Annotated in this window: 109 protein-coding genes, 4 tRNA genes and 2 pseudogenes (2 of these 115 running past the window's edge); 83 read left to right on the top strand and 32 right to left on the bottom strand. The window is 59.9% G+C overall.

Features of this window, described 5'->3' with window-relative positions:
* On the bottom strand, positions 1–449 hold the 5' portion of the coding sequence (locus FFS64_RS05865) for a response regulator (RefSeq protein ID WP_137804577.1). 310 nt of this gene lie to the left of the window's left edge; the window shows 449 of its 759 coding nt (coding positions 1–449); the start codon lies at positions 447–449; the stop codon falls past the left edge of the window.
* Between the two features lie 293 nt (positions 450–742).
* Here FFS64_RS05865 and pyrF point away from each other — a divergent pair, with 293 nt between their 5' ends.
* A complete protein-coding gene (gene pyrF, locus FFS64_RS05860; protein ID WP_170948692.1) occupies positions 743–1,441 on the top strand; it encodes an orotidine-5'-phosphate decarboxylase in 699 nt (232 codons plus the stop codon).
* A gap of 39 nt (positions 1,442–1,480) precedes the next feature.
* Here the strand turns inward: pyrF and FFS64_RS05855 are convergent, their stop codons facing one another.
* Complete coding sequence (locus tag FFS64_RS05855) at positions 1,481–2,485, bottom strand: NADP-dependent oxidoreductase (RefSeq protein ID WP_137804576.1); 1,005 nt, start codon at positions 2,483–2,485, stop codon at positions 1,481–1,483.
* Positions 2,486–2,719: 234 nt separating this feature from the next.
* On the opposite strand from FFS64_RS05855, the gene FFS64_RS05850 reads away from it, so the two are divergent.
* The 4 genes and pseudogenes from FFS64_RS05850 (at position 2,720) to FFS64_RS32160 (ending at position 7,203) form a co-directional block, all read left to right on the top strand.
* Positions 2,720–3,481 (top strand): SDR family oxidoreductase, encoded by a 762-nt coding sequence (locus tag FFS64_RS05850; protein WP_137804575.1) that lies wholly within the window; start codon positions 2,720–2,722, stop codon positions 3,479–3,481.
* Positions 3,482–3,780: 299 nt separating this feature from the next.
* On the top strand, positions 3,781–5,130 hold the full coding sequence (locus tag FFS64_RS05845) for a PLP-dependent aminotransferase family protein (RefSeq protein WP_137804574.1): 1,350 nt from the start codon (positions 3,781–3,783) through the stop codon (positions 5,128–5,130).
* A 108-nt stretch (positions 5,131–5,238) separates the two neighbouring features.
* A pseudogene (locus tag FFS64_RS32165) lies at positions 5,239–6,342 on the top strand (HAMP domain-containing protein); the annotation flags it as partial.
* The gene (locus FFS64_RS32160; RefSeq protein ID WP_372242167.1) at positions 6,322–7,203 is read left to right on the top strand and encodes a methyl-accepting chemotaxis protein; all 882 of its coding nucleotides are present in this window, start codon (positions 6,322–6,324) and stop codon (positions 7,201–7,203) included. The pseudogene FFS64_RS32165 and the gene FFS64_RS32160, both read left to right, overlap by 21 nt.
* Positions 7,204–7,428: 225 nt before the next feature.
* Here the strand turns inward: FFS64_RS32160 and FFS64_RS05835 are convergent, their stop codons facing one another.
* Complete coding sequence (locus tag FFS64_RS05835) at positions 7,429–8,187, bottom strand: hypothetical protein (RefSeq protein ID WP_171017063.1); 759 nt, start codon at positions 8,185–8,187, stop codon at positions 7,429–7,431.
* 392 nt (positions 8,188–8,579) lie between these two features.
* On the opposite strand from FFS64_RS05835, the gene FFS64_RS05830 reads away from it, so the two are divergent.
* The 4 genes from FFS64_RS05830 to FFS64_RS05815 all read left to right on the top strand — a co-directional run bounded on the left by FFS64_RS05830 (position 8,580) and on the right by FFS64_RS05815 (position 8,992).
* Positions 8,580–8,655: transfer RNA gene (locus FFS64_RS05830), tRNA-Glu, on the top strand.
* A 2-nt stretch (positions 8,656–8,657) separates the two neighbouring features.
* Positions 8,658–8,733, top strand: a tRNA-Gly gene (locus tag FFS64_RS05825).
* A gap of 104 nt (positions 8,734–8,837) precedes the next feature.
* Positions 8,838–8,913: transfer RNA gene (locus FFS64_RS05820), tRNA-Glu, on the top strand.
* A gap of 3 nt (positions 8,914–8,916) precedes the next feature.
* A tRNA-Gly gene (locus tag FFS64_RS05815) sits at positions 8,917–8,992 on the top strand.
* Between the two features lie 58 nt (positions 8,993–9,050).
* Here the strand turns inward: FFS64_RS05815 and FFS64_RS05810 are convergent.
* Positions 9,051–9,920 (bottom strand): response regulator transcription factor, encoded by an 870-nt coding sequence (locus tag FFS64_RS05810; RefSeq protein ID WP_137804571.1) that lies wholly within the window; start codon positions 9,918–9,920, stop codon positions 9,051–9,053.
* Between the two features lie 419 nt (positions 9,921–10,339).
* Between FFS64_RS05810 and FFS64_RS05805 the strand changes: the two genes are divergently transcribed.
* The 13 genes from FFS64_RS05805 (at position 10,340) to FFS64_RS05745 (ending at position 20,785) form a co-directional block, all read left to right on the top strand.
* Positions 10,340–10,537 (top strand): Flp family type IVb pilin, encoded by a 198-nt coding sequence (locus FFS64_RS05805; protein WP_137804570.1) that lies wholly within the window; start codon positions 10,340–10,342, stop codon positions 10,535–10,537.
* Positions 10,538–10,596: 59 nt separating this feature from the next.
* On the top strand, positions 10,597–10,794 hold the full coding sequence (locus FFS64_RS05800) for a Flp family type IVb pilin (RefSeq protein ID WP_137804675.1): 198 nt from the start codon (positions 10,597–10,599) through the stop codon (positions 10,792–10,794).
* A gap of 57 nt (positions 10,795–10,851) precedes the next feature.
* Positions 10,852–11,046, top strand: a complete 195-nt coding sequence (locus FFS64_RS31610) for a Flp family type IVb pilin (protein WP_137804569.1) — start codon at positions 10,852–10,854, stop codon at positions 11,044–11,046.
* A gap of 31 nt (positions 11,047–11,077) precedes the next feature.
* Positions 11,078–11,596: a prepilin peptidase gene (locus tag FFS64_RS05790; protein ID WP_137804568.1), complete on the top strand. Its 519-nt coding sequence runs from the start codon at positions 11,078–11,080 to the stop codon at positions 11,594–11,596.
* A gap of 15 nt (positions 11,597–11,611) precedes the next feature.
* Complete coding sequence (locus FFS64_RS05785) at positions 11,612–12,940, top strand: AAA family ATPase (protein ID WP_137804567.1); 1,329 nt, start codon at positions 11,612–11,614, stop codon at positions 12,938–12,940.
* Between the two features lie 15 nt (positions 12,941–12,955).
* On the top strand, positions 12,956–13,771 hold the full coding sequence (gene cpaB, locus FFS64_RS05780; RefSeq protein WP_137804566.1) for a Flp pilus assembly protein CpaB: 816 nt from the start codon (positions 12,956–12,958) through the stop codon (positions 13,769–13,771).
* A 67-nt stretch (positions 13,772–13,838) separates the two neighbouring features.
* The gene (locus tag FFS64_RS05775; RefSeq protein WP_137804565.1) at positions 13,839–15,164 is read left to right on the top strand and encodes a TadE/TadG family type IV pilus assembly protein; all 1,326 of its coding nucleotides are present in this window, start codon (positions 13,839–13,841) and stop codon (positions 15,162–15,164) included.
* A gap of 9 nt (positions 15,165–15,173) precedes the next feature.
* Entirely contained in the window at positions 15,174–15,653 is a 480-nt protein-coding gene (locus FFS64_RS05770; RefSeq protein ID WP_137804564.1) for a TadE/TadG family type IV pilus assembly protein, read from the top strand.
* Positions 15,653–16,147 (top strand): TadE/TadG family type IV pilus assembly protein, encoded by a 495-nt coding sequence (locus FFS64_RS05765; protein ID WP_137804563.1) that lies wholly within the window; start codon positions 15,653–15,655, stop codon positions 16,145–16,147. Before FFS64_RS05770 ends, FFS64_RS05765 begins: the two co-directional genes overlap by 1 nt.
* Positions 16,141–17,361 (top strand): AAA family ATPase, encoded by a 1,221-nt coding sequence (locus FFS64_RS05760; protein WP_137804562.1) that lies wholly within the window; start codon positions 16,141–16,143, stop codon positions 17,359–17,361. The genes FFS64_RS05765 and FFS64_RS05760 overlap by 7 nt, the downstream gene beginning before the upstream one ends.
* 3 nt (positions 17,362–17,364) lie before the next feature.
* Positions 17,365–18,807, top strand: a complete 1,443-nt coding sequence (locus tag FFS64_RS05755) for a CpaF family protein (protein ID WP_137804561.1) — start codon at positions 17,365–17,367, stop codon at positions 18,805–18,807.
* The gene (locus FFS64_RS05750; protein WP_137804560.1) at positions 18,804–19,790 is read left to right on the top strand and encodes a type II secretion system F family protein; all 987 of its coding nucleotides are present in this window, start codon (positions 18,804–18,806) and stop codon (positions 19,788–19,790) included. The genes FFS64_RS05755 and FFS64_RS05750 overlap by 4 nt, the downstream gene beginning before the upstream one ends.
* Before the next feature lie 29 nt (positions 19,791–19,819).
* Positions 19,820–20,785, top strand: a complete 966-nt coding sequence (locus FFS64_RS05745; RefSeq protein WP_137804559.1) for a type II secretion system F family protein — start codon at positions 19,820–19,822, stop codon at positions 20,783–20,785.
* Positions 20,786–20,988: 203 nt separating this feature from the next.
* On the opposite strand, the gene FFS64_RS05740 is transcribed toward FFS64_RS05745, so the two are convergent.
* From FFS64_RS05740 to FFS64_RS05720, 5 genes are all read right to left on the bottom strand, one after another.
* The gene (locus FFS64_RS05740) at positions 20,989–21,258 is read right to left on the bottom strand and encodes a DUF3613 domain-containing protein (protein WP_137804558.1); all 270 of its coding nucleotides are present in this window, start codon (positions 21,256–21,258) and stop codon (positions 20,989–20,991) included.
* 19 nt (positions 21,259–21,277) lie between these two features.
* Positions 21,278–21,991 (bottom strand): M48 family metallopeptidase, encoded by a 714-nt coding sequence (locus tag FFS64_RS05735; RefSeq protein WP_137804557.1) that lies wholly within the window; start codon positions 21,989–21,991, stop codon positions 21,278–21,280.
* Positions 21,992–22,110: 119 nt separating this feature from the next.
* Positions 22,111–23,334 carry a type II and III secretion system protein family protein gene (locus FFS64_RS05730; RefSeq protein ID WP_137804556.1) on the bottom strand — a complete coding sequence of 408 codons (1,224 nt, stop codon included), beginning with the start codon at positions 23,332–23,334 and terminating at the stop codon, positions 22,111–22,113.
* A 616-nt stretch (positions 23,335–23,950) separates the two neighbouring features.
* On the bottom strand, positions 23,951–24,358 hold the full coding sequence (locus FFS64_RS05725; RefSeq protein WP_137804555.1) for a PA2817 family protein: 408 nt from the start codon (positions 24,356–24,358) through the stop codon (positions 23,951–23,953).
* Between the two features lie 83 nt (positions 24,359–24,441).
* Complete coding sequence (locus FFS64_RS05720; RefSeq protein ID WP_137804554.1) at positions 24,442–26,889, bottom strand: acyl-CoA dehydrogenase; 2,448 nt, start codon at positions 26,887–26,889, stop codon at positions 24,442–24,444.
* 248 nt (positions 26,890–27,137) lie between these two features.
* Here FFS64_RS05720 and FFS64_RS05715 point away from each other — a divergent pair, with 248 nt between their 5' ends.
* From FFS64_RS05715 to FFS64_RS05700, 4 genes are all read left to right on the top strand, one after another.
* On the top strand, positions 27,138–27,797 hold the full coding sequence (locus FFS64_RS05715; RefSeq protein WP_137804553.1) for a transglutaminase family protein: 660 nt from the start codon (positions 27,138–27,140) through the stop codon (positions 27,795–27,797).
* 43 nt (positions 27,798–27,840) lie between these two features.
* The gene (locus tag FFS64_RS05710) at positions 27,841–28,464 is read left to right on the top strand and encodes a glutathione S-transferase family protein (protein ID WP_137804552.1); all 624 of its coding nucleotides are present in this window, start codon (positions 27,841–27,843) and stop codon (positions 28,462–28,464) included.
* Between the two features lie 133 nt (positions 28,465–28,597).
* Positions 28,598–29,530, top strand: coding sequence for an ABC transporter ATP-binding protein (locus tag FFS64_RS05705; protein ID WP_137804551.1), 933 nt, complete (start codon positions 28,598–28,600; stop codon positions 29,528–29,530).
* Positions 29,527–30,306 (top strand): ABC transporter permease, encoded by a 780-nt coding sequence (locus FFS64_RS05700; protein WP_137804550.1) that lies wholly within the window; start codon positions 29,527–29,529, stop codon positions 30,304–30,306. The genes FFS64_RS05705 and FFS64_RS05700 overlap by 4 nt, the downstream gene beginning before the upstream one ends.
* A gap of 142 nt (positions 30,307–30,448) precedes the next feature.
* Here FFS64_RS05700 and FFS64_RS05695 read toward each other — a convergent pair whose 3' ends face one another.
* Positions 30,449–30,964 (bottom strand): DUF2062 domain-containing protein, encoded by a 516-nt coding sequence (locus FFS64_RS05695; RefSeq protein ID WP_137804549.1) that lies wholly within the window; start codon positions 30,962–30,964, stop codon positions 30,449–30,451.
* A 136-nt stretch (positions 30,965–31,100) separates the two neighbouring features.
* On the opposite strand from FFS64_RS05695, the gene FFS64_RS05690 reads away from it, so the two are divergent.
* From FFS64_RS05690 to FFS64_RS05635, 12 genes are all read left to right on the top strand, one after another.
* Positions 31,101–33,323 (top strand): DNA internalization-related competence protein ComEC/Rec2, encoded by a 2,223-nt coding sequence (locus FFS64_RS05690; protein ID WP_137804548.1) that lies wholly within the window; start codon positions 31,101–31,103, stop codon positions 33,321–33,323.
* 98 nt (positions 33,324–33,421) lie between these two features.
* The gene (locus tag FFS64_RS05685; RefSeq protein ID WP_170948694.1) at positions 33,422–34,057 is read left to right on the top strand and encodes a MotA/TolQ/ExbB proton channel family protein; all 636 of its coding nucleotides are present in this window, start codon (positions 33,422–33,424) and stop codon (positions 34,055–34,057) included.
* Positions 34,054–34,482, top strand: a complete 429-nt coding sequence (locus FFS64_RS05680; protein ID WP_137804547.1) for a biopolymer transporter ExbD — start codon at positions 34,054–34,056, stop codon at positions 34,480–34,482. Before FFS64_RS05685 ends, FFS64_RS05680 begins: the two co-directional genes overlap by 4 nt.
* Positions 34,482–35,492, top strand: a complete 1,011-nt coding sequence (gene lpxK, locus FFS64_RS05675) for a tetraacyldisaccharide 4'-kinase (protein ID WP_137804546.1) — start codon at positions 34,482–34,484, stop codon at positions 35,490–35,492. The genes FFS64_RS05680 and lpxK overlap by 1 nt, the downstream gene beginning before the upstream one ends.
* Before the next feature lie 25 nt (positions 35,493–35,517).
* Positions 35,518–35,703, top strand: a complete 186-nt coding sequence (locus FFS64_RS05670; protein ID WP_003179363.1) for a Trm112 family protein — start codon at positions 35,518–35,520, stop codon at positions 35,701–35,703.
* On the top strand, positions 35,700–36,464 hold the full coding sequence (gene kdsB / locus FFS64_RS05665) for a 3-deoxy-manno-octulosonate cytidylyltransferase (protein WP_137804545.1): 765 nt from the start codon (positions 35,700–35,702) through the stop codon (positions 36,462–36,464). The genes FFS64_RS05670 and kdsB overlap by 4 nt, the downstream gene beginning before the upstream one ends.
* Positions 36,464–36,928 carry a low molecular weight protein-tyrosine-phosphatase gene (locus tag FFS64_RS05660; RefSeq protein WP_137804544.1) on the top strand — a complete coding sequence of 155 codons (465 nt, stop codon included), beginning with the start codon at positions 36,464–36,466 and terminating at the stop codon, positions 36,926–36,928. Before kdsB ends, FFS64_RS05660 begins: the two co-directional genes overlap by 1 nt.
* Positions 36,925–37,944, top strand: a complete 1,020-nt coding sequence (murB, locus tag FFS64_RS05655; protein ID WP_137804543.1) for a UDP-N-acetylmuramate dehydrogenase — start codon at positions 36,925–36,927, stop codon at positions 37,942–37,944. The genes FFS64_RS05660 and murB overlap by 4 nt, the downstream gene beginning before the upstream one ends.
* Before the next feature lie 319 nt (positions 37,945–38,263).
* Positions 38,264–38,734 carry a (2Fe-2S)-binding protein gene (locus FFS64_RS05650; RefSeq protein ID WP_137804542.1) on the top strand — a complete coding sequence of 157 codons (471 nt, stop codon included), beginning with the start codon at positions 38,264–38,266 and terminating at the stop codon, positions 38,732–38,734.
* Complete coding sequence (locus FFS64_RS05645) at positions 38,731–41,052, top strand: xanthine dehydrogenase family protein molybdopterin-binding subunit (protein ID WP_137804541.1); 2,322 nt, start codon at positions 38,731–38,733, stop codon at positions 41,050–41,052. The genes FFS64_RS05650 and FFS64_RS05645 overlap by 4 nt, the downstream gene beginning before the upstream one ends.
* Positions 41,052–42,035, top strand: coding sequence for an XdhC family protein (locus FFS64_RS05640; RefSeq protein WP_137804540.1), 984 nt, complete (start codon positions 41,052–41,054; stop codon positions 42,033–42,035). Before FFS64_RS05645 ends, FFS64_RS05640 begins: the two co-directional genes overlap by 1 nt.
* Complete coding sequence (locus FFS64_RS05635; RefSeq protein WP_137804539.1) at positions 42,032–42,622, top strand: NTP transferase domain-containing protein; 591 nt, start codon at positions 42,032–42,034, stop codon at positions 42,620–42,622. The genes FFS64_RS05640 and FFS64_RS05635 overlap by 4 nt, the downstream gene beginning before the upstream one ends.
* Before the next feature lie 189 nt (positions 42,623–42,811).
* Here FFS64_RS05635 and rne read toward each other — a convergent pair whose 3' ends face one another.
* Complete coding sequence (gene rne / locus FFS64_RS05630) at positions 42,812–46,018, bottom strand: ribonuclease E (protein WP_137804538.1); 3,207 nt, start codon at positions 46,016–46,018, stop codon at positions 42,812–42,814.
* A gap of 702 nt (positions 46,019–46,720) precedes the next feature.
* Between rne and rluC the strand changes: the two genes are divergently transcribed.
* From rluC to FFS64_RS05615, 3 genes are read left to right on the top strand one after another with little or no spacing between them, the layout of a single operon-like run.
* Entirely contained in the window at positions 46,721–47,683 is a 963-nt protein-coding gene (gene rluC, locus FFS64_RS05625) for a 23S rRNA pseudouridine(955/2504/2580) synthase RluC (RefSeq protein ID WP_095195564.1), read from the top strand.
* Positions 47,670–48,332 (top strand): HAD-IA family hydrolase, encoded by a 663-nt coding sequence (locus tag FFS64_RS05620; protein ID WP_137804537.1) that lies wholly within the window; start codon positions 47,670–47,672, stop codon positions 48,330–48,332. The genes rluC and FFS64_RS05620 overlap by 14 nt, the downstream gene beginning before the upstream one ends.
* A gap of 25 nt (positions 48,333–48,357) precedes the next feature.
* Positions 48,358–49,347, top strand: coding sequence for a S49 family peptidase (locus FFS64_RS05615; protein WP_137804536.1), 990 nt, complete (start codon positions 48,358–48,360; stop codon positions 49,345–49,347).
* A gap of 92 nt (positions 49,348–49,439) precedes the next feature.
* On the opposite strand, the gene FFS64_RS05610 is transcribed toward FFS64_RS05615, so the two are convergent.
* On the bottom strand, positions 49,440–50,018 hold the full coding sequence (locus FFS64_RS05610) for a nucleoside triphosphate pyrophosphatase (RefSeq protein WP_137804535.1): 579 nt from the start codon (positions 50,016–50,018) through the stop codon (positions 49,440–49,442).
* A 106-nt stretch (positions 50,019–50,124) separates the two neighbouring features.
* Between FFS64_RS05610 and FFS64_RS05605 the strand changes: the two genes are divergently transcribed.
* The 19 genes and pseudogenes from FFS64_RS05605 to FFS64_RS05510 all read left to right on the top strand — a co-directional run bounded on the left by FFS64_RS05605 (position 50,125) and on the right by FFS64_RS05510 (position 65,494).
* Positions 50,125–50,652, top strand: coding sequence for a YceD family protein (locus FFS64_RS05605; RefSeq protein ID WP_007942001.1), 528 nt, complete (start codon positions 50,125–50,127; stop codon positions 50,650–50,652).
* A 13-nt stretch (positions 50,653–50,665) separates the two neighbouring features.
* Entirely contained in the window at positions 50,666–50,848 is a 183-nt protein-coding gene (gene rpmF, locus FFS64_RS05600) for a 50S ribosomal protein L32 (RefSeq protein ID WP_003179396.1), read from the top strand.
* A 4-nt stretch (positions 50,849–50,852) separates the two neighbouring features.
* Complete coding sequence (gene plsX, locus FFS64_RS05595) at positions 50,853–51,863, top strand: phosphate acyltransferase PlsX (RefSeq protein ID WP_137804534.1); 1,011 nt, start codon at positions 50,853–50,855, stop codon at positions 51,861–51,863.
* A gap of 126 nt (positions 51,864–51,989) precedes the next feature.
* Positions 51,990–52,928 carry an ACP S-malonyltransferase gene (gene fabD, locus FFS64_RS05590; RefSeq protein WP_137804533.1) on the top strand — a complete coding sequence of 313 codons (939 nt, stop codon included), beginning with the start codon at positions 51,990–51,992 and terminating at the stop codon, positions 52,926–52,928.
* A gap of 16 nt (positions 52,929–52,944) precedes the next feature.
* Positions 52,945–53,685 carry a 3-oxoacyl-ACP reductase FabG gene (gene fabG, locus FFS64_RS05585; RefSeq protein ID WP_096512916.1) on the top strand — a complete coding sequence of 247 codons (741 nt, stop codon included), beginning with the start codon at positions 52,945–52,947 and terminating at the stop codon, positions 53,683–53,685.
* Between the two features lie 197 nt (positions 53,686–53,882).
* A complete protein-coding gene (acpP, locus tag FFS64_RS05580) occupies positions 53,883–54,119 on the top strand; it encodes an acyl carrier protein (RefSeq protein WP_007987170.1) in 237 nt (78 codons plus the stop codon).
* 109 nt (positions 54,120–54,228) lie between these two features.
* Entirely contained in the window at positions 54,229–55,473 is a 1,245-nt protein-coding gene (gene fabF, locus FFS64_RS05575; protein ID WP_137804532.1) for a beta-ketoacyl-ACP synthase II, read from the top strand.
* A complete protein-coding gene (pabC, locus tag FFS64_RS05570) occupies positions 55,473–56,288 on the top strand; it encodes an aminodeoxychorismate lyase (protein WP_137804531.1) in 816 nt (271 codons plus the stop codon). The genes fabF and pabC overlap by 1 nt, the downstream gene beginning before the upstream one ends.
* A 3-nt stretch (positions 56,289–56,291) precedes the next feature.
* Entirely contained in the window at positions 56,292–57,572 is a 1,281-nt protein-coding gene (gene mltG, locus FFS64_RS05565; RefSeq protein ID WP_137804530.1) for an endolytic transglycosylase MltG, read from the top strand.
* Positions 57,573–57,591: 19 nt separating this feature from the next.
* Complete coding sequence (gene tmk, locus FFS64_RS05560) at positions 57,592–58,224, top strand: dTMP kinase (RefSeq protein WP_137804529.1); 633 nt, start codon at positions 57,592–57,594, stop codon at positions 58,222–58,224.
* A complete protein-coding gene (locus FFS64_RS05555; RefSeq protein ID WP_137804528.1) occupies positions 58,217–59,203 on the top strand; it encodes a DNA polymerase III subunit delta' in 987 nt (328 codons plus the stop codon). Before tmk ends, FFS64_RS05555 begins: the two co-directional genes overlap by 8 nt.
* An 89-nt stretch (positions 59,204–59,292) precedes the next feature.
* Positions 59,293–59,361: pseudogene (locus FFS64_RS05550) on the top strand (pilus assembly protein PilZ); the annotation flags it as partial.
* Positions 59,362–59,374: 13 nt separating this feature from the next.
* Complete coding sequence (locus FFS64_RS05545; protein WP_137804527.1) at positions 59,375–60,160, top strand: TatD family hydrolase; 786 nt, start codon at positions 59,375–59,377, stop codon at positions 60,158–60,160.
* A gap of 342 nt (positions 60,161–60,502) precedes the next feature.
* On the top strand, positions 60,503–61,141 hold the full coding sequence (locus FFS64_RS05540; RefSeq protein WP_034149949.1) for a TetR/AcrR family transcriptional regulator: 639 nt from the start codon (positions 60,503–60,505) through the stop codon (positions 61,139–61,141).
* Between the two features lie 138 nt (positions 61,142–61,279).
* A complete protein-coding gene (locus FFS64_RS05535) occupies positions 61,280–62,248 on the top strand; it encodes a GTP 3',8-cyclase MoaA (RefSeq protein ID WP_137804526.1) in 969 nt (322 codons plus the stop codon).
* A 168-nt stretch (positions 62,249–62,416) separates the two neighbouring features.
* On the top strand, positions 62,417–63,025 hold the full coding sequence (locus tag FFS64_RS05530; protein ID WP_137804525.1) for a DUF4823 domain-containing protein: 609 nt from the start codon (positions 62,417–62,419) through the stop codon (positions 63,023–63,025).
* 15 nt (positions 63,026–63,040) lie between these two features.
* Complete coding sequence (locus FFS64_RS05525) at positions 63,041–63,601, top strand: DUF1285 domain-containing protein (protein WP_137804524.1); 561 nt, start codon at positions 63,041–63,043, stop codon at positions 63,599–63,601.
* A 170-nt stretch (positions 63,602–63,771) separates the two neighbouring features.
* On the top strand, positions 63,772–64,488 hold the full coding sequence (locus FFS64_RS05520) for a FadR/GntR family transcriptional regulator (protein WP_137804523.1): 717 nt from the start codon (positions 63,772–63,774) through the stop codon (positions 64,486–64,488).
* 130 nt (positions 64,489–64,618) lie between these two features.
* A complete protein-coding gene (locus FFS64_RS05510) occupies positions 64,619–65,494 on the top strand; it encodes an SMP-30/gluconolactonase/LRE family protein (RefSeq protein ID WP_137804521.1) in 876 nt (291 codons plus the stop codon).
* Between the two features lie 99 nt (positions 65,495–65,593).
* Here the strand turns inward: FFS64_RS05510 and FFS64_RS05505 are convergent, their stop codons facing one another.
* The gene (locus tag FFS64_RS05505) at positions 65,594–65,779 is read right to left on the bottom strand and encodes a hypothetical protein (protein WP_137804520.1); all 186 of its coding nucleotides are present in this window, start codon (positions 65,777–65,779) and stop codon (positions 65,594–65,596) included.
* Here FFS64_RS05505 and FFS64_RS05500 point away from each other — a divergent pair.
* The 8 genes from FFS64_RS05500 to FFS64_RS05465 all read left to right on the top strand — a co-directional run bounded on the left by FFS64_RS05500 (position 65,778) and on the right by FFS64_RS05465 (position 74,821).
* Complete coding sequence (locus FFS64_RS05500; protein WP_137804519.1) at positions 65,778–66,596, top strand: SDR family oxidoreductase; 819 nt, start codon at positions 65,778–65,780, stop codon at positions 66,594–66,596. The genes FFS64_RS05505 and FFS64_RS05500 overlap by 2 nt on opposite strands.
* A 132-nt stretch (positions 66,597–66,728) precedes the next feature.
* Positions 66,729–67,733: a substrate-binding domain-containing protein gene (locus tag FFS64_RS05495; protein WP_095195583.1), complete on the top strand. Its 1,005-nt coding sequence runs from the start codon at positions 66,729–66,731 to the stop codon at positions 67,731–67,733.
* A gap of 64 nt (positions 67,734–67,797) precedes the next feature.
* The gene (gene araG / locus FFS64_RS05490; protein WP_137804518.1) at positions 67,798–69,342 is read left to right on the top strand and encodes an L-arabinose ABC transporter ATP-binding protein AraG; all 1,545 of its coding nucleotides are present in this window, start codon (positions 67,798–67,800) and stop codon (positions 69,340–69,342) included.
* A 12-nt stretch (positions 69,343–69,354) separates the two neighbouring features.
* On the top strand, positions 69,355–70,323 hold the full coding sequence (gene araH, locus FFS64_RS05485) for an L-arabinose ABC transporter permease AraH (protein WP_095195599.1): 969 nt from the start codon (positions 69,355–69,357) through the stop codon (positions 70,321–70,323).
* Between the two features lie 187 nt (positions 70,324–70,510).
* Positions 70,511–71,224, top strand: coding sequence for a GntR family transcriptional regulator (locus FFS64_RS05480; protein WP_095195586.1), 714 nt, complete (start codon positions 70,511–70,513; stop codon positions 71,222–71,224).
* Positions 71,221–72,219 (top strand): ADP-ribosylglycohydrolase family protein, encoded by a 999-nt coding sequence (locus tag FFS64_RS05475; protein WP_137804517.1) that lies wholly within the window; start codon positions 71,221–71,223, stop codon positions 72,217–72,219. Before FFS64_RS05480 ends, FFS64_RS05475 begins: the two co-directional genes overlap by 4 nt.
* A gap of 213 nt (positions 72,220–72,432) precedes the next feature.
* Positions 72,433–73,899 carry a cytosine permease gene (locus tag FFS64_RS05470; RefSeq protein ID WP_137804516.1) on the top strand — a complete coding sequence of 489 codons (1,467 nt, stop codon included), beginning with the start codon at positions 72,433–72,435 and terminating at the stop codon, positions 73,897–73,899.
* Positions 73,892–74,821 (top strand): PfkB family carbohydrate kinase, encoded by a 930-nt coding sequence (locus FFS64_RS05465; protein WP_137804515.1) that lies wholly within the window; start codon positions 73,892–73,894, stop codon positions 74,819–74,821. Before FFS64_RS05470 ends, FFS64_RS05465 begins: the two co-directional genes overlap by 8 nt.
* 109 nt (positions 74,822–74,930) lie before the next feature.
* Here the strand turns inward: FFS64_RS05465 and FFS64_RS05460 are convergent, their stop codons facing one another.
* The 3 genes from FFS64_RS05460 to FFS64_RS05450 form a co-directional block, all read right to left on the bottom strand.
* Positions 74,931–75,185 carry a hypothetical protein gene (locus FFS64_RS05460; RefSeq protein WP_137804514.1) on the bottom strand — a complete coding sequence of 85 codons (255 nt, stop codon included), beginning with the start codon at positions 75,183–75,185 and terminating at the stop codon, positions 74,931–74,933.
* Between the two features lie 39 nt (positions 75,186–75,224).
* Positions 75,225–75,563, bottom strand: a complete 339-nt coding sequence (locus FFS64_RS05455) for a hypothetical protein (protein WP_137804513.1) — start codon at positions 75,561–75,563, stop codon at positions 75,225–75,227.
* An 84-nt stretch (positions 75,564–75,647) separates the two neighbouring features.
* Positions 75,648–76,853 (bottom strand): MFS transporter, encoded by a 1,206-nt coding sequence (locus tag FFS64_RS05450; RefSeq protein WP_137804512.1) that lies wholly within the window; start codon positions 76,851–76,853, stop codon positions 75,648–75,650.
* A 196-nt stretch (positions 76,854–77,049) separates the two neighbouring features.
* Here FFS64_RS05450 and FFS64_RS05445 point away from each other — a divergent pair, with 196 nt between their 5' ends.
* The 6 genes from FFS64_RS05445 to FFS64_RS05420 all read left to right on the top strand — a co-directional run bounded on the left by FFS64_RS05445 (position 77,050) and on the right by FFS64_RS05420 (position 82,916).
* Positions 77,050–77,532: a GNAT family N-acetyltransferase gene (locus FFS64_RS05445; protein ID WP_137804511.1), complete on the top strand. Its 483-nt coding sequence runs from the start codon at positions 77,050–77,052 to the stop codon at positions 77,530–77,532.
* 189 nt (positions 77,533–77,721) lie between these two features.
* On the top strand, positions 77,722–78,714 hold the full coding sequence (locus FFS64_RS05440) for a 2-dehydro-3-deoxygalactonokinase (protein WP_137804510.1): 993 nt from the start codon (positions 77,722–77,724) through the stop codon (positions 78,712–78,714).
* A gap of 19 nt (positions 78,715–78,733) precedes the next feature.
* A complete protein-coding gene (locus tag FFS64_RS05435) occupies positions 78,734–79,354 on the top strand; it encodes a 2-dehydro-3-deoxy-6-phosphogalactonate aldolase (protein WP_137804509.1) in 621 nt (206 codons plus the stop codon).
* Between the two features lie 48 nt (positions 79,355–79,402).
* On the top strand, positions 79,403–80,551 hold the full coding sequence (dgoD, locus tag FFS64_RS05430; RefSeq protein WP_137804508.1) for a galactonate dehydratase: 1,149 nt from the start codon (positions 79,403–79,405) through the stop codon (positions 80,549–80,551).
* Between the two features lie 190 nt (positions 80,552–80,741).
* Entirely contained in the window at positions 80,742–82,052 is a 1,311-nt protein-coding gene (locus FFS64_RS05425; RefSeq protein WP_095196398.1) for an MFS transporter, read from the top strand.
* A gap of 60 nt (positions 82,053–82,112) precedes the next feature.
* Positions 82,113–82,916, top strand: a complete 804-nt coding sequence (locus tag FFS64_RS05420; protein WP_137804507.1) for an IclR family transcriptional regulator — start codon at positions 82,113–82,115, stop codon at positions 82,914–82,916.
* 281 nt (positions 82,917–83,197) lie between these two features.
* On the opposite strand, the gene FFS64_RS05410 is transcribed toward FFS64_RS05420, so the two are convergent.
* Positions 83,198–83,932 carry a thioredoxin family protein gene (locus FFS64_RS05410; RefSeq protein WP_137804506.1) on the bottom strand — a complete coding sequence of 245 codons (735 nt, stop codon included), beginning with the start codon at positions 83,930–83,932 and terminating at the stop codon, positions 83,198–83,200.
* Positions 83,933–84,110: 178 nt separating this feature from the next.
* On the opposite strand from FFS64_RS05410, the gene FFS64_RS05405 reads away from it, so the two are divergent.
* Positions 84,111–84,500, top strand: coding sequence for a transcriptional regulator (locus FFS64_RS05405; RefSeq protein WP_137804505.1), 390 nt, complete (start codon positions 84,111–84,113; stop codon positions 84,498–84,500).
* A 69-nt stretch (positions 84,501–84,569) separates the two neighbouring features.
* On the opposite strand, the gene FFS64_RS05400 is transcribed toward FFS64_RS05405, so the two are convergent.
* Positions 84,570–85,439, bottom strand: a complete 870-nt coding sequence (locus tag FFS64_RS05400; protein ID WP_137804504.1) for a DUF6279 family lipoprotein — start codon at positions 85,437–85,439, stop codon at positions 84,570–84,572.
* A 214-nt stretch (positions 85,440–85,653) separates the two neighbouring features.
* The gene (locus tag FFS64_RS05395; protein ID WP_028621608.1) at positions 85,654–85,842 is read right to left on the bottom strand and encodes a hypothetical protein; all 189 of its coding nucleotides are present in this window, start codon (positions 85,840–85,842) and stop codon (positions 85,654–85,656) included.
* 350 nt (positions 85,843–86,192) lie between these two features.
* On the opposite strand from FFS64_RS05395, the gene FFS64_RS05390 reads away from it, so the two are divergent.
* The 4 genes from FFS64_RS05390 (at position 86,193) to FFS64_RS31600 (ending at position 89,351) form a co-directional block, all read left to right on the top strand.
* Complete coding sequence (locus FFS64_RS05390) at positions 86,193–87,029, top strand: S1 RNA-binding domain-containing protein (protein ID WP_095196404.1); 837 nt, start codon at positions 86,193–86,195, stop codon at positions 87,027–87,029.
* Between the two features lie 150 nt (positions 87,030–87,179).
* The gene (locus tag FFS64_RS05385) at positions 87,180–88,112 is read left to right on the top strand and encodes a DMT family transporter (protein WP_137804503.1); all 933 of its coding nucleotides are present in this window, start codon (positions 87,180–87,182) and stop codon (positions 88,110–88,112) included.
* A 77-nt stretch (positions 88,113–88,189) separates the two neighbouring features.
* Positions 88,190–89,083, top strand: a complete 894-nt coding sequence (locus FFS64_RS05380) for a LysR family transcriptional regulator (protein WP_137804502.1) — start codon at positions 88,190–88,192, stop codon at positions 89,081–89,083.
* Between the two features lie 139 nt (positions 89,084–89,222).
* Positions 89,223–89,351 carry a PA1414 family protein gene (locus FFS64_RS31600; protein ID WP_007914492.1) on the top strand — a complete coding sequence of 43 codons (129 nt, stop codon included), beginning with the start codon at positions 89,223–89,225 and terminating at the stop codon, positions 89,349–89,351.
* Between the two features lie 186 nt (positions 89,352–89,537).
* Here the strand turns inward: FFS64_RS31600 and FFS64_RS05375 are convergent, their stop codons facing one another.
* From FFS64_RS05375 to speB, 6 genes are all read right to left on the bottom strand, one after another.
* Positions 89,538–89,789 carry a phosphopantetheine-containing protein gene (locus FFS64_RS05375; RefSeq protein WP_095196407.1) on the bottom strand — a complete coding sequence of 84 codons (252 nt, stop codon included), beginning with the start codon at positions 89,787–89,789 and terminating at the stop codon, positions 89,538–89,540.
* Between the two features lie 57 nt (positions 89,790–89,846).
* Entirely contained in the window at positions 89,847–90,572 is a 726-nt protein-coding gene (locus FFS64_RS05370) for an MBL fold metallo-hydrolase (RefSeq protein WP_137804501.1), read from the bottom strand.
* 85 nt (positions 90,573–90,657) lie between these two features.
* A complete protein-coding gene (locus FFS64_RS05365) occupies positions 90,658–92,037 on the bottom strand; it encodes a sodium:solute symporter (protein ID WP_137804500.1) in 1,380 nt (459 codons plus the stop codon).
* Positions 92,038–92,195: 158 nt separating this feature from the next.
* Positions 92,196–93,707 carry a cytosine permease gene (locus FFS64_RS05360; RefSeq protein ID WP_137804499.1) on the bottom strand — a complete coding sequence of 504 codons (1,512 nt, stop codon included), beginning with the start codon at positions 93,705–93,707 and terminating at the stop codon, positions 92,196–92,198.
* 54 nt (positions 93,708–93,761) lie between these two features.
* Positions 93,762–94,184, bottom strand: a complete 423-nt coding sequence (locus FFS64_RS05355) for a nuclear transport factor 2 family protein (protein ID WP_077047813.1) — start codon at positions 94,182–94,184, stop codon at positions 93,762–93,764.
* 9 nt (positions 94,185–94,193) lie between these two features.
* The gene (gene speB, locus FFS64_RS05350; protein WP_056853080.1) at positions 94,194–95,144 is read right to left on the bottom strand and encodes an agmatinase; all 951 of its coding nucleotides are present in this window, start codon (positions 95,142–95,144) and stop codon (positions 94,194–94,196) included.
* A 346-nt stretch (positions 95,145–95,490) separates the two neighbouring features.
* Here speB and FFS64_RS05345 point away from each other — a divergent pair, with 346 nt between their 5' ends.
* Positions 95,491–96,384, top strand: a complete 894-nt coding sequence (locus tag FFS64_RS05345) for a LysR family transcriptional regulator (RefSeq protein ID WP_137804498.1) — start codon at positions 95,491–95,493, stop codon at positions 96,382–96,384.
* A 4-nt stretch (positions 96,385–96,388) separates the two neighbouring features.
* Positions 96,389–96,985, top strand: coding sequence for a tRNA-uridine aminocarboxypropyltransferase (locus tag FFS64_RS05340; RefSeq protein WP_137804497.1), 597 nt, complete (start codon positions 96,389–96,391; stop codon positions 96,983–96,985).
* A 119-nt stretch (positions 96,986–97,104) separates the two neighbouring features.
* Here the strand turns inward: FFS64_RS05340 and FFS64_RS05335 are convergent, their stop codons facing one another.
* Genes FFS64_RS05335 through FFS64_RS05325 form a run of 3 tightly spaced genes read right to left on the bottom strand, consistent with a single transcriptional unit; the run spans position 97,105 to position 102,006 of the window.
* Positions 97,105–98,460, bottom strand: coding sequence for an HlyD family type I secretion periplasmic adaptor subunit (locus FFS64_RS05335; RefSeq protein WP_137804496.1), 1,356 nt, complete (start codon positions 98,458–98,460; stop codon positions 97,105–97,107).
* A 9-nt stretch (positions 98,461–98,469) separates the two neighbouring features.
* On the bottom strand, positions 98,470–100,629 hold the full coding sequence (locus tag FFS64_RS05330) for a type I secretion system permease/ATPase (RefSeq protein ID WP_137804495.1): 2,160 nt from the start codon (positions 100,627–100,629) through the stop codon (positions 98,470–98,472).
* A gap of 18 nt (positions 100,630–100,647) precedes the next feature.
* Positions 100,648–102,006 carry a TolC family outer membrane protein gene (locus tag FFS64_RS05325; protein ID WP_137804494.1) on the bottom strand — a complete coding sequence of 453 codons (1,359 nt, stop codon included), beginning with the start codon at positions 102,004–102,006 and terminating at the stop codon, positions 100,648–100,650.
* A 597-nt stretch (positions 102,007–102,603) separates the two neighbouring features.
* On the opposite strand from FFS64_RS05325, the gene FFS64_RS05320 reads away from it, so the two are divergent.
* Positions 102,604–108,993 carry a retention module-containing protein gene (locus FFS64_RS05320; protein WP_137804493.1) on the top strand — a complete coding sequence of 2,130 codons (6,390 nt, stop codon included), beginning with the start codon at positions 102,604–102,606 and terminating at the stop codon, positions 108,991–108,993.
* Between the two features lie 134 nt (positions 108,994–109,127).
* Here the strand turns inward: FFS64_RS05320 and lapD are convergent, their stop codons facing one another.
* The 4 genes from lapD to FFS64_RS05300 form a co-directional block, all read right to left on the bottom strand.
* Entirely contained in the window at positions 109,128–111,068 is a 1,941-nt protein-coding gene (gene lapD, locus FFS64_RS05315; protein WP_137804492.1) for a cyclic di-GMP receptor LapD, read from the bottom strand.
* A gap of 22 nt (positions 111,069–111,090) precedes the next feature.
* Positions 111,091–111,798: a cysteine protease LapG gene (gene lapG / locus FFS64_RS05310; protein ID WP_137804491.1), complete on the bottom strand. Its 708-nt coding sequence runs from the start codon at positions 111,796–111,798 to the stop codon at positions 111,091–111,093.
* A gap of 188 nt (positions 111,799–111,986) precedes the next feature.
* The gene (locus FFS64_RS05305) at positions 111,987–112,382 is read right to left on the bottom strand and encodes a YbaN family protein (protein ID WP_137804490.1); all 396 of its coding nucleotides are present in this window, start codon (positions 112,380–112,382) and stop codon (positions 111,987–111,989) included.
* Positions 112,383–112,392: 10 nt separating this feature from the next.
* Positions 112,393–112,980 (bottom strand): YecA family protein, encoded by a 588-nt coding sequence (locus FFS64_RS05300; protein ID WP_007984167.1) that lies wholly within the window; start codon positions 112,978–112,980, stop codon positions 112,393–112,395.
* A gap of 393 nt (positions 112,981–113,373) precedes the next feature.
* On the opposite strand from FFS64_RS05300, the gene recQ reads away from it, so the two are divergent.
* On the top strand, positions 113,374–113,970 hold the beginning of the coding sequence (gene recQ / locus FFS64_RS05295) for a DNA helicase RecQ (RefSeq protein ID WP_137804489.1). It continues 1,530 nt past the right edge of the window; the window shows 597 of its 2,127 coding nt (coding positions 1–597); the start codon lies at positions 113,374–113,376; the stop codon falls past the right edge of the window.

Genomic DNA, 113,970 nt, shown 5'->3' with positions numbered 1-113,970 from the left:
TTCGCCCGTTGTTCGGTGCGGTCGTCGCGCACCCGGCGCAGGATGGTCTGGATGCGCGCCACCAATTCCCGGGGTTCGAACGGCTTGGCCATGTAATCGTCGGCACCCAGTTCCAGGCCGATGATCCGGTCGGTGGGTTCGCAGCGGGCGGTGAGCATCAGGATCGGGATGTCCGACTCGGCACGTAGCCAGCGGCACAGCGACAGGCCGTCTTCACCGGGCAGCATCAGGTCCAGCACCACCACGTCGAAATGCTCCGCCTGCATGGCCAGGCGCATGGCCGCGCCATCGGTGACGCCACTGGCGTGGATGCTGAAGCGGGCCAGGTAGTCGATCATCAACTCGCGGATCGGGATGTCATCGTCGACGATCAGGGCGCGAATGCTCCAGCGTTTGTCGTCGCCGGACGCTTTTTGATCGTCGTTCACAGGTGTGCGGGTGTTGTGCATGCGTGTGTTCATCTGCCGGATAGGCTGCCAACCACAAAGATAGGCGGCGAGGTTGTGGCTTCAGCATAGGCGTCTGGCCCGCAGGCGCAAAGTGCTGTAAGGACGTGTTGCGGCTGGCGAGGGTAGCGGGCAAGGGTGTTGTGGGCGTGTCAGCTATGTACCGAACTCGACACAATTGCCGCAAAGGCTAGTCTTGCCTGAGCGTTCTCGACGATTTACCGATCATCGGGTCCCGCAGTGGCGCTGGTTCCGCTACAATGCGCGCCGATTTCGACTTGCCTGAGAGCCCGCTCATGTCCGCCTGCCAGACTCCTATCATCGTCGCCCTGGATTTCCCCACCCGTGACGCCGCACTGAAGCTGGCCGATCAGTTGGACCCGAAACTGTGCCGAGTCAAAGTCGGCAAGGAATTGTTCACCAGCTGCGCGTCGGAAATCGTCGGCACCCTGCGTGACAAGGGTTTCGAAGTGTTCCTGGACCTCAAGTTCCACGACATCCCCAACACCACCGCCATGGCCGTCAAGGCTGCCGCGGAAATGGGTGTGTGGATGGTCAACGTGCACTGCTCCGGTGGGCTGCGCATGATGGCTGCGTGCCGTGAAGTACTGGACAAGCGCAGTGGTCCGCAGCCGCTGTTGATCGGCGTGACCGTGCTGACCAGCATGGAGCGTGAGGATTTGGCGGGTATCGGTCTGGATATCGAGCCGCAGGAACAGGTACTGCGCCTGGCTGCCCTGGCGGAAAAAGCCGGGATGGACGGCCTGGTATGCTCGGCACTGGAAGCCCAGGCCTTGAAAGCGGCGCATCCGTCGCTGCAACTGGTAACCCCGGGGATTCGCCCGGCGGGCAGCGCCCAGGACGACCAGCGTCGCATCCTGACTCCACGTCAGGCGCTGGAAGCCGGTTCCGACTACCTGGTGATCGGCCGTCCGATCAGCCAGGCGGCGGATCCTGCAAAAGCTCTGGCAAACGTTGTGGCTGAGCTGGCCTAAACTCCGCGAAACCTGTGGGAGCGGGCTTCGAATGTTGGGTTAAACCTTCAGTACCAACTTCCCGAAATTCTCCCCGCTGAACAACTTCATCAGCGTCTCCGGGAACGTCTGCAGCCCTTCAACAATGTCTTCCTTGCTCTTGAGCTGCCCCTTGGCCATCCAGCCGGCCATTTCCTGTCCGGCAGCGGCGAACTGCGAGGCATAGTCCATCACGACAAAGCCTTCCATGCGCGCACGGTTGACCAGCAGTGACAGGTAGTTGGCCGGGCCTTTGACCGCTTCCTTGTTGTTGTACTGGCTGATGGCGCCACAGATCACCACACGCGCCTTCATGTTGAGCCGGCTCAGCACCGCGTCGAGAATGTCGCCGCCGACGTTATCGAAATACACGTCGACACCTTTCGGGCATTCACGCTTGAGGCCGGCGATGACGTCTTCGTTTTTGTAATCGATGACGCCGTCAAAACCCAATTCATCGATCAGGAACTTGCATTTGTCCGCGCCGCCAGCGATGCCGACCACCCGGCATCCCTTGATCTTGGCGATTTGCCCGGCAATGCTGCCCACCGCACCGGCTGCACCGGACAACACCACAGTCTCACCCGCCTTGGGGGCGCCGACGTCGAGCAGGGCGAAGTAAGCCGTCATGCCGGTCATGCCCAGCGCGGACAAATAACGGGGCAGCGGTGCCAGTTTCGGATCGACCTTGTAGAAGCCTCGCGGTTCGCCAAGGAAATAATCCTGCACACCCAAAGCGCCGTTGACGTAGTCGCCGACCGCGAAACCGGGGTTGTTCGAAGCCACGACCTGGCCGACACCGAGGGCTCGCATCACTTCACCGAGGCCGACCGGCGGGATGTAGGACTTGCCCTCATTCATCCAGCCACGCATGGCCGGGTCCAGCGAGAGGTATTCGTTCTTGACCAGGATCTGACCCGCCGCCGGCTCGCCGACCGGTACTTCTTGATAGGTAAAGGTCTCGCGGGTTGCCGCGCCGACAGGACGTTTGGCGAGCAGGAACTGGCGATTGGTCTGGGTAGTCATGACAGGCACTCAAGATGAATGAAGCCTTGTTGATAGTCCTTCATGGGCGATGTCGCAAGTTTGGCTTATGCGGCGAATGCAGGTTGATCCAGTGCAGTGATAGTTGGTACGGCAGTTCCATCACTGCAACTCATGGGTGCCCAACCGGCCTTCTGATAGTGCTGCCGCGTCAGGGGCCGCGTGGATAGACTGAAAAAATCGATCCCCCGCAAACTTCTCTTTGAGGACATAACAATGAGCATGACGTTTTCCGGTCAGGTCGCCTTAGTGACGGGCGCAGCCAATGGCATTGGTCGCGCGACTGCCCAGGCGTTTGCCGCCGAAGGATTGAAAGTGGTGGTGGCCGACATGGACACAGCGGGCGGCGAGGGGACCGTAGCGCTGATTCGTACGGCGGGCGGCGAAGCGACCTTCGTGCGCTGTAACGTCACTGTGGAAAGCGAAGTAAAAAATCTGATGGAAGAGGTCGTCAATACCTACGGCCGTCTCGACTACGCCTTCAACAATGCCGGTATCGAGATCGAGAAGGGCAAACTCGCCGAAGGCACCGTCGACGAATTCGACGCGATCATGGGCGTCAACGTCAAAGGCGTCTGGTTGTGCATGAAGTACCAGTTGCCATTGCTGTTGGCCCAGGGTGGTGGCGCCATCGTCAATACAGCTTCGGTGGCCGGTCTCGGTGCCGCGCCGAAAATGAGCATCTACGCCGCTTCCAAGCACGCGGTGATCGGCCTGACCAAATCGGCGGCCATCGAATACGCCAAGAAAAAGATCCGGGTCAACGCGGTATGCCCGGCAGTGATCGACACCGATATGTTCCGTCGCGCCTATGAAGCCGACCCGAAGAAGGGCGAGTTCGCCAACGCCATGCACCCGGTGGGCCGCATCGGCAAGGTCGAGGAAATCGCCAGCGCGGTGCTTTACCTGTGCAGTGACGGCGCAGCGTTTACCACTGGGCATTCGTTGGCGGTGGATGGTGGTGTCACCGCGTTCTGAAACCCAGCGCTGCTACTGAGTAAACACCGAACCTGTGGGAGCGGGCTTGCTCGCGAAGTGGGGGTGTCAGGCGACATTGATGTTGTCTGACACACTGCTTTCGTCGGAACGCCGCCCGGAGCCGGCTCGCTCCCACAGGTTTTTTGTTGCCTTGAGATTTCTTACTGCGGCTCCGTGAAGGCACCCGGCAGTGTGTTTCAAATGATTGAAACCGGCGATTCTGGCGGCGTTGTCGCACATCCCGGCGAACACTCCTGTGATTAACTGGTTTACGCAAACCAAACAGGAGTTGCTCGCTCATGGAATTGAGTATCGATCGACAGGCCTTGGTGCCGGTCGTACAGCAAATCGTCGATGGACTGGCCTGCTGGCTCCATCGCAACGAGGTTGTGCCAGGTGCGCGTTTGCCTTCGGTGCGGCAAATCGCGCGAATCAATTCGCTCAGTCAGTCCTGTGTCGTCGAAGCCTGTGATCGGCTGGTCGCACAAGGGGTGCTGGAGCCGCGTCATGCAGCCGGTTATGTCGTGGCTACCCCGGCTTCGATCTCTGTTCAGCAACAGGGCGTTTCCTTGTGCCAATTGCCATTGGGCAGTGGTGGCTTGCCCGAAAGTTGGCGCGAAACGGACGATCTGGTTTACGCGATTCGGGAAGTCAGTCGCACCGACATGGCCGGCTTGTTCAACTACAACTCCCCCTTGGGTTTGCCTGCCTTGCGCCAGCAGATTCAAAAGTGCCTGAAGCAGCGGGATATCAACGTCGGGGACAATCGAATCCTGACTACCGCGGGGGCCAGCCAGGGTCTGGACCTGATCGTACGGACGTTGCTTAAACCGGGAGACTGCGTGGTGGTGGAAAACCCTGGTAATCCCGTGTTGTTCGATTTGCTCAGGCTGCACGGTGTAAGCCTGCTTGAGGTTCCGCGAGCGCCGCACGGGCCGGACATCGTGGCGTTGGAAGCGTTGCTGCTGAAATATCGGCCTCGTGGATTGTTCATCAATAGTTTTCATCACAATCCTACCGGTTGCAGCCTGGCGCCGGGGGGCGCGCAGCGAGTGCTGCAACTGGCGAAAGAGCATGGTGTGCGGGTGATCGAAGACGACGTTTACGCAGACCTGTACGACGGTTCCGGCAAGCGCCTTGCCGCACTGGATGACAGCGTGATCTACGTCGGTAGTTATTCCAAGACGCTCAGTAGCTCGTTGCGGGTCGGTTTTGTAGTGGCCGGCACCGAGGTAATTGCACGATTGGCCGAGGTCAAGATGATCAGCAGCATGGGTACTTCACGATTCTGCGAGTCGGTACTGGCCTGTCTGTTGGCCAATGGTACCTACCGCCAATTGGTGCAGCGCCAGCGCCAGCGCCTTGGCAGCGATCGACGGGCAGCATTGCAGTTGCTCGAAGACGCGGAGTGGGAGGTGTTCGGCAAGCCTGCGGGAGGTCTGTTTATCTGGGCGCGATCGCGGATGGCAGACCACGCACAGCTGCGGGCACAGGCCCGGCGCTTCGGTGTCTTGCTGTCATCGCCGACGGCCTTCAGTCCCGCCGGCGCGGCCACTGACTGGCAGCGTATCAATGTGACCTGTGCTTGTGATCCGCGAGCCCGGGCATTTTTTCAGGCTACCGCTGCGAATCGACCTCAAGTGTTCTGAAAACGACGCGAACGTAGCTTTTTGCCATTATTCCGACGCCAAAGACTTGTGTTGCCACAGGCCCGTTGCGAATCTCCATCTACAGATAATGGCAGGGGACTAAGTGCAATGATTTCGGCCGTGCAAGGACGTTTTGCCAACCTCGGTATGGCAAAAAAACTGGGTATCGGGTTTGTGCTGGTGCTGTTGTTGACCGCCCTGGTGGCGGCCATCGGCGTCTGGTCCCTGCAAACCATCAGTCAGCGCTTCGATGGGCTCAAGCAAATGTCGTCGCTCAACAGTGGATTGCTGAAGGTACGCTTGCTGGAGCAAGAATATGCCTTGCACGGCAACCCGAAAACGGCCGATGCCCTGCGCGAAGGCGTTGATGGCTTGATTGCCCTGGCGAATCAGCTCAAGGCTGCGTCTGCCGCCAATGCGCCGGTAATGAACGATGTCGAGCAATCCCTCGGCGCCTACCGCAAGGCGTTCGACGAGTTTGTCTCGCTCAGTCAGGCCAAGGACCTGGCGCTGGAAATGGCCAGCTGGTCGGTCTCCAGCGTGGCCAATAACCTCGACGTGTTGCAGTCCGGGCTTGCCGATGACGGTACCTACACCCTGAAGGAATCCGAGGGCAAGGACGGTGCGCAATTCGTCGAGCAGGCCAATCAGGTCAGCCAGGTATCACGGCTGATGTTGCAAGCCATGAACGAAGCGCGTGTGCGTCTGGATCAGAGCCGCAAGGGTGATGACAGCGCGGGGCAAGGCAAGATCGAACAGGCCAGCCAGGCGTTGACCCAGGCCGAACAGCTGAAAACTTCAGTCAAGGATGAGGGGTATCAGACCGTTCTCAATGAAGTGATCGGTCACATCGCCAGTTTCAGCGACAAGCTCGCCGAGTACACCGGCCTGCTGGAACAGGAAAAGACCGTCTATCAGCAATTGCATCAACGCGCAGCCCAAGTGATGGAGCGGGTGGATCAGGCCTATATCGCCGAAGACCAGTCGATGCAGACAGAGCTGAACAAGAACTCGTTGCTGATCATCGGCTCCTCCGCGTTGGCGTTGCTGGTCGGACTGATTGCAGCCTGGGTCATTACCCGACTGATCGTCGGGCCACTGCGCAGTGTGATTCGTGTGGCGCAGCAGATTGCTTCCGGGGATTTGAGCGGAACGGTCGAAGTGACCCGTCGTGATGAGATCGGTCAGTTGATGCAGGCCATGCAGCAGATGGGGGCGGGACTGAGCCACATCGTCAGCGGTTTGCAGGCGGGTATCGAACAACTGGCCACTTCAGCGCAATCGCTGTCGGCGGTCACTGAACAGACCAACCTCGAAGTCAGCAGCCAGAAGGAAGAAACCGAACAAGTCGCCACTGCAATGAACCAGATGACCGCCACCGTGCATGACGTGGCGCGTAATGCCGAAGAAGCCGCCGTGGCGGCGCAAACGGCCGACGGCAAGGTTGAAAGCGGTCAGCTCGTGGTGCGTCAGAGCATGGCGCGCATTGAGCAACTGGCGGATTCGGCCACCTCGGCCAGTTCGAGCATCGAGAGCTTGAGCGCGGAAATCCAGAACATCGGTACCGTACTCAGTGTCATCAAAAGCGTGGCTGAACAAACAAACCTGCTGGCGCTCAACGCGGCCATCGAGGCCGCAAGGGCCGGCGAGCAGGGCAGGGGCTTCGCGGTGGTGGCCGATGAAGTGCGTGCATTGGCCAAGCGGACCCAGCAATCGACCGAGGAAATCGAGCGGTTGGTCAGCGCCTTGCGCTCGGCGGCGCAGACGTCGGTTCAGCAGATTCAAAGCAGTGGCGAACTGGTGAAACTGGCGGTCAGCGATGCGCTGCAGACTGAAAGTGCGTTGGGAAGTATTGCGGCGGCGGTATCGTTGATCCAGCAGATGAACCAGCAGATCGCAGCTGCTGCCGAGGAGCAGAGTTCGGTGGCCGAGGAGATCAATCGCAGTGTCACGAGCATTCGTGCCAGTGCGGATCAGTCTTCGCTGGCGATGCAGGGGAATGCGGCGTCGAGTATCGAATTGGCGCAGCTGGGGGTTGAGCTGAAGGGGATGGTGGGGCATTTCAGGCTTTGAACCTGCATTGCGTATCCAGTGGGAGCGAGCCTGCTCGCGAAGGCGGCCTGACAGCCGCCCAGGGTTTTGCGGTTGTAGCCGATCCCTGTAGCAAAGCTTGCTCGCGATGACTGAGTGTCAGTCAACATCGATACAGCTGAGCAACCGTTATCGCGAGCAAGCTTTGCTCCTGCAGGGCAAAAAAAAGCCACCTGATCCGGTGGCTTTTCTACTTTGCTCGAATGATCAGTCGTAGATCACTTTCTTCTTCCAGTCCGCATCGGCCTCGACGTCTTTGAGGCCTTCGGTCAATTGGTTCACTTCGCCTTCTACCGGGGCGATGCGGTCCATGACTTGTGCGTTGGCGCGGGCCAGGAGTTTTTCCAGGTATTCCAGCTGTTCCGCATAGATCTGTGGTTCCTGTTGCTTGCGCAGGTATTGCACACCGCGTTCGAACGCCAGGCGCGCTTGGCCGGGCTGGTTCTGTTGCAGGGAGTGCTGGCCAAGGTTGTTGAAGAATTCGATGTGCAACAGCACCAGAATATGGCGGACCTCGCGGATCCAGCGTTTGGCTTCGTTGGGCGGCAGGAAACCGTCCTGGGCGGCACGGGTGATCTGGCCATGCAGGGCTTCAAGCAGGAAGCGCACGTCCTTGGCCTTGGCTTCTGTCTGGATAGGTGCCGGTGGATTGTTGACCGATATCGACTCGCCCTGTGCGACCAGCGCCGTCAGTTCGGTAATCCGCGCCTTGAGGTTGGCGCTGGTTTTTTCCAGGTTCAGCAGGCGTTGGCAGACATTCAGTTCCAGGCGGGTCAGCAGCAGCTTGAGCGCCGGTGTCATCAACTGGCCTGGGAAGGTCTCGGTGATCTCTCCGCAACGCCGCAGGCGATCATTGAGTTCAACCTTGGTACGGGCCCTTTCCAGCTTATTGTTTTCCACCACATGGTTGATGTAGCCAATGGCGATCAATAATGCGATCCCGGCTACGACGAGCAGGGTGATCATGAGTGGTGTCACCGGTAAGACCTCTTTTATAGGGTTCGCGTGCGAGTCGAGTGTAGTGGCTTGGCATTTAAGCGCCCAGGGCCGCTCGACGAGTTGGTTCGAGAAGGCTCAACCTGTATCGGCCGCAGTCCTGCTTTATAAATGCTGGCAACAGTGAAGCAGATCGCCATCATTGATGGCGTCGACTATAACGCCTTGGCGAGTGTCAGAATATAGGCGCCAAACACCGGGTGGCGGAAAATCCGGTTAGGGGCGTTAAAGCAGGGCGAAGTCATTGATTTAAATAAATTTAATACAGGGGGTTGACGACCTCTCAATCCATCCATAGAATGCGCGCCACTTGCAGCGTAAAGCACACAGCGAAACGAAGCAGGGAGTGAATGTTGTAGTGTGTCCCCTTCGTCTAGTGGCCTAGGACACCGCCCTTTCACGGCGGTAACAGGGGTTCGAGTCCCCTAGGGGACGCCAATGCGGGAATAGCTCAGTTGGTAGAGCACGACCTTGCCAAGGTCGGGGTCGCGAGTTCGAGTCTCGTTTCCCGCTCCAATTTTAAACAGCATTGCTTTCGGGCAGGGCTGAGTGAAACCAGAACCAAGTCTTCGGATGCGGATCTGGACACCGAAACACACACCATGTGTTCCGGGTAGCGTGTCCCCTTCGTCTAGTGGCCTAGGACACCGCCCTTTCACGGCGGTAACAGGGGTTCGAGTCCCCTAGGGGACGCCATTTGCGGGAATAGCTCAGTTGGTAGAGCACGACCTTGCCAAGGTCGGGGTCGCGAGTTCGAGTCTCGTTTCCCGCTCCATATTTAACAAAAACGCCGCTCATTGAGCGGCGTTTTTGTTTGTGCGTAAAAAACAGCCTCAACCGCTGAGGCTTTGCACCAGGCTTTCGAGCGCTTCATTGGTTTTTTCATCCAGCACCAGTTGCGCAGCTGCAGCCGCTCTGAGTTGGCGTGCCAAACGGTATTCACTGGGCGTGCAATTTGCGAATTGCTTGAAGGCTCGAGCGAAGTAGGAAGGATCCTTGAAGCCGGCCTCATAGCCAATACTGGTAATAGGCATCTGACTGTTGTCGAGCAGTTCTTTGGCGAAGTTCATGCGCTTATCCAAGATGTAATCCGTGAGGCCAAGTCCATTGGCTTCCTTGAACAGGCGGCTGAAGCGAAATGTTGTCATGCCGCAGCGCTGCGCCAAAACCCTCTGATCGATGCTGTCTCGAAAGTGCTGTTCGATGTACAGCATGATGCTGCTCAGCGCTTGGTGTTTTTGGTGTCCTGAGGTCAGCCGGATGCTTTCCGGCAGGGTTGGGGAGTGGTCGATCTGCGATGATTTGCCCTGGCCGTTGGCATTTCGGCGCAGTTCGCAGAGCTGCATCACCGCGGTCAGGTAACGCTTCTTCTCGGTGGCCGAGAACGGAAGCACCATGTATTCCCAGACGCTGGAGCGCATCGCCCAGACAGCCAGTTCCTCTGAATGCTGCACAGTGAACATGGTGATCGGAATGGTGGGGGTGGTGCGTTTGATCTCCAGCAATAGCCTCAACCCCGAAGTGTCGGGGCGATCAAAATGGATGCAGATCATGTCTGCCTGTTCCCTGATGGGCAGCACGGAGTTTTTCGCCATTTTGCAGTTGCAGGTACCCTCAAACTGCTCGATGAGTTCTTTGGTGGACCGATCGTGTGTCAGATCGAACCATAGTAGGGATGGCCTTCCGTTGAAATGGGACGTCATGTCTCTATTTTTACTCCAGAGTTCTTAATGCCTCTCTTTGATCAGCAGTATGGCCAATGTGCTATTACGCTGTAGAACTAATCCTGATAAAAAATACGGTATTCAGTTCTATTCGCTCTATGCGTTTTCTGAGGGGCAGCTCCGGTCGCGTGTTTGTTGGTGCGCATTCGACAAACCTGGCTTTTACCGCTTGTCGCTTGCGAATCAATGGCAATTGCCGTTGCGTTTCAATGCCTTGTCTGCCCCTCCCGTTACCTCTGTAAAGGCCAATGCCCCGTCTTTTGCCACCCAGCAAAAAAATCCTAGCGATTTGCAAAATCCTCCTAACGCTCATGCCTGCACCCTGACTAGGGTTTGCATCAGGCAGCGCAGAAAGTACTGCCTCAGACAAAACAACATTTTCGAGTGAGGTGGGCAAAATGATCATGCAAACAATCAAGGCTTCGGTAGTGAAGTTCGTCAAAGACGAAGATGGCCTGACCATTGTGGAATACGCGGTGGCTGGCGGCCTAATAACCCTGGCGGTTGCCGCTGGCTTTACCTCCTTGGGCACGGCCATTACCGGCCAGCTCACTAGGCTAGCTACTTGTGTGGGCTCTACTAGGGTGTGCTCGTAAGTCTATTTCCAGTGAGAGAGATGCAGCAGAAAAAACAACATTCGAGTGAGGTGGGCAAAATGATTATGCAAACAATCAAGGCTTCGGTAGTGAAGTTCGTCAAAGACGAAGATGGCCTGACCATTGTGGAATATGCAGTGGCCGGCGGGCTAATAACCCTGGCGGTTGCCGCTGGTTTTACCTCCTTGGGCACGGCCATTACCGGCCAGCTCGGTAGGCTAGCTACTTGTGTGGGCTCTACTAGGGTGTGCTCGTAAGTCTATTTTCAGTGAGAGATGCCTCAGAAAAAACAACATTCGCGTGAGGTGGGCAAAATGATCTTGCAAACAATCAAGGCTTCGGTAGTGAAGTTCGTCAGAGACGAAGATGGCCTGACCATTGTGGAGTATGCGGTGGCCGGCGGGCTAATAACCCTGGCGGTTGCCGCTGGTTTTACCTCCTTGGGCACCGCCATTACCGGCCAGCTCGGTAGGCTAGCTACTTGTGTGGGTGGTGCTGGGGCGTGCTAGTAAGTCTATTTCCAGTGAGAGAGATGCAGCGATGCCTATTGAGCAGATGTTTACATCAATTGTTCTGTTAGGGCTGCTAGGTATTGCGGTGGTGAGCGACCTTCGTCGCCACCGCATCCCCAACCTGCTGGTTCTTTTAGGACTTGTTTTGGGGTTGACCAGTCAGGCTTACGCAAGTGGAGTTGAGGGGCTTGGTAATGCTGCGCTGGCCATGCTGATCGGCTTTACAGTGTTTCTACCCATGTACGCCCTAGGCGGTATGGCCGCTGGGGACGTCAAGTTGATGGCCATGGTCGGAAGTTTTTTTACACCGTATGACGCGTTATGGACGGCGTTTTTCAGTCTGATTGCCGGTGGTTTGTGCGGTTTTTTGATCATTCTTTTTCGTGGTCAGCTGCTGCAAACCTTAGCGCGCTACGGGTTGATGCTAAGGGCGCGAACCTACCTGGTTCCGGCGGTAGATGAAGTGGCCGGAAAGCCTTTCCCATACTCCGTTGCAATTTTGCTCGGAACCCTGGCCAGTGGTTATTGGCTGCAAATCGGCCTGTAGCCCAGGAGGCTAGTCATGCACGTCATCGTCGAAAGTGATGCCTACCCCAGCGATCGGGGAGCAGTGCAACGCCTGGCTCCGCAGCCCTGCACTATTCGCGAAACCGGCCTGACGGACAGTTTTCTCGCAGAGTTGGTGTGCAAGCATTTGTTTGATGCTGGCGTGCTGGACATGTCGCGGCTGGTGGAGCGCCTGGCGCTGACTGGCGCGGTACTTGAAGAAGTCCTGGCGTTTCTGCGCAAGGATGGCCGTGTCGAAGTGCTGGGCCAGGTGAGTCAATCCGGTGGGCAGTCGCTGCGTTATGGCCTGACCGAACGCGGACGCAGTGCCGCCCGCGATGCCATGTCGCGCAGTGGCTATATCGGTGCAGCACCCTTCCCGGTGAGTACCTACCGTTCCCTGATCAAACTGCAGACAATTCACCATGGTCGCATCAATGCCAATGATATGCGCAATGCCCTTGCTGGCGTAGTGCTCACGGAGGCGATGCTCGATCAGCTGGGTGTGGCGATGAACTCCGGGCGCGCAATCATGATTTATGGTCCCGCGGGTACCGGCAAGACTTATGTCAGCAGTCGGTTAATACGTCTGTTCGCGGAGGCCATCTGGGTCCCCCATGCCATCGTCATCAACGAGGCGGTGATCGAGATCTATGACCCGCAAGTGCATCAGCGGCTCGATGACAACGCTCAGCAGAACACTCTGATGCTCAACGAAGGGATCGACCGTCGACTATTGTGCTGCAAACGCCCGATCGTCATCACGGGGGGTGAGTTGAGCATGGAACAGCTGGACGTTCGTTATGACCCTTTCACCCGTCAATACCAGGCCGCTTTGCAGCTCAAGGCCAGCAATGGCCTGTTCATCATCGACGACATGGGGCGCCAGCGCATGGCACCTGCCGAGTTGCTGAATCGCTGGATCGTACCGATGGAAGAGAAACGCGATTTCCTCAACCTGGGCGGCGGTCGGCATTGCGAGCTGCCATTTGATCTGATTCTGGTGTTTTCCACCAACCTCAATCCCCTGGAGCTGGCCGATGAGGCCTTCCTTCGCCGGATTGGCTACAAGCTGCAATTCGGTTACCTGAAGCCCGAGGAGTACGAAAAGATCTGGCGTCAGGAAAGCGAGCGCCTGGGTATTTCCTATGACCCGTTGCTGGTGCGTTATGTATTGCAAAGGCTTTATGCAAGTGAAGGCATGCCCCTGGTGCCTTGCCATCCCCGCGATCTCCTGAACATGGCACTCGATCGCCAGCGTTATATGGGCGGTTCCGGACCACTGTCACCGAAAGAGTTGGAATGGGCCTGGCACAACTACTTCGTCCAGCTCGACTTTCTTTGATACGGAGATACTGACATGAGCTCTCGTACGCTTACCCTGATAGGCGTTTCCCTGGCCATGGGCCTTGGGGCTGCATGGATGGCCGACTCCTGGCTGAGCGCGCGGCTCAATGCCAGCCCGGATGACCACCTTCGAAACGTGGTGGTCGCCACGGTAGAGATTCCATTCGGGCAGATGGTCGAGGCCCAGCAGGTCACGACCGTACGCATGCCGATCGATACGATCCCGGACGATGCCTTCGATGCCAGCGAAAAAGCCGTGGGCAAGATCGCAACCTTCGACATTCTGCGGGGCGACATCATGCGTGGTGCGCGTCTGAGCGAGCACCTGGGAGGCAGCACCCTGGCTTCTTTGATTGCGCCTGACAAACGCGCCATATCGGTACGTGTGGACGATGTGGTCGGCGTCGGCGGATTCCTGTTACCGGGTAACCGGGTCGATGTACTGGCGACCAAAACCACTAATTCCGGCAATAACAGCGCCACGTCCAGGACCATCCTCGAGAACTTGCGGGTGTTGGCGGTGGATCAGACTGCGGGTACCGACAAGACTCAACCGGTAGTGGTGCGCGCGGTGACCCTGGAGATGTCGGCCGTTGAAGCGGAAGCCCTGGTCACGGCGCAGACGGAAGGCAAGTTGCAACTGGCGCTGCGTAACCCGCTGAACCTCGAGAAGAAAAGCCCGGCCGTTGCACCTGTTGCTCCTGTTGCCCCGGCCATGGTTGTGGCCTCCGCCGAGGCACCAAAACGCGTGGTACAGCGCAGCAGTGGCGAGGGCGGGGGTATCACCGTGATCCGCGGGATCGAAGCCAAAGTAGTCAACATTCGCTGACAGTGTGCAACAGGTGCCAGGGTAATGGCGGAGCCGATCCGGATCAGTATCGGCAATCGAGGGCTTGATGATGAATCTTCGTATTCAGCGGCCGTTCACTTCGACGCCAAGGCGCCAGGAAGGATCGGTGAGTGTATTGATGGTGATCGCGTTGGCGGCGATGGCCATGATGGCGGCATTGGCTCTGGACGGCGGGCATATGCTGCTGAACAAAACACGCCTGCAAAATGCGGTGGACGCCGCCGCCCTGAGTGGCGCCAAAACCCTGAGCCAGGTGGAGGGTGGTACCAACAGTGCCAGCGCGACGCGCACCGCCGCGCTCAATACGCTGGTGCAGAATGCCAATGCCACTGGCAACAACGAGTTGGCCACGGCTGTGGGCGACAACGCAGGAGCATTTGCGGTGGTGGAACTGGCAAGCAGTGTTTATGGCCCGTTCTCTTATCCCGGGCCGACGGATGCCAAATACGTCCGGGTATCGGTAGCGAGCTATGGCCTGACGGGATTTTTCTGGAACTTCGCCCAGGCATTTGGCGCCGTGGGGAACAAGGCGGTGGCGGCGATTGCTACCGCGGGACCCAGCCCTACCAGCCCCTGCGATCTCGCGCCATTGATGGTCTGTGGCGATCCGGCTCAATACAACCCGGGCGCCGGTATGTTCTGGGGCTTCCAGTTTGGTGATTTGAAGGTATTGAAGACGGCTTCCGGCAATCAGTCGCCCATTGGTCCAGGCAACTTTCAGTTGCTCGATTTTGGCTCGGGCGGCAATGCAGTCAGGGAGGAGATGGCTGGAGGCGGCAAGGTCTGCCGCAATGTGGGAGACAACGTCACGACCGAGCCTGGCAACAAGGTTGGCCCTGCGTCTCAAGGCCTGAATACGCGCTTTGGCATCTATCAGGGGCCGGTCAGTGCCTCGGACTATCCGCCGGACCTGGTGACCACGTCCACTAACCCCGCTATCACAGACGACGGCACAGGCCCGAAGTACCTGGGGCAAGCCGTCACCTCGAACAATGGCACGCTCACGGCGGGCGGCAACCCGATACTGGACTACAACGACTGGCGTGCGAGCGTTGCCGCGTGTGTGGCAGGGGGCAGTGGCTGTCAGGGCAACGGGGTGTTCGAGCGCCGGATGCTGAAAATCGTGGTGGGCAACTGCGCCGGGAAAAATAGTGGTTCAACCTCGATCCCGGTCCTCGGTTTTGGCTGCTATTTCGTGGTGCAGCCCATGGATGGCGGTGGCGGGGAAGCGGAGATTTTTGGCCAGTTCGTGATGGAGTGCGAAGGCGACAACGTGGCCGGCCCCTCGCCGTCAACCGATTCCGGACCGCAGATCATTCAGCTCTACAAAACCTATCTCAACGGCAGCGGTACTCCGAGCACTGACTCGTAGGGAGGCGTGATGAGACTTTATGGATTTAAGAGCCGGCAGCGCCAGCAAGGCCTGGCCACGGTGGAATTCACCCTGGTCCTGCCGGTGTTGCTCCTGATGTTACTGGCCTTCGGTGAGTTCGGCCGCATGCTCTATCAGTACAATCTGCTGCTGCAGGCCAGCCGCGATGCCGACCGTTTTGTCGCCAGCCAGGCCTGGGACTCAACGCTTGGCAAGGTCGCTCTGAGCGATACGCTGCAGACCCAGACAAAAAATGTAGCGGTGTATGGCGTACCCAGCCAGACAGGCACGCCAGTGGTGTCTGGGTTGACGGCCGCAAACGTAGTGGTCGCAGCAGTGGGCACTGACCATGTACGGGTGACCATCACTTATACGTTCTGCCCGGTGATTGGCTCTGGCAATTGCGCCGGATCGCTTCCCGGCTTTTTTGGTAATCCGATTGCACTGGGCATTCCGCTGGTTGCCACTACCGTGATGAGGGCCCTGTGATGAATAGAAAACACATGCGCGGCACCTATACGGTGGAGTTCGCCATCGTTGGTCTGCTGGTGTTCACGCTGTTGTTCGGCGTAGTGGAAATGGGCCGCCTGTACTTCACGGTCAATGCGCTGGATGAAGCCGTGCGCCGTGGTACGCGCCTGGCGGCGGTGTGCAATATCAGCGATCCGGTGGTATTGCAGCGGGCGATCTTCAATGCCGCGGGCGATGCAGGTAATAGCCGGCTGATTGGCGATCTGACCACCACCCATTTGACGTTGACCTATCTGGACGCAAACGGTGCTCTGGTGGCCAACCCCGCGGACACTGCCAGCGCCAACGGCTTTCGTGCCATCCGCTATGTCCGGTTGAGTCTGCAAAATTTCGTTTTCAATCTGTTTGTTCCCGGGTTCGGTGTGCCCATTACGCTGTCTACATTCAGCGCAACGTTGCCACGCGAAAGCCTCGGGCGTCATTCCGATTCTGGGGAGATCACGCCATGCTGAATACCAAGGAAACTCCAGTCTCCACCTCGACCAGCAAAGCCGGGCTACGGTTGCTGATCAGCAGCCGTGATGCCGCGTCGTTGCGCGACCTGCAGGGGGTCTGCCAACGCATGCCCAGCCTGGAGGTGAGCACCCGGCTGGTGAGCAACGGGCATGTCGACCCGCTCTACGGTCTGGACCGGATGCCCGATCTGTTGCTGTTACGCGTCAGCCACCTGTGGCGCGAGGAATTGGCGGCACTGTTGCAGCGCCCGGCCCACGAGCGTCCGCCGATGTTGGTGTGCGGTCTGCTGAGCGAACAGGAAGGCATGCGCCTGGCGATGCAGGCCGGCGCCCGTGACGTGCTGCCAGAGCCCGTCGCCGAAACAGAACTGGTCGCCGCCCTGAATCGGCTGGTCATGGAGGTTCGGACCGGCAGCGGGACAGAAGGGAAATTGATCGCCGTGATCAGCTCCAAGGGCGGATCCGGCGGCACCATGCTGGCCTGCAACCTGGCTCAGCAGCTCAGCCTGAAGGGTGGCAGTACCCTGTTGCTGGACATGGACCTGCAATTTGGCAGCGTGACGCATTATCTGGATGTGGCGCAGGCGCACAGCCATCTGGAGGTGTTGCATCAGATCGATGGCATGGACAGCATCGCGCTACGGGGTTTTTGCAGCCACTTCAGCCCGACCTTGCATGTGTTGGGTGGCCGGGCCGGTGAGCTGTGTCTGCCGCAGGACGCCCAACCCGAGCAACTGGACACCCTGTTGCAGTTGGCTCGCGCCAGCTATGGCTGGGTAGTGATCGATCTGCCGCGGCAAATCGACCACCTCACCGGCTCCGTGCTGGAACAGGTGGATCGGGTGTATGTGGTCGTGCAGCAGAGCGTCAGCCATCTGCGCGATGCCAGTTCCCTGGTGCGGATTCTTCGCGAAGACCTGGGCGTGCGTGGGGATCAATTGCAGATAGTGGTCAACCGCTATGACAAGGCGGCAGCGATCAGCCTCAAAGATATCGGCGAGGCGCTGCGTTGCACGAATCTGTCGAAATTACCCAACGACTTCAACCTGGTCAGCCAGAGTCAGAACACTGGCGTGCCGTTGGGTCTGCATGCGCCGAGGGCGGCGATCACCGCTGCCCTGCGCGACATGGCCGAGGACCTTGTCGGCAACCAGTTGGCCGGAAACAAAGGCTTGCTTAAACGTGCCTTCAACCGTTTTTTCGGGGGATGACCCATGATCAGTGACTTTCGTAACCGCTTGCGCAAACAATCCGGAAAACCCGCCCCTTCGTCGGCTGGCCAGCCGGGTGACGACCTGCTGGATCCGGTAGAGGAAATAATGGCGTGGGAGCGTTCAACGCCGGACATTCTTTACGAAACCAGAAGTCAGGTCACTCCGGTGGAGGCCGAGTGGCGAGAAAAAATCTACCAGCAGTTGCTCAAGGTCATGGACCTGTCCTTGCTGGACGCTCTTGAACAGGCTGAGGCCGCGCGGCAGATTCGCGATATTTGCCAGCGCCTGCTCGATGAGCATTCGGCACCGGTGAGTTCTTCCAGCCGCCAGTTGATCATCAAGCAGATTACCGACGAGGTGCTCGGTCTGGGGCCTCTGGAACCGCTGCTGGCCGATCACAGTGTGTCCGACATTTTGGTCAACCGACATGACTCAGTGTATGTCGAGCGCTTCGGCAAGCTGCAACGCACCGATGTGCGTTTCCGCGATGATCGGCATTTGCTGAACATCATTGACCGCATCGTTTCCAGCCTGGGTCGGCGTATCGACGAGTCTTCGCCGTTGGTGGATGCGCGGCTCAAGGACGGTTCGCGGGTCAACGCGATTATCCCGCCGCTGGCCATCGACGGCCCGAGCATGTCGATCCGGCGCTTTGCCGTGGACCTGCTCAATACCGACAGCCTGATCCAGGTGGGGGCATTGACCCCGGCCATTGCCCTGCTGCTCAAGGCGATTGTCCGTGGACGCTTGAACGTGCTGATTTCCGGCGGTACCGGCAGCGGCAAGACCACCATGCTCAATGTGCTGTCGAGTTTCATTCCGCACAACGAGCGGATCGTCACCATCGAAGACTCGGCCGAACTGCAACTGCAGCAACCCCATGTGGTGCGCCTGGAAACCCGGCCTTCGAATATCGAGGGACGTGGCGAGGTGAACCAGCGGGAGTTGGTGCGCAACAGCCTGCGGATGCGGCCGGACCGGATTGTGATCGGCGAAGTGCGCGGCGCCGAGGCGCTGGACATGCTGACAGCGATGAACACCGGTCACGACGGTTCGCTGACCACGATCCACGCCAACACCGCGCGCGATGCATTGGGGCGTATCGAGAACATGGTGTCGATGACCGGGGCGACCTTCCCGATCAAGGCCATGCGCCAACAGATCGCTTCGGCCATAGGAGTGGTCATCCAGCTGGAACGCCAGGAGGACGGCAAGCGCCGCCTGGTCAGCGTACAGGAAATCAACGGCATGGAGGGCGAGATCATCACCATGACCGAAATCTTCTCCTTCGTGCGCCAAGGCGTGGGCGAAAACGGCGAAGTACTCGGTGAGTTTCGGCCCAGCGGCATGATCCCCGCCTTCCGCGACGTGCTGGCCAAGCGCGGTATCGAGTTGCCGCTTGCGATGTTCAGGCCTGAGTGGATGGAGGCACGGCAATCATGAACCAGGTTCCTGGTGAATTCATTCTGATGTTCCTCGGCATGGTGTTTATTGCCGTCTTCCTATTGTCCCAGGGCGTGGCGGTACCGGTATTCGGCGAGGCCGGCAAGATGCGCAAGCGCATTCGTGGCCGCTTGCATGTACTGGAGAAAGCCAACAATCAGTCCAGCATGCAGACCGTGTTGCGACAGAAATACCTGACGCGTTTATCGCCATTGGAGGCCAGGCTTGAGCAGCTGCCTTTTATGGAGGCATTGACGCAAATGATCGAGCAGTCCGGGCACGAATACCGGGCTTATCGGGTTTTGCTGCTCGGGCTGGTGCTGGGTGGCTGGGCGGGTATCTTGATCTGGATGGTTTGGTCCGTCTGGTGGATGGCGCTGGTGGCGGGTTTCGCGCTCTTCTGGTTACCCATACTGAAAATTTCTCGCGACCGTGGCAAGCGTTTCGCTGCGTTCGAGGAAGGCCTGCCGGATGCACTGGACGCGATGTGTCGCGCTTTGCGCGCCGGACACCCCTTCAACGAAACCCTGCGCCTGGTGGCCGAGGAGCATAGGGGGCCGGTGGCTCAGGAGTTTGGCCTGACCTTCTCGGATATCAACTATGGCAATGATGTACGCCGGGCCATGCTCGGTCTGCTGGAGAGGATGCCGAGCATGACGGTGATGATGCTGGTGACCTCGATCCTCATCCATCGCGAGACCGGCGGCAATCTGACCGAGGTGCTGGAGCGTCTGAGTCGGTTGATTCGCGGGCGCTTCCGCTTCCAGCGCAAGGTCAAAACCCTGTCGGCGGAAGGGCGCATGTCGGCCTGGGTGCTGGTGGCGATTCCCTTCGTGCTGGCGATCGCGATCATAGTCACCAGCCCCCGTTACCTGCCTGTGCTGATCAATGATCCACTGGGCCACAAGCTGATCATTGGGGCGTTTTGCGCCATGTTGATCGGGATTTTCTGGATACGAAAAATCATCCGGATTCAGGTTTAAGCGGTATTCGCTACCGGGAGGTACAGGTCATGGATTTTTTGCTCGGGTTGTTCAGTCGGGTCACGGGGAGCGAGGAGATGGCGCGCCTGATGTTCCTCGGCGCGATCGGTTTGAGTACGGTGCTTGCGGTTGGTGCCGTGATCCTGCTGATGATGGGGCTTCAGGATCCGGTGCAGCGTCGTCTGGCGCTGATCAAGCGTGGTCATTTGGGCAGCACGACCGGGCAGGAAGCTCCGGGTAACCTGCAACTGTTGCTGGAGCGGGTCGGCCAGCGCTTTGCCTCGACCGATTCGGCTCAAACGTCAGCCACCCAGACCCTGTTGATGCATGCAGGCTACCGTTCCTCGTCGGCTGTGCAGATGTACTGGGCAGTGCGCTTGATATTGCCGCTGTTATTGGTTGGTATTGCGTTGCTGCTGTTGCCGATGATTCCCAAGGTTACCCTGGTCATGGGGCTGCTGTTGGTGGTCTTGGTGGCCGGTATCGGATGGTTGGTGCCAGCGCTGTATGTCGGCAAGCGCAAGCAGTTGCGACAAGGCCGGCTGCGTGCTGCGTTTCCGGATGCGCTGGATCTGATGGTGGTGTGCGTGGAGTCGGGCCTGGCCTTGCCCACGACCATCGAACGGGTGGCTGAGGAGATGTCGGTCAGTCAGGTCGAACTGGCTGAAGAGCTGGCCCTGGTCAATGCGCAAATCCGCGCGGGCATCTCCAGTACCGAGGCGCTCAAGCAGCTGGCCGTACGCACTGGTCTGGATGATGTACAAGGTCTGGTCAGCCTGTTGGCGCAGAGTATCCGCTTTGGTACCAGCGTGGCCGACACCCTGCGCATCTATGCTGATGAGTTCCGTGACCGGCGTACGCAGGCCGCTGAAGAGCTGGGGGCGAAAGTCGGTACCAAACTGATATTCCCGCTGATTTTCTGTCTATGGCCGAGCTTCTTTCTGGTCGCTATCGGCCCCGCTCTGATCGGGGTATTCAGAGTATTCGGTAAGTGAACAGGAGTGGCTTACTATCTGACGGTGTGGCTGGCTGTACTGCATAAGAACGGGGTGGAGCAGGTGAACGGAGTGTATTCACTCCCATCGCTTGCTCCACCTTTTAATACCTGGACTGTATTTTTCTGCACACATGATTAAGCCCGGCTTTGCAGCCAGGCTACTCTGGACGACACCAGAGGCTGATCACCCATCAACAAGCCTCAGTTGCCAATGGTCATTTCTCCCGCTGCATCCTGGTCATAAAATTCCGGGATCGGGTAGTTGAAGCTATTGAGCCAGCGCTGCATGGCCAGGTCACGTTCGGTGGCCGAGGCGGTTTGCAGTTTAGGGGAGGCAACCACACCGCGAATCTGCAACTGCAACCACTGCTCGGTGCCTTGTTGATACGGCGAGGAGGGCCCCGGCTCAATAGCCCAGGCAGTGGTGGACAGACAAACCATACACACGATCAACAGCCTTTTGGTTTTCATCTCGATTCCCTCGTACGTTCTACTTGATCGCACTGGAAGAGGCATCGGCTACCTCAGTCGTGCGAGCTCCTTCGGAAGTCACCACTTTTTTGGCGGTGGCTTTGAGTTTTTCCGCGCGGGTTTGAGCTTCTGCAACTTGCTTGGGGTTCAAGTCGGCGCGGGTCACGAGTTCGGCAGCCGCCTTCCAGTTATCCTGGTAGATCAGCAGTGTCACCATATTGAGTGCCGCCAGTGAGTTTGACTGCTTGAGCTCCATGGCGGTCATGAACTCAAAGCGTGCTTCAGGGATCCGTCGCTGATTGAGGTAGACGACCCCCAGGTCATTGCGCATCCTGTCATCGGTGGGGGCCATCTTCACCGCACGCCCAAGGTGAGTGGCAGCGCTGGCGTTATCATTTTTGGCAGCGGCCAACTGGCCCAGGCCATGTTCCCCTTCAGCCGCCAGGCAGGTGCCGAGCAAGCTTTCGTACAACGGCTGCGCGTCGCCACTACGGCCCATCAAGCGCAGCACCCGAGCCTTGCGCAGGCGAACCTGCACCAGGCTATCGGGCAATCCTTCCAGATTCGCCAGGCTGGCATACAAACGGCCTTCGTCGGCCATGTTGTCGGCCAGGTTCAGGGCCAGCTCTTGCTCCGAACCGGGCTTGGCACAGCTGACCGGTCGCGAAGACAGGCCATTGCTGGCACAACCTGCGAGCATTAATGTCGCCGCAATTGCAATGACTGCTTTCATCGAGGGGCCTCTGGCTACACCACGTTGAACGCCTGGCCAATGGCAATACAGCAGGCCCGGCAAGCGCTCAAAGTCACCGTTACGAGTGAGGGCTAGGTCAGTGTGGTTAAGGCTTCGGTTCATTGCGAGAGCCCGCTGAGATTGTCGAAGTCGCCATTTTCCAGGAAGAACATGCGGTAGAAGTTCGGGTCGTAATTGCGCAGCTGCTCGCCAGGCAATGACGGTAGTTGTGCATTGGCAGCCAGTGGCTGGACCAGATGCGGGGTAACGATCATCAGCAGTTCGCGCTCTTCACGGTTGATGGTGTTGTCGCGGAAAAACGCGCCCAGAACCGGGATATCGCCCAGCCCCGGAAACTTGTTCACCTGGGAATTGTTGCGGGAGCTGATCAGGCCGCTGATGACGAAGCTTTCGCCGTCGGCCAGGGAGATGCTGGTATCGGTTCGGCGCACGGTCAAGGCCGGGACGACCGTGCCGGCGATGCTCACGGCGTTGGTGAAGTCCAGTTCACTGACTTCCGGTGCCACCTTCAGCGCGATACGGTTTTTCCCGACGATGGTCGGCGTCAGGGTCAGGCGGATACCGAATTCCTTGTACTCGATGAATATGTTATCGCTGCCTGAACTGGGCACCGGAATCGGTATTTCACCGCCGGCCAGGAAGCTCGCACTCTGCCCGCTGAGCGCTACCAGGCTTGGCCGCGCCAGGGTATAGGCGAAGCCGCTGCCCTCCAGAGCGTTGAGCGCCACCAGGGTACTGCCGGTCGCAAACGTGAGGTTGAAGTTGTCGTTGTTCACCGGTATCGACGGCGTGACAATGCCGCCGACGGTGGGCAAGGTTCTTGGCGAGCCGAACAGCCAGTTGCCCCGGACTCCGAAAATCGAGGCGGAGGCTTCCTTGAGCTTGGTCCGGCTGACTTCAACGAAGCGGATATCGGTCTGCACCTGACTCGGCAACAGCGGGTCGTCGGAAGGCACCGACGGCACGCTGGTCAGCGCCGACGTGGCTTTACCCCTGACAAACACCATGCTTTGGCGCGGCGTTTTCGAACAGGCGGTCCAGACCATCAGGCTAGTGGTCCCCGGCGCAATACCCGTGAGTATGAAAGCGTTGTTGCCGCTGGGTTGCACGTCGGCAATTTTCGGGTCACCCACCGCCAGTTGTGTTACCGGAACGGGGCTGCGCAGTTCATTCTGCAGCCCCTGGCCGACCTCAAACGTCGTCGGCCAACTGTCCAGTTGCGGGCAGTTGGCCGTCGCGGCCTGAGCCGCATCCACGCTGATGCCCATCCAAAACAGGCCATGGATAATTCGCTTCAAAGCGGGCTCGGTACGAAAGCTCATAAAGTACATCCTCGCTGGATAGGCCATCTTTAGGCAGACTCAGTTGTCTGATCACTTCACGGGGATCGGACTATCCCCCCCCAATGCGCCAGACTCACGTATCCATGGCCCTGGCTTTACTCTTTGCGTGACACACACATATACGGGCACAACTCGCTGATCTAGGTAGATAGCGAACGACCTTTGCTATAACGGTATTTAGTGATCCGGTAACCTGGACTGCCCGCCAGAGCGATGCTAGCGACCATGGACGGCGCTGTCCGCCGACGTGGCTCCCCTGGAAAGTTACCGGCAACGAAAGTACATAGCCGGAAAGTGCCTGTCAGGATCATAGTGAGGTAACTCCTTTTGCCAATCCGCTATCTGATCACTGAAGCTAACGTTGAAACTCGAGCCGTTATGACTTCTTATTGTTTGAAGGTAGTTCAATCAAACCAAAGTGCCATGAGTAAAAAAGAAAACTGTCGGTTTAATGGCTGGAAACAGGTGGGCGAGCGGTGCAGGAAAGCTCGCTGTGCACTGCGGTTGCCTGAAATTGAGGGGTTGCGCACAAGGCAATAAAAAAAAGGCCCGCATGCTTGAACATGCGGGCCTTTTTGGCGTGACTGAGTGAGGATCAGTGTTTGCTGTCCTGGTTCGACAACGCCAGCAGCTGTTTTTCCTGGTTCCAGTCGAAGGGTTCGTCGTTCTGTTCAGCTTCGAAGCGACGTTCTTCCAGCGCCTGGTACAGGACGATTTCATCATCGGGCATGTAATGCAGGCAGTCGCCGGCGAAGTACCACAGCAGGTCGCGGGGGACCAGGTGGGCGATTTGCGGGTAGCGGGTGATGACCTGGCACAGGATGTCCTGGCCCAGGTATTGGCTTTCGATCGGGTCGACCGGCAGCAGGGCAAGCAGTTCGTCAAAACGCTCCAGGAACAAGGCATGGCTTTCGTCGGGAACCTGCTCGGCCTCACCCACGGCGACCAGGATGCTGCGCAGGTGGTCGAGCAAAACGAGATGATCGGCAACGATGTTGGACACGAGATAAGTCCTCAAGAGCAAAACGGGCGCGGGAGTATAAAGCTCCCGCGCCCTTTTTTACATGCTGTACGGCGTTCGCTGGATCAGCGGACCTTATCGTCGGTCAGCGCTATTTCCTCTTTACTGAAATCATCGACATCGATCACCTTGCGCCGCGCCGATTCGGCCTCACGCAGGGTGTGCGCTTCCACCGGTTGCAGTACGCCGGCTTCCAGTGCGGCATCGATGACGTGCTCGCCGGCAACCGGTTTGACCTGACCGCTCTTGAGCGCCACATGCAGTTTCTTTTGCAAGGGCTGCGCAGCGTTCAACAGGTTGCAGGCGTGTTGCAGGGCGCCGACCGGGTCTTCGTTCGATTGTGGACGGTAGCAACCCAGAAGCACTTCTTCGAGGGCTGGATCGCCCTTGGTGCGGCCGATCACCGCTGCGACCGTGGCACCGAGCTTGTCCGATGGCCCTTTGTGGCGGCGACCGAACGGGAACACGATCACCCGCAACAGGCACGCCAGCACCTTGTTCGGGAAATTGTTCAGCAGTTCATCCATGGCCCGTTCGGCTTGTCCGAGGCTTTCCTCCATGGCCCAGGTAAACAGCGGCTCCATGTACGCTGGCGCGTCGAGGTCGTTGTAACGTTTGAGTGCGGCGCTGGCCAGGTACAGGTTGCTCAGTACATCGCCGAGTCGTGCCGATAGCCGTTCGCGACGTTTCAGTTCGCCACCCAGCAACATCATGCTGAGGTCGGCGAGCAATGCGAACGCCGCTGCCTGGCGGTTGAGGGCGCGGAAATAACCCTGGCTGAGCTTGTCGCCCGGCACCTGTTCCAGATGACCGAAACCGAGGTTCAGCACCAGGGTGCTGGCCGCGTTGCCCACGGCAAAACCGATGTGCTTGAGCAACAGGCCGTCGAATTCGATCAGTGCCTGATCCTTGTCCTCGCGGGTGGCCAGCGCCATTTCCTTGAGTACGAAGGGATGGCAGCGAATCGCGCCCTGACCGAAGATCATCAGGTTGCGCGAGAGAATGTTCGCACCTTCCACGGTGATGAAGATCGGCGCGCCGTTCCATTTGCGAGCGAGGTAATTGTTCGGTCCCTCGATGATCGCCTTGCCGCCGTGCACATCCATCGCCTGACTGATGCACTCGCGGCCGCGTTCTGTGAGGTGATACTTGAGGATCGCCGACAGCACCGACGGTTTCTCGCCGAGATCTACCGCGTTGGCCGTCAGCATGCGCGCGGCGTCCATCATCCATGCGTTGCCGCCGATGCGGGCCATGGCTTCCTGAATGCCTTCGAACGCCGCAATCGGCACATTGAACTGCTCGCGAATCTGCGCGTACTGGCCGGTCACCAGGCTGGTGAACTTGGCCATGCCGGTGCCCACCGCCGGCAGCGAGATCGACCGTCCCACCGAGAGGCAATTCATCAGCATCATCCAGCCTTTGCCAAGCATTTCCTGTCCGCCGATCAGAAACTCAAGCGGTACGAACACGTCCTTGCCGGCGTTCGGGCCGTTCATGAATGCCGCCCCCAGAGGCAAGTGACGGCGTCCGATTTCCACACCGGCGATATCGGTTGGAACCAGTGCCAGGCTGATGCCCAGGTCCTCTTTCTCGCCCAGCAGGTGGTCCGGGTCGTAGGCCTTGAACGCCAGGCCGAGGAGGGTGGCTACCGGGCCGAGAGTGATGTAGCGCTTTTCCCAGTTCAGGCGCAGTCCGAGGGTTTCCTTGCCTTCCCACTCACCTTTGCAGATCACCCCGGTGTCGGGCATGCCGCCGGCGTCGGATCCGGCCAGCGGACCGGTCAGTGCGAAACATGGAATATCGTCGCCGCGCGCCAGGCGTGGCAGGTAGTGATTGCGTTGTTCATCGGTGCCGTAATGCAGTAACAGTTCGGCTGGACCGAGGGAGTTGGGGACCATCACGGTGGAGGCGAGATCGCCGCTGTGACTCGCCAGTTTCATGGCCACTTGCGAGTGGGCATAGGCCGAGAAACCCTTGCCGCCAAACTCCTTGGGAATGATCAAGGCGAAGAAGCCGTTGTCCTTGATGAAGGTCCAGGCATCGGCCGGCAGGTCCATGGTTTGACCGAGCTGCCAGTCGCTGACCATGGCGCAGAGTTCTTCGGTCGGGCCATCAATGAAGGCCTGTTCCTCTTCGTTCAATTGCGCTTTCGGGTAGGACAGCAGTTTGTTCCAGTCCGGACGCCCGCTGAACAGTTCGCCGTCCCACCACACAGTGCCGGCTTCAATGGCGTCGCGTTCGGTTTGTGACATGGGCGGCAGGGTTTTCTGGAACCAGTTGAACATCGGCGCGCTGAAGAATTTGCGGCGCAGATCAGGCAGTAGCAGCGGTGCGGCCACGGCGGCGATCAATACCCAGAAAATCAGCAGCAGCCAACCCGGTGCGTGGCTGAAGGCCCCCATTGCCAGCAGGTAAACAGCCACGATACCCAGGGCAGGCAGTGGCGCGATACGACGGTGGGCTAAATAAGCTATCCCGACAACCAGAACCAGTATCCACAACAGCAGCATATTTAATCCTCCGTGAAACCAGGGCGAACCAACCCACAGAGCTTAGACGGCATCCGCGAAACAGGGTGGTCAGAGCAAGGTGATTGAAAACGTGGGAAACCATGGATGATTTTGTAGGCCTGACGCGCGGCAGACCGTGAAAAATCGTTCATCGAGCGGGCGACAAAGCGTCCATATTTGGCCGAAACGTCGTTATCTCTGTGCTGAACCTCTCGCTAGACTCGGGGCTTCTCCAGGAGATTGCCCGCATGCACGAGTATCTAAGCCCCGGCCGCTTCATCGATAGTGACCACCCCTCGGTGGTGGAGTTCGCCGAAAAACATCGTGGCCCCCGTCGCGACCCGATCGAGCAGGCGATACATCTCTACGACGCAGTGCGTGAGGCGGTGCGCTATAACCCGTACACCTTCAGCCTCGATCCGCAGACCCTGCGAGGCAGTTACGCGCTGGCGACCGGGGAGAGTTATTGCGTGCCCAAAGCCACACTGCTGGCGGGCTGTGCGCGACATTGCGGGATACCTGCGCGGATCGGCCTGGCGGACGTGCGCAATCATCTGTCGACGCCGCGTCTTCTCGAATTACTCAAGAGTGACGTGTTCGCCATGCACGGCTACACCGAGTTGTTTCTGAACGGTCGCTGGGTCAAGGCCACGCCAGCCTTCAATCAAGGCTTGTGCGATTTATTCAATGTGGCGCCGCTGGAGTTCGACGGGATCAACGATAGCGTTTTCCATCCTTTCAATCGCGATGGCGAGAAACTGATGGAGTACCTGATCGATCACGGCCAGTTCACGGACGTGCCCGAAGCGTTCTTCTTCGAGCATCTGCGCAAGTGCTATCCACACTTGTTCGGCGAGCAACTGCAACCTCTACTCGGGGACATGCACAGCGATTTGAGTCGCGCCTGATCCGGCGTATGCTGCCTGCGCATTCATCAATCGAGAGGCGGTCATGCTGAAGATCTGGGGTCGGAAAAATTCATCGAATGTCAGAAAGCCTTTGTGGACCGCCGAGGAACTTGGCCTGGCCTATGAAGCCATCGATGCGGGCGGCGCCTTTGGTGTCGTTGATACGCCTGAGTACCGTGCCATGAACCCCAATGGCCGCGTTCCGGTGATCGAAGACGACGGTTTCGTGTTGTGGGAGTCCAACGCCATCGTTCGATACCTGTTGGCCAGGCATGCCGCGAATACCCCGTGGTACCCGTCGGATCTGCAAGCACGAGCCACCGCTGACAAGTGGATGGACTGGACCACCTCCAGTTTTGCAGGTCCCTTCCGTACCGTATTCTGGGGTGTCCTGCGCACCCCGGCAGATCAACAGGACTGGACCGCCATCAAGGCTGCGATCAAGGAATGCGACGCGCTGCTGACAATGGCCGATCAGGCACTGGCGGCCAGTCCCTACCTGTCCGGTGAACAGATCGGCATGGGCGACATTCCCCTGGGCAGTTTTATTTATGCCTGGTTCGAGATGCCGATCGAGCGCGCGCCGCAGCCCCATCTGGAGGCCTGGTACGCTCGGTTGAAACAGCGTCCGGCGTATCGCAAGGCGGTCATGACCGCGTTGACTTAATACTCACTATCGACACACTTGACTGTACTTGTGTGGCGGCGACAAGCACCATTGTGCCAATGCGCTGTGGTTGTGTTGATCGCCGCTCGCCCCTATTTATTCCTTTCTTTCCTTCTTGGTGCGTAAATCCGATATGAGTTCCGCTCTGTCCATCCGGCAGCTAACCAAAACCTACGGCAACGGTTTCCAGGCCTTGAGTGGTATCGATCTGGATGTCGCCGAAGGTGACTTCTTCGCCTTGCTCGGCCCGAACGGCGCCGGCAAATCCACGACCATCGGTATTCTCTCGACCCTGGTGAACAAGACCAGCGGCACAGTGAATATCTTCGGTCACGACCTGGACAAGAACCCGGCGGCGCTCAAGCGATCCATCGGTGTAGTGCCCCAGGAATTCAACTTCAATCAGTTCGAAAAAACCTTCGACATCGTCGTGACCCAAGCCGGTTACTACGGCATTCCATCGAAAGTCGCCAAGGAACGCGCCGAGCAATACCTGACGCAACTCGGCCTTTGGGACAAGCGCGATGTTCCGTCGCGTTCGCTGTCCGGCGGCATGAAGCGTCGATTGATGATCGCCCGCGCGCTGGTTCACGAACCGCGCCTGCTGATCCTCGACGAACCGACCGCCGGGGTGGACATCGAACTGCGTCGCTCGATGTGGACCTTCCTCACCGAGCTGAACAAAAAAGGCATCACCATCATCCTCACCACGCACTACCTGGAAGAGGCTGAGCAACTGTGCCGCAACATCGGCATCATCGACCACGGCACCATCGTCGAAAACACCAGCATGAAGCAGTTGCTCGGCCAGTTGCATGTCGAAACCTTCCTGCTGGATTTGAAGAGCAGTCTGAGCGCGCCGCCGCAACTGATCGGCTATCCATCACGGTTGCTCGATGGTCACACCCTGGAAGTGCAGGTCGACAAAAGCATGGGCATCACCGCGCTGTTCACCCAGCTTGCCCAGCAGAACATCGAGGTGCTGAGCCTGCGTAACAAAACCAATCGCCTTGAGGAGTTGTTCGTGTCCCTGGTGGAGAAAAATCTGTCGAAGGTGGCGGTATGAGTTCCGAGCTGCGCCCCAACCTCGTTGCCCTCAACACCATCGTTTACCGTGAAGTCCGGCGCTTTACCCGGATCTGGCCGCAGACTCTGCTGCCGCCGGCCATCACCATGGTTCTGTACTTCGTGATCTTCGGTAACCTGATCGGTCGGCAGATCGGCGACATGGGTGGCTTCACCTACATGGAGTACATCGTGCCGGGGCTGATCATGATGTCGGTGATCACCAACTCCTACGGCAACGTGGTGTCGAGTTTCTTCGGCAGCAAGTTCCAGCGATCCATTGAAGAATTGATGGTGTCGCCGGTTTCTCCGCACACCATTCTGGTCGGCTACACCCTCGGTGGCGTGCTGCGTGGATTGATGGTCGGGCTCATCGTGACGTTGCTGTCGCTGTTCTTCACCGACTTGCAGGTTCATCACCTGGGCGTGACCGTTCTGGTGGTGGTGCTGACGGCGACGATTTTCTCGCTGCTGGGTTTCATCAACGCGGTGTTTGCGCGCAACTTCGATGACATCTCGATCATTCCGACATTCGTGCTCACGCCTTTGACGTATTTGGGCGGGGTGTTTTATTCGATCTCGCTGCTGCCGCCGTTCTGGCAGACCGTGTCCCTGGCCAACCCTGTGTTGCACATGGTCAATGCGTTTCGTTACGGGATCCTCGGTGTTTCCGATATCCGGATCAGCGTGGCGATTGCGTTCATGTTGGTGGCGACGGTGATTCTGTACATCGGATGTGCGCGGTTGTTGGTGAGTGGGCGGGGGATGCGTACCTAAGCAGTACCGCGTTGCCTTCTTCGCGGGCAAGTCGCGCTCCTGCAGGTATCCATGTGCTCTTGTGGGAGCGAGCCTGCTCGCGAAGGCGTCATTCCAGGCACCATAAAAAAACGGCCTCCCAATCGGAGGCCGTTTTGCATTCTCACATCCGACTCTGCCGGCGCCGTCTCCACTGCCGCGCAACCCACCAGCGCCAATACATCATCACCAGACAATAGGCCAACGCACCGAGCACCAGTCCTGTCACCACCGAGCCCAGCAAGAACGGTTGCCACAAGGTCGAGAGTTCGCCGCTGATCCATTCCCAGGTCAATTCGTCCGGCAGACGGCGGGCGGGAACGTCCATCAGCCAGGCGCCGGTCTGATAGGTGCAAAAGAAAACGGCGGGCATGGTGATCGGATTGGTCAGCCAGACCAGGCTGACGGCAATCGGCATATTGCCGCGCACGACGATGGCGAGGATAGCGGCGAGCAGCATCTGCAGCGGAATCGGCAGGAACGCCGCGAACAGACCGACGGCCATCGCCCGGGCGACGGAATGGCGGTTGAGGTGCCAGAGGTTCGGGTCATGCAGCAGCGTGCCGAGAAAGCGTAAGGATTTGTGTTCCCTGATGCTGGTCGGATCTGGCATGTAACGTTTGAATAAGCGCCGGGGCATAGGGCTTCTCGGTCGATTAAGGCGGCAAGTATGTCTGGATTCTATGAACCGCCCATTCAGACTTTGTGACAATTGATAACGACGGCCGTGCGGTCGAACCGCTATGACTAGAGACGGAACTCTCTAGGACGGGCGTATGCGCACAGGGATGGTGGCGTTGGCGCTGGGTTTACTGGCCCTGCGTTTTTTACCGGCGTTGCCGCCGGTCGGGTTGTGGTTGTTGATGCCGGTGGTGGGTTTGATGTTGTTGCCGTTCAGGACGTACCCCGTGGCGTTTTTCCTGTTCGGTTTGAGTTGGGCCTGTGCACAGGCGCAATGGGCGCTGGATGATCGGTTGGCACCGAAGCTTGATGGCGAAACACGTTGGATCGAAGGTCGGGTAGCGGGACTGCCCCAGCACGGCGAGGGCGTCGTGCGTTTCGAACTGGCCGACGCCCGGTCACGGCGCGCAAAAGTGCCGCAGCTCATGCGCCTGGCCTGGTATGACGGACCGCCTGTCAACAGCGGCGAGCGCTGGCGGTTGGCGGTCAAGTTGAAGCGTCCCGCCGGGCTGCTCAATCCCCATGCCTTCGATTACGAGGCCTGGTTGCTGGCGCGTGGTATCGGCGCGACCGGGACGGTCAAGGACGGTGAGCGACTCGCCGAGGCGCGAGGGGCCTGGCGTGATGGCATTCGTCAGAAATTACAGGCAGTAGATGCTCAAGGGCGAACGGGCGCACTGGCGGCGCTGGTACTGGGGGATGGTAGCGGGCTCAGTCGCGAAGACTGGCAGGTGTTGCAGGACACCGGCACCGTGCATCTGTTGGTGATTTCCGGGCAACACATCGGGTTGCTGGCGGGCCTGGTCTATATGCTGATCGCCGGGCTTGCCCGCTATGGGCTGTGGCCAAACCGTCTGCCGTGGCTGCCCTGGGCTTGCGGCCTGGCATTCGCGGCGGCCCTCGGTTACGGGTTGTTGGCCGGTTTTGAGGTGCCGGTACGCCGTGCCTGTCTGATGGTCGGTCTGGTGCTGTTGTGGCGCCTGCGATTTCGCCACCTCGGCGCCTGGTGGCCGCTGTTGCTGGCGCTCAATGGCGTTCTACTACTGGACCCGCTGGCCAGTCTGCAACCGGGGTTTTGGTTGTCGTTCGGGGCGGTGGCGGTACTGATTTTCACCTTCGGCGGTCGCCTGGGTCCCTGGCGATGGTGGCAAACCTGGACCCGCGCCCAATGGCTGATCGCCATTGGCCTGGGGCCGTTATTGCTGGTGTTGGGGTTGCCGATCAGCCTCAGTGGGCCGCTCGTCAATCTGCTGGCAGTGCCCTGGATCAGCGTGCTGGTGCTACCGCCTGCCTTGCTCGGAACCCTGCTGCTACCCGTGCCTTATGTGGGGGAGGGCTTGCTGTGGCTGGCTGGAGGACTGATCGACTGGTTATTCAAGGGCCTGGCGTTGATGGCCGGGCAGGTTCCCGCGTGGATACCCGTGGCGGTTCCTTGGTGGGTATGGAGCATGGGGGCACTCGGTGCGTTCCTGCTCTTGTTGCCGCGAGGCGTTCCGCTGCGGCCGTTGGGCTGGCCTTTGCTGCTATTGCTGGTTTTTCCGCCCCGATCCAATCTGCCTGAAGGCATGGCCGAAATCTGGCAGCTGGATGTGGGGCAGGGGTTGTCCATCCTGGTGCGCACCCGCCATCACGCGCTGCTCTATGACACGGGGCCGCGTTTGGGTGATAACGACCTGGGCGAGCGCGTAGTTCTGCCGACGCTGCGCAAATTGGGCGTGGACGGTCTCGACCTGATGCTGATCAGCCACGCCCACGCCGACCATGCCGGTGGCGCGCGTGCGGTCGCCAAGGGACTGCCGGTGAAGCAGGTGATCAGTGGCGAACCTGAGGAGTTGCCGGCGGAACTGCAAGCCGGGGAATGCGAGAGCGGTCGGCAATGGACCTGGGACGGTGTGAATTTTGAACTCTGGCGATGGGCGGATGCCCGGGAAAGCAATCCAAAATCCTGCGTGCTGCAGATCGAAGCCAATGGCGAGCGATTGCTGCTGACCGGTGATATCGACGCTGCGGCCGAACGAGTCCTGCTCGACAGTCCGCTGGCCGTGACCACCGATTGGTTGCAGTCACCGCACCACGGCAGTCGCAGTTCGTCATCGATGGCCCTGCTCGCCGCGTTGCAACCCAAGGCGGCACTGATCTCCCGCGGCCAGGGAAATACCTTCGGCCATCCCCATCCCACCGTCATTGCGCGTTATCGAGCTCGCGACATGACGATCCATGACAGCGCCGAGCAGGGTGCCATCCGTCTGGCACTGGGGCACTTCAAACCGCCGTGGTCGATGCGCCAGGAACCGCGTTTCTGGCGCTCTGTGCAGTGACCGCGGATCATGAAAGCCCGACCGGATGCGACATCACGGTCTTCGGTGCGTCCAGCCCCTATGTTAGAGTGGCGCACTTTTTCGAGGGGACTGACACTGTGTGGGAATTGGTCAAATCCGGCGGCTGGATGATGCTGCCGATCATCCTGAGTTCCATCGCGGCCATGGCGATCGTTGCCGAGCGTCTCTGGACCCTGCGTGCCAGCCGCGTGACCCCCGAGCACTTGCTTGGGCAGGTCTGGGTCTGGATCAAGGACAAGCAACTCAATAAAGAGAAGCTCAAGGAATTGCGCGCCAACTCACCGTTGGGCGAGATCCTGGCGGCGGGCCTGGCCAACTCCAGGCATGGTCGCGAGATCATGAAGGAGTGCATCGAAGAGGCTGCCGCACGGGTCATCCACGAACTGGAACGCTACATCAATGCCCTGGGCACCATTGCCGCCATGGCGCCGCTGCTGGGCTTGCTGGGTACGGTGCTGGGCATGATCGACATTTTCAGCGCGTTCATGGGCACGGGCATGACCACCAATGCCTCCGTACTGGCCGGGGGTATCTCCAAGGCGCTGATCACCACGGCCGCGGGCCTGATGGTCGGTATCCCTTCGGTGTTCTTCCACCGTTTCCTGCAACGCCGGATCGATGAACTGGTCGTGGGCATGGAGCAGGAAGCGATCAAGTTGGTCGAAGTCGTTCAGGGCGACCGAGATGTGGATCTCGCTGGGGGCAAAGCGTGAAATTCCGCCGCAAGCAACGGGAGAACGTGGACATCAACCTCGCGTCGCTGATCGACGTGGTGTTTATCCTGCTGCTGTTTTTCGTGGTGACCACGACATTTACCCGTGAAACCCAGTTGCGCGTTGATTTGCCGGAAGCGGTCAGCGGATCGCCGGCTGAGGATCAGACCAAACAACTGGACATCGCCATCAGTGCCGAGGGTGTGTTCTCGGTGAACAATCAGATCTTGCCGAAAAGCGACCTGGCCAGCTTGATGGAAGCCCTGCAGAAAGAATCCAACGGCGATACCAATCGGCCGCTGTCCATCAGCGCCGATGGCAAATCCCAGCATCAGTCTGTGATCATCGCCATGGATGCCGCCGGCAAGCTTGGCTTCAACCACTTGCGCATGACCACAGTCGAGGCGGCGCCGTCCGCGCCCTGATGGCCATGTCCGATCGTCTGCTCACCGCCTGGTATCGAGGTCATCCGGCCTTGACGTTGTTACAGCCACTGGAGTGGCTCTACCGGCGCGTGGTCAACAACAAGCGCAAGCGTTTCCTGGCGGGCGAAGGCGAAATCTATCAGCCGCCTGTGCCGTTGATCGTTGTCGGCAACATCACTGTCGGCGGCACCGGCAAGACGCCGCTGATTTTGTGGATGATCCAGCATTGCCAGCGCAGCGGCTTGCGGGTCGGCGTGGTCAGTCGCGGTTACGGCGCCAAACCCCCGCACTTGCCGTGGCGGGTCGAGGCAGATCAAAGCGCAGGAATGTCCGGCGACGAACCGCTGTTGATCGTTCAGCGCACGGGCGTGCCCTTGATGATCGACCCGGACCGCAGCCGCGCCGTCAAAGCCTTGCTGGCCAGCGAGCCACTGGACCTCATCCTCTCTGATGACGGCATGCAGCATTACCGCCTGGCTCGCGATCTGGAACTGGTGTTGATCGACGCCGCCCGTGGTCTGGGCAACCAGCGTTGCTTGCCGGCCGGGCCATTGCGCGAACCGGCCGAACGTCTGCAAAGCGTCGACGCGGTGCTCTACAACGGTGCTGCAGATGACCGCGAGGGTGGCTATGCCTTCCAGTTGCAGCCGACTGCATTGATCAATCTGCGCAGCGGCGAACGGCGTCCTCTCGACCACTTTGCCCCAGGCCAGGCGCTGCACGCCGTGGCCGGGATCGGCAACCCGCAGCGTTTCTTCAAGACCCTCGAAACGCTACACTGGCAGCCAGTCCCGCATGCATTCGCCGACCACGCCGAATACAGCGTGCAGGCCTTGAATTTCACCCCGTCATTGCCGTTGGTGATGACCGAAAAGGACGCGGTGAAGTGCCGTGCCTTCGCCGCCGCCGACTGGTGGTACCTGGCGGTCGATGCTGTGCCGTCGCCGGCCTTCGTGGCCTGGTTCGATACACAGTTGATGCGCCTGTTGCCGGCTCGTCTGTTGCCTTAAAACCGTATTTATCCAGGGAATGTTCATGGACACCAAATTGCTCGACATCCTCGCTTGCCCGGTCTGCAAAGGCCCGCTCAAGCTCAGCGCCGACAAGACCGAATTGATCAGCAAGGGCGCAGGCCTCGCGTACCCGATTCGCGACGGTATCCCGGTGATGCTCGAATCCGAAGCCCGCACCTTGACCACCGACGAGCGTCTGGATAAATGACCACAGCCTTTACCGTTGTCATTCCGTCGCGCTACGCCTCCACCCGCTTGCCGGGCAAGCCGCTGCTGTTGATCGCCGGCAAGCCGATGATCCAGCACGTCTGGGAACAGGCGAGCAAAAGCAGCGCCCAGCGTGTGGTGGTTGCGACTGACGATGCACGCATCGTCGAGGCCTGCATGGGCTTTGGCGCCGAAGTGGTGCTGACCCGCGAGGATCACAATTCCGGCACCGATCGCCTGGCGGAAGTCGCGACGAATCTGGGCCTGGCGCCAGACGCCATCGTGGTTAATGTCCAGGGTGACGAACCGCTGATCCCGCCGAGCGTGATCGATCAGGTCGCCGCCAACCTGGCGGCCCACACTGAAGCGCGCATGGCCACCCTGGGCGAGCCGATCGAAGACGTTGAAACCCTGTTCAATCCCAATGTGGTCAAGGTCGTCAGCGACATCAATGGCCTGGCACTGACCTTCAGCCGCGCCACATTGCCATGGGCGCGGGATGCCTTTGCCCAGAGCCGTGAACAGTTGCCGCAGGGCGTGCCTTACCGTCGCCACATCGGCATCTATGCCTATCGCGCCGGTTTCCTGCATGACTTCGTCAGCTGGGGACCGTGCTGGCTGGAAAACACCGAATGCCTGGAACAGCTGCGGGCACTCTGGCATGGCGTACGGATTCACGTCGCCGACGCGCTCATCGCGCCGCCGGCCGGTGTCGACACCGTTGAAGACCTTGAGCGCGTTCGTCGCCTGCTGGAGGCCTGATGCGGGTTCTGTTTGTCTGCCTGGGCAACATCTGCCGCTCACCCACCGCCGAAGGTGTGTTGCGACACAAACTGCGTGAGGCGGGGCTGGCCGATCAAGTCGAAGTCGCCTCCGCCGGCACCGGTGACTGGCACGTCGGCAAGGCGCCGGACAGGCGCAGCCAGGCCGCGGCCAAGCTGCGTGGCTATGACTTGTCGGCCCAGCGCGCCCAGCAAGTCACCCGCGCCGATTTCGCCGCGTACGACCTGATCCTGGCGATGGACAACAGCAACCTGCGCAACCTGAAGGCCTTGCAGCCGGCCAAGGGCAAGGCTGAGCTGGATCTGTTCCTGCGCCGCTATGAATCTGAAGTCGATGAAGTCCCTGACCCGTATTACGACGGCGACCAGGGTTTCGAGCAGGTGCTGGACTTGATCGAGCGTGCCAGTGATCGGCTGGTGATCGAACTGAAGGGACGGTTATGAGTTTGCAGGTGCGATCGCAGGTTTCGCTCAAACCGTACAACAGTTTTGGCGTGGACGTTCAGGCCCGCCTGTTTGCCGAGGCCCATAGTGACGCCGACGTGCGGGAAGCCCTGGCCTACGCACAGGCGCATGAGGTGCCGCTGCTGGTGATTGGCGGTGGCAGCAACTTGCTGCTGACGGCCGATATCCCATCGCTGGTGCTGCGCATGGCCACACGCGGTATTCGCGTACTGAGCGACGACGGCAGCAAAGTGGTGATTGAAGCCGAGGCGGGCGAACCCTGGCACCCGTTTGTGCAACACACGCTGGTGCATGGACTGTCGGGATTGGAAAATCTCAGCCTGATTCCCGGCACCGTGGGTGCAGCCCCGATGCAGAACATTGGCGCCTATGGGGTAGAGATCAAGGACGTTTTCGCCGGCCTGACTGCCCTCGATCGCCAGAGCGGTGAGTTGCGTGACTTCACCCTGGAAGAATGCAACTTCGCCTACCGTGACAGCCTGTTCAAACAGGAGCCGGGGCGCTGGTTGATCTTGCGCGTGCGTTTCACCCTTGATCGCACCGCACACCTGCATCTGGAATACGGCCCGGTGCGTCAACGCCTGACCGACCAAGGTATCGAACATCCGACCCCCACCGATGTCAGCCAGGCCATTTGCAGCATTCGCAACGAAAAGCTCCCGGACCCTGCGGTGCTCGGCAACGCCGGCAGTTTCTTCAAGAACCCCTTGGTGTCGGCGGCGCTGGTAGCCCGGCTCAAAGGCGAATACCCGGATCTGGTGGCCTACGCGCAACCCGACGGGCAGATGAAACTGGCCGCCGGCTGGTTGATCGAGCGGGCAGGCTGGAAAGGTTTCCGCGAAGCCGATGCGGGTGTGCACAAATTGCAGGCGCTGGTGCTGGTCAATTACGGCAGCGCGACGGGGTTGCAATTACTCGACCTGGCGCAGCGTATCCAGAAAGACATTTCTGAACGTTTCCATGTCGAGCTGGAAATGGAGCCGAACCGGTATTAGTGGAGCAGCGGCAAGCTTCAAGCTTAAAGCGGCAAGCTACAATCTCTAGATATCGAGCTTTGCTGCATTGCTTCTACTTGAAGCTTGCAGCTTAAAGCTTGCAGCTAAAAAGCCCTGTCTCAGCAGGGCTTTTTTGTTAATGCTGCGTTAACTTAGCGAGCTAACGATGCAATGCATTTGTTACACCAAAGGCCCGGTGCAGACGTCCCCGTCGGCATAAGAGAGCCCCTTTAGCCTGAGTCGATCTGCGTGATGCCAACCGCCGATTTCCGGCGGCAGATTGCTCGACCCCATAACCCAATACTATGCGGGCGTGCCCATGATTACCCTGAAGCTCAATGGTCAAGACCATCAACTCGACGTCACCGAGGACATGCCGCTGCTCTGGGCAATCCGTGACGTGGCCGGTTACAACGGCACCAAGTTCGGCTGCGGCATGGGCCTGTGCGGTGCCTGTACCATTCATATCGAAGGCGCTCCGGCGCGTAGCTGCATCACGCCGATCGGTTCGGTCGTCGGGCAGAACATCACCACCATCGATAATCTGCACGCCGACCCGGTGGGCAAAGTCGTGCAGCAAGCCTGGCTTGATACCGCCGTGGCCCAGTGCGGTTACTGCCAGGGTGGGCAAATCATGTCCGCCACTGCGTTGCTCAAGACCCATCCGAACCCGAGTGACGAACAGATCGAAGAGGCGATGGTCGGCAACATCTGCCGGTGCGGCACTTACAACCGTATCAAGACTGCCATCCGCCAGGCATCCACTCACCTGAAGGAGGCCAAGGCATGAGCCGGTTACCGAATGATTTTGCCCTGAGCAACTTCAGCCGCCGTGGTTTCCTCAAGGGGGTGGGTGCCACTGGTGCCCTGGTGGTCGCTGCGAGCTGGGGCTGGCAAGACGTTTTTGCCGAAGAAAAAGAGAAGAAGTTCGGTGCCGACGGCATGCCCAATGGCTGGATCGATGACCCAAAGGTTTACGTCAGCATCGCCACTGATGGCACGGTGACTGTGGTTTGCAACCGCTCGGAAATGGGTCAGGGCGTTCGTACCAGTCTGACCATGGTCGTGGCCGATGAACTGGAAGCAGACTGGGCGCGGGTCAAAGTGAAGCAGGCGCCGGGCGACGAGATACGCTTCGGCAACCAGGACACCGACGGTTCGCGTAGCATGCGCCACTGGTTCGAACCGATGCGCCGTTGTGGTGCCGCCGCGCGGACCATGCTGGAACAGGCCGCTGCCGACCAGTGGAAAGTGCCGGTGGGCGAATGCCATGCGCAACTGCATAAAGTCATCCACAAACCTTCCGGTCGCGAGCTGGAGTATGGCGCCCTGGCCGCTGCTGCCAGTGCCTTGGCCGTACCGGCGCGTGACAGCCTGAGGCTCAAGCAGCCATCGGAATTCCGCTACATCGGCAAGGAAGGTACCAAGGCCATCGACGGTGACGACATCGTCAACGGTCGCGCCGTGTATGGCGCCGACGTGCATTTCGACGGCATGCTGTTCGCCACGATTGCCCGGCCGGCGGTGTATGGCGGCAAGGTCAAGAGTTTCGATGCCGCGGCGGCAATGAAGGTCCCGGGCGTGGTCAAGGTCGTGCAGATCGAGAGCCGTCCCCTGCCATTGGAGTTTCAACCGCTGGGCGGCGTCGCTGTGGTGGCGAACAATACCTGGGCGGCGATTAAGGGCCGCGAGGCATTGAAAATCGAATGGGATGACGGTCCCAACGCCAGCTACGACTCGATTGCTTACCGCAAGACGCTGGAAGCCGCGTCCCTGAAACCTGGCAAAGTGGTGCGCAACACCGGCAACATCGACGAAGCCATGAAAAGCGCCGACAGTACGCTGGAAGCGTCCTACTACCTGCCGCATTTGTCACAGTCGCCGATGGAGCCAATGGTCGCCATCGCCCGTTACAAGGATGGCGTGTGCGAAGCCTGGGGGCCGAGCCAGGCGCCGCAAGTCACCCGCGAACGGATTGGCGAACGCCTGGGCGTGCCATTCGACAAGGTCACCTTCAATGTCACCTTGCTTGGCGGCGGTTTTGGTCGCAAGTCCAAGCCTGACTTCATCATCGAAGCGGCCATCCTGGCCAAGGAATTCCCTGGCAAGGCGGTGCGGGTGCAATGGACCCGTGAAGACGACATCCATTGCTCCTACTTCCACACGGTGTCGGTCGAACACCTCAAAGCCAGCCTGAACAAGGATGGCCTGCCGTCCGGCTGGTTGCACCGTACGGTGGCACCGAGCATCACTGCGTTGTTCGCACCGGGCATGAATCACGAGGCGGCTTTCGAGTTGGGCATGGGTTTCACCAACATGGCTTATGCGATTCCCAACATCCGCCTGGAAAACCCCGAGGCGACCGTCCACACCCGTGTGGGTTGGTACCGCTCGGTGTCGAACATTCCTCATGGCTTTGCAATTCAGAGCTTCATCGACGAATTGGCGCACAAGGCCAAGGAAGACCCGCTCAAGTACCAGATCAAGCTGCTCGGCCCTGACCGGCAAATCGATCCGCGTACCTTGAGTGAAGAGTGGAACTACGGCGAATCGCCCGAGCGTTATCCGATCGACACAGCACGGTTGCGCACGGTGCTGGAAACCGCCGCCAATGCCGCCGGTTGGGGGCGCGAGTTGCCGAAGGGCCGGGGCCTGGGTCTGGCGGTGCATTACAGTTTCGTGACCTACGTGGCGGCGGTAATCGAGGTCGAAGTCAAAGACGATGGCACGTTGATCGTGCACAAGGCTGATATCGCCGTGGACTGCGGGCCGCAGATCAACCCCGAGCGGATTCGCGCGCAGTTCGAGGGCGCTTGCGTCATGGGCTTGGGCAATGCGGTGCTGGGCGAGATCAGTTTCAAGGACGGCAAGGTCCAGCAGGACAACTTCCACATGTACGAAGTGGCGCGCATGTCGCTGGCGCCGAAGGAAGTCGCCGTGCATCTGGTCACGCCGCCAGGTACCGTGCCGTTGGGAGGTGTCGGCGAGCCGGGTGTGCCGCCGATTGCCCCGGCGCTGTGCAACGCGATCTTCGCCGCCACGGGTAAACGTATCCGCGACCTGCCGGTTCGTTACCAGCTGCAGGGCTGGAATAAGGCAGGAGCCTGATGGACAGTGTCGATCTGAACGTCTTGCGCAGCGTGCTGGAGTGGCGCCGCGCCGGTCAGCGGGTGGTGTTGTACAGCGTGGTCCAGACCTGGGGTACTGCACCCCGGGCGCCTGGCGCCATGCTGGCGTTGCGTGAAGATGGCGTGGTGATTGGTTCGGTGTCCGGTGGCTGCGTAGAGGATGACCTGATTGCGCGGTTGCACGACGGCCGAATCCCGGCCGATGGGCCACCGGTGCAACTGATCACCTACGGCGTGACCCGCGAGGAGGCAGCGCGTTTTGGTTTGCCATGCGGTGGCACATTGCGTCTGACCGAAGAGCGCGTAGGCGACCCGGCATGGGTCGCCGAGTTGCTGATGCGCTGCGAGGCCCATGAAATCGTGGCGCGTTCGCTTGATATCGCAAGCGGGGAAGTTGTTCTGCAGCCAGCCAGCAAAACGGATGCGTTGGTGTTTGACGGGCAGACCCTGCGTGCGATCTATGGCCCGCGCTGGCGCTTGTTGCTGATCGGTGCGGGGCAGCTGTCCCGTTATGTCGCCGAGATGGCGCGGCTTCTGGATTTCGAAGTGCTGATCTGCGATCCGCGCAGCGAATTTGTCTACGGCTGGGAAGAACAGCACGGCCGGTTTGTCTCGGGCATGCCCGACGAGGCTGTACTGAATATTCAGACCGACGAACGCACGGCCATCGTCGCTTTGACCCACGACCCGCGTCTGGATGACATGGCGCTGCTCACGGCCCTCGACTCCAGGGCTTTTTATGTCGGCGCACTGGGCTCGCGGGTCAACAGCCAGAAACGTCGGGACAATCTGGCTCAACTAGGCTTGTCGCAGCAGTCCATCGAACGGCTGCACGGTCCGATTGGCCTGCACATTGGCAGCCATAGCCCGGCGGAAATCGCTTTGTCGCTGATAGCCGAGATTGTGGCGATCAAGAATGGCGTGGAGCTGAAACAGAAAAAGCCGTTGCGGGAGGGCGCATGAGCGAACCTATCGGCGTCATCGTTCTGGCAGCGGGTCAGGGCAGCCGGTTTCGACAGGTTGCAGGCGATGAAAAGGACAAGTTACTGGCGGACTGTACGGGGCTTGATGGCGCTGTCCGTTCGGTGATCGAGCAGGTGCTGGTGAATTTGCCGGCCGAACTGGACAAGCGTGTATTGGTGACCACCGCGGATCGCCCGCAAGTCATCCGTATGGCCAAGGCCTATGGCTGCGAGATCGTGCTGGTCGAGTCGACCGGAATGGGTGACAGCATTGCGGCCGGGGTCGCGGCGTGTGCGCAGCTCAATGGCTGGTTGATGGTGCTGGGGGATATGCCGTTTATCCTACCGTTCAGCATTGGGCAGGTCGTGGCGCGAGTTGCCGATGATTGCATCAGTGTGCCGGTGCAGGAGGGCGAATTCGGACATCCCGTGGGGTTTGGTCGCAACTTTGGTCCGGGATTGATGGCGTTATCCGGTGACCGCGGGGCCAAGGCATTGTTTACGCAGGGGCGGGTGGTTGAAGTAACGGTGGATGATCCCGGTGTGTTGTGGGATGTGGATGTGCCTGAAAAGCTGGTCTTTGTCTGATAGATCGCTTCGCGGGCAAGCCACGCTCCCACAGGTCTTGTGTCGCTTACATAATCATTGAACGACGCAAGACCTGTGGGAGCGTGGCTTGCCCGCGATGAACGATAACGCGGTTTACCTGTTTTACAGCAGACATGAAAAAAGCCCCGCCTGGGTTCACCAGGCGGGGCTTTTTAGTGGCCGACGGAATCAGACGAGAGGTTTAGGCTCGTGTTCTTTTTCCTGGGCCTGTTCGTGTTGCTCTACCGCTTCCTGAACGGAGCGCGGGGCTTCGTTGATCACGGATTCAGCTGGCTCGGCGGCGACCTCGGCAACCGGGGCAGGTGCTGCCTCGACGACTTCAGCAGCTACTGGCGCCGTTTCTTCAGCGACAACCGCTTCAACCGAAGCAGCAGCGGCAGCCAGTTCGGCTTCCTTCTGCAGGCGCTCGGCTTCACGCTTGCGACGACGCACTTCACGCGGGTCGTTCGGCGCACGGCCGCTTGGCGTCAGGGCGCTGACAGGCGCGGCTTCGACCACTGGCGCAGGCACTTCGGCAACAACCGGTGCTTCAACTGCAGGAGCAGGTTCGGCAGCGGCAACCACTGGCTCGGAGATCATGGCCTCAGCCACTTCGGCTTCAGCGGCTGGTGCCGGTGCTGGTGCCTCGGCTACAGCTGGCTCGGCAACCCAGTTGAACGCGGTTTGCTCTTCGCGAACTTCACGAACGGTTTCGGTTACAGCTTCGACCACAGGTTCCGCAATTACGGCAGGCGCTTCGGCGACGATGGCAGGCTCGGCGGCAGCTTCAACTACTGGCTGTGCCTCAGGCGCGGGTGCCAATTCGATTTCCGGCGATGCGGTGGTTTCGACCGGCGTTGTCGCTTCAACGACTGGCGCTTCGACCGGAGCTGTCTCCAGGGTGGCGGCAGTGGCGCGTTCGGCTTGCTCGTTGGCCTGTGCTTCGGCCGGAGCGCTGATCACGGTGCTGGCAACGGCTGCGGTAACAGCCAGGCCGGCGGCCAGATCGGCAGTGCTTGGCGCTTCGCTGCTTTCGCCGGACTCGGAGTCATCCGAACCTTCGATCACATTGCCGTTGGCATCACGCTGACGCTCGCGACGGTTGCTGCGACGACGCTGGCCACGGGAGCGGCGGCGTGGGCGATCGCCTTCGGCGCCGTCCTGACCTTCTTCCTGCAGTTGCTCTTCGTTGGTTGGCAGCTCTTCTTCGGCAACGGCAGCAGCGGCTTGCTCGGCGCGCGGTTGACGTTCTTCACGCGGTGGGCGTGGAGCGCGTTCTTCCCGTGGCTGACGGGCCGGACGTTCTTCAGCGGTGGCAGCGGCGGCCGGGGCGGCATCCAGAGGCTCGCGCAGTTCACGTACACGCTCTTCACGCTCGCCACGTGGCTTGCGGTCTTCACGCGGAGCACGCGGTGCACGTTCTTCACGGGGCGCGCGAGGTGCGCGTTCTTCGCGAGCTACCGTCGGGGTTTCTTCGCGGGCTTCGCGTGGCTGACGCTCTTCGCGTGGTTCACGTGGTGCGCGTTCTTCACGCGGTGCACGTTCCTCGCGAGGCTTGCGTTCTTCATCGCGGCGACCGTTACGGTTGCGGCTCTGCTGGCGACCGGTGCGACGCTCTTCGTTGCGGGCAGGGCGCTCGGCAGCCGGTTTTTCAACCACGACCGGAGCGGCAGGCTCTTCCTTGGTGGCGAACAGGCTGACCAGCGACTTCACCAGGCCTTTGAACAGGCTTGGCTCTGGCGCGGCGACCGGTGCGGCAACCGGAGCGACGACTTCGGTTGGAACCGGAGCGTTGGCGCGGGCCGGAGCCGTCTTGACCGCGGCTTCCTGGCGAACCAGGGTGCGGGTCGCAGCGGCTGGCTGGACTTCTTCCACTTCGGCAGCGGCAGCGGCGATTTCGTAGCTGGACTGGTTGGTGGCGGCTTCTGGGCTGTCATCGCGCAGACGCTGAACTTCGAAGTGCGGCGTTTCGAGGTGATCGTTCGGCAGAATGACGATGCGGGCACGGGTACGCAGTTCGATCTTGGTGATCGAGTTGCGTTTTTCGTTGAGCAGGAATGCTGCGACCGGGATCGGCACCTGGGCGCGCACTTCGGCAGTGCGGTCTTTCAGGGCTTCTTCTTCGATCAGGCGCAGGATCGCCAGCGACAGCGATTCAACGTCACGGATGATGCCGGTGCCGCTGCAGCGAGGGCAAACGATGCCACTGCTTTCACCCAGGGATGGGCGCAGGCGCTGACGGGACATTTCCAGCAGGCCGAAGCGCGAGATGCGGCCGACTTGCACGCGAGCGCGGTCGGCTTCCAGGCATTCGCGGACTTTCTCTTCCACGGCGCGCTGGTTCTTGGCAGGGGTCATGTCGATGAAGTCGATGACGATCAGGCCGCCGATGTCGCGCAGGCGCAACTGACGGGCGATTTCTTCGGCGGCTTCAAGGTTGGTCTGCAGGGCGGTTTCTTCGATGTCGCTGCCTTTGGTGGCGCGCGCCGAGTTGATGTCGATGGACACCAGGGCTTCGGTCGGATCGATCACGATGGAGCCGCCGGAAGGCAGTTCGACGACGCGCTGGAAGGCGGTCTCGATCTGGCTTTCGATCTGGAAGCGGTTGAACAGTGGAACGCTGTCTTCGTACAGCTTGATCTTGCTGGCGTACTGCGGCATGACCTGGCGAATGAAGGTCAGGGCTTCGTCCTGGGCTTCGACGCTGTCGATCAGCACTTCACCGATGTCCTGGCGCAGGTAATCGCGGATGGCGCGGATGATCACGTTGCTTTCCTGGTAGATCAGGAATGGCGCGGAACGATCCAGCGACGCTTCTTTGATGGCGGTCCAGAGTTGCAGCAGGTAATCGAGGTCCCACTGCATTTCTTCACTGCTGCGGCCCAGGCCGGCAGTGCGCACGATCAGACCCATGTCGGCCGGGGCAACCAGACCGTTCAGGGCTTCACGCAGTTCATTGCGCTCTTCACCTTCGATGCGACGGGAAATACCGCCGGCACGCGGGTTGTTCGGCATCAGTACCAGGTAACGACCGGCCAGGCTGATGAAGGTGGTCAGGGCTGCGCCCTTGTTGCCACGCTCTTCTTTTTCGACCTGCACGATGACTTCCTGGCCTTCGCTCAGGACGTCCTTGATATTGACGCGGCCTTCGGGGGCTTTCTTGAAGTATTCGCGGGAGATTTCTTTGAGGGGCAGGAAGCCGTGGCGCTCAGAGCCAAAATCGACAAAGGCAGCTTCAAGGCTTGGTTCGATGCGAGTAATCCGGCCTTTATAGATGTTGGCCTTCTTCTGCTCGCGTGCACCGGATTCGATGTCCAGGTCGTAGAGGCGCTGGCCATCTACCAGTGCAACACGCAACTCTTCAGGTTGAGTTGCGTTAATCAGCATTCTTTTCATGTAGTACCGTCGGTTTCCGGGCTGCCGGAAACGGCGTTCGGCACACACGACTTCTCACGGTCGGTGTCAGGTGCGTCGGGAGTGGTTGGCCATTCCCGTGTCCAGCGATGTCCGGCCAATGTGGGCCTGCATCGCGACGTACGCGTCCTGCTTGCTGTGGCTACTTAAGCACTCAGTCAGGAGGAGGAATCAACCGGCGGCTGTGGACGAGATGAAGCGTCTTGATAAAGCCTATTGCTACACAGTCCAGCGGTTGTGCATCTCCACCCTACACGTATCCCTGATAATTCGGGTGCTGCCGCGCGCAGAATCCGCAGCGGGTTGGCATTTACCGTGAGCTCCGAAAGGGGAGGTCACGCATCATGGCTAATTTAGGCGTTTGTTTCCGAAGCGTTCGCTCGGGGTCATTCGCAGCTGACTGCACTTTGTGAACTGGCCGTGAATATGGCTCGCGTGGCGAGTGAAAAACTCTGCTTTGCGGCGTGATTCAGGCCTCATGTCACCTGCGCTCGTTACACCTGCAAACTCCACCGTTACGTAGCTAAAGCCCCGTAGGACGGCCTCGCGTCCTGGTGAATTGCGTTGGTCAGGGCCGGTTTTTGACCGTTGGTCCGCTGTCCAGGCCGCTTTTGGCGGCGTTCGCGACTATAGCAGTAATGATTAAGTGCTTCAATTCCATAAAAAATTGATATCATCCGCGCCATGACGACTACTGCCCCCTCGACTCCAGGCGTACAACTGCTTGAGGTCTCGCCGGAATATGCCGGCCAACGTATTGATAACTTCCTTCTCGCTCGGCTCAAAGGCGTGCCCAAGACCTTGATTTACCGCATTTTGCGCAAAGGCGAAGTGCGGGTGAACAAGGGCCGGATCAAGCCCGAATACAAGCTGCAAGCGGGCGACATCGTGCGCGTGCCGCCGGTTCGCGTGCCTGAGCGTGACGAGCCGGTGCCCCTGGCCCAAGGGCTGCTGCAGCGGCTCGAAGCCTCGATTGTCTATGAAGACAAGGCGCTGATCGTGATCAACAAGCCCGCCGGGATCGCGGTCCATGGCGGCAGCGGCCTGAGCTTCGGGGTGATCGAAGCCTTCCGCCAGTTGCGCCCTGACGCCAAGGAACTTGAACTGGTCCATCGCCTGGATCGGGATACCTCCGGCCTGCTGATGATTGCCAAAAAACGCAGCATGCTGCGTCACTTGCACACGGCGCTGCGCGGCGATGGCGTCGATAAGCGCTACATGGCGCTGGTTCGTGGTAATTGGGCCTCTTCGATCAAGCAAGTCCGCGCGCCTCTGGGCAAGAGCAATCTGCGCTCCGGTGAGCGTATGGTCGAGGTCGACGAGGAGGAGGGCAAGGAGTCTGTGACCGTGTTCAAGGTCCTGCGTCGCTTTGGTGACTTTGCCACCATGATCGAGGCCAAGCCGATCACCGGTCGAACCCACCAGATTCGCGTCCATACTCTGCACGCCGGGCACTGCATCGCCGGCGACACCAAGTACGGCGATGACGATTTCAGCAAGGAAATCCGTGATCTGGGCGGTAAGCGCCTGTTCCTGCACGCCTACATGCTGACCGTGCCGCTGCCCGATGGTGGCGAGCTGAAGCTTCAGGCGCCTGTCGATGAAATGTGGGCAAAAACCGTGGAGCGCCTGAGTGCACCCATCTGATTACAGGCTGCTGATCTTCGATTGGGATGGCACGTTGGCCGATTCCATTGGTCGGATTGTCGAAGCGATGCACGTGGCATCCGAACGATCCGGTTTCCCGTTGCGTGATGATTTCGCCGTCAAGGGCATCATCGGCCTGGGGCTGCCGGAGGCGATCCGAACGTTGTATCCCGAAATCGGTGATGCGGAGCTGGTGGCGTTTCGTCAGCACTATGCGGATCATTACATCGCGTCAGAGGCAGTGCCTTCGCCGTTGTTCGAGGGTGTAGTCGAGTCGCTCGAAGCGTTTCGAACCGAGGGTTATCATCTGGCTGTCGCGACCGGCAAGGCGCGTCGTGGGCTGGACCGGGTGCTGAAATCCCACGGCTGGGAAGGTTACTTCGACATCACTCGCGCGGCCGACGAGACTGCCAGCAAGCCACATCCGCTGATGCTTGAACAGATCCTTGCCCATTGCGACGTTCGCCCGGAGCAGGCGTTGATGGTCGGCGACTCGTCCTTCGATTTGCAGATGGCGCGCAATGCCGGCATGGAGTCGGTGGCTGTCAGCTATGGCGCCCAGTCGATCGAAGCGCTGAAGTTGTTCGAGCCGCGGCTGGCCATTGATCGCTTTTCAGAATTGCATGCCTGGCTGAATCAGCGGGCTTAATAGGTTTTTTGCCGGGGTAGATGGTATGGCCGACGAATGGAAAGCGCCCGCCAAGGCGAGCGCAGAAAGCGGTGACGAAAAGAGCTGGAAGCTGTTGGAGAAGACGCTGTTGGCGGGTGTGCAGGAGCAGCGCCGGTCCCGTCGCTGGGGGATTTTCTTCAAGCTGCTGACCTTTGTGTACCTGTTTATTGCGCTGGCACTGTTCTCGCCGTTGATGGACATGGAAAAAGTGGCTGCACGCAGCGGCAACTACACAGCGCTGATCGACGTGAACGGCATGATCGCCGACAAGGAACCGGCCAGCGCGGACAACATCGTTGGCAGTTTGCGGGCTGCTTTTGATGACGAGAAGGTCAAGGGCGTCATTCTGCGTATCAACAGTCCGGGCGGCAGTCCGGTGCAGTCGGGTTATGTCTACGACGAAATCCGCCGTCTGCGTGGATTGCATCCCGATACCAAGTTGTACGCGGTAATTTCCGATCTCGGCGCCTCGGGTGCCTATTACATTGCCAGTGCGGCTGATCAGATCTACGCCGACAAGGCGAGCCTGGTGGGCTCTATCGGTGTGACGGCGGCCGGTTACGGCTTTGTCGGTACCATGGAGAAGCTGGGAGTCGAGCGTCGTACCTATAATTCCGGCGAGCACAAATCGTTTCTCGATCCGTTCCAGCCACAGAAGCCTGAAGAAACCGCCTTCTGGCAAGGGGTGCTGGATACGACCCATAAGCAGTTCATCAACAGCGTCAAGCAGGGTCGTGGCGAACGCCTGAAGGACAAGGAGCATCCGGAGCTGTTCTCCGGGCTGGTCTGGTCCGGCGAGCAGGCATTACCGCTGGGGTTGATCGATGGTCTGGGCAATGCCAGTTATGTTGCGCGGGATGTAATCGGCGAAAAAGAGCTGGTGGACTTCACTGTTCAGGAGTCGCCGTTCGATCGCTTCTCGAAAAAGCTCGGAGCCAGCGTGGCTGAGCATTTGGCGATGTGGATGGGGTTTAACGGTCCATCGTTGCGTTAAAGGTTCGGCTGTAAAAAAGATCGCGGCCTTTGGCAGCTCCTGCAGGTGTACGAATCCCTGTAGGCGCTGCCAAAAGCTGCGATTTTTTGCTTTCAGGGAATCTGTACGCCTTCAGTCAGCAGCATGTCCACCAGGCGAATCAGGGGCAGGCCGATGAGGCTGGTGGCATCAGGGCCTTCAGTGCTCTGGAACAGGCTCACCCCCAGGCCTTCCGCCTTGAAGCTGCCAGCGCAATCGTAGGGTTGTTCTGCGTGCAGATAGCGCTCGACGCGTGCAGTGTCGAGTGTGCGCATGTTCACGGTGAAGGGAATGCAGTCGACCTGGCAACGGCCGGTCCGGCTGTTGAGCAAGGCCAGGCCGGTCAGGAAGGTGACACTGGCGCCGCTGGAGGCCAGCAGCTGCTCACGGGCCTTTTCGAAAGTATGGGGTTTGCCGATGATCCTGTCGCCGAGTACGGCGACCTGGTCGGAACCGATGATCAGATGGGCGTCATGGCTGCTGGTCAGTGCCCGTGCTTTTTCCTCGGCGAGGCGTTTGACCAGGTCAACGGCGGACTCGCCCGGGCGATGACTTTCGTCGATATCCGGCGAGCTGCAGGTGAACGGCAGCTGCAGGCGGGCCAGCAATTCCCGGCGATAGGCCGAGCCGGAAGCGAGTAATAAAGGCAGCATGTGTATCTCCAGAAGGCAGGCGAGGATTCTAGCGGAGGCTTGCAAGTGACGGACAGGGCTGAATTTCCTTTGACATGGGCGGGTGCATCCCTATAATGCTGCGCCTATGTTGAATGACCCGATTCCACCTCACGTTGACCCGCGCAAATTGGCTGACCGTGGCACCACCCTTCAAGGTGAAATGCTGCTGGCCGATTTGGAGAGACTCTGCGACCCGCTTTCCGACAATGTCGGTACGGTGCAGGCTAAATTCGTTTTTGAACGAGATGAACGTAAATCTGTGGTCATCCACAGCTTTATCGACACTGAAGTCAAAATGGTTTGCCAGCGTTGTCTTGAGCTGGTCACCCTGCCGATCCATAGCGAATGCAGTTATGCTGTGGTGAAGGAGGGTGCGAATACCCAGTCGTTGCCGAAAGGTTATGACGTGCTGGAACTGGGCGAAGATCCATTGGATCTGCAGTCACTGATCGAGGAGGAGCTTCTGCTCGCCTTGCCCATTGTGCCTGCTCATCATCCGGAAGAATGCCAGCAGCCGGCGGGAGCAGATGAGCCCGAACCGAGCGAGGACGAGGTAACGCGGTCCAACCCGTTCAGTGTATTGGCGCAGTTAAAGCGTGACCCAAACGTTTAGGAGTTAATCAATTATGGCTGTTCAGCAGAACAAAAAATCCCGCTCTGCCCGTGACATGCGCCGTTCGCACGACGCTCTCGAGGCTAGCACCCTGTCTGTAGAAAAAACCACCGGTGAAGTTCACCTGCGTCACCACGTATCGCCAGAAGGCGTATACCGTGGCCGTAAAGTGATCGACAAGGGCGCTGACGAGTAATCACTTGTCCGCTCAAGTCATCGCGATTGACGCAATGGGCGGGGACTTCGGTCCCCGCAGCATTGTTCAGGCCAGCCTTGCTTGTCTGTCTGCTACACCCTCGCTGCACCTGACCCTTGTCGGTCAACCCTCCCTCCTTGAAGAATTGATCGCTGGCCAATCGGCTGTGGATCGCTCGCGCCTGTCGATTGCGCCGGCGTCCGAAGTCATCACCATGGATGAAAAACCTGCCCAGGCCCTGCGCGGCAAATCCGACTCTTCGATGCGCGTGGCGCTTGAGTTGTTGCGCGACGGCAAGGTCCAGGCTTGTGTCAGTGCCGGTAATACCGGGGCGCTGATGGCGTTGTCTCGATTCGTACTCAAGACCTTGCCGGGAATCGACCGGCCGGCCATGGTCGCGGCGATCCCGACGCAGAAGGGTTATTGCCAGTTGCTCGATCTGGGCGCCAATGTCGATTGCAGTGCCGAGCACCTGTTGCAGTTTGCGGTGATGGGCTCGGTTGCCGCAGAAACCCTGGGTATCGTGCGTCCGCGCGTGGCGTTGCTGAACATCGGTACCGAAGACATCAAGGGCAATCAGCAAGTGAAGCTCGCCGCAACCTTGCTGCAACGTGCTCGTGGTATCAACTACATCGGTTTCGTCGAAGGTGACGGTTTGTACCGTGGTGAGGCGGATGTGGTGGTGTGTGACGGGTTTGTCGGCAACATCCTGCTCAAATCCAGCGAGGGGTTGGCGACCATGATTGCCGGGCGTATCGAAGCGCTATTCAAGAAAAGCCTGCCGTCACGCATGGTCGGCGCGTTAGCCCTGCCGTTGATGAAGCGTCTGCAAGCCGATCTGGCGCCCGCGCGGCATAACGGTGCCAGTTTCCTGGGTTTGCAGGGCATTGTGGTAAAAAGCCACGGTTCTGCCGGGGTGCAGGGGTTTCAGAGTGCAATTTCCCGTGCCTTGATCGAGATACAGGAAAACCTGCCGGAACGCATTCACGGTCGTCTGGAGGATTTGTTGCTTTAGGCGTTTTCGTCGGACAATGCTTAAATGTGACCGCTCAGTTCAATTGGCCATCCAACTGTCAGTTTCTTGCGTCCCCCAGAGCGGGACGTCAACTCTCCGACGACAAGATCATTAGGGGCTTGTTACATGTCTGCTTCCCTCGCATTCGTCTTTCCGGGACAAGGTTCGCAGTCCCTCGGCATGCTGGCCGAGTTGGGCGCGCAACATCCGGTTGTCCTCGAAACATTCAAAGAAGCTTCCGATGCTTTGGGTTACGACCTGTGGGCACTGACCCAGCAAGGGCCGGAAGAGCAACTCAATCAAACCGATAAAACCCAGCCGGCCATTCTGACCGCCTCGATCGCCTTGTGGCGCCTGTGGCTGGCGGAAGGTGGCGCACGCCCGGCTTATGTAGCCGGTCACAGCCTGGGCGAATACAGCGCGCTGGTCGCGGCAGGCAGTCTGAGCCTTGGCGATGCGGTGAAACTGGTCGAGCGTCGTGGTCAGCTGATGCAGGAAGCCGTACCGGCCGGGCAGGGTGGCATGGCCGCCATCCTCGGTCTGGACGATGCTGATGTTCTGGCGGCCTGTGCCGAAGCGGCGCAAGACGAAGTGGTCAGTGCCGTCAACTTCAACTCTCCGGGTCAGGTGGTTATCGCCGGTGCCAAGGCTGCGGTCGAGCGTGCCATCGAAGGCTGCAAGGCTCGTGGTGCCAAGCGCGCCATGCCGCTTCCGGTCAGCGTGCCGTCTCATTGCGAGCTGATGCGTCCGGCCGCCGAGCGTTTCGCTGAATCGATCGCCGCAGTCGACTGGCAGGCACCGCAGATTCCTGTGGTACAGAACGTCAGTGCCGATGTGCCGGCCGATCTGGAAAACCTCAAGCGCGATCTGCTTGAACAGCTTTACAAGCCTGTACGCTGGGTCGAGTCGGTCCAGGCGCTGGCAGCCAAGGGCGCGACCAATCTGGTCGAGTGCGGCCCGGGTAAAGTGCTGGCCGGTCTGAACAAACGTTGCGCCGATGGCGTATCGACTTCCAACCTCAATACCCCAGACGCTTTCGCTGCCGCCCGCGCAGCGCTGGCCTGAATCAGGAGAAACTTGCATGAGTCTGCAAGGTAAAGTTGCATTGGTCACCGGCGCAAGCCGCGGTATCGGCCAGGCTATCGCCCTGGAACTGGGTCGTCAGGGCGCCATCGTTGTTGGCACTGCGACCTCCGCCTCAGGGGCCGAGCGCATTGCCGCCACCCTCAAGGAAAATGGCATTCAAGGCACTGGCCTTGAGCTCAATGTCACCAGCGACGAGTCCGTATCGGCTGTGTTGGCGAGCATTCAGGAGCAGTTCGGTGCTCCGGCGATTCTGGTGAATAATGCTGGCATCACCCGCGATAACCTGATGATGCGCATGAAAGACGACGAATGGTATGACGTCGTCGATACCAACTTGAACAGTCTGTATCGCCTGTCCAAGGGCGTTTTGCGCGGCATGACCAAAGCCCGTTGGGGACGAATTATCAGTATTGGTTCGGTTGTGGGTGCCATGGGCAACGCAGGCCAAGTAAACTATGCCGCCGCCAAGGCTGGTCTGGAAGGTTTCAGCCGTGCGCTGGCGCGTGAAGTCGGTTCGCGTTCGATTACGGTCAACTCGGTAACCCCAGGGTTCATCGACACCGATATGACCCGCGAATTGCCGGAAGCGCAGCGTGAAGCCTTGCAGACGCAGATTCCGCTGGGTCGTCTGGGGCAAGCTCAAGAGATCGCGTCCGTGGTCGCTTTTCTTGCATCCGACGGTGCAGCCTACGTGACCGGGGCTACAATCCCGGTGAACGGCGGGATGTACATGTAAGTTTAAATGTGACGGATTGCTTCAAAAAAATGTCATACGAGCTGTCTAAAATCCGTTATAAAGCTGCAATCTATTTATAGGCAGAGGGTCACCGGGTTTGAGGAGTGAAGCTTTCAGTTGAAAAGCTGAAAAGTCTTTCTATACACTTACCCACTGGCCAGCTGCCTGAATTTGTCCATTAGGAGTGAAAACAAGGTATGAGCACCATCGAAGAGCGCGTCAAGAAAATCGTTGCCGAGCAACTGGGCGTTAAAGAAGAAGAAGTGGTCAACACTGCTTCCTTCGTTGAAGACCTGGGTGCTGACTCCCTTGACACCGTTGAGCTGGTGATGGCTCTGGAAGAGGAATTCGAGACCGAAATCCCTGACGAAGAAGCTGAGAAGATCACTACTGTACAAGCTGCTATCGATTACGTTACTGCCCACCAGGCGTAATAGTTTGTAATCGTTGCTCGCTGTCATGGAAAAAACCGCACTGCCACATGGCGTGCGGTTTTTTCTTTAGGCCTGATGCAAAGTCGTCATTTGAAAAAAGGAGAGTGCTGTGTCGCGTAGACGCGTCGTAGTCACCGGTATGGGTATGTTGTCGCCACTGGGCACGGATGTGCCGAGCAGCTGGCAGGGCATTCTGGCTGGCCGCAGTGGCATTGGTCTGATCGAACACACCGACCTTTCTGCCTATTCCACCCGTTTTGGCGGCTCGGTAAAGGGCTTCAATGTCGAGGAATACCTGTCGGTCAAGGAAGCTCGCAAGCTCGACCTGTTCATTCAGTACGGTCTGGCCGCAGGTTTTCAGGCAGTACGTAACGCCGGTCTGGAAGTTACCGACGCCAACCGTGAGCGCATAGGCGTCGCCATGGGCTCGGGTATTGGCGGTCTGACCAATATCGAAGAAACCAGCCGCACATTGCATGAGACTGGCCCGCGACGGATATCTCCGTTTTTCGTGCCAGGCTCGATCATCAATATGATTTCCGGTTTCCTGTCCATCCACTTGGGTGCACAGGGGCCTAACTACGCCATCGCCACGGCATGTACCACCGGTACACACTGCATCGGCATGGCGGCCCGCAACATCATGTATGACGAAGCCGACATAATGATTGCCGGCGGTGCCGAGATGGCGGCCTGCGGTCTGGGCATGGGCGGCTTCGGTGCCTCCCGCGCACTGTCGACCCGCAACGACGAGCCGACCCGTGCCAGCCGTCCATGGGACAAGGGCCGTGATGGCTTCGTGCTGTCCGATGGCGCTGGTGCCCTGGTTCTGGAAGAACTGGAACACGCCAAGGCCCGCGGCGCGACCATCTATGCCGAGCTGATCGGTTTCGGCACCAGTGGTGACGCCTACCACATGACTTCGCCGCCCGCCGATGGCGCGGGTGCTGCGCGCTGCATCACCAATGCCTTGCGCGATGCCAAGGTCAATGGCGATCAAGTGCAGTACATCAACGCCCACGGTACTTCGACTCCCGCAGGCGACCTCGCCGAAGCCAATGCGATCAAATCGGTGTTTGGCGATCACGCCTACAAGCTGGCGGTCAGTTCGACCAAGTCGATGACCGGTCACCTGCTGGGCGCGGCGGGTGCGGTCGAGGCAATCTTCAGCGTGCTGGCGATCAATAGTCAGGTAGCGCCACCGACCATCAACCTTGATGAGCCGGGCGAAGGCTGTGATCTCGATTTTGTGCCGCACACCGCGCGCAATATGGATATCGATGTGGTCCTGTCCAACTCCTTCGGATTTGGCGGTACCAACGGTTCGCTGGTGTTCCGCCGGTTCGCAGGCTGATGGACAGCTGGGTCGACGGTCAGCCGGCTGACGCGTTGTCGCTGAAGGATCGCGGCCTGGCTTACGGCGATGGTCTGTTCGAGACCATTGCCGTGCGCGGTGGGAAACCGCTGTTGCTGGACCGGCATCTGTCGCGTCTGGCAGAGGGTTGTTCGCGCCTGGCCATCGCTACCGATTCCGGGCTGATCCGCGATGAGCTGTTGGCCTACGCTGCCGCCCTGGGTGAGGGGGTGCTCAAGCTCATTCTTACTCGCGGCGACGGTCTGCGCGGTTATGCCCCAGATCCATCGGCTCAGGCCCGGCGTATCCTGCAAGGCAATCCACCCGCTGCTTATCCCGCGATTCATGCCGAGCAAGGCATTCGCCTATTTCCATGCACGACTCGGCTGTCCAAACAGCCGCTGCTTGCAGGTCTCAAGCATTTGAATCGACTGGAGCAGGTCATCGCCCGCTCCGAGTGGCAAGACACCGAACATGCCGAAGGCTTGATGCTCGATCAGGCCGGTCGGGTGATCGAGGGTGTGTTCAGCAACCTGTTCCTGGTGCGCGATGGCGTACTCGTCACGGCAGACCTCAAGCGCTGTGGCGTGGCGGGGGTGATGCGTGCCGAATTATTGTTTCAAGCCGAGTCACTGGGTATTGCCACGCAAATCACCGATATCACGCTCGAACAGCTGCAATGGGCTGACGAAGTCTTTGTCTGCAACAGCGTGTATGGCGTTTGGCCGGTGCATGCCTATGCCGCACTGAGCTGGCCGGTTGGGCCGCTCACCCGTAAACTCCAAACCATTGCCTGCGCGCTACTGGATGCTTGATACGTGAGACGTAAATTCTTGCTGCTGCTGGAAACCGGACTGGTTCTGGCGGGGCTGATGCTGGGCACTTGCGCCTGGAAAATTCATTCGGCGCTGGTGCAGCCGCTGAACATTGCTCAGGAAGAACTGCTGGAGGTGCCCAAAGGCACCACGCCCAACCGTACCTTCCTGCGACTCGAAGCCGATGGCCTCATCAAGGACGCTTTCTGGCTGCGGGTTTACTGGCGCTTCAACCTGCCTAAACAGCCCCTGCACAGCGGCGAATACCGCATGCTTCCCGGCATGACCGTCGAAGGTCTGATCGACCTGTGGAAGCGTGGGGAAATGGTGCAGTACAGCGTGACCCTGGTCGAAGGCTGGACCTTTCATCAAGTCCGTGCGGCCCTGGCCAAAGAGGAGAAGCTCGAACATACCCTGAACGGTTTGAGCGACACCCAGGTCATGGACAAGCTCGGCCATGCCGGGATTTTCCCTGAGGGGCGATTCTTCCCCGACACCTACCGTTTCGTGCGTGGCATGACCGACGCCGAGTTGCTGAAAACGGCCTACGATCGCCTCGACGAGGTACTCGCCAAGGAATGGAACCAGCGCTCGGCCGACGTGCCGTACACCGAGCCCTACCAGGCGCTGATCATGGCCTCGCTGGTGGAAAAGGAAACCGGCGTGCCACAGGAGCGCGGGCAAATTGCCGGCGTGTTCGTGCGGCGCATGGCGATCGGCATGCTGTTGCAAACCGATCCGACAGTGATCTATGGCCTCGGTGATCGATACAGCGGCAAATTGACCCGCGCCCATCTCAAGGAACCGACGCCTTACAACACCTATGTGATTGCAGGGCTTCCGCCGACCCCGATTGCGATGGTCGGCCGCGAAGCGATTCACGCGGCGCTGAATCCGGTGTCGGGCAACAGCCTCTATTTCGTGGCGCGTGGTGATGGCAGCCATGTGTTCTCCGATGACCTGGACGCTCATAACAACGCCGTGCGAGAGTTCCAACTCAAGCGCCGCGCCGATTATCGCTCCAGCCCGGCGTCGGTCGGTGCGTCCGAGACAGCGCAAACCCCGGTTGAGGAATCTCTGCCTGTGGAAGCTCCGGCTCCGCAATCTCAACCGTCGGAAACTACAGCTCCCGAATCTCAGGCTGAACTGGATCAGGCGCCGATCCCGGCCGCTTCGCCCAATACCGCGCCCGAGGTTCTGCCGCCGGTACAGCCGCAAGAATCCGCGCCTGAACCCGCATCCGCTCCCGAGCCGGAAGCAAACGCACCGCAAAGCCCGCAATGACTCTGACTAAGGACTGCCTGTGACTGGCTTGTTTATTACGCTGGAAGGCCCGGAAGGCGCGGGCAAGAGTACTAATCGCGAATATCTCGCCGAGCGTCTGCGCGCCGCGGGTATCGAGGTGGTGCTGACCCGTGAACCCGGTGGTACGCCTCTGGCCGAGCGCATTCGCGAAGTGTTGCTGGCGCCGGTCGACGAAGTGATGAATCCGGACACCGAGTTGCTGTTGGTGTTCGCTGCGCGCGCCCAGCACCTGGCCGAGGTGATTCGCCCGGCATTGGCCCGTGGTGCCGTGGTGTTGTGCGATCGTTTTACCGATTCGACCTACGCCTACCAGGGCGGTGGTCGCGGATTGTCGCTGGAGCGTATCGCCACGCTGGAAACCTTTGTACAGGGCGATCTGCGTCCCGACCTGACGCTGATCTTCGACTTGCCGGTTGAGGTAGGCCTGGCCCGCGCCAGTGCCCGTGGCCGCCTGGATCGTTTCGAACTCGAAGGCCGGACCTTTTTCGATGCCGTACGCAGTGCCTTCCTCCAGCGCGCGGCCGCGGAGCCGGCGCGTTACGTGCTGATCGATGCTGCGCAACCGCTGGCGCAGGTTCAGCAATCCCTGGATGGCTTGTTGCCGCGTCTGCTGGAGCTGACCCGTGGCTGAAGCCTACCCCTGGCAGGACAGCCTCTGGCAGCAACTGGCAGGCCGTACGCAGCATGCTCACGCCTATTTGCTGCATGGCCCGGCCGGGATCGGCAAGCGGGCGCTGGCCGAGCGTTTGATGGCCAGCCTGCTGTGCCAGCGCCCGACGGCGCAGGATGCCTGTGGCGAATGCAAATCCTGTTTGTTGCTCAAGGCCGGCAGTCACCCCGATAACTACATTCTCGAACCGGAAGAGGCCGACAAGGCGATCAAGGTCGATCAGGTCCGCGATCTGGTAAGCTTCGTGGTTCAAACCGCACAACTGGGCGGTCGCAAAGTGGTGCTGATCGAGCCGGTCGAGTCGATGAACATCAATGCCGCCAACGCCTTGCTCAAAAGTCTTGAAGAGCCGTCCGGCGATACGGTATTGCTGCTGGTCAGCCACCAGCCCAGTCGTCTCTTGCCGACCATCAAGAGCCGCTGCGTGCAGCAGGCTTGTCCGCTGCCGAGCGAGGCCATGAGTCTGACGTGGCTGGCCAGGGCACTGCCGGACTGTTCGGAAGAAGAGCGCATCGAATTGCTGACCCTGGCCGCCGGTTCGCCCTTGGCCGCCGTCAACCTGCACGCCCAGGGCGTGCGCGAGCAACGCGCGCAAGTGGTCGAGGGGGTGAAAAAGTTGCTCAAGCAGCAGCAATCGCCGACGCAACTGGCCGAAGGCTGGAATGCGATTCCGTTGTTGCTGCTGTTCGACTGGTTTTGTGACTGGTCTAGCCTGATCCTTCGCTATCAGCTGACCCAGGATGAAGAAGGGCTCGGGTTGACGGATATGCGCAAAGTCATTCAATACCTGGCACAGAAAACCGGCCAGGACAAAGTCCTGAATATCCAGGACTGGATCCTCGCCCAACGCCAGAAGGTGCTGAGCAAAGCCAACCTCAATCGGGTGTTGCTGCTGGAGGCGCTGCTGGTGCAATGGGCCTCCCTGCCTACCCAGAGGTGACAGTCCGGGCCTAGACTCTGAGTATCAGCAGTGGAGGTCAGCATGAATGAGCCTGTCAGCCTCGCGCCGCGCAACGGCATGTTGTCCCCGCGCGCAGTCGAATCGAAACCTATCTGGCCGGAGCCCTGAAGTCCGACCGTCCCACTCATACGATGTAAGTTGCAGCCCTTTATGCTCGTAGATTCCCATTGTCACCTTGATCGCCTCGACCTCGCCGCCCATGAAGGCTCCCTGGACGCCGCTCTTGATGCGGCGCGCCAGCGCGGGGTAGGGCACTTTCTGTGCATCGGTGTCAGCGCTGACAACGCCGCTGACGTCAAAGCCCTGGCCGAGCGCTATGAGGATGTCGACTGTTCGGTCGGCGTGCATCCTCTGGATGTGCAGCCGGGGGCGGCGCCTGCGCTGGACTGGCTGCTGCATGAGCTCAATCACCCGCGGGTGGTGGCCATCGGTGAAACCGGCCTTGATTACCACTACGAGCCGGAAGCGGCCGAGTTGCAGCAGGAGTCTTTCAGATTGCACCTGCAAGCCGCGCAGCAGACGGGCAAGCCGGTGATCATCCATACCCGTGGCGCCCGCGCCGATACCTTGAACCTGCTGCGTGAAGCGGCGTTGCCCCAGGCGGGCGTGCTGCATTGCTTCACCGAGGACTGGGACATGGCGAAAGCCGCGCTGGACATGGGTTATTACATTTCTCTGTCCGGGATTGTCACGTTCCGCAATGCCGATGCATTGCGTGATGTGGCGAGCAAGGTGCCGGCCGACCGGTTGCTGGTGGAAACCGACTCACCGTATCTGGCCCCGATCCCGTATCGTGGCAAGCCGAACCTGCCGCAGTACGTACGTGAAGTGGCGGAATTTCTGGCAATGTTGCGTGGTGAGCCTTTCGATCGATTTGCCGAGCAGACGACGGAAAATTTCAAGCGTCTATTTCCGTTAGCGCATGTGAAAGGTTAAATCGCAGGCAAAAAAAACCCGGGTTCTGGGGGGTGAATCCGGGTTAAGACCATTAGGAGTAAAACAATGGTACGCGGTCCGTTGGTACCAATATCGGCGCGACACTTGGGGGAGATGCCTCGCCGACATTTCTAGTATTGATCAGTATTTCGCCGAGTCCAGTTTGTCGGCCAAGGTTTTTAAACAAATTTGGAATACGGGCGCTTCAGAAGAGTTCTCATCAACAGGCCACCCTGCAGGAAATACTCAAGAAACATAGATATGGTCGGATGATCCGTGCATTTTTGCGTAATTTAGGCATAATACGCGGCTTCGAATTTTGACCCCTACAGACCTTTTCTTATGCATAAAGAACCTCGTAAGGTCCGTGAGTTTCGTCGCCGCGAGCAAGAAATTCTCGATACCGCGCTCAAGCTGTTCCTCGAACAAGGTGAAGACAGTGTCACCGTCGAGATGATTGCTGATGCCGTCGGTATCGGCAAAGGCACGATCTACAAGCACTTCAAGTCCAAGGCCGAGATCTACCTGCGCCTGATGCTCGATTACGAGCGCGATTTGAACGAGCTGTTGCACTCTGCCGACGTCGACAAGGACAAGGAAGCCCTGTCCCGCGCCTATTTCGAATTCCGCATGCGCGATCCACAGCGTTATCGCCTGTTCGACCGCCTGGAAGAAAAGGTGGTCAAGGGCAATCAGGTGCCGGAGATGATCGAGGAACTGCACAAGATCCGTGCTTCGAACTTCGAACGCCTGACCCTGCTGATCAAGGGCCGGATCAGCGAAGGCAAGCTCGAAGACGTGCCACCTTACTTCCATTACTGCGCATCCTGGGCGCTGGTACACGGTGCCGTGGCGCTGTATCACTCGCCGTTCTGGAGCAATGTGCTGGAAGATCAGGAAGGTTTCTTCCAGTTCCTGATGGACATCGGCGTGCGCATGGGCAACAAGCGCAAACGCGACACCGATACCCCGAGCAGCTGAATCATTCAGCAGTCTGATAGCGCCATTATTTCGCTACATGGCGCAGTACCGCAGGAATATACTCAGGCATGGGACTTGCTAAAACTTGATTTGTGAGTCAAGTTTTAGCGGTCCGAATATTCTTTCGCCGGAGTGATCATGATCGTTGACCGTCAAGGCAGGCGTTTTCGCAATTTGCGAGTCAGTCTGACCTCCGCCTGCAACTACGCCTGTACCTACTGCGTGCCCAACGGCAAGCGGCTGGTGGCTGCGCAGGATGAGTTGTCGGCCGAAGCCATGGCACGCGGTGTGGCCTATCTGATCGAGGCGGCAGGCATCGAGCGCCTGCGCATCACCGGTGGCGAGCCGCTGGTCAGTCCCAAACTCGAAACCTTCATGACAGCGGTCGGGCGGATGGGCTTGCAAGACATCAGCCTGACCACCAACGGTCAATTGCTGGCGAAGAAACTGCCGTTGCTGGTGGACGCCGGTATTCGGCGCATCAACGTTTCCCTCGATACCCTGGACGCCAGCGCATTTCGCGGTATTGCCCGTGGTGGCGATCTGGCGACGGTACTCAACGGCATGGAGCAGGCCCGCGCGGCCGGCATGAAGATCAAGGTCAACATGGTGCCCTTGCGCGGTCAGAACCTCGATCAGGTGATGCCGCTGCTCGATTACTGCCTGGAACGCGGCTATGAGCTGCGCTTTATCGAGCTGATGCGCATGGGCCACCTGGCCAGCGACTCAAACGCCTTCCTGCAGCAGTTCGTCAGCCTTCAGCAATTACTCAGCCTGATCGGCGAGCGCTATGAGTATCTGCAGGCTGATGCGCCGGTGGATGCGACGGCGGTGCGTTATGAAATACCGGGGCAGGGATATTTCGGCGTAATCGCTAATGAAAGCGTGCCTTTCTGCCGTACCTGTTCACGGCTGCGTCTTTCTTCCACGGGATGGCTGCATGGCTGCCTGTCTTCGAGTAACCGCCACTATGTCGGCGATCTGCTGGACAAGCCGCGTCATCAGGCATTGCCGGCGTTGCAAAGGCTGCTGGTCAAAGCCTTGGGCGACAAGCAGGAAGTGGCGTTTTCCGGTGGTGTGACGGTCATGAAAATTATCGGCGGCTGAACCGGCCTCTTCGCGAGCAGGCTCGCTCCCACAGGGTTGGCGCAAATCTTTGTGGGAGCGAGCCTGTTCGCGAAGAGGTCTATGAAATGTTGCTGGTCACAAGCTGGCGCAAAAGCTGCATCCTACGGCCATTCGCCGGTTTTCCGTCACCGGCCTCTGGAGGATAGGATGCGTAGCCTGGTTTTGCTGCTGGCCGTTTTGGCGCTCGGTGGCTGCATGAATGTCAGCGATATGGCCGAAGGGACTCGCTACCATATGAGCGACGCCGGTCTGCTGGATCACAGCGACAGCCGCCGCGTAAATAACCTGCGCATTCAGCCGGATTCGTTCGTCTACATTGCCCAAGGCGCCTTCGTGCCGCCGGGCAGCGCTGTTTACCCGCGTCCCAACGTGATCGCTGAAGTCGCTTTTGACGGTTTTGTTGAATACTTCCCGATGGTCCGCCGCGCGCACACGCCGGAAGGTCTTGACCAGGCCATGAGCGAAGCCCGTGCCGTCGGTGCCCATTACTTGCTCTACACCCGATTCGCCAAGTCCGATGACCGCATCGGCAACTCGGATGAGTGGCTGGATCAGGAAGCCGTGGACCGTCTCGGCATCGACACTGGTGTGATTCAGATCATGCTGATCGAGACCAGCACCCAGTATTTGATTGATACTGCACGTATCAAGAGCCGTGGCGGTTTGCTGACGTTCCACGACGAAAAACCAGAAGACCTGATGGGCCCGCCGCTTGAGCAATATGCTCGTAGTCTGTTGGGGCTCAGCGACCAGTAATCCGAGGAGATCGCCATGAGTGGCCCGCAAAAAGCCAACGACCTGTTGGGGCAAATCCCCAAAACCAAAGGCTTGCCGCCGGTCCACCTGTGGAACCCCGACTTCTGCGGCGATATCGATATGCGTATCGCCCGCGACGGCACCTGGTATTACCTGGGCACACCGATCGGGCGCAAGCCGATGGTCAAGCTGTTCTCTACCATCATTCGCCGCGACGGCGATGATTACTTCCTCATTACTCCGGTCGAGAAGGTCGGCATCAAAGTCGACGACGCGCCCTTTGTGGCCGTTGCGCTGGAGGTTGAAGGCGAGGGCGAGGCGCAAATCCTGCGCTTTACTACCAACGTTGATGAGACCGCCGAGGCGGGTGCCGAGCATCCGATTCGCGTGGTGATTGATCCTGACACACAAGAGCCGGCTCCCTACGTCCACATACGCAGCAATCTCGAAGCGCTGATCCATCGCAATGTGTTCTATCAGTTGGTGGAACTGGCCGTCAGTCGTGAAATCGATGGGCAGCGCTGGCTCGGCGTGTGGAGCGCAGGCGAGTTCTTCCGCATCGGTCTTGAACCCTGACACATAACACTGTGGGAGCGAGCCTGCTCGCGAAGGCGGTGCATCTGGCACATAGATGCCGAATGTGCAGTCGCTCCCACAGTGCATCCGAATTTCCTCAAAATCTATTTGACACCCAATCGTATGATGATTAGCGTGGGTCTCCATAGCGATTGGCTTTGAGGTGTCCATTGTCCAGCAGTTTTCACGCGTCGACGGTCGATTGGCTGGGTTGCTGGATCGCTGCCGGGCAGGTCAAGCCGGGGGAAGCCCTCAAGGTCGAGGCAGATCTGGGTGAACAGCTGGGTGTCAGCCGCACAGTGATCCGCGAGGCCATCAAGACCCTGGTCGCCAAGGGCCTGCTCGAAGTCGGGCCGAAGGTCGGTACGCGGGTGTTGCCGGTTCGGCGCTGGAATCTGTTCGATCCACAGGTCGTGGGCTGGCTGTCACGCAGCGGTCTGCCGGAAAACTTCGTCGATGACTTGCTCGATCTGCGCCGCACCATCGAACCGATGGCGGTGCGCTGGGCCTGCGAGCGCGCGACCGCCCCGCAGGTGGAGGCGATTCTCTTGGCCTGCAACGCCCTCGAACGGGCAGTGGACAGCGGCATCGATTACAACCGGGCCGACCAGTTGTTCCACGAGTGCATCCTCGCCGCCAGCCACAATCAATTCATCGAACAAATGGTCCCAGCCCTCGGTGCGCTGCTGGCAGTGTGTTTTGAAGTGTCTGCCGCCGATCCGGACGAGTTGCGCCGCACGTTGCCTATTCACAAGGACATGGCCGACGCCATTGCCGCCCGGGATACTGCGCGAGCGGTCTGGGCCTGCATGACCCTGATCGATAACGCCGACCTGGCCATCAAGCGCTATTACCCGCAGGTCATGGCCGACAAAAAAACCGGCTGACAACGAAGACCTCTTGCGGGAGCGAGCCTGCCCGCGAAGGGGCCGGCACACTCAACATAGATGTCGACTGATTCACTGCTTTCGCGAGCAGGCTCGCTCCCACAAAAACAAGAACAATGCAGGAGGTTTCATGGAGTGGACCGCGGTTACCGAACACCGGGCACAACTCGGCGAAGGCCCGTTCTGGGATGCCCCGACCCAGGCGCTGTATTGGGTAGACATCGCCGGCAAGCAAGCGCTGCGGCTGATCGGCGCCAACGTGCAGATCTGGCAGATGCCGGAACACGTGTCGGCTTTCATTCCCTGCGCAAGCGGCGATGCGCTGGTGACATTGAGCAGTGGAGTCTATCGACTGGATCTGGACTCACCGGGCCTGGAGCCAAGACTGACATTGCTATGCGTCGCCGACCCGCAGCCGGGCAATCGCGCCAACGAAGCCCGTTGCGATGCCCAGGGCCGGCTCTGGCTCGGCACCATGCAAAACAATATCGGTGAGCAAGGTGAAGACTTGCCCATCGAGCGGCGTTCCGGCGGGCTATTCCGTATTGATCGCGATGCCCGGGTGACGCCGCTGCTCCGTGGCCTGGGTATTCCCAATACGTTGCTGTGGAGCGACGACGCCACGTTCGTGTTTTTCGGCGACAGCCTCGATGGCACGCTGTACCGGCACTTCATTCGTACTGATGGCAGTCTTGAACCCGCTCAGCCCTGGTTTGGCCCGCATGGGCGTGGCGGTCCCGATGGTTCGGCGATGGATGCCGAAGGTTTTATCTGGAATGCCCGATGGGACGGCAGTTGCCTGCTCAGGCTGACACCGGACGGCATAGTCGATCGGGTGATCGAGCTGCCCGTCAGCCGTCCGACCAGTTGTGTGTTTGGCGATCCGGACCTGAAAACCTTGTACATCACCAGCGCCGCCAGTCCGCTCGGTCATCCGCTGGATGGAGCGGTCCTGGCAATTAGCGTCGATGTACCCGGAAAACTCTGTAGTCGATTTGCTGGCTAAATCCCTGTATATGGGATGCAAAATTATATATTGAGATTTTTTGTGGGCCGGGTTTATAGTCGGCACCATCGTTCCACGCTCAGTTACACGCACTCACACTTAAAAAAACAAAACAGGTGAAGTGATGCAGCGATATTTCCCCGCACTCCCCAGTGGAGTCAGCGTTCCAGACCAGCCCTGTGCTGAAACGCTTTCGCGCCTGCCTGTTTTTCCCCAAAGCTTTTTGACCGGACATCCGCAGATGCCCGGTTTTCGTCGTGCTTTTGAACAGGAGTCTTGATCCATGGCTGAACCTCTTTCCTTGCCACCGGTGCCCGAACCGCCCAAGGGCGAGCGCCTGAAAAACAAAGTCGTGCTGTTGACCGGCGCTGCCCAGGGCATCGGCGAGGCGATTGTCGCGACCTTCGCTTCGCAGCAAGCCAAGCTGATCATCAGCGATATTCAGGCCGAGAAAGTTGAAAAAGTCGCGGCTCACTGGCGGGACAAGGGCGCCGATGTCGTGGCGATCAAGGCCGACGTATCGCAGCAGCAGGATCTGCAGGCCATGGCCAGACTGGCGGTGGAGCGTCACGGCCGGATCGATGTGCTGGTCAACTGCGCCGGGGTCAACGTGTTCCGCGATCCGCTGGAAATGACCGAAGAAGACTGGCGTCGCTGCTTCGCCATCGACCTTGATGGCGCCTGGTACGGTTGCAAGGCGGTGTTGCCGCAGATGATCGAACAGGGCATCGGCAGCATCATCAACATCGCTTCTATCCATTCCAGCCACATCATTCCGGGCTGCTTTCCGTACCCGGTGGCCAAGCACGGACTGCTCGGCCTGACCCGCGCCCTGGGCATCGAATATGCGCCGAAGGGTATTCGCGTCAACGCCATCGCACCGGGCTACATCGAAACCCAACTGAACGTCGACTACTGGAACGGTTTTGCCGACCCCCATGCCGAGCGTCAACGTGCGTTTGATCTGCACCCGCCGCGCCGCATCGGTCAGCCGATCGAAGTGGCGATGACCGCAGTGTTCCTGGCCAGCGATGAAGCGCCGTTTATCAATGCTTCGTGCATCACCATCGATGGTGGGCGCTCGGTGATGTACCACGACTGAATGAGCGGGATTTCAGGCGCACAACTACGCTTGAAATCCAATCATCATACGATATGACTATTGGCAGTACGGTTTCACCGCCTTAAAGAACGCTTTCGAAGAATGCTCACAAAAATAACAAGGAGTCAGCTTATGAATCGTCGTCATGCAATCCGTTCCCTGTGCTGTGCCGCTTTGGCGGTCAGCGCGGTCAGCCTCAGCAGCACGTTGCTGGCGGCCGAGGAAGTGAAAATCGGTTTTCTGGTCAAGCAAGCGGAAGAGCCCTGGTTCCAGACCGAATGGGCGTTCGCCGAAAAAGCCGGGAAGGACAAGGGCTTCACCCTGATCAAGATCGCTGTACCGGACGGCGAAAAAACCCTGTCGGCCATCGATAGCCTGGCGGCCAACGGCGCCAAAGGGTTTGTGATCTGCCCGCCGGATGTATCCCTGGGCCCGGCCATCATGGCCAAGGCCAAGCTCAACGGTTTGAAAGTGATTGCTGTCGATGACCGCTTCGTCGACGCCAGCGGCAAGTTCATGGAAGACGTTCCGTATCTGGGCATGGCCGCCTTCGAAGTTGGCCAGAAACAAGGCAGTGCCATGGCCGCCGAAGCGAAAAAACGCGGCTGGGAATGGAAAGACACCTACGCGGTCATCAACACCTACAACGAACTCGATACCGGCAAGAAACGCACCGACGGTTCGGTCAAGGCGCTGGAAGATGCCGGCATGCCAAAGGATCACATCCTGTTCTCGGCCCTCAAAACCCTCGACGTGCCGGGCAGCATGGATGCCACCAACTCGGCGCTGGTGAAACTGCCGGGTGCGGCGAAGAACCTGATCATCGGCGGCATGAACGACAACACCGTGCTGGGCGGCGTGCGCGCCACCGAGAGCGCCGGTTTCGCGGCGAAGAACGTGATCGGTATCGGCATCAACGGCACCGACGCCATTGGCGAACTGAAGAAACCCGACAGCGGCTTCTACGGCTCGATGCTGCCGAGCCCGCACATCGAGGGCTATAACACCGCCAGCATGATGTACGAGTGGATTACCACCGGCAAAGAACCGGCGAAATACACCGCCATGGACGACGTGACGCTGATCACCCGCGACAACTTCAAGCAGGAACTGGAAAAGATCGGCCTGTGGAACTGAGGGCCGGTTGATTTCATCGGCGGCCTCGGAAACGGGGCCGCCTGATCTGTGTGATGAGGTGGTTATGCGCGCGCAAACACGAGTACAAAAACAGACTGCAGGCGGCTGCTTGCGCTTCAACGGGATAGGCAAGACTTTTCCCGGCGTGAAGGCCTTGGACAATATCAACTTCGTCGCCCATCCGGGGCAGGTTCATGCCTTGATGGGCGAGAATGGCGCTGGCAAATCAACGCTGCTGAAAATCCTCGGTGGCGCCTATATCCCGAGCAGCGGCACGTTGCAGATCGGCGAGCAAACGATGGATTTCAAGTCTACGGCCGACAGCATTGGCAGCGGCGTAGCGGTGATCCATCAGGAGTTGCACCTGGTCCCGGAAATGACCGTGGCGGAAAACCTGTTCCTGGGTCACCTGCCGGCCAGTTTCGGACTGATCAATCGCCGCACTTTGCGTCAGCAAGCATTGGCCTGCCTCAAAGGCCTGGCGGACGAGATTGATCCGCAGGAGAAAGTCGGACGCTTGTCCCTCGGGCAACGGCAACTGGTGGAAATTGCCAAGGCCTTGTCCCGTGGTGCCCATGTGATTGCCTTCGATGAGCCCACCAGCAGCCTTTCGGCGCGGGAAATCGATCGCTTGATGGCGATCATCGGTCGCCTGCGCGACGAAGGCAAAGTGGTGCTGTATGTCTCCCATCGCATGGAAGAAGTGTTCCGTATCTGCGACGCGGTGACGGTGTTCAAGGACGGCCGATACGTGCGCACCTTCGAAGACATGAGCGAGCTGACCCACGATCAATTGGTCACGTGCATGGTCGGCCGCGACATCCAGGACATTTACGATTATCGCCCGCGTCCGCGAGGCGCGGTGGCGTTGAAGGTCGATGGCCTGCTGGGGCCGGGTTTGCGGGAACCGGTGAGTTTCGAGGCGCACAAAGGCGAGATTCTCGGGTTGTTCGGTCTGGTCGGCGCCGGTCGCACGGAGCTGTTTCGCCTGCTCAGCGGTCTGGAGCGCAACACTGCCGGACGCCTTGAGTTGCGTGGTCATGAGCTGAAACTGCGCTCACCTCGCGATGCCATCGCCGCCGGCATTCTGCTGTGTCCGGAAGATCGCAAGAAGGAGGGCATTATCCCGCTGGCCAGCGTCGCCGAGAACATCAACATCAGCGCCCGCGGTGCCCACTCCGGCCTCGGCTGCCTGATCCGCGGGATCTGGGAAAAGGACAACGCCGACAAGCAGATCAAGGCACTGAAAGTGAAGACGCCTCACGCCGGGCAACAGATCAAGTTCCTGTCCGGTGGCAATCAGCAGAAGGCGATTCTCGGTCGCTGGCTGTCGATGCCGATGAAAGTCTTGCTGCTCGACGAGCCCACCCGTGGCATCGACATCGGCGCCAAGGCCGAGATCTACCAGATCATCCACAACCTGGCCGCCAGTGGTATCGCGGTGATCGTGGTGTCCAGCGACCTGATGGAAGTGATGGGCATTTCCGACCGCATCCTGGTGCTGTGCGAAGGCGCGATGCGCGGCGAACTGGGCCGCGAACAGGCCAATGAATCCAACCTGCTGCAACTGGCTTTGCCGCGCCAACGCGCTGACGGCGTGGCGAACTGAGAGGTGACTATGATGACAACCCAAAACGAAACCCTGCCCACTGCACGCAAACCCCTGGACCTGCGGCGCTTTCTCGATGACTGGGTGATGCTGCTGGCGGCCGTCGGGATCTTCGTGCTCTGCACCTTGCTGATCGACAACTTCCTTTCGCCGTTGAACATGCGCGGCCTGGGCTTGGCGATTTCCACCACGGGGATTGCCGCGTGCACCATGTTGTATTGCCTGGCGTCCGGACATTTCGACTTGTCGGTGGGTTCAGTGATTGCCTGCGCCGGCGTGGTCGCGGCAGTGGTGATGCGCGACACCGACAGCGTGTTCCTCGGCGTCAGCGCGGCACTGGTAATGGGGCTGATCGTCGGTTTGATCAACGGCATCGTGATTGCCAAATTGCGGGTCAACGCGTTGATTACCACCCTGGCGACTATGCAGATCGTGCGCGGCCTGGCTTACATCTTCGCCAACGGCAAAGCGGTGGGCGTGTCCCAGGAATCGTTCTTCGTGTTCGGCAATGGCCAGTTGTTCGGCGTGCCGGTGCCGATCCTGATCACCATCGTCTGCTTCCTGTTCTTCGGCTGGTTGCTCAACTACACCACCTACGGGCGCAACACCATGGCCATCGGCGGCAACCAGGAAGCGGCGCTGCTGGCGGGGGTCAACGTTGACCGGACCAAGATCATCATCTTCGCTGTGCACGGGTTGATCGGTGCGCTGGCCGGGGTGATCCTGGCGTCGCGCATGACCTCGGGCCAACCCATGATCGGCCAGGGTTTCGAGCTGACGGTGATTTCGGCCTGCGTGTTGGGCGGGGTGTCCTTGAGCGGCGGGATCGGCATGATCCGGCACGTGATTGCCGGGGTGTTGATTCTGGCGATCATCGAGAACGCGATGAACCTGAAGAACATCGATACGTTTTACCAGTATGTGATTCGGGGTTCGATTTTGTTGCTGGCTGTCGTCATCGATCGCCTCAAGCAACGCTGACCTCTATCCCTTGTGGGAGCGAGCCTGCTCGCGAAAGCGGCGGGTCTGACACTTTGATGTCGGATGTGCCGACGTCTTCGCGAGCAGGCTCGCTCTCACATTGGTTACTACCCAAACAACACTCCTTCCGTCATTGCCCCCAAATATCCCTTGCCCGCCACAACCCGTTTCGGGTATCAATTTGTACATGATTAGACAGGTACGATTCGACAAGAAACAACGGGTGGTCGACGAACTCATCCGGCGCATTGAAAGCGGTCTCATGGAAGACGGCTTTCATCTGCCGGGCGAGCATCAGTTGGCTCAAGAATTCAAAGTCAGCCGAGGTACATTGCGTGAAGCCCTGGCCGAATTGAAACGGCGCAACTACATCGCGACGCAAAGCGGGGTGGGTTCCATCGTCACGTTCGACGGTGTGGCACTCGACCAGCGCAGCGGCTGGGCCCAGGCCCTGGCCGACAGCGGCGCGCTGGTCAATACCGAAGTGCTGCGGCTGGAGGCGGTGACCCGTCCTGACCTGCTGTCGCGTTTCGGCACCGACCAATTCATCACCCTCGACCGCCGCCGCCGCTCCAACGACGGCACGCTGGTTTCCCTCGAACGCTCATTGATGCCCGCTACTGGAGGCCTGGAAGGCCTGCCGCGGGTCGGTTTGATTGATAACTCCCTGACCATCACCCTGGCCGCCTACGGCTATATCGGTGAACGCGGCGATCAATGGATCGGCGCCGAACCGTTGAACGCCGAAGACGCTGAGCTGTTGGGGCGTCCGGTCGGCACCGTATTCCTCAAGGCCCTGCGCACTACCTACGACCGGCAAAACCGCTTCATGGAGCAGGTCGAAAGCTTGCTCGACCCTGTGCATTTCCGTATGCACCTGCAATTTGGAACGATGAAATGACGGCGCTCAATCGTGCCCTGGGCGCGTTCTACGGTCTGGCCCTGGGCGATGCACTGGGCATGCCGACCCAATCCCTGAGCCGTGCCGAGATCAAGATGCGCTTCGGCGAAATCATCGATCTGCAAGACGCGGGTCCTCTACAACCAATCGCCGCCAACATGCCTAAAGGCTCGATCACTGATGACACCGAACAGGCGATCCTGGTCGGTCAGTTATTGCTCGACGGCAAGGGCCGGATCGAACCGGCGCTGCTCGCCCAACGACTGATCGAGTGGGAAGCCGAAATGCAGGCCAAGGGCTCGCAGGATCTGCTCGGCCCCTCGACCAAACGCGCCATCGAAATGATTCTCGCCGGGCATTCGGCGGAAGAGGCGGGGCGCTACGGCACCACCAATGGCGCGGCGATGCGCATCACCCCGGTGGGGATTGCCGCGGATGTCGCCGATCCTGAGCATTTCATCGCGGCCGTGGTGCAGGCCTGTCAGGTCACCCACAACACCACGCTGGGCATTTCCAGTGCGGCGGCGGTGGCGGCGGTGGTCTCGGCCGGGATCAACGGTCTGGACCTGGGCGAGGCGTTGAACCTCGGCCAGCAAATCGCCCAGCAAGCGGAAAGCCATGGCCACTGGGTTGCCGGCGGACGTATCGCTTCGCGCATCAGTTGGGCGCGGACCATCAGCGTCGACAACGACAAGGCGATGCTCGCCGATTTGTTATACGACGTGATCGGCACCTCGGTGGCTTCGCAAGAATCGGTGGTGGTGTCGTTTGCCCTGGCCCAGCAAGTGGCCATCGGCGAAATGAATGCCTTCGAAGCACTGTGCATGGCGGCGAGCCTGGGTGGCGACACCGATACCATCGCGGCGATTCTTGGGGCGATGCTTGGGGCTTGTCTAGGGCTTGAGAGTTGGCCGGTGGCGTTGATCGATAAGGTCAAAGCGGTTAATGATCTGGCGCTTGAGCCGCTGGTGCAGGGGTTGTTGGCCTTGCGCTGACTGGACTGGCCACTTCGCGAGCAGGCTCGCCCCACACTGGATCTGTGAGTGACATAAATCCCCCTGTGGGAGCGAGCCTGCTCGCGAACGCCACGCCGCCGATTCAATTTGATAACCCGCAATGGAACGCACCAACACAGCCAGGATGGCCGGGATGTTGTGTCGATTTCCCTAATTGCCCACAAACACAAAAATGGCAACAGGAGCATTTTCATGAGTTCATCGAACGCCGGGCAGAGTGCCGGGCAATTGGAAACCCGCGGCATCGAACCGGTGCCGGAAGCCGAGTGCAATGGTCATCCGTTGCAGCTGTTCTGGGTCTGGTTCGCAGCCAACATTTCCATCCTCGGCCTGCCGCTGGGCGCGACACTTGTGGCGTTTCGCGGGCTGGCGATCTGGCAGGCGATCATCGTTGCCATCCTCGGTGCCGCCGGTTCTTTCGCAGTGGTCGGGATCATTTCCATCGCCGGCCGCCGTGGCCGTGCACCAAGCCTGACCCTGTCCCGCGCGATCTTTGGTGTGCGCGGCAATATCGGTCCGACCCTGGTGTCGCTGATGTCGCGCCTGGGCTGGGAAACCGTCAACACCACTACAGCCGCATTCGTGCTGCTGTCGCTGTGTTCGATTCTGTTCGGCTCGCCGGTTGAAGCGAAAAGCGCGCCGGTACTGACGCTGGTGTTCATCGCAATTTTCGTGCTCCTGACCTTGTCGGTGTCCGGCCTCGGTCACGCGACATTGCTGGTGATCCAGAGATGGGCGACCTACGTGTTCGGCGCGCTGAACATTCTGGTCGGCGGCTTCCTCTGCGCCACCATCGACTGGAGTGCGGTATTTAACGCCACGCCAGCACCCATGAGCGCGATGATCATCGGCATCGGCACCATGGCGGCCGGCACCGGGATCGGTTGGGCCAACGCCGGTGCGGACATGTCGCGCTATCAGCACCGCAGTGTCAAAGCCGTGCGCCTGGTGACATCGGCGGCATTCGGCGCGGGGATTCCGCTGGTACTGTTGATCACCCTCGGCGGCCTGTTGTCGGTGGGCAACAACGACCTGGCCCAGGCCACCGATCCGATCATCGCCATCCGTGACATGCTGCCGACCTGGATGGCCGTGCCGTACCTGATCACCGCGTTCGGCGGCCTGTTGCTGTCGAACAATCTGTCGGTGTACTCCGCCGGCCTGACCACCTTGACCCTCGGCCTGAAGGTCAAACGCGTCTACGCCGTGGTGGTGGACATCGTCGCGATCTTCGCCGGTTCCATCTACTTCATGCTGATCGCCGACAGCTTCTACGGCCCGTTCATTACCTTCATTTCCCTGTTGGCGGTGCCAATCACCGCGTGGGTCGGGATCTTCGTGGTCGACCTGATTCACCGTCACTATTACAGCCCCAAGGATCTGCTGGACGTCAGCCCGAGCAGCGCCTACTGGTATCGCGGTGGCGTCGAGTGGCGAGCGTTCAGTGCCTGGGTGGTGGCGATCGTGCTGGGTTTCAGCTTCACCACCATCGGCACCACGGCAGAAAACGTCTGGTTCAAGGGCTTCCTGTCCGACTCGTGGCTGGGGCATAACGGCCTGGGCTGGATCGTGACCTTTGTGGTCGCCGGTGGCCTGTATTTTGTACTCGGCGGGGCGAAGGATCGTCGCGCTGCGCTGGTCGAGAATGCTCATGCCTAAGATGCTGTACACCGGCCAGGTCATCATCGACCTGGTCATGGCGGTGGATCAATTGCCGCAAGCGGGTGGCGATGCGCTGGCGCAATCGGCCAGTTTCGAAGCCGGTGGCGGCTTCAACGTGATGGCCGCCGCGCAGCGTAATGGCTTGCCGGTGGTCTACCTCGGTCGACACGGCACCGGGCGTTTCGGCGACCTGGCCCGCGCAGCGATGCTGACCGAAGGTATCTACATCGGCATCGCCCATCCCGCCGAACGCGATACCGGCTTGTGCGTAGCCATCACGGACGCTTCGGCCGAACGCAGCTTCGTGTCCTACATCGGTGCCGAGGGCGAGTTGACTGCCGAAGACCTGGCCAGCGTGCCGGTGGAGGCGGGTGATTATGTCTGCGTCAGCGGCTATAGCCTGCTGCATGTGGGCAAGGCGCAGGCGCTGGTGGACTTCGTGCTGACGCTGCCAGACGACATTCACGTGGTATTCGACCCCGGCCCGCTGGTGGACTCGCCGGATGCACCATTGATGAAGTCGTTACTGCCGCGCATTGATATCTGGACCAGCAACAGCGTCGAAGCCCTGCGTTTTACCGGGGCGTCGGATATCGATGAAGCGCTGCATCGCCTGGCCGAGCTTCTTCCGGCGAAAGTTTTGATGGTGGTGCGTGACGGGCCGCAAGGGTGCTGGATCAACCAAGGTTCCGAGCGTCGGCATGTGCCGGGCTTCCAGGTTGAAGCGGTGGACAGCAATGGCGCCGGAGATGCCCACGCCGGGGTGTTTGTGGCGGGACTGGCACAAGGGTTGTCGGCACTGGATGCGGCGCGTCGGGCGAATGCGGCGGCGGCATTGGCGGTGACTCGGTGGGGGCCGGCGACTTCGCCGGGGACTGCTGAAGTTGATGAGTTCATCAGTAAGGCAGTTGACGGCTGATCCATCGCATTCGCGAGCAGGCTCGCTCCCACAGGGGATCTGTGAACGACACAAATCCCCTGTGGGAGCGAGCCTGCTCGCGAAGGGGCCCTAATATTCAATACATAAATCAAACATCCAGCTTGCGTGCCGCTTCAACCCCGGCGGCGCTGAGTTTGATCGGCAGGTTCAGCGAGTGCTCGCCGGATTCGTTGCACTGCACGTTGCCGTGCTGAATCAGTCCGCGCTCCTGCAGTATGGCGAGGGTACTGGCAACGACTTTCTCCCCCCGGTAATTGTCCAGGACCTCCTTGCCCAAACCACTTGGGTGGGCGTGCAACAGGCGGGTCAGGACTTCTTTTTCCAGGTTTTTATCGACGTTCATGGTTACCTCTTCATTACGATGGGAAGGTATTGCGAGGAACTACTGGCTGACACCACCTTCGGACCCCGAACCACCGGTGGTGGTTTTCGAGCCGATGCCGGAGCCTGCGTTATCGGGTGTCCTTGTGTCCGGCAGGTTCAGCCCGCCTTGGCGACCGGCGTCGTTGCCCTGTGTCCGTGGATCGGTGCCGGTGGACGGTGGCAGGCTGCTGTCGACGCCCGTGCCGTTGGTGTTCATTCCGGGGGCGCTCTGGATGGCGGGGGCCTTGGGGCTTTCGACCGGGTTGGTCGGGCCGGTGCCGGACGCGGCGGTCGCGGCGATGGCGAGCGGGGACAGCAGGGCAGCGAGGGCGAGGGCGGTCAGCCTGGACGAGATCATGGTGGTGTCTCCCTTGATTGAGTGTCCTTACCTGACGTTGGTCCACCCCCGTTTCGATTTGGTGCCTGATGAACGACGAACGGTTCAGGCGTGCTGTAATGCCCTGGCCGTAGCGACCCGGCGCCAGATCAGGCGCCCCACGGTGATCAACCAGTTGAGCGAGGCGACCGCCAGCACGGTGAGCAGCAACGTCGCCATTCCATGCTCGACGATGATTTTTCCGGCGAGCAGCGGAAAGCCGAACACGCCGATGAAGTACGACAGGCTGAACAGCAACAAGGACTGTGCAGTGGTGCCGCCCGGGGCCTCATTGGCGGCCAGGCCGTTGATCACCGAATAGGTCAGCCCGTAACCGACCCCGAGCATCACCGCTGCCAGCACATAGGTGAAGCCGTCGTCGACCACGAAACCGAACATCAGGATCGAGCCCATCATCAATCCCGACAGCAGGCATGAGGCGCGCAACGGATCGCGCTTGACCACGATGCCGGCGATCAACAGGCGACTGCTGATCGCGGCGCTCATGAAACCGAGGAAGAACAGCGAATAGTCGAGCGAGCGTGCAGCGGCGTAGCTGGTCTGGAAACTTGACAGACCACCGAAAACGCAACCGCCGAGGCCGACCATAATGATCGGCAGCACCGCCCGGGACGACAGCACCTGCACAGTTGCACGCCAGGAAATTCGCGACACGACAGTCAACTGCACCGAGGCTTTTTTCAGGTGCCGATCCAGCCGCCAGAACAGCAATACACCGACCAGACTGGCCAGCGCAGCAAGGTAGAACGCCACCGTCACCGGGTAGCCGAGGGCGCTCGCAACTCTCCCCAGCAATGGACCGCTGCCAATCCCGGTCATCATGCTGCCCGACAGCAAGGCAAAGTATTTGGCGCGCTGCGCGGGTGTTACCAGGCTCGCTACGATGATTGGCCCGAGGGTGTAGAACACGCCCCAACCCAAGCCCAGCAACAGCCCGAAAAACAGCAGCAGATTGCCGAAGCCCGGCGTCAGTGCGAAGCCCAGGCTGGCGGCCACCAGCAGGACGCCGAACAGCGCCACCGAACGCGCCGCGCCGAGCAGGTCGGACAGGTGACCGGAGACAATGACGGCTACAAAGGTACTGAGCATCGCTGCCGAAATCACACTGCCGGCATCATGCTCGTTACCCCCGCGCGAACCGATCAGCAGCGACAGCAAAAAGGTCGAACCGTAGGACAGCGACAGCAAGTAACTGGCCAGGCAAAACAGGCCGAACAACTTGCTGGAGACGGGAGGTGTTGCGGTAGACATGACGCGGTTCCTTGACCTGATAAATGCGCAGGTCATCTATCTATCACGCAACGCGCTTATGTTAGGTCCGAGCTTCGCGATGCCAGGGTTAGCGCGGGCCGGAGTAAAAGCTCCTGCAGGTGCGCGAGCTTGCTCCCTCGCCACAAATCCTGCGTCGAATTAGTATGGCGTTTTCCACTTCTGACAAGGCACGTCCATGACGATCGAAATCCGCCCGGCGACCCCCAGTGATGCTCCGCAAATCCTCGCGTTCATCACTGAACTGGCCGACTACGAACGTGCCCGCCATGAAGTCATTGCCAGCGTGACCGACATCGAGCGCAGCCTGTTCAGCGAAGGCGCCACCGCCCATGGTTTGATCTGCCTGCGCGACGGCGTGGCGATCGGCTTCGCGGTGTTTTTCTTCAGCTATTCCACCTGGCTGGGCAGCAACTGCCTGTACCTTGAAGATCTCTACATCACCCCGGAACAACGTGGCGGCGGTGCGGGCAAAACCTTGCTGCGGCACTTGGCCAAGATCGCCTGCGCCAATGACTGCGGGCGCTTCGAATGGAGCGTGCTGGAGTGGAATACCCCGGCCATCGAATTCTACAAATCCCTGGGCGCGCAGCCGCAGGAAGAGTGGGTTCGCTATCGCATGGATGGCAAGGTGCTGCGCGAGTTCGCCGAAGGTCATTGATCGGCTTGTAAAAGATCGCAGCCTGAGGCTGCTCCAACAGGATCGCGGTCCATGTGGGAGCTGCCGAAGGCTGCGATCTTTTTTTGCTTTGTCTCAATATGTGGGATTGATATTTATATATTGAGATTTGTAGGCATCCAGGTTTATAGTCCGCCTCACTCACTGCCAAAAAACAGAACAGGTGAAGCGATGCGGGCGCAATTGATCGCGCTGGATTGGGGGACAACCTCATTACGTGCTTACAAACTTGCCGCGGGCGGCCAGGTGCTCGAGCAGCGTTCGCTGTCGTCGGGGATCATGCAGCTGCCCAAGGCGCCACGAATCATCGGCGGTCGCGAATGCACCGACGGTTTTGAACTGGCCTTCGATGAAGCCTGCGGTGACTGGCTCGATGCCCAACCCGATTTGCCGGTGATTGCCTGCGGCATGGTCGGCAGCGCCCAGGGCTGGCGCGAAGCGGCCTACCGCGATACACCGGCGAACGTCGCCAATCTCGGAACCTCCCTGCACATCGTGCGCAGCCTTCGCGGTGTTGACGTGCACATCGTGCCTGGGGTGATTCAGCGTTCGCACTTGCCCAACGTCATGCGCGGCGAAGAAACCCAGGTACTCGGCGTGCTGCAAACCCTGTCGAGCGAGACGGGCGCCGATCTGCTGATCGGCCTGCCGGGCAGCCATTCGAAATGGGTGGAAGTGGCCGAAGGCTGCATCGTGCATTTCGATACGTTCATGACAGGCGAAGTCTTCGCCGTACTCAGCGAACATAGCATTCTGGGGCGCACGCAGCAGCGCGGCGGCTCGTTCGATGGCGAGGCTTTCGATCGCGGCGTGCAGGTCGCGTTATCGGCGGACGGCGACATCGGTGTGCTGTCGACCCTGTTCAGTGCCCGCAGCCTGGGCCTGACCGGTGAACTGAGCGCCACGGCGCAGACGGATTATCTGTCCGGCTTGCTGATTGGCCATGAGCTGGTAGCCCTGGCCAACGTTCAACGACGCCGACGCAACACCGTGCACCTGCCTTCAATCATCCTGATCGGCAATTCCCAACTGTGCAGCCGCTACAGCCGGGCCCTCGACGCCTGCGGTTTTGCCCGGGTGACCCTGGCCGAACAGGCCACCGAACACGGGTTGTGGCAACTGGCGGTCGCCGCCGGATTGATTGCCGCCAGCCCATCCCGCTAAACCTGACTGGAGTCCTGACATGCTCAAACAAGCACTGGCGCAAAACGGTCTGATCGCGATCCTGCGCGGCCTGCGTCCGCAAGAAGCCGCCACCATCGGAGAAGTCCTGTACGCGGCCGGATTTCGCGTCATCGAAGTACCACTCAATTCCCCCGAGCCGTACGAAAGTATCCGCATCCTGCGCAGTACCTTGCCCGCCGATTGCCTGATCGGTGCAGGCACGGTGCTGACGCCGGAGCAGGTCGAGCAAGTGAAGGCGGCAGGTGGCCAGGTGATCGTCATGCCCCACAGCGATCCCAAGGTGCTGCGCGCGGCGAAAGCGGCCGGTTTGTACCTGTCGCCGGGCGTCGCCACGCCGACCGAAGCCTTCGCGGCGCTTGCCGAAGGCGCGGATGTGCTGAAGATGTTCCCGGCCGAGCAGATGGGCCCGGCGGTCGTCAAAGCCTGGCTCGCGGTGCTGCCGGCGGGAACGATTCTGGCGCCGGTCGGCGGGATCACCCCGGACAACATGCAGGTGTTCATCGACGCGGGTGTCAAAGGCTTCGGCTTGGGCTCCGGCCTGTTCAAACCGGGTATGACGCCTGAGCAGGTGGCGGTCAATGCCAAGGCCTATGTCGCTGCATGGAACGCTCTGCGTTAAGACTTTTCCGGCGCCGAGCGCGCTGCAAATAACAAGAGAGACAACCAGATGAAAATCACCAAATTGACCACCTTCATCGTTCCGCCGCGCTGGTGCTTCCTCAAGGTCGAAACCGACGATGGCGTTACCGGCTGGGGCGAGCCCGTGGTCGAAGGCCGCGCTCACACCGTTGCCGCCGCCGTTGAAGAATTGTCCGACTACCTGATCGGCAAAGACCCACGCAACATCGAAGACATCTGGACCGTGCTTTACCGCGGTGGCTTCTATCGCGGCGGTGCGATCCACATGAGCGCCCTGGCCGGTATCGACCAGGCGTTGTGGGACATCAAGGGCAAGGCGTTGGGTGTGTCGGTCAGCGACCTGCTGGGTGGCCAGGTGCGGGACAAGATTCGCGTGTATTCGTGGATCGGCGGCGACCGTCCTGCAGACACCGCGCGGGCGGCAAAAGAAGCGGTCAGCCGTGGGTTCACCGCGGTGAAAATGAACGGCACCGAAGAGTTGCAGTTCCTCGATACCTTCGAAAAGGTCGACCTGGCCCTGGCCAACGTCGCGGCCGTACGTGATGCGGTGGGTCCGAACGTCGGCATCGGCGTGGACTTCCATGGCCGGGTGCACAAGCCGATGGCCAAGGTGCTGATGAAGGAACTCGACCCGTACAAACTGATGTTCATCGAAGAGCCGGTACTCAGCGAAAACTATGAAGCGCTCAAGGAACTGGCGCCGCTGACCAGCACGCCGATTGCCCTGGGTGAGCGCCTGTTCTCGCGCTGGGATTTCAAGCGCGTACTCAGCGAAGGCTATGTCGACATCATTCAGCCCGATGCGTCCCACGCCGGCGGCATCACCGAAACCCGCAAGATCGCCAACATGGCCGAGGCCTACGACGTGGCGTTGGCGCTGCATTGCCCGTTGGGTCCGATTGCATTGGCCGCGTGTCTGCAACTGGATGCGGTCTGCTACAACGCGTTCATCCAGGAGCAAAGCCTGGGCATCCACTACAACGAGAGCAACGACCTGCTCGACTACGTGAAAGACCCGCGGGTATTCGACTACGACAAAGGCTTCGTGAAGATCCCGAATGGCCCGGGCCTGGGCATCGAGATCAACGAGGAATACGTGATCGAACGCGCGGCCGTCGGCCACCGCTGGCGCAACCCGATCTGGCGCCACGCCGATGGCAGTTTTGCCGAGTGGTGAGTCACTGACACACCACTGAACCCCTGTAGGAGCCAGCCTGCTGGCGATTTGGTCGGCACATTCAGCATTTACGGTGACTGATACACCGCTATCGCCAGCAGGCTGGCTCCCACAGTTTGATCTCCATTAGCAGTGGGATCTGCGTAAACCCTGATTTCGACCTCAATAAACATAAAAAGAGGCACCCCCCATGCAACCGCAAACCCTCACCGGGCAGGCGTCGTTGGTGACGCCCAGCCGCAAGCGGTTTTTCATCATGGTCCTGCTGTTCATCACCGTGGTGATCAACTACCTGGACCGCAGCAACCTGTCGATTGCCGCGCCGGCGCTGACCAGCGACCTGGGTATCGATCCGATTCACGTCGGCCTGATCTTTTCAGCCTTTGGCTGGACCTACGCCGCCATGCAGATTCCCGGTGGCTGGCTGGTGGACCGGGTACCGCCGCGCATTCTCTACAGCGTTGCACTGTTGCTGTGGTCGGTGGCCACGGTGATGCTCGGTTTCGCCGCCAGTTTCATTGCGTTGTTCGTGCTGCGCATGGCGGTAGGCGCTCTGGAAGCACCGGCCTATCCGATCAACAGCCGCGTCGTCACCACCTGGTTTCCGGAGCGCGAACGGGCTACGGCCATCGGTTTCTACACCTCCGGGCAGTTTGTCGGCCTGGCGTTCCTGACACCGGTGCTGGCCTGGCTGCAGCATCACTATGGCTGGCACATGGTGTTCGTCAGCACCGGCGCGGTGGGCATTATCTGGGCCGTGATCTGGTACGCGGTCTATCGCGAACCCCGGGATTTCAAAGGTGCCAACGATGCCGAAATCGAGCTGATCCGCGAAGGCGGTGGCCTCGTCGACATCCAGTCCGAACAAGCCAAAGTCAAAGCCAAATTCAGTTGGACCGACCTCGGCATTGTCCTGACCAAGCGCAAACTCTGGGGCATCTACCTCGGCCAGTTCTGCCTCAACTCGACGCTGTGGTTTTTCCTGACGTGGTTCCCGACCTATCTGGTGAAATATCGTGGCATGGACTTCATCAAGTCCGGCCTGCTGGCTTCGCTGCCGTTTCTCGCGGCTTTTGTCGGCGTGCTGTGTTCGGGTTTCTTTTCCGACTTCCTGATCCGTCGCGGCTACTCAGTGGGTTTTGCCCGTAAATTGCCGATCATCAGTGGCTTGCTGATTTCCACCTCGATCATCGGTGCCAACTTCGTTGAGTCGACGCCCCTGGTGATCGCCTTCCTCGCGTTGGCGTTTTTCGGCAACGGCCTGGCTTCAATCACCTGGTCGCTGGTGTCGACCCTGGCGCCGGCGCGCTTGCTGGGTTTGACCGGCGGGGTGTTCAACTTCATCGGCAACCTGTCGGCCATCGCCACGCCGATTGTCATCGGTTTCCTCGCCACGGGCGATTCGTTCGCACCGGCGATCACCTACATCTCGGTGCTGGCGTTGATGGGGGCACTTTCCTACGTGTTGCTGGTGGGCAAGGTCGAGCGTATCAAGTTGTAGTCTTGGCATGCGGGCGACCATAATGCCGCCCGTTCCCTCGCTCAACGGTAAAGGCTGAATATGCAGGAAGACGCCCCAAAAATCGCCAAGGACGCCGCGCCGACCGGCACCCAGACCCTGCTTCGCGGTCTGGGTGTGGTTCAGGCCGTAGCCAGCGGTGCCCGCGATCTCAAGGAAATCGCCCGACTGATCGGCACCACGCGCAGCACCACCCATCGTCTGGCCAGTTGCCTGGTGGACGAACGTTATCTGCGGGTGGTGCCGCAAGTCGGTTATCTGCTGGGGCCGAAGCTGATCGAGCTGGGGTTTCAGGCGCGGGAAGAGTTGCCGCTGGTGACCCTGGCGGGGCCGTATCTGGATGAACTGTCGGCGTTGACCGGCGACACCATTCACCTGGCCATCCGCGAAGGCGATGAAGTGCTGTACCTGCACAAGAATCCGGGGCGCAATGGCCCGGAAATGCGTTCGCGGGTCGGCCATCGCATGCCTTTGGCGCGCACCGGGATCGGCAAGGCCCTGATGCTTGATGACACACCGAAAGAGTGGCAGCGGCTGTACGAAATCAGCCTGCCGGCAGGCGGAAAAAATCAGTTCTGGCCGCAGCATCCGGAGCAGTCCTGGGAGCAGTTCCAGCAGCGCATGCTCGATTATGTAGCCGGTGGCTATGCCTTCGATCTGGAAGACAACGAACCCTCGATACGCTGCGTGGCGGCACCGATCCGCGATGCCAGCAAGCGCATTGTCGCCGGCATCAGCATCGCCAGTACCGTGCCCTACATGCCGCTGGAAAAAATGGCCGAGCTGATTCCCCTGATCAAGGGGGTTACGGCCCGGTTGTCGGCAGAGCTGGGTTTGAAGGTGTAAGGCACGAACGTCAGGTTTCGGCCTTCTTCTCAGCCACACCCAGCTCCTTCAAGCGCTGATCGATCAACTGGCATTTATCCGGCAGATCCTTGGAGGCCGTTTTACGATGCACACCTGGCTAGTGGCTTCTCGAAAACCCAAGCCTTGCTCGCCTTGGCCCGAAAGCTCTGTCGGGTGGCATTTGCCCTGATGAAAAATCAGAGCAAATACCTGTCAGCCTGAGAGTTCAGGGTTGCCGGGCAACATAGAATCTCCCACAAAGGACCTGCGGTGTATCTAATTCAACCGCCATGGCAGCAACTGGATTTCACCGTGTCTTCATACTTGTCGTGATGTCGTACCCAGTCCATGATTTCCTCCTCATTGCGCCCTTTGGGCGTCAGGTCCAGGTAGTTGTAGGCACCGACCAGCAGGTCCAGACCACGGGCGTAGGTCGAGTAGGTGTGAAAAATCTCACCGGTTTCATTGCGATAAAACACGCTGAGCCCTGGCAGTTCTTCTTCGGAGCCGTCGGTCTTTTCATAGTTGTAGGTGGCTTTGCCGGAGGCGACGTCTTCGGCTCGGGCCGAGACGCCAAAGTCGTAGTTGAAGTCGCAGCCTTCGGATGACACCCAGTCAAATTTCCAGCCCATGCGCCGTTTGAAGGCCTGGAATTCGGCGAACGGGGCGTGGGAAACCGCTACCACTGCTACATCGTGGTGGGCCAGGTGCTGGTTGGCGCCGTCGATGTGGTCGGAGAGGAACGAGCAGCCAGGGCAGCCTTCATCCCAGCCTTCGGCAAACATGAAGTGGTAAATGACCAACTGGCTGCGGCCACCGAACAGGTCGGCGAGTTTCAGTTCGCCTTGCGGCCCCTGGAAATGGTAGTCCTTGTCGATTTTCACCCAGGGCAGGGCGCGGCGTTCGGCGCTGAGTCTGTCCCGTTCATTGGTGAAGGCCTTTTCGTGGGCCAGGTGCTGTTTGCGGGCGGCGAGCCATTCTTCCCGGGACACGACGGGATGATTCTGAATGTTCATGGTGATTTCTCCTGCGTGGGGCTGGGAGGTGACTTACACAGCCTAGTCGTTTGGCCCTGGGGTAATTCGACATACCGCCGGTCGGTCGTAGCAAAAACCTGAGCTGAACGGCTACCGACCACGCCGGTCACAAACTATGAAGCCCCTCTCACTCTCGGGCTCCGGAGGTTGAATCAGGATGACGACTTATAACTGGGATTTGATTGAGCGTTTGCTGCATGAGGTGCAGCACGGCGAAGCCAGCTTCACGCCACGGTCTTATGCCGAACAGTACGTGGCGGCCAAAGCGGCCGAAGGCGAGGTCACTGAAAACCTCGACCATCTGAAAGCAGTGGCCGGTGAGTATGAAAAATTGCTGTTGGCGCGAGGCTATATCGAACCCCGGCCCGAGGATCAGGGCGGCACGGGTTCCAATTACATTTTGACGATGCGCGGTTCGAGGTTATTGAGCCTGATCGACAGCAGCATTCCCGGTAATGACCATCCGCGCCAGGTGCTGGATGAGCAGGAAGATGCACTGGATGAAGTGACGTTTGATGAGGTGGCTTCGAAGGCGCAGATTGCTTGAGAACTACAAGTACCCCCCTGTGGGAGCGAGCAGGCTCGCTCCCACATTAGATCTATATCTATGTTGTGCTTAACCTCGCCGTGCCGCCTTCAGACACTTCAAATCACTGAAATCCTTCCTCACCCCCTCGATTTTCGTCAGCAACCGCTCACGTTGCTGCGGCGTGCTTTGCGCCATCAAGTCCACAAACAGTGAACGCGCCTGGGCTTCGGTTTTGGCGAAGGCTTCGCGGTAGGCCAGTGTCCACAAGCGCTCTCGATTCACCAGAAGTATCTCGATTCGTTGTGGGAATTCAGGGCTGTGACGTTGCGCAACGGCCGCACTGAATTGCTTCTGCCAGTGGACGCGGTTGGCGAGCCACTGGGTATTCTGGTCACCCAGAGCGTTCGACCACGCCACGACGCGTTGTTGCTGAGGGGGAGTGAGTGGCCCCAGCCAGGCATCCAGGCGTTTTTCCATGCGTTCGCCGCGGTCCTTGATCTGCTGATCAAGGGACGGCTTGAGATACAGCGCCTGGCGTTTGCGCTGGTCCTTGGCGAAGGCCTCGTTCATTTCGGCGACCTGCTGGTCATCCAGTCCTTGCAGCAACTCGATGGCGGACGGGGTGATTTCCCGTGCGGTCTCGGCGATCGCCTGTTCGGCTTCTTCGGTGCGGGCTTGCAATGCAGCATCGGTTACCTGATTGGTCGCAACCATGGTCTGCAAGCGATCCAGCCAGTCCAGATAGCCAGGCAGTTGTGTGGTGCAGTGCCAGGTCAGGTGTTCCTTGAGGCGTTCGTTCAACCAGCCTTTTTGCTCGCCGTTCATGTCCAGGTAATCGCTGAGCGTCCAGGGGATGATCACGTCGAGGTTGCGGTAGGCCAGGCCCATGCGGCTGCACGCGCCGAGAGCGAGCGTCACGGTGAGTACGAAAGCGAGCTGTTTCAACCAGCGGGACATGGGCGAATCCTTGCGAAAGCCTGGCTTCGGGGACTGATTCTCATGTGAACGCAGGATGAGCCCGGCAGTTCAGCCGATCAATAGACGGCGGGCCGTGGCGTTGTTTCTGTACATGTCTTTTGGGGGAGATGTTGCGGGGGAGGGTTCCAGTCCAAGCGCTTCGAAGCTCAAAGCGCTTGTGGACCAGGTGATGCGAGGTATTACTTTTGGGCTTTTATTTTTTGCCCAGAGTGATCTGCTTGGACGGGCCGAACGTCTGGCCGCTGACGCCCTTGGCAATTTGCTGGATTTCACCGCCGGATTTGAGGAAGGCAGCGATCTGGTTGTTGATCGATTCGCTGGTTTCGACGGCTGGAGCTGGCTTTGCTTTGCTGGTGGATGCTTTTACGCGCATGGCGGCCATTAACCTGTAGAAAATTAACTTGGCCAGGCATCGTACAGGAATTACCTGCAATTTGCTTGGCAATTATCCTTTGGATGGCCCAGGGCGGATCGGGATAATTAGCGGATCATTATTTGATAATTGTCTCTAAGTCGCTGTTTTAAATAAAAACGTGGTCCGCCAAAACAGGATGCCCTGGTGGGCTGGCAGCGAGGAAAATCCTCGGGGCAGTCTGACGAGCGGCGGGAGTAGCACGGTAAAACCCAGGAAAATGAAGGCCTGCAGAGGAATTTCTCGCGCCGGTGGGCTGGCCGCCGAACGCGGCCCGCAAAACCGGGTAGAATGCCGCCCACGCAATGAGGGTATTGGACATGGCTTTAGTCGGGCGTTACAACAGTTTGCAAGTGGTTAAACACACTAACTTCGGTTTATATCTGGACGGTGGCGCGGATGGCGAAATTCTTTTGCCTAATCGTTATATTCCAAAAGATATTCCCAGCGAAGATGAAGACTGGCTCAATGTTTTTGTTTATCTGGACAGCGATGACAAACTTATCGCGACGACTGAAAAACCGAAAGTTCAAGTCGGTGAATTTGCCAGTTTGAAAGTTGTTGAAGTCAACAGCATTGGTGTGTTCCTCGATTGGGGGCTGCCAAAGGATCTATTGCTGCCGTTTTCGGAAGAAAAGCGCCAGATGACGGCCGGCGAATACGCCGTAGTGCATGTCTATCTCGACAAACACACCCGCCGCATCACCGCGACGGCGCGCCTGGACCGCTATTTGGACAAGACCCCGGCCAACTACACCCCGGGCCAAGAGGTCGACTTGCTGGTTGCCGAAGCCACCGACATGGGTTTCAAGGCAATCATCAACAACAAGCACTGGGGCCTGATTCACAAGAACGAAATCTTCAAGTTCATGCGTGCGGGCAAGGAAGAGAAAGGCTTCATCAAGGAAGTTCGTGCCGATGGCAAGATCAGCCTGAGTCTGCAACCGGTCGGCCAGGAAGCGGCCACCAGCCTTAACTCGAAGATCCTCGCCAAGTTGCGCGAGAACAACGGCACCCTGCCGGTCAGCGACAAGAGCGACCCGACTGTGATCAGTAGCATGTTCGGCGTCAGCAAAGGCAACTTCAAGAAGGCCATCGGTGCGCTGTACAAGAATGGCCAGATTGTCATTCATGCTGATCGCATTGAACTGAGCTGATCTTCGTCCCCTGCGGCAGCACATACAGGGGCAATTTCTGCCCATCTGGTTAATAATCGATAGAATAATTTTTCGCCCCGGCCATGCGCCGGGGTTTTGCTTTTACTGTCGAGTCGTTGCCATGGATTGTGTCGTTGTCGAGGTTTTCCGGTGAGCGCCACCCGGCGTAGCGCCGATGGATTTGCCCTGCAAGTGATGTTGGGGTTGTGCCTGGTCTGGGGTGTTCAGCAGGTGATGATCAAGTGGGCGGCGCCCGACATTGCGCCGGTCATGCAGGCCGCCGCGCGTTCCGGCATGTCTGCGTTGCTGGTGGGGTTGCTGATCTGCTGGAAGGGCGGTTGGGATCAGGTCGGTGCGACCTGGCGCGGTGGCTTGTTGGCCGGCGCCTTGTTCGGTCTGGAGTTCTTCTTCATTTCCGAAGGCCTGCAATTGACCACGGCCGCGCACATGTCGGTATTTCTCTACACCGCACCGATTTTCACCGCACTGGGTGTGCACTGGCTGTTGCCGAGCGAGCGTTTGCGGCCTGTGCAATGGCTGGGAATTTTCCTCGCGTTCGTCGGGATCGCCATCGCGTTTGCCGGTGGCATGTCCTGGGACAATCTCGATTACCGGATGTTGATGGGGGATGCGCTGGGCGTGCTGGCCGGCGCGGCTTGGGGCGCGACCACGGTGGTGGTGCGGGCTTCGCGATTGTCGGAGGCGCCGGTGACCCTGACGCTGTTCTATCAGTTGATCGTCGGCTTCATCGGCCTGTTGTTGATTGCGCTGCTCAGCGGTCAGATTACCCACGTCAGTTTGACCGGCGTGGCGATTGCCAGTGTGCTGTTTCAGGGCGTGGTGGTGTCGTTCTTCAGCTACCTGATCTGGTTCTGGTTGCTGCGCCGGTATCTGGCGGCAAACCTGGCGGTGTTTTCGTTCATGACGCCGTTGTTTGGCGTTACGTTTGGGGTGGTGTTGCTGGGGGAAAAACTGACCCTGAACTTTGTCATTGGCGCGGTGCTGGTACTGCTGGGCATCACCTTTGTCAGCGCCGAGCAGTGGGTGCGCCGCCGGTTGCGCAGAGCACTTGGGCAGCCCTGAGTACCTTCGCATCTGATGGATTGACATTCTCTGTAAAAGAATAATAGTGAGTCACTTGTTCTTTTTTGGAGAATGTCGTGGAGTTCAGCCAGTTGCGGATCTTCCAGGCGGTAGCGCAGGAAGAGTCCATCACCCGCGCCGCCGAGCGCCTGCACCGCGTGCCGTCCAACCTGTCGACCCGGCTCAAGCAGCTGGAGGAGCAGTTGGGCGTCGAACTGTTCGTTCGCGAGCGTCAGCGTTTGCAGTTGTCGCCTGCGGGTAAAGTCCTGCTGGATTACACCGCCAAGCTGTTCGCCTTGCACGATGAAGCCCATGCCGCGGTGCAGGGTGGACAACCGGCCGGCGACTTCGTGCTCGGCACCATGTACAGCACCGCCGCCATTCACCTCCCGGCGTTGTTGGCGCGCTATCACAAGCGTTACCCGGCGGTGAATTTGCAAGTGCAGTCCGGACCCAGCGGTGAATTGCTGGAAGGTTTGCTCACCGGCCGGCTCGATGCGGCGCTGGTGGACGGTCCACCCGAACTTGCCATGCTCGATGGTGTGTTGCTGTGCGAGGAACGGCTGGTGCTGGTCAGCGAGGCGGATCACCCGCCGGTACTCAGCGCGCGGGACGTGGAAGGGCGTTCGGTATTCACCTTTCGCCAGGGCTGTTCCTACAGGATGCGTCTGGAATCCTGGTACTCCCGGGACCACGCGGTCATGGGGCGGGCGATTGAGATCGAATCCTATCCGGGGATGCTCGCCTGTGTGATTGCAGGTTCCGGCGTGGCATTGATGTCGGAGTCAATGCTTGCCAGCCTGCCGGGCCGCGAAAGTGTGACGGTCCATCCTCTGCCTGAGCCGTTTGCCACGGCCACGACCTGGCTGATGTGGCGCAAGGGCATGGCCGGGGCCAACCTGAATGCGTGGATCGAGGAGCAGCGGGCGCTCTATCCGTCGGCGCAAATTCCAGCCCGGGCGATTGCATGATTTAATGCGGTCGGATTGTGAGCCATTCAGTAACAGATCATTGCCACTTTGGGCGAGCATTGCTCAGGACTTCGGACTATTATCAGTTCGAAGCGGCTACAGAATTCCGGTCGCTCGGCACTACCCTGAAGGGGGCATCATGAAAGAGAAAATCCAAAACTGGCTGCATGACCTGGGTGTCGCGCTCGGTTTGATCGAACCGCCTCTGCAACCTGTGCCAATTCGCACCGACGACGAACAGCGCCGACGCCAGCAGCGTCGCCGGTAAGCGAACAAGCGTTGGGAGAGGGTGCTTTTGTGGCGAGGGAGCTTGCTCCCGCTGGGCTGCGAAGCGGCCCCTCTTGATCGCACGGTTTCATTTGTGGCGCTTGGACAGGTTTGCGAGGGCTTCGCCCTCGAACGGGAGCAAGCTCCCTCGCCACAGAGGGTGTAGCTGCTCTGATGGCGCGTGGTTTCAATGCCGCCCAATCTCCATCAAAAACCGGCTCAAGTCATTCGCCGTCCTGGCCGTCTTGAGCATCCGGTCTTCCTCGGCGGTAAACGCCGTCAAGCCGAGTTCATCTTCCAGATGGAAGATCAGCTCTTCGATATCCGTTTTATCCAATCCCAACTGCGCCAGACTGGCGTTGTCGTCGAAGTCATCCTGACCCTCCAGCAGGCGGCTGATGTAGCGGTGCACGGCGGCGCGAATGGCGGCTTTGTTCATGATGACTCTTCAAGGGCGTTGTTGTTTTATTGGCCCTGGGCTTGAGTACAGCAGGCTTCAGCCGTGTGAGCGTTGCCACTCGTCAATCATGTGGCGTAGATGATCCCCGGAAAAACTGCCGAAATGTCCGCCATGCACCGTGCGGATCGGCAGGGCGCGCAAGCGTTGCAGGCTGCGAGCGTAGTCATCGAGGTTGGAGTGGTAGGCGTCCTCGATCAGCGGCCCGTCGTAGATGATGTCGCCGCTGAACAAGGTCTCGGTCGCGGCTTCGTACAGGCTGATGCCGCCCGGCGAGTGTCCCGGCGTGTGCAGCACTTGCAGCACACGGTCGCCCAGGTCCAGCACATCGCCTTCTTCGATCAAGCCCGTTGCCGGGGCAGCCTTGACCCGATACTCGGCGTAGCACAACGGACAATCGGGGTGCGCCTCGAACATGTCGTCGCCGACAAACGCCCGGCTCAAATCGTTTTCACCGTCCGGTGCGGCCAGGATCTGCGCTTCGGCCGGATGCACCAGGCGTTCAGCAAACTCATGATGCCCTGCAATGTGGTCGAAATGGCAATGACTGGCCACTGCCACCAGGGGCCGCTCGGTGATCCACGGCAATTGCTCGCGCAGGCTGACCAGCCCGGAGCCGCTGTCCAGCAGCAGGTCTTTGTTACGGCCTTGAACAAACCAAAGATTGCAGCGGTAGAAGGGGCGAATGTAAGGCTCGTGAATCAGGCGGATGCCGTCGCTGAGTTGCTTCACCTCGAACCACTGATCGCGGCTGACGATCTTCATAGGCACTTTCCTTCAGGCGAAAAAAAACGGGTGTGGCAACCGACGCCACACCCGTCGAAGAAAGCATCAAGTTGTTATGTTCAGCTTAGGCGGCACTGGCCACCACTGCCGGGCGACGGGACATCAGACTGATCACCACGAAGCTCACCAGACCTACAGCCAGGCTGTAGTAGATAGGGGTGTTGGCATCCAGACCGTCCTTGACCATGAACAGCAGGGCCGTGGCGAAGCCCATGCCCATGCTGGCGATGGCGCCGGCGGTGGTGGCGCGTTTCCAGAAGATCGCACCGATCAGCGGGATCAGCATGCCGCCCACCAACAGGTTGTAGGCCAGGGTCAGGGCACTGATCACGTCGTTTACCACCAGGGCGATACCGAGTACCACAACACCGGTCAGCATAGTGACGATACGGTTGAGGCCCAGGCTCGACTGTTTGCCGCCACGCAGTTTCGGCAGCAGGTCTTCGGTCAGGGTGGTGGCGGCGGCGAGCAGGCCGGCGCTGGCGGTGGACATCATGGCTGCCAGTGCGGCAGCGATGACCAGGCCACGGACACCGTCCGGCAGGGACAGTTTCACGATGGCGGCGAAAGCGTTGTTGACGTTGTCCAGGTCCGGGATCAGCACGTGAGCGGCCATGCCGATCAAGGCGCAGGCCAGGCCGTAGAGGATGCAGTAGATACCGGCGAACGTACCGGCGACCTGAGCCACTTTGGCGGTCTTGACGGTGAACACCCGTTGCCAGATGTCCTGACCGATCAGGATGCCGAAGAAGTAGATCATGAAGTAGGTGATGATGGTGTCCCAACCGATGGTGGTGAAGCTGAAGCTCGCCGCCGGCAGTTTCAACACCAGTTCATCCCAGCCGCCGACGCGGTACAGGCAGATTGGCAACAGGATGAACATCAGGCCAACGGTCTTGATCACGAACTGGACGATGTCGGTCAGGGTCAGCGACCACATCCCGCCAATGGCCGAGTAGATCACCACCACGCCACCACCGAGCAGTACCGAGATCCAGAACGGCAGGCCGAACAGCACTTGCAGTACGGTGCCGATCGCCAGGATCGAGGTCACGCCGATCATCAGCGCGTACGCCAGCATGATCACCGCGCTCGCGGAGCGGGCCATCGGGTTGTAGCGTTTCTCCAGCACCTGGGTAACGGTGTAGATCTTCAGTTTCAACAGCGGTTTGGCCAGGAACAGGTTCAGCGCCACGATCCCGCAACCCAGTGCGGCGCAGAGCCAGAAACCGGAGATGCCATGCACATAGCCCAGACGCACGGTGCCCACGGTGGACGCGCCGCCGAGGACGGTGGCCGCCATGGTGCCCATGTACAGGCTCGGGCCGAGGTTACGACCGGCAACCAAAAAGTCTTCGTTGGTCTTGGCCTTGCGCATGCCGTAGTAGCCAAGTATCAGCATCGCGGCGGCGTAGATGAGTACGACGAATAAATCCAAAGCCATGATGGCGTGTCTCCGATTGTCTTTTTTATGGTGAAACTAAGACGTTTCTGTGGGGCTGCTCTTTGTGTGAGCGAACCTGCTCGCGAAAGCGTTCTATCGGTCACACCTTTGTTGGATGTGCCGCCGTCTTCGCGAGCAGGCTCGCTCCCACAGGTATTTCAGGCGACTTGTCGCATCGCCGGTTTAACGAGCGAATCCGTGCTCTTGCTGCGTGGATCATTCGGGCCGAATACCGCAGTCGATTCCGGGAACAGGCTCAGCAATACCAGGTACACCACCGAGGCCAGGCCCAGGGTCACCGGCAGGCTGATGTCGATACCGCCGGCCAGTTCGCCCAGTGGTCCGACGAACTGCCCCGGCAGGTTCACGAAGCACAGGCCGATGGCCGCGCTCGGGATCCAGGCACCCAGGCCACGCCAGTTCCAGCCGTGGGTGAACCAGTAGCGGCCACCTTTTTCGCCGCGGGTGAACACTTGCAAGTCATCCGGGCAGTAGAAGCCGCGACGGACCAGCAGGCCGATGATCATGATCACCATCCACGGGGTCGTGCAGGTGATGATCAGCACGGCGAAGGTCGACACGCTCTGCACCAGGTTCGCTGCGAAGCGGCCAATGAAGATGAAGGCAATCGACATCACGCCGATCAGCAGCGTGGCCTTGACCCGCGACAGCACTCGTGGAAACACGCTGGACATGTCCAGCCCGGTGCCATAGAGCGAGGTGGTGCCTGTGGACATGCCGCCGATCACCGCAATCAGGCACACCGGCAGGAAGAACCAGCTCGGCGATACCGCCAGCAGACCACCGACATAGTTGTTGGCCGCGATGTAGTCCGGCGCCTTGATCGCCACGATGGTGGCGGTGGCGAGGCCGAACAGGAACGGGATCAAGGTGGCAAGTTGCGCCGCTATGACCGACAGCATGATCCTGCCTTTGGGCGTCTCACGCGGAATGTAGCGCGACCAGTCGCCAAGGAACGCGCCGAAGGAAATCGGGTTGCTCATGGCCACCAGCGCGGCACCGATAAAGGCTGCCCAGAAACCGGCCTGACCCATGGCCACCGTGCCGGCGTATTGACTGTCGAAAGCCGGAGCAAAGGCGAAAATGCCCAGCAGGAACAGCAGGCTGGCCGCCCACACCGCGATGCGGTTGACCCACAGCATGAAGCGGAAGCCGTAGATGCACACGGTCAAAACCAGCAGCGCGAACAGGCCGTAGGCCAGGCCCAGGGTCAGATCGGTTTCCGGCAAATTGATCAGGCGTTTGGCACCCCCCACCAGTGCATCACCCGAGCTCCAGACGGAGAGCGAGAAAAACGCGATAGCGGTCAACAGCGACAGAAAAGAGCCGACGATGCGCCCGTGTACGCCGAAGTGCGCGCCGGAGGACACCGCGTTGTTGGTGCCGTTGATAGGGCCGAACAAGCCCATTGGCGCCAGAATCAATGCACCGAGCACCACACCCAGCACAATCGCCCAGACGCCCGCCTGGAACGACAGGCCGAACAGTACCGGGAAGCTGCCGAGTACGGCGGTGGCAAAGGTGTTCGCGCCGCCGAAGATCAAGCGAAACAGGTCGCTGGGCCGGGCGTCGCGTTCATTGTCCGGGATCTGTTCGACCCCGTTTGTTTCGATGCTGCTAAGGCTTTTTTCGTTGTTGTTGTTATTCATGATCTGCTCCGATCATAAAGGCGCGCTCATCGTGTGTGAGCGTCACCTGTTTGGCTAAGGGGTTGGCAGCCCTTCCGGCATAGCGGACAAATGTTCGTGACAGGCCAGCCACAGGCCTTGTTGTTCTTGGCCAGACGCTTGTTTCTTGAAAACAATCGTCTCGCGCTCCTGGCTGAAGTGTTGCTCCCCTTGCATGCGCAGCTCGGTGGCCACGTCATGGATGAAAATCGCCACGTCACCCTGCAGGCTGACGAAAGCGTTGCTCGAAGTGCACGACAGCACCTCGAAGCCATCCTCGGCACGCCAGCTGTCCCACAACGCCTGGTAGGCGTCGCGCGACAACAGGGGCTGTTCGAGGGTGTAGAAAACGAAGCTGGCATCGGCGCTGAACGCGCCGAAGTAGGCTTCGCGATCGTTTCGGGCGAAGGCGGACACCAGGTCGGCAGCCGCTTTCAAAACCTGATCACGTTCGTTCATGACCGATCCTCAGCGGTGGACCACGCCAGGCAGTACGCAGAGCATTTCGTACAGCAGGTTGGCGGCCAGCAGCGAGGTGTTACCCGTGGTGTCGTAAGCGGGCGAGACTTCTACCAGATCGCAACCGATCAGGTCGAGGCCTTGGCAGCCACGAACGATCTCGATCGCCTGAATGGTCGTCAGGCCACCGATTTCCGGGGTGCCGGTACCAGGCGCCCACGCCGGGTCGATTCCGTCGATGTCGAAGCTCAGGTACACCGGGCCACCACCGACTTTCTCACGCACTTCGGCCATCAACGGCGCCAGGGATTTGTGCCAGCACTCTTCGGCCTGCACCACGCGGAAGCCCTGGTTGCGGCTCCAGTTGAAGTCGTCAGCGGTGTAACCCTGGGCACGCAGGCCGATTTGCACAACGCGGTCCGGGTCGATCAGGCCTTCTTCGACAGCGCGACGGAAGGTGGTGCCGTGGGCGATTTTCTCGCCGAACATGTGATCGTTCACATCGGCGTGGGCGTCGATGTGCACCAGGCCGACCTTGCCGTGCTTCTTATGGATGGCACGCAGGATTGGCAGGGTGATGGTGTGGTCGCCACCCAAAGTCAGGGGGATCACGTCGTGTTCGAGGATGTTGTCGTAGGATTCTTCGATGATCCGTACGGCATCCAGCAGGTTGAAGGTGTTGATCGCCACGTCGCCGATGTCGGCAACCGACAGCGAGTCGAAGGGCGCCGCACCGGTGGCCATGTTGTACGGGCGGATCATGACCGATTCAGCGCGGATGTCACGCGGCCCGAAACGGGTGCCTGGGCGCAGCGAGGTACCGATGTCCAGAGGCACGCCAACGAAGGCAGCGTCCAGGCCGGCAGCGGTAGGAACATGGGGGAGTCGCAGCATGGTGGCGATGCCGCCGAAGCGCGGCATTTCGTTGCCGCCCAGTGGTTGGTGAAGAATCTTGTCCACGGGTAGGGCCTCATCGTCGTTGTTTTATTTATGTCGGTTGCGCAGGTCGGGGAGACGCAGGCACCGCTGTGGGCCGATTCTGCGAAATGTAGTGGCCGGGAAGAATCGCTACGCGCAAATACTTAGTTCAGATTTTTCTAAACTAATGGGGGTGACGGCGATAGACTTCACCCCATACGCAAAACCCAATGCCAGGCACAGACCTTGTGGGAGCGAGCCTGCTCGCGAAAGCGGTGGGCCAGTTAACATTGACGTTGGCTGAAGGCTCTCATCGCGAGCAGGCTCGCTCCCACAAAGATCTTCATTGACTTGAGCATTGCGCATCACCCTGTAATCGGAGTTCCCCATGGCCAACGCTTTACCCGACCTGAAACTATTGCGCATTTTTGTCAGCGTGGTGCGTCATCAGGGATTCGCCAACGCCCAGCAAGAGCTCAACCTGTCGACCTCGGCCATCAGCACCTACATGAGTCAGCTCGAGTCGGCGCTGGGCCTGGTGCTGTGCCATCGCGGCCGCGGCGGTTTCAGCCTGACCAGCAAGGGCGAGCTGTTCCATCAGGAAACCCTGCGCCTGCTCGGCGAGCTGGAAGGTTTCGAGCAATACGCCGCCGCACTCAAGGGTGAATTGCGCGGCACGTTGAACCTGGGGGTAATCGATTCCACCGTCAGCGACAAGGCCTTGCCGTTCGCCGAAGCCATCGGCGCCTACAGTCAGGAACACCCGGCCGTACACTTGCACCTGTCGGTCATGAGCCCCTACGAACTGCAACTGGGCGTGCAGGACAACCGCCTCGACCTGGCCATCGGCGCGTTTTCCACGCGCATGAGCGGTCTGGTGTACATGCCGCTGTACCGCGAGCAGCATTGGTTGTATTGCAGCACGCGGCATCCGCTGTTCAGCGAGCGGCGTATACCCGAGCAGGTCATCACCCAGCAGCGCATGGTCGGTCGTGGTTACTGGAGCCAGGCTGAACTGGCCCGCCACGGCTTCAAGCACAGCGCCGCAACGGTGGAGAGTATGGAGGCGCAGCTGATTCTGGTGCTGTCCGGCGCCTACATCGGTTACTTGCCGGAGCACTACGCCCAGGCCTGGGCCGACAAGGGCGACTTGCGTGTGCTGTTGCCGGCGACCTTCGGTTATCAGGCACCGTTTTCGATGATCGTACGCCGGGGCCGCAGCCGCGAGCCGCTGATCCAGACCTTCCGCGATTTGCTTAAAGCGCAGCTCAATCAGGTTTAAGACGATGTCCAGAATTCAATGCCCGCGCTGCCTGCGTCCGCAAAGCCACTGCCTGTGCCCGCTGATTCCCAGCCTCGACAGCCGCACTCGGGTGTTGCTGTTGCAGCATCCAAACGAGGTGAGCCATGCCCTGAACACCGCGCGGCTGGCGGCGTTGGGCTTGAACAATGCCGAGTTGATCGTCGGCGAGGTATTCGAGGATTTGCCGAGGTTGTTGAATCAGCCGGGGTACCAGGCACGTTTGCTGTTCCCCGCCGACGATGCGCAACCGATGCAGGCTTACAGCGCATCCGATGAGCCGTTGCTGCTGGTGGTACCGGACGGTACCTGGCGCAAGGCGCGCAAGATGCTGCACTTGAATCCACTGCTGGCGGCGCTGCCAAGGGTGACCCTGGCCGAGGGCGGCGTGTCCCGTTATCGGCTGCGCAAGGCACCGGGGCCGGGAGCGTTGTCGACGGTGGAGGCGATTGTACAGGCGTTGCAGACGCTTGAAGCGCCGGCTTCATTCGAACCGTTGTTGAAGCCGTTCGAAGCGTTGATCGAAGGGCAGATTGCGGCGATGGGGGAGGAGGTTTTTCAGCGTAATCATGGGCCGAAATAGTCGTTGCCTGTTCGGGCCTCTTCGCGAGCAGGCTCGCTCCCACATTTGATCGCATTCCATTGTGGGAGCGAGCCTGCTCGCGAAAGCGATAGAACAATCACCCGAAATTCTGATCGAGACTACCGCTCGCGCATCGCCTCAGTCCGCGCTTTCAGCACCGGTTTCAGCAAATAATCCAACACCGTTTTCTCCCCGGTAATGATATCCACCGTCGCCACCATCCCCGGAATGATCAGCAGCGGTTTCGCATCCCCGCCCAAATGGTTTTTATCGGTGCGCACCTGGATCAGGTAGAAGCTGTTGCCCTTGTCGTCGGTAATGGTGTCGGCACCAATCAGCTCAAGCTTGGCGCTCAGGCCGCCATAGATCGTGTAGTCGTAGGCGGTGAACTTGACCATGGCTTTCTGCCCCGGATGCAGGAACGCCACGTCCTGTGGCCGCACTTTGGCCTCGATCAGCAGGTTGTCTTCCAGGGGGACGATTTCCACCATATCGCTGCCCGGCTGGACCACGCCGCCAATGGTGTTGACCTTCAACACCTTGATGATGCCCTTGACCGGCGAGGTCACCGTGGTACGGGTCACGCGGTCGTCGATGGCGATGCTCGACGCCGTGATTTTCGACAGGTCGGTGCGTTTCTCATTCAGCTCCTTGGCCGCTTCCGAGCGGAAGGTTTGTTCCGACTCGTCGATCTTGCTTTTGATCTCGGCCATCGCCGATTCCGCCCGGGGGATCGCCAGGGTGGTAGCGTTCAGCGAACCGCGGATTTCCACGGCGCTGCGCTTGAGTCGCAGGATCTCCACCGGCGATACCGCACCGGTCTTGACCAGCGGCTCGGACATGGCCATCTCCTGATTGACCAGCGCCAGGCTTGAACTGTATTGCCCGGCTTTCGAGCGGAATTCCGCCAGTTCCTGGGTTTTTTGCCGAAGTTGTTCACTCAGCGTGCGTTGTTCGCTGGCCAGTCGACGTTGTCGTTGTTCGTACAGCGAGCGTTCGTCTTCGGCCACTTGCGGCGCCTTGGCGATCACTTCTTCCGACAGTTTGAAGGGGCGGCCTTCCGCTTCTGCCGACAGTCGTTCGACCTGCGCGGTCAGTGCATACCGATCGGCCTCGCTTTCGCCCTTGTTCGACTGGTAGCGCGTGTCATCCAGGCGCAACAGGGTGTCGCCCTTGTTCACCATTTGCCCTTCGCGCACGAAGATCTCGGTGACGATGCCGCCCTCCAGGTTCTGGATCACTTGCACCTTGCTCGACGGAATGGCCTTGCCTTCGCCCATGGTGACTTCCTGCAACACGGCGAACTTGGCCCAGACCAGCGCGCTGATCAACAGCGCTGCCGCCAGCCACACGGTGACCCGCGACCAGCGCGGTGAATCCTGCAACGAGGCGCCGGCCGTTTCCGGCATGAATTCAACTTCGGCGCTTTTGCCAAAGCTGCTGAAGTAACCACGCGAGCCTTGGTCCGCAGACATGGGCAACTCCTAGACCGCCGCAGAGCCGACGCGGCCCTTGCGCAGTGCATCGATGACCGCTTCTTTCGGTCCGTCGGCGACGATCCGCCCGTTATCCAGCACCACCAGCCGATCCACCAGGCTCAGCATCGAGGTGCGGTGGGTCACCAGCAGCACGGTTTTGCCCTGGACCCAGCCGTGGAGTTTTTGCCGCAGAACGTCTTCGCTGCTGTTGTCCATGGCGCTGGTGGGTTCGTCGAGCAGCATGATCGGCGGGTCCAGCAACAAGGCCCGGGCCAGCAACACGGCCTGGCGTTGGCCGCCGGAGAGCAATTGCCCGCGCTCGCCGACGGGGCGGTCGAAGCCTTGCGGATGTTGCCGGGCCAGCTCGGTGACGCCGGTCAGTTCCGCCACTTCAAGCATGCGCGCGTCGCTGATGTAGCGCGCGCCGAGGGTCAGGTTGTCGCGCAGGCTGCCGGCCAGCAGCGGCAGGTCATGGGCGACGTAACCGATCTGATGGCGCAGGTCGGCGACATCCAGTTGCCGCAGGTCGAGGCCATCGAGCAGCAACTGGCCTTCCGCAGGTTCGTAGAACCCCATCACCAGGCGCGCCAAGGTACTTTTGCCCGAGCCGCTGCGGCCGATGATGCCGATCCGTTCACCGGGTTTCACGCTGAAGCTGACATTGGCCAATGCCGGGGCGCTCTGGCCGCTGTAATTGAATGTCACGCCGATCACGTCCAGCGCGCCTTGCAGTTGCGTACGCTCCAGCGGCCGTTGCCGGGCGTCCCGTTCCTGAGGCAGGGACATCAGGGCGTCGGTACTCTTCATGGTCAGTTGCGCTTGCTGGTAGCGGGTGATCAAACCGGCGATTTGCCCCAGCGGGGCCAGTACCCGGCTGCCGAGCATGTAGGTCGCCACCAACGCACCGACGCTCAGGTTGCCGGCGATGATGCTGTAGACCCCGGCAACGATGGTCGCCATGCCGGAAAACTGCTGGATGAACAGGGTGCCGTTGGTGGCCAGCGCCGCCAGGTTGCGCGCGTGACTGTCGAGGCGGGTGAGGGCGCCGTGGGTGCTTTCCCATTTGTGCTGGCGCTCGCTTTCGGCGCTGCAAGCCTTGAGGGTTTCCAGGCCGCCGAGGGTTTCGATCAGCAGGGCCTGGCGTTCGGCCCCCAGGGTCAGGCTTTTTTGCACGGTGTCGCGCAAGCGCGCCTGAATCACCATGGCGAAAATGATGGTGATCGGAAATGCCAGGATCGGGATCACCACCAGCCAGCCGCCGAGCAGGCCGATCACCAGCAACATCAGCAAGGCAAAGGGCAGGTCGATCAGGCTGGTGAGGGTCACGGCAGTGAGAAATTCCCGCAGGCCCTGGAAGTCATGAATGCTCTGGGCAAAACCGCCGATGGTCGCCGGGCGGGCTTTCATCGCCATGCCTGTGATGCGTTCGAACAGCGTCGCCGACAGGATCACGTCGGTTTTCTTCCCGGCGGTGTCCAGCAAGTGCGCACGCACCACGCGCAGTACCAACTCGAAAACGGTGCCGATCAGCAAACCGATGGACAGCACCCACAGGGTCGAAGTGGCCTGGTTCGGCACTACGCGGTCGTAGGTCTGCATCACGAACAGCGGCACCATCAGGCCCAGCAGGTTGATCAGGAAACTCGCCAGGACCGCGTCGCTGTACAGCCATTTCGACAGCTTCAGCGTGTCGCGAAACCAGGCCTGGACCCGCGGCACCAACGGCGAGCGCAGGTTTTCGAGTTCATGCCGTGGCCGGGCGAACAGGGCCTGGCCAGCGTAATGTTTTTCAAGCTCTTCGGTCCTGATCCATTGTTCGCCGCCGTCGGCTTCGCTGGGCAGGATCAACAATCGACCGTCTTCGCCATGGCGGCGCAGCACCGCCGTGCGGCCATCGTTGAGCAGCAGCATGACGGGCAGGTTGAGCGGGGAAATATCCTTGAGGTCGCGGCGCAGCAGGCGCGCCTGCAAACCAGCCCGGGCCGCTGCGCGTGGCAGCAGGTCCAGGCTCAGGCGTTGGTGTGCCATTGGCAGCCCGGCACTGAGGCTGGCGCGACTGACCGTCGCGCCATGGAGTTTGCAGAGAATCAACAGACCGTCCAGCAGTGGGTCATCGAAGCTCAGGCGCGGATCGACACCGGTGTTGCCAGGTTCCATGCTGGTCACATTGATCGCTCCCTTGCACTACTTCAGTTCAGGCAAACGCGCTTCGTTTTTCACTTCGGTCTGGGCGATCGCATCGGCGGGCAACACCACCCGCTGTTTGCTCAACAACTGGCCCATGTTCGCCAGTACCCGGTACATCGAAAACTCTTCGGTGTAGCGCACTTCGGTGTAGCGGCGGTTGGCGTTGTAGAGTTCGTTTTCACTGTCCAGCAGGTCGAGCAGGGTACGTTGGCCGAGGCCGAACTGATCCTGATAGGCCATGCGCACGCGTTTACTGGTTTCGGCGTATTCACGGGCGGTCGGGGTTTGCTTCTTGGCGTTGACCATGGCGTTCCAGGCCAGGTGAATGTTTTCGTTGAGCTGGCGCAGGGCGTTGTTGCGGATGTCCATGGCCTGATTGATCTTGTGGGCGTTGGATTGCAGGCGCGCCTTGTCGCTGCCGCCGCGGAACAGGTTGTAGTTCATCACCACCCCGACCCGCCATTCGTTGTCATGGCCCTCTTCGCCGGCGATGTTGTTGTTCGCGCCCACCGCGGCCTCTGCGTCGAAACGTGGGTAGAACGGCGACTTGGCAACCTCGTACTGGCTCTCGGCCGATTGTACGTCGGCCTGGGCGGATTTCAGGTAGGGGTTGTTTTCCACCATGCTCTGCTGGGCTTCCGGCAGGCTGGCCGGCAGTTCGCCGCGGGTCGAGGGCGGGGTTTCAAGTTCATCGGGCAAGCGCCCGACGACGGCGTAGAAGTTCGACTCGGCGTCGGCCAGATCCACCTCGGCGGTGTCGAGGTTGTTTTCCGCCAGTGCCCGACGAGCGGTGGACTGGTCGGCATCGGCGTTACTGCCGACACCGCGTTCGGTACGCAGGCCGATCTGGTCGTTGACCCGCAAATGCGCTTGCAGGTTGTTCTTGGCCAGCGTCACCAGCTCACGGCGCTTGAGCACTTCGAGATAGACCTCGACGGTGCGCAGGGCCAGGTCCTGGGCGGTGCCCTGGGCGTAATAGGCCCGGGAGTTGACCACGCCCTTGGTGCGCTCGACCTCGTTGGCGGTATTGAAGCCATCGAAGAGCATCTGCCGCAGGCGCAATTCCGATTGGGTGTAGTTGAGGATTTCCGTGTGGTGATCGCCGAACGCGCGCGTATTGGTGTTATCGCTGTACCCGCGTCCATAGGCGGCGTTCAAGTCAACCGATGGATAAAAGCCCCCCTTGGCGACCTTCACGTCTTCATCGGCCGACAGACGGCTGTCCACCCGCGACGCCAATTCCGGGTGGGTCGCAATGGTGCTTTGGATCGCCTCGGTCAATGACATGGCTTGAGCCTGAGAGGTGCAGGCCATGGCCAATAAAACGGCGGTGTAGAGGGGGGTTAAAAGGCGCATGGGTACATCTCCCTGAGTCCTGATGGTGCTTTATGAGTCGCCAATTATTTGACGACATTTATAGGCAAACCGTTTCATGCTTTTAACAACAGAGCTAAGAACATTCTGGAGAGAATCTAAGAAGTATTTCTCATAATGTTTATGTCGAAAAAAACTTATGCGCTCTGCAAAATCCAGCACATTGTTCCATTGCGAAGCCCTTGATTTATGAGCTTTAGGGCGCTCATGAGGGCTTGGGAAAAGTTCCGATCCATTTATCGACATAGGGCGGAGAGGTGCTGGAGGGGAGGGACGTGTAACGGAAATTGGGTGACGGTTTTTTGTCACTCGGGTGATTCAGAACCGTTACGCTTCGCTCGCAGGGCAAGTTGTCTCGGATGTGGAACTCGATGCCATTGATCGCAAAGGGTTTTATTCCCACCGTGGACGACGCCCGTGAGCAACACGCTGGGCGAGATCGTCGCCGGGGCAGCGGCTTACTCAGGTAATGCCGCTGATCGGGTAGACGATCCGCCGGGCGACCCGTTTGAGCCATCCATGAGCATGTTCTCCGCAACAAAAAGGTGCCGACAGCGGTTGGCAACGGAGGAAATGCACATGGCTACGCTCATCGGTATCGTCAGTAAAGTCATCGGTCAGGTGTTCGCCACAGGGGGCGACGGCACCCGTCGCGTTCTGATCGAGGGCGACCGATTGTTCGCCGGTGATCAGCTCAATACCGGGGCCGAAGGGGCCGTGGCGGTGCATCTGCAAAATGGCCAGGAACTGACCCTCGGACGGGGCAGCAGCCTGCAAATGAACGCCCAGTTGTTGGCACATCAGCCACCCCGTGTGGACACGGCCGAGGCGGTAACGCCGACCCAGGCGCAGCTGACTGATGTCGAGCAACTGCAAAAAGCCATTGCTGCCGGTGACGACCCGACGCAGACCGCTGAAGCGACGGCGGCCGGGCCGGGTTCGACCGCTCCTGGCGGTGGTGCACTGGGTGGGGGCCACAGTTTTGTATTGCTTGAAGAAGTGGGCGGGCGGGTCGATCCAATCATTGGCTTCCCCACCGCCGGTTTCAATGGCATCCCCGAGTTTCCCGAAGAGCGGCACGAAGGTGATGCCGACCCCGACGCTGACCCGGTGATCACGCCTGTCGTCAACAATCCGGTCACCCTCGATGGCCTCTCGGTAAAAGGCGGCGAACTGACCCTCAATGAAGCCAACCTCGCCGACGGCTCGGCGAGCAATCCCGGCGCGCTGACCAAGAGCGGCACCTTCACCGTCACGGCGCCCGACGGACTGACCAGCCTGAGCATCGGCGGGATCAACATCATCAGCGGCGGTGTCGCCGTGGGCTTCCCGCAGTCGATCACCACTGCGCTGGGCAGCACCCTGACCATCACCGGTTACAACCCGGCCACCGGTGTGGTGAGTTATAGCTACACCCTCAACGACAACGAGACCCATACGTCCGGTGACGGCACTACCCTCAGCGAGCACTTCACCGTGGTCGCCGGCGACAGCAACGGCGACACCGCCACCGGTTCCTTGGACGTCAACATCACCGACGATGTGCCGAAAGCGGTCGATGACGGCAATGGCACGGCATCGGAAACCCAAAAGACCCTGAACGGCAATGTGCTGACTAACGACGTGCAAGGCGCCGACCGTGTGCCGGTCGGTGAAAACGCCGGCCCGATCACCCCCGGCACTTTCGTCGGTAAGTATGGCACCCTGGTGCTGAACGCCAATGGCACTTACACCTACACCCTGAACACCAACGATGCGGACTTCAAAGCCCTGCACGGCGGTGGCAACGGCACCGAAACCTTCACCTACACCCTTACCGATGCCGATGGCGACACCAGCACCGCCAACCTGGTGCTGAACATCCACAACAACGACGATGGCGTGACCCTCAACGGTCTCGACGTATCTGGCGGCGAACTGACGGTCCATGAGAAAAATCTCAGCGACGGCACCAGCCCCAACGCCCCGGCCCTGACCCAAAGCGGCACCTTCACGATCACCGCGCTCGATGGCCTGCAAACCCTGACCGTGGGTGGCATCATCGTGGTCAGCGGTGGCGTGGCCGCCGGTTTCCCGCAATCGATCGTCACGCCGCTGGGCAGCACCCTGACCATCACCGGCTACAACCCAGTCACTGGTGTAGTCAGCTACAGCTACACCCTGGTGAACAACGAGGCCCACCCGACCGCCAACGGCGCCAACAGCATCACCGAGAATTTCAACGTCGTCGCCACCGACACCGACGGCAGCACTGCCACCGGGCAGATCAACGTCAACATTGTCGACGACCTGCCGACCGCCAAAGCCGACGCAGCCTCCGTGCAGGAGGGTGGTACCGTCAGCGGCAACGTGCTGGACAACGACATCGGCGGCGCCGACGGTCCGGCCGCCAGCGGCGCGGTGGTCGGCGTGCGTGCCGGGTCGGATACCTCGACCTCGGCCATCGGCGGCTTGAACAGCCAGATCAATGGCACCTACGGTTATCTGACCCTCGATGCCCAGGGCAACGCGGTCTACCACAGCAACTCTAACGCCGTGAGCGGCCCCGGCGCGATTGACGTATTCACCTACACCGTGCGCGATGCCGATGGCGATGAAAGTACCACCACCATCACCATCGATGTCTACAACAGTTGCCTGAGAGCGGTCAGCGACACCGACGTGACCGTGTACGAAAAAGCCCTCGACCTGAACAAGGATGGCCAGGACCTGGCCGCCGGTACGGTCGCCGGTAGCCAGCCTGGCAGCACCGGCGAAACTGCCAGCGGCACCCTGGTTGGCTCGGTCACCGGCGCCGTCGGGGCGATCACCTACACCCTGGTCGGCAGCGCCACCGGGGCTTACGGGCAAATTCACCTCAACCCGAACGGCACCTATACCTACACCCTGACTTCACCGCCCAGCACTACGCCGCATGCCAATGACGGCGCCAATGTCACGCACGAAACCTTCACCTACCAGGCTACCGACTCCCTGGGCAACGTCGTCACCAGCACCATCGTGGTCGACATTGTCGATGACGTGCCCAAAGCGATGAATGACAGCAACGCCCACACGGCGTCGGAGTCGTTGCTCACCCTCAACGGCAACGTACTGACCAACGACGTGCAAGGCGCCGATACCGTGGCGACCGGCCCCCACAGCGGTCCGATCACCGCGGGTACCTTCGTCGGTAAATACGGCACGCTGGTGCTGAACGCCAATGGCACCTACACCTACACCCTCAACACCAACGACGTGGATTTCAAAGCCCTGCACGGTGGTGGCAACGGGACAGAAACCTTCACCTATACCCTCACTGATGCCGACGGCGATATCAGCACCGCCAACCTGGTGCTGAACGTCCATAACAACAACGACCTGGTCATCATCAAGGGCCTGGATGTCGATTGTGGCGAGCTGACGGTCTATGAAAAGAACCTCAGCGACGGCTCCCATCCCAACGCACCGGCGCTGACCCAGAGCGGCACGTTCACCGTCACCGCGCTGGATGGCCTGCAAACCCTGACCGTCGGCGGTATCGCCGTGGTCACCGGAGGCGTGGCCGCCGGTTTTCCGCAAACCATCACCACGCCGCTGGGCAGCACCCTGACCATCACCGGCTACGACCCGGCCACCGGCGTGGTCAGCTACAAATACACCCTGGTGGACAACGAGACCCACCCGAATGCCAACGGTGCCAACAGCATCACCGAGAACTTCAACGTGGTCGCTACCGACACCGATGGCAGCACGGCGTCCGGGCAGATCAACGTCAACATCGTCGATGATTTGCCGACCGCCAAAGCCGACACCGCCTCTGTGATCGAAGGCGGCACGGTCAGCGGCAATGTGCTGGACAACGACATCGGCGGTGCCGACGGCCTGGCCGCGGTGATCGGTGTGCGCGCCGGCAGCAACACCTCGACTTCGGCGGTGGGCGGCCTCAACACTCAGATCAACGGTAACTACGGCTATCTGACCCTGGACGCCACCGGTAACGCGGTCTATCACAGCAACCCGAACTCGGTCGCTGCACCGGGGGCTACCGATACGTTCACCTATACCGTGCGCGATGCCGATGGCGATCAAAGCACCACCACCATTACCATCGATGTCTGCAACAGCAATATCAAAGCCGTCACCGACAGCGACGTGACGGTCTACGAAAAAGCCCTGGACCTGGGCAAGGACGGCCAGGATCTGGCGGCCGGCACCGTCACCGGCAGCGAACCGGGCAATACCGGTGAAACGGCCAGCGGTACCCTGGTCGGTTCGGTCACCGGCGCCAGCGGTGCGGTCACCTACACCCTGGTCGGCAGCGCCACCGGGACGTACGGGCAGATCCTGCTCAACCCCAACGGCACCTACACCTACACCCTGACATCGGCGCCGAAAACCGCGCCGGGTGCCAACGATGGTCCGAACACCCTGAGCGAAAGCTTCACCTACAAAGCCACCGATGCGGGGGGTAACAGCACCACCAGCACCATCGTGGTCAACATCGTTGATGACGTGCCTAAAGCCCTAGCTTCGGAACGTTCCGTGGCGGCTGTGGAGATCGATTCCAATCTGCTGCTGATCATCGACGTGTCCGGCAGCATGGCCGACGCCTCTGGCGTACCGGGGTTGTCGCGGCTGGAGCTGGCCAAGCAGGCGATCAGCGCCTTGCTCGACAAGTACGATGACCTGGGCGACGTCAAAGTGCAGATCGTGACGTTCAGTAGCAACGCCACCGACAAGACTTCGGTATGGGTCGATGTAGCGACGGCCAAATCGATTATCTCCGGCCTGACGGCAGGCGGTGGCACCAATTACGACGCGGCGGTGGACGTGGCGCAGGACGCGTTCAACACCAATGGCAAACTGACCGGCGCACAGAACGTCGGTTACTTCTTCTCTGATGGCAAACCCAATGAAGGGGATATCGGTAGCTCGGATGAGGCCGCGTGGAAAGCGTTCCTCGAAGCCAACGACATCAAGAACTACGCGATTGGCCTGGGCAACGGTGTGAGTAATGCCAACCTTGATCCGCTGGCATATGACGGCAGCACCACCCCCGGCAACAATACCAACGCGGTGATCGTCACGGATCTGAACCAGCTCAACTCGGTGCTTTCCGGCACGGTCATCGGCGCGCCGGTGACCGGTTCGTTGCTGGGCGAGGGCGGTACGTTCGGGGCCGATGGTGGCTTCATCAAAACCATCACCGTCGATGGCACCACCTACACCTATGATCCGAAAGGCAACAGCAACCAGGGTTCGCTGAACTTCAGCGGCGGCGCCAACCATGGCACTTTCAACACGGTCAACAACACCCTGAGTATCGCCACCGACAACAAGGGCACCCTGGTGGTGAATCTCGATACCGGCGAATACAGCTACGTATCGCAGAAAACCACCTCAGTGGCGCTCACCGAAAACATCGGCTTCACCGTCAGCGACAACGACGGCGATCTCGCCAGTTCGACCCTGGTGGTCAAGGTCATTCCGAATGCTCCACCGGTGGCCGCCGATGATCACATCATCACCAACGTACTCTCGGGCAACATCACGGTGCCGGGTGAGCTGCTGCTGGCCAATGACACTGATCCAGATGGCGATCCGCTGAGCGCATCGCCGAGCAACTATTACACAGGCTGGGTCGGCAAAGGCGCGGACTTCAAGGGTTCCGGTGCGATCGACTTCTCCGGCAGCGGCGTCAAACCGAGCAACCAGAACCTGGCCAATGTGCGCGAGTCGTTCGCGGCCAATGCCGCAACCATGACTGCACTACTGGTGGTCAGTGGTTACCTTGGCCCGATCAACGCGGCCAACACCAACGATGAGGACCGGATCACCGTTAACCTCAAACAAGGTGAAACCCTCAACCTGGACCACAACCTGGCAGCCGGCCATATCGCCATGGAGTACTCCATCAACGGCGGCGCCTGGATTGCCCTGGCTGATGGCCAGACCATCACCGCGGCGGCGGATGGTGTGTACCAGATCCACATCACCAACATCACCAACACCAGTGGCAGCGGCGTCAACAATTCGGAAGGCTACCAACTGACAATGAAGCTCGACTATTCCGGGGCGCATGACATCACCCCGGACTACCACGGCACCTACACAGCCAGCGACAACCATGGCGGCAGCGACAGCGCCAACGTGAGCATCAGCTACCAGAATGGCCATACCCTCACCGGTACCGCCGGCAACGACACGCTGGTGGCGGGCAGCGGCGACAACATCCTCAATGCCGGTGACGGCAACGACATCCTCACCGCAGGCACCGGCAACAACGAGTTGCACGGCGGCGCCGGCAATGACTTGCTGTTCAGCGGCGTGGGCAATGACCTGCTGGACGGCGGCACTGGCAACGATACCGCCAGCTACGCCCATGCCACGGCGGGCGTCACGGTCAATCTGGGGACGAGCGGGCCACAGAATACGCTGGGCGCCGGCACTGACACCCTGACAGGTATCGAGAACCTCGTCGGCTCGAACTTCAACGACAGCCTGACCGGTGACAACAACAGCAACATCATCACCGGCGGCCTGGGCAACGACGTACTCAAGGGCGAGGGCGGCGACGATTTCCTGATCGGCGGCCTGGGCAACAACACCCTGACCGGCGGCAGCGGCGCCGACACCTTCCAGTGGTTCAAGGGCAGCGGCGGCCATGATGTGATCACCGACTTCACGCCGGGCACCGACAAACTCGATCTGTCGCAACTGCTGCAAGGGGAAAACGGCACCGCGGCTTCGCTGGATGACTACCTGCACTTCACCGTCAGCGGCAGCGGCGCATCACTGGTCACCAGCATCGACGTCAGCGCCATGGCCGGTGCTGCGCCGAACCAGACCATCGAGCTGGCCGGCGTCAACCTGGCCAGCCATTACGGCGTCACCCCGGGGGCGGGCGGGGTGATTTCCGGTGCGGACTCGGCGACCATCATCAACGGCATGCTCAACGATCATTCGTTGAAGGTGGATACCGTGTGACCTGAGGGTCTGCCTCACACAAACCCCTGTGGGAGCGAGCCTGCTCGCGATAGCGGTTTCACATTCAACAAGGATGTTGACTGAACCACCGCTTTCGCGAGCAAGCTTTGCTTCTACAGGTCTGCCTGACGAAATCACATCGGCTCCGGTGACCCGATCAACCTGCCCATCACCCCGAAGACCCCTAATTCCCTGATGGCCTTCAGCTCGCCCTGGGTCTCGACCATTTCCGCGATCAATGGCAAATCAATGCTGTTGGTCGCCCTGAAGATCGCCTCGATGAACAGCCGTTTATCCCGCTGTGCATCGATATGCCGGATGTAGGCCCCATCGATTTTCAGATAAGCCAGGCCCAGTTGGGTGAGGTTGCCGATCTGGCTGAAGCTGCCACCAAAATGTTGCAGGCCGATGCGGTAGCCGGTGTCGAGCAGGCTATGACTGAGGCGCTGCAGTTGCTCGGGAGGCGGCAGTTGACGTTCATCGATTTCCAGGGTCAGCAACGGTGCCAGTTCCGGCAGTGATTCGAGCATGTCGATGATCAGCTGCAGCTGCGGCTGATCACGCAAGGTGCTGCCGGACAGGCTCAGCGCCAGCGGCCAGCGATTGACGGCAAGGTAATCGAGGGTTGCTTCGAGCATGGCCAGATCGAAGCGTGCCGACCAGCCAAGACGCTCGATCCACGGCAGGAAATGTCCGGCTGCAATCGCCTGGCCCTGCGGGTCGAGCAAGCGTGCGAGGACTTTGTGATGCAACACCTCACTGGTATCGGCGCATTGCACCACCGGCTGAAAATACAACTGCAATTTGCCTTGAGTCAGCGCGTCGTCGATCCAGCCGCGCCAATCGTACGGGGTCGGGTTCGGCGCGCTCTCGCCGTGGTCCAGCAGCACCCAGGGTCGCTCGGGGTGTTGGCCGGCCTGGGTCAGTGCCTGATCCAGTCGCACAAGCACATCGTTGGCCGGTTCGCCGGGGTGGTAGGCGACGATGCCCAGATGCGCGACCGGCATGCAGTCACTGGCACCGGTCTGGCGCAGATTTTCCAGGGTGGCACTGATTTCGGCAGCCAGGCGTGCCGCGTCCTCGGCATCCAGGCCTGGCGTCAAGAGGCTGAATTCGCCCCCGCGGTTGCGCGCCGCCAACCAGGTGCGTCGCTCCGGCAAGCGGGTCAGACGCTTGAGCAATTCGCCGACCGCGCGGATCAACGCATCAGTGCGTTGGCCGCCCAGGCGTTGGTTGAGCCCGGTCAGGTCGTTGATTCGCAACATCAGTAAATGACCGTCGCAATGCTGTTCGGCGACCAGTAAATGGTCCGCCAGTTGTTCATCCAGCAAGCGTCGGTTGGCCAGCCCGGTCAGGCTGTCCTCATAGGACTCGCTGCGTAACTTTTCACTGCGCGCTGCCTCTTCGCTGAACAACGCCTTGAGTTTCTCGACCATCTGATTCATCGCCAGCACCACACGTTTCAATTCCGGCGTGCGGGGCAATTTCGGCAGGCTCAGGAACTCGCGTTTACTGATGGCTTCGGCTTGTTTGACCAAGGTTTCCAGTGGACGAAGTTGTCGACGCAACAGCCAGCCACCGAACACGGCGCTGAGCAGTCCGCACACGACCAACCAGATCAGGCTGCCGAGGGTGCTGTCCCAGAGCTTGGCCAGGGCAAACTGCGGATTGCTCAGCACCTCGACCCGTGCTGCCTGCTCCCAATCGCGCATGATCAACGCGTCACCGCCCTGATGACGCAGGTTGACCAGACTGACAAACCAGCCCGGCACGCCTTCGATCCGTGCCGGAGCGCTTCGCTCCACCAGTACCTGCTCGTCCTTGATGTCGATGATTCGAATGCTGTTGAAGTAGCCACTGTCAAAAATCGAACTGACCATCAACTCCATCATGGCCCGGTCATCGATCTGCGCGGTCAACGACAGGCCCAACGCCGTGGCCGCGTCCTGGGCGTGGGAGCGCAACTGGCCGAGCATCTGTTCGCGAGAGCTTTCCAGGCTGACAAAAAAACTGCCGCTGAACGCCACCAGCAGGAACAGGCAGATGGCGAGAAACAACTGGTTGCGCAGTTTCATGGAATGCTCCTTGCTGATGTCTTCAGCCATCGCCCACGGCGAAGCCTTCAGTCTGCATCTTTTGCAGTACGTCTTGCCAACGCGACAGTTTTTTCGAATCGCTGCTGCGTTTGCCGCCATTGGCACCCGGCAGGTACAAGCCCTCGGCGTTGAAGGCATACACCGGCAGCAGGTCTTTGCGCTGCGAGGCAGGGCGGATATCACCGATAAGGTTGTCCAGTACCAGCGGGTCGGCGGTGGGGCTGGCATAGAAGGTCAGCACCATGTGAGCCTGGTTTTGGGTCAGCGCCTTGACGTAGGTGATGCGCAGTTTTTCGCTGGGAATTCCGAGGCGGCGCAGGCTGAAATATTTCGCCAGGGCGTAGTCCTCGCAATCGGCGGCACCCTTGATCAAGGATTCGACGGGCGTGGCCCAATAATCAATCTGACGCCAGATGCGCGTGTCGTCCTGAAAATTCAATTGCTGATTGAAGAAGCGATTGACCGCATTCAATTGCTCGCGCTCAGTTGCATTGCGTTCGCCTTGCAGCATTTGGCTCCAGGCTTCGATTCGCTCCCGGGCCGGGCCGAGGGTGCCGTAGCGTTTCTCGGCGGTTTGCAGGATCTGTGCGAGATCCCGGTCGGCCCGGACGCTGCTCAGCATGCTCAGCAGAAAACCTGCCAGCAACAGCCATCCGCCGAACCCAAGCCGGGGCGTTGGCCATCCTTGACTACGCGAACTGCGAGGCATGTCGGGCTGCTCGGGTGCGGATTTATGAAGTCTAGGTGGTGTTACGGTTGAGGGAGGGCTGGTCGTCGGCGAACAGGGATCGTTTGTTGAGGATGGACACCTTCCAACTGTGGGAGCGGGCTTGCTCGCGAAGGCTTAGCGTCAGCCGCCATTACCGAAGAAACGGATATGCCCCCAATCAAGAGCGGTCAAGACCTGCGCAGCGTCTTCTGCCTGAGAATATAAACCGTCACCAACACCGCACTGGTCAGCATGAACCCGCGTGCCCAGGGCGTCGGCACCAGATAACAGGAAAACAGAATACTCATCCACATCAGGCCAATGGTATAGACCTTGCCCTTGAGCGGAATGCCATTGCCATCGAGATAGTCGCGAATCCATGGCCCAAGCCGTGGATGCTGAACCAGCCATTGATAGAAACGGGGTGAGCTGCGGGCGAAACAGGCGGCTGCCAGCAACAGGAAGGGAGTGGTGGGCAACACCGGCAGGAAAATCCCGATCACCCCCAGCGCTACGCTCAGACAGCCGATGGTCAGCAGCACGTAGCGCAACATCAGGGGGCGGTTGCCTATGGGGTTGTCCATAGGCAGGACCTTAGTGGTGACGAGGCTTGAGAATCGCCGGTTTTTCGTCTGGTGCGTTGCACAGCAGGTACAGCGCAGTCAGGGCTTCCGGGATCTGCACGATCATGTCATCCATCAGGTTGGCATCGGCGGCAATGTCGGAGAACTCCGGTTGCTCGTCGAACAGGCCCGAACCGACCATGATCGGCAGCAGCATTTCGCTGACTTCGTCTTCGGCGGTTTCAAACCAGGCTTCTTCGCGCAGGAACACGCCTTCCATGAAACCGATGCACCAGCCGCGCAGTTCGGAATCGTCCGGATCGTCGCCCAGGTCGAGATCGCACGGCAGCTCGAACTCTTCATCGGAGGCCAGTTGACGGGCGATGTGGGCCTTGAGGCCGATCAACGTGGCTTCGATCTCTTCGCGCTGGGCTTCGCTGCTGTAATGCGGCTCTTCAGCGAAAAGTGCGTCGATCCACTCACGATCGGGAACGGCTTCGGAACAGATCGACAGCGCGGTGAGGTAGCCGTGGGCGGCCACGTAGTCCAGCGCCTCGTCATGCAGTTCATCGGCGTCGAGGAAGACTTGCAGGCGGGTTAGTTGCTCAGCGAAGGACATTAAAGGGCTACCTTGGGGAATATTCGATGCGGGAATTCTAGGCCTTCTTGAGCGCTTGGGCCAGCCGCGCGGCATATTTGCACCGTATTCCCTGTGGGAGCGACGGTGCGACGATTCGACCTGCTCGCGAAGACGGCATGACATTCAACATCAACGCTTACTGACCCACCGCTTTCGCGAGCAGGTTTTGCATTGCAATCGCATTCGGGTGTCTTCTCAGTGGCGCCCTTTGCCGCTCAGGGCTCGGGTATACTCGCGCGTTTTGTGATGCCCTGCTGGCGTCACGGCTGAAATGTAAAGCGTCATGCAATCCACACTTACGAATTGTCGGTGCAGCATTGCGGGTTCTGAACCAGCCTTTGCAGGGATGTTTCGGTGATTTTTGGAGTTTCTATGCTCGAACAGGCTCAACGCGTCCTCAAGGACATCTTCGGCTACGACAGTTTTCGTGGTCGCCAGGGTGCAATCATTGAGCGTGTGGCCAGTGGCGGCGATGCCCTGGTTCTGATGCCTACCGGTGGCGGCAAGTCCCTGTGCTTCCAGGTGCCGGCGCTGCTGCGCGAAGGCCTGGCGGTGGTGGTGTCGCCGTTGATCGCCTTGATGGACGACCAGGTCGCCACCCTCGAAGAGCTGGGCGTGGCCGCCGCGGCATTGAACTCCACCCTCAGCGCCGAGCAGCAACGCGATCTGGCGGCCCGTATCCGGCGCGGCGAGGTGAAAATGCTTTATCTCGCCCCGGAACGCCTGGTCCAACCGCGCATGCTGACCTTCCTGCAAGGGCTGAACATCGCCCTGTTTGCCATCGACGAAGCGCACTGCGTGTCGCAGTGGGGCCACGACTTCCGCCCGGAATACCTGCAACTGGGCCAGTTGGCGGAAATGTTCCCCGATGTACCGCGCATCGCCCTGACCGCCACCGCTGACAAGCGCACCCGCGAAGAAATCGTCACCCGCCTGCACCTGCAGAACGCCGAGCGCTTTCTGTCGAGC

Origin of the sequence: Pseudomonas sp. G(2018) (genome assembly GCF_005502415.1) — a bacterium.
Lineage (GTDB): Bacteria > Pseudomonadota > Gammaproteobacteria > Pseudomonadales > Pseudomonadaceae > Aquipseudomonas.
Note: the sequence above shows the minus strand (reverse complement) of the source record. Positions and strands in the feature narration are given on the sequence as shown.

Bases quoted from the DNA above. Each gene is read 5' to 3' on its own strand.
- FFS64_RS05635 (WP_137804539.1), top strand. From the start codon at position 42,032: ATGAGCGAACCTATCGGCGTCATCGTTCTGGCAGCGGGTCAGGGCAGC.
- FFS64_RS05465 (WP_137804515.1), top strand. From the start codon at position 73,892: ATGCCTAAGATGCTGTACACCGGCCAGGTCATCATCGACCTGGTCATG.
- FFS64_RS05760 (WP_137804562.1), top strand. From the start codon at position 16,141: ATGCTGAATACCAAGGAAACTCCAGTCTCCACCTCGACCAGCAAAGCC.
- FFS64_RS05670 (WP_003179363.1), top strand. From the start codon at position 35,518: ATGGACACCAAATTGCTCGACATCCTCGCTTGCCCGGTCTGCAAAGGC.
- fabD (WP_137804533.1), top strand. From the start codon at position 51,990: ATGTCTGCTTCCCTCGCATTCGTCTTTCCGGGACAAGGTTCGCAGTCC.
- FFS64_RS05765 (WP_137804563.1), top strand. From the start codon at position 15,653: ATGAATAGAAAACACATGCGCGGCACCTATACGGTGGAGTTCGCCATC.
- FFS64_RS05775 (WP_137804565.1), top strand. From the start codon at position 13,839: ATGATGAATCTTCGTATTCAGCGGCCGTTCACTTCGACGCCAAGGCGC.
- rne (WP_137804538.1), bottom strand. From the start codon at position 46,018: ATGAAAAGAATGCTGATTAACGCAACTCAACCTGAAGAGTTGCGTGTT.
- FFS64_RS05730 (WP_137804556.1), bottom strand. From the start codon at position 23,334: ATGAGCTTTCGTACCGAGCCCGCTTTGAAGCGAATTATCCATGGCCTG.
- FFS64_RS05525 (WP_137804524.1), top strand. From the start codon at position 63,041: ATGAGTGGCCCGCAAAAAGCCAACGACCTGTTGGGGCAAATCCCCAAA.
- FFS64_RS05500 (WP_137804519.1), top strand. From the start codon at position 65,778: ATGGCTGAACCTCTTTCCTTGCCACCGGTGCCCGAACCGCCCAAGGGC.
- FFS64_RS05440 (WP_137804510.1), top strand. From the start codon at position 77,722: ATGCGGGCGCAATTGATCGCGCTGGATTGGGGGACAACCTCATTACGT.
- lapD (WP_137804492.1), bottom strand. From the start codon at position 111,068: ATGAAACTGCGCAACCAGTTGTTTCTCGCCATCTGCCTGTTCCTGCTG.
- FFS64_RS05640 (WP_137804540.1), top strand. From the start codon at position 41,052: ATGGACAGTGTCGATCTGAACGTCTTGCGCAGCGTGCTGGAGTGGCGC.
- FFS64_RS05785 (WP_137804567.1), top strand. From the start codon at position 11,612: ATGCACGTCATCGTCGAAAGTGATGCCTACCCCAGCGATCGGGGAGCA.
- FFS64_RS05850 (WP_137804575.1), top strand. From the start codon at position 2,720: ATGAGCATGACGTTTTCCGGTCAGGTCGCCTTAGTGACGGGCGCAGCC.
- FFS64_RS05390 (WP_095196404.1), top strand. From the start codon at position 86,193: ATGGCTTTAGTCGGGCGTTACAACAGTTTGCAAGTGGTTAAACACACT.
- FFS64_RS32160 (WP_372242167.1), top strand. From the start codon at position 6,322: ATGCAGGCCATGCAGCAGATGGGGGCGGGACTGAGCCACATCGTCAGC.
- murB (WP_137804543.1), top strand. From the start codon at position 36,925: ATGAGTTTGCAGGTGCGATCGCAGGTTTCGCTCAAACCGTACAACAGT.
- FFS64_RS05755 (WP_137804561.1), top strand. From the start codon at position 17,365: ATGATCAGTGACTTTCGTAACCGCTTGCGCAAACAATCCGGAAAACCC.
- lpxK (WP_137804546.1), top strand. From the start codon at position 34,482: ATGGCCATGTCCGATCGTCTGCTCACCGCCTGGTATCGAGGTCATCCG.
- FFS64_RS05650 (WP_137804542.1), top strand. From the start codon at position 38,264: ATGATTACCCTGAAGCTCAATGGTCAAGACCATCAACTCGACGTCACC.
- FFS64_RS05320 (WP_137804493.1), top strand. From the start codon at position 102,604: ATGGCTACGCTCATCGGTATCGTCAGTAAAGTCATCGGTCAGGTGTTC.
- FFS64_RS05395 (WP_028621608.1), bottom strand. From the start codon at position 85,842: ATGGCCGCCATGCGCGTAAAAGCATCCACCAGCAAAGCAAAGCCAGCT.
- FFS64_RS05605 (WP_007942001.1), top strand. From the start codon at position 50,125: ATGTTGAATGACCCGATTCCACCTCACGTTGACCCGCGCAAATTGGCT.
- FFS64_RS05325 (WP_137804494.1), bottom strand. From the start codon at position 102,006: ATGCGCCTTTTAACCCCCCTCTACACCGCCGTTTTATTGGCCATGGCC.
- FFS64_RS05345 (WP_137804498.1), top strand. From the start codon at position 95,491: ATGGCCAACGCTTTACCCGACCTGAAACTATTGCGCATTTTTGTCAGC.
- FFS64_RS05750 (WP_137804560.1), top strand. From the start codon at position 18,804: ATGAACCAGGTTCCTGGTGAATTCATTCTGATGTTCCTCGGCATGGTG.
- FFS64_RS05495 (WP_095195583.1), top strand. From the start codon at position 66,729: ATGAATCGTCGTCATGCAATCCGTTCCCTGTGCTGTGCCGCTTTGGCG.
- FFS64_RS05705 (WP_137804551.1), top strand. From the start codon at position 28,598: ATGAGTTCCGCTCTGTCCATCCGGCAGCTAACCAAAACCTACGGCAAC.
- FFS64_RS05340 (WP_137804497.1), top strand. From the start codon at position 96,389: ATGTCCAGAATTCAATGCCCGCGCTGCCTGCGTCCGCAAAGCCACTGC.
- FFS64_RS05455 (WP_137804513.1), bottom strand. From the start codon at position 75,563: ATGATCTCGTCCAGGCTGACCGCCCTCGCCCTCGCTGCCCTGCTGTCC.
- FFS64_RS05745 (WP_137804559.1), top strand. From the start codon at position 19,820: ATGGATTTTTTGCTCGGGTTGTTCAGTCGGGTCACGGGGAGCGAGGAG.
- FFS64_RS05355 (WP_077047813.1), bottom strand. From the start codon at position 94,184: ATGAACGAACGTGATCAGGTTTTGAAAGCGGCTGCCGACCTGGTGTCC.
- FFS64_RS05660 (WP_137804544.1), top strand. From the start codon at position 36,464: ATGCGGGTTCTGTTTGTCTGCCTGGGCAACATCTGCCGCTCACCCACC.
- FFS64_RS05410 (WP_137804506.1), bottom strand. From the start codon at position 83,932: ATGAACATTCAGAATCATCCCGTCGTGTCCCGGGAAGAATGGCTCGCC.
- cpaB (WP_137804566.1), top strand. From the start codon at position 12,956: ATGAGCTCTCGTACGCTTACCCTGATAGGCGTTTCCCTGGCCATGGGC.
- dgoD (WP_137804508.1), top strand. From the start codon at position 79,403: ATGAAAATCACCAAATTGACCACCTTCATCGTTCCGCCGCGCTGGTGC.
- FFS64_RS05425 (WP_095196398.1), top strand. From the start codon at position 80,742: ATGCAACCGCAAACCCTCACCGGGCAGGCGTCGTTGGTGACGCCCAGC.
- FFS64_RS05855 (WP_137804576.1), bottom strand. From the start codon at position 2,485: ATGACTACCCAGACCAATCGCCAGTTCCTGCTCGCCAAACGTCCTGTC.
- FFS64_RS31610 (WP_137804569.1), top strand. From the start codon at position 10,852: ATGATCTTGCAAACAATCAAGGCTTCGGTAGTGAAGTTCGTCAGAGAC.
- FFS64_RS05800 (WP_137804675.1), top strand. From the start codon at position 10,597: ATGATTATGCAAACAATCAAGGCTTCGGTAGTGAAGTTCGTCAAAGAC.
- FFS64_RS05450 (WP_137804512.1), bottom strand. From the start codon at position 76,853: ATGTCTACCGCAACACCTCCCGTCTCCAGCAAGTTGTTCGGCCTGTTT.
- FFS64_RS05470 (WP_137804516.1), top strand. From the start codon at position 72,433: ATGAGTTCATCGAACGCCGGGCAGAGTGCCGGGCAATTGGAAACCCGC.
- FFS64_RS05740 (WP_137804558.1), bottom strand. From the start codon at position 21,258: ATGAAAACCAAAAGGCTGTTGATCGTGTGTATGGTTTGTCTGTCCACC.
- FFS64_RS05835 (WP_171017063.1), bottom strand. From the start codon at position 8,187: ATGATCACCCTGCTCGTCGTAGCCGGGATCGCATTATTGATCGCCATT.
- FFS64_RS05695 (WP_137804549.1), bottom strand. From the start codon at position 30,964: ATGCCCCGGCGCTTATTCAAACGTTACATGCCAGATCCGACCAGCATC.
- FFS64_RS05505 (WP_137804520.1), bottom strand. From the start codon at position 65,779: ATGGATCAAGACTCCTGTTCAAAAGCACGACGAAAACCGGGCATCTGC.
- FFS64_RS05645 (WP_137804541.1), top strand. From the start codon at position 38,731: ATGAGCCGGTTACCGAATGATTTTGCCCTGAGCAACTTCAGCCGCCGT.
- FFS64_RS05300 (WP_007984167.1), bottom strand. From the start codon at position 112,980: ATGTCCTTCGCTGAGCAACTAACCCGCCTGCAAGTCTTCCTCGACGCC.
- FFS64_RS05805 (WP_137804570.1), top strand. From the start codon at position 10,340: ATGATCATGCAAACAATCAAGGCTTCGGTAGTGAAGTTCGTCAAAGAC.
- FFS64_RS05335 (WP_137804496.1), bottom strand. From the start codon at position 98,460: ATGTCTGCGGACCAAGGCTCGCGTGGTTACTTCAGCAGCTTTGGCAAA.
- FFS64_RS05365 (WP_137804500.1), bottom strand. From the start codon at position 92,037: ATGGCTTTGGATTTATTCGTCGTACTCATCTACGCCGCCGCGATGCTG.
- FFS64_RS05445 (WP_137804511.1), top strand. From the start codon at position 77,050: ATGACGATCGAAATCCGCCCGGCGACCCCCAGTGATGCTCCGCAAATC.
- FFS64_RS05375 (WP_095196407.1), bottom strand. From the start codon at position 89,789: ATGAACAAAGCCGCCATTCGCGCCGCCGTGCACCGCTACATCAGCCGC.
- FFS64_RS05540 (WP_034149949.1), top strand. From the start codon at position 60,503: ATGCATAAAGAACCTCGTAAGGTCCGTGAGTTTCGTCGCCGCGAGCAA.
- FFS64_RS05810 (WP_137804571.1), bottom strand. From the start codon at position 9,920: ATGACGTCCCATTTCAACGGAAGGCCATCCCTACTATGGTTCGATCTG.
- FFS64_RS05480 (WP_095195586.1), top strand. From the start codon at position 70,511: ATGATTAGACAGGTACGATTCGACAAGAAACAACGGGTGGTCGACGAA.
- FFS64_RS05475 (WP_137804517.1), top strand. From the start codon at position 71,221: ATGACGGCGCTCAATCGTGCCCTGGGCGCGTTCTACGGTCTGGCCCTG.
- FFS64_RS05400 (WP_137804504.1), bottom strand. From the start codon at position 85,439: ATGTCCCGCTGGTTGAAACAGCTCGCTTTCGTACTCACCGTGACGCTC.
- FFS64_RS05545 (WP_137804527.1), top strand. From the start codon at position 59,375: ATGCTCGTAGATTCCCATTGTCACCTTGATCGCCTCGACCTCGCCGCC.
- FFS64_RS05530 (WP_137804525.1), top strand. From the start codon at position 62,417: ATGCGTAGCCTGGTTTTGCTGCTGGCCGTTTTGGCGCTCGGTGGCTGC.
- FFS64_RS05610 (WP_137804535.1), bottom strand. From the start codon at position 50,018: ATGCTGCCTTTATTACTCGCTTCCGGCTCGGCCTATCGCCGGGAATTG.
- fabG (WP_096512916.1), top strand. From the start codon at position 52,945: ATGAGTCTGCAAGGTAAAGTTGCATTGGTCACCGGCGCAAGCCGCGGT.
- araH (WP_095195599.1), top strand. From the start codon at position 69,355: ATGACAACCCAAAACGAAACCCTGCCCACTGCACGCAAACCCCTGGAC.
- FFS64_RS05715 (WP_137804553.1), top strand. From the start codon at position 27,138: ATGCACGAGTATCTAAGCCCCGGCCGCTTCATCGATAGTGACCACCCC.
- FFS64_RS05720 (WP_137804554.1), bottom strand. From the start codon at position 26,889: ATGCTGCTGTTGTGGATACTGGTTCTGGTTGTCGGGATAGCTTATTTA.
- FFS64_RS05535 (WP_137804526.1), top strand. From the start codon at position 61,280: ATGATCGTTGACCGTCAAGGCAGGCGTTTTCGCAATTTGCGAGTCAGT.
- FFS64_RS05710 (WP_137804552.1), top strand. From the start codon at position 27,841: ATGCTGAAGATCTGGGGTCGGAAAAATTCATCGAATGTCAGAAAGCCT.
- FFS64_RS05510 (WP_137804521.1), top strand. From the start codon at position 64,619: ATGGAGTGGACCGCGGTTACCGAACACCGGGCACAACTCGGCGAAGGC.
- FFS64_RS05735 (WP_137804557.1), bottom strand. From the start codon at position 21,991: ATGAAAGCAGTCATTGCAATTGCGGCGACATTAATGCTCGCAGGTTGT.
- FFS64_RS05460 (WP_137804514.1), bottom strand. From the start codon at position 75,185: ATGAACGTCGATAAAAACCTGGAAAAAGAAGTCCTGACCCGCCTGTTG.
- FFS64_RS05360 (WP_137804499.1), bottom strand. From the start codon at position 93,707: ATGAATAACAACAACAACGAAAAAAGCCTTAGCAGCATCGAAACAAAC.
- pabC (WP_137804531.1), top strand. From the start codon at position 55,473: ATGGACAGCTGGGTCGACGGTCAGCCGGCTGACGCGTTGTCGCTGAAG.
- FFS64_RS05845 (WP_137804574.1), top strand. From the start codon at position 3,781: ATGGAATTGAGTATCGATCGACAGGCCTTGGTGCCGGTCGTACAGCAA.
- FFS64_RS05690 (WP_137804548.1), top strand. From the start codon at position 31,101: ATGCGCACAGGGATGGTGGCGTTGGCGCTGGGTTTACTGGCCCTGCGT.
- FFS64_RS05420 (WP_137804507.1), top strand. From the start codon at position 82,113: ATGCAGGAAGACGCCCCAAAAATCGCCAAGGACGCCGCGCCGACCGGC.
- pyrF (WP_170948692.1), top strand. From the start codon at position 743: ATGTCCGCCTGCCAGACTCCTATCATCGTCGCCCTGGATTTCCCCACC.
- FFS64_RS05435 (WP_137804509.1), top strand. From the start codon at position 78,734: ATGCTCAAACAAGCACTGGCGCAAAACGGTCTGATCGCGATCCTGCGC.
- rpmF (WP_003179396.1), top strand. From the start codon at position 50,666: ATGGCTGTTCAGCAGAACAAAAAATCCCGCTCTGCCCGTGACATGCGC.
- lapG (WP_137804491.1), bottom strand. From the start codon at position 111,798: ATGCCTCGCAGTTCGCGTAGTCAAGGATGGCCAACGCCCCGGCTTGGG.
- acpP (WP_007987170.1), top strand. From the start codon at position 53,883: ATGAGCACCATCGAAGAGCGCGTCAAGAAAATCGTTGCCGAGCAACTG.
- rluC (WP_095195564.1), top strand. From the start codon at position 46,721: ATGACGACTACTGCCCCCTCGACTCCAGGCGTACAACTGCTTGAGGTC.
- FFS64_RS05770 (WP_137804564.1), top strand. From the start codon at position 15,174: ATGAGACTTTATGGATTTAAGAGCCGGCAGCGCCAGCAAGGCCTGGCC.
- FFS64_RS05305 (WP_137804490.1), bottom strand. From the start codon at position 112,382: ATGGACAACCCCATAGGCAACCGCCCCCTGATGTTGCGCTACGTGCTG.
- FFS64_RS05790 (WP_137804568.1), top strand. From the start codon at position 11,078: ATGCCTATTGAGCAGATGTTTACATCAATTGTTCTGTTAGGGCTGCTA.
- FFS64_RS05370 (WP_137804501.1), bottom strand. From the start codon at position 90,572: ATGAAGATCGTCAGCCGCGATCAGTGGTTCGAGGTGAAGCAACTCAGC.
- kdsB (WP_137804545.1), top strand. From the start codon at position 35,700: ATGACCACAGCCTTTACCGTTGTCATTCCGTCGCGCTACGCCTCCACC.
- araG (WP_137804518.1), top strand. From the start codon at position 67,798: ATGCGCGCGCAAACACGAGTACAAAAACAGACTGCAGGCGGCTGCTTG.
- FFS64_RS31600 (WP_007914492.1), top strand. From the start codon at position 89,223: ATGAAAGAGAAAATCCAAAACTGGCTGCATGACCTGGGTGTCGCGCTC.
- FFS64_RS05615 (WP_137804536.1), top strand. From the start codon at position 48,358: ATGGCCGACGAATGGAAAGCGCCCGCCAAGGCGAGCGCAGAAAGCGGT.
- FFS64_RS05700 (WP_137804550.1), top strand. From the start codon at position 29,527: ATGAGTTCCGAGCTGCGCCCCAACCTCGTTGCCCTCAACACCATCGTT.
- FFS64_RS05405 (WP_137804505.1), top strand. From the start codon at position 84,111: ATGACGACTTATAACTGGGATTTGATTGAGCGTTTGCTGCATGAGGTG.